Genomic DNA, 115,343 nt, shown 5'->3' with positions numbered 1-115,343 from the left:
GGTCAACCAGGATGACCTTGTTTACTTCATTGGCTGCTGTTTTAATCAGACGTGGCGCTGCCACTTTGAATTGGTCCAATGCATATTGAGTTTCGCCGTTAACTTCGCCGAGTCGAACAGCCTCAACGTCTTGACCCAATTTTGTTTTCAAGTCTGCATAGGCAATGGCCGAGCAGATCGTATCCGTATCGGGATTTTTGTGACCGAAGATTAATGCTTTTTCCATATTAATAGCCCTCCGTCAATTCTGATTTAGATGAATAAAATGTAATGTTTCAATCATACCCTTACTGATTATAGCGTTAATAAGGCTTAATTCCAATCCCTTTACAGCGAATTAATTACAAAATCATGTCAAGGTCTTGCCTTTATACTCACATTGAGCACAAATTCTGTTCCGCCCTTTCGATAGCTTCAGTTAGGCTTATGTACGGATTATCATTCCGAAAACGAATGCACAACTCTGCCGTCCCCCCAGCTCCGATCCATTGCCGGTATGTATACCAATCCACATTCTCCAGAAAGTAAAAAGTCAGAGCTTCAATCGGATTTATTTTATACTTTTGTTTAAGGTAATCTCTGGCATCGAGTCCTGCACCAAATACTCCGCCTTCAACTCATACAACAGTATAATATGCTATGTTCATTTATATCCAGAATCCGCTGGACAAACTCATTGCGTCGATCCAGAGTATTTAATATGATATGCATATCGCAGATTAACTCTTCGTCGTATATAGTGACACATAATTTCCTTAGAAGTTCTTCTACACTCAACTCGGAATCATACGGTGCCTGCTCCAAAATGATTGTCCAAGGATCACGATATCCAAAACCAAAAACTTCAATAGCATCTGTGATATGCTGACCAATTGTTCTCCATTTTCTTCCCAATGAATCTGTAATATGATAGAAATGAATGCCATCAGGTATAGCTGCCAACTCAGTCCAGGCTGGCTTTTTCCTAACAATATGTACTACAGCCTGTTGATTTACCATAGGTGTAACGTCTCTCATCCATCAATCCCCTCCACTTTAGGAGTCTGAAATTGAATTTCTAGTTCCAAGAACACGTTTTGCACTTTCATAGTGCAATTCATATTCCATATATATCATGTGCACTTTTAAAGTGCAACCATCTCCAACTAAAACTTTTAAATAATCTTGCTGGAGGATCACTATGGATTTCGATAAAATCACACTACACTGCAAACTCGATGAGATCTTGAAAAAGCACAACAACATGTCTGTCCTCAAATTGTCAGAAGAAATTGGACATCGTAGAACAACCATTATGGAACTGTTGCACAACACCAATATGGATAAGAAAAAGATTTCTGCATCCCTTATTGTGAAACTCTGTGTATACTTCGATATTACACCCAATGATTTATTTGAAATTCGCCGCGTGGATTAAATCTCGGGACCCTGACGGCTCTCTCCTCTTTTCACAAAAAAGACCTGTACACTTCCGTCTTCACTGATCTCCAGCAAGTTCAATCTAGCACCATAAGCACATCCACCATCAATGCCAATCTTGTCCCCGCTGGGGTCAAACCAGACACCTGGCTCGTTATGCAAATTTTTGACTGGCGTATGACCGAATACCACCGTCTCCTTGAGCGAGGTTGGTCTTGAATAGAATGGCTCCCGAATCCAAATGAAGTCACGCTCTGACTGGGTCCGCCAATCCTCCACCTCCGGATTAATTCCGGCATGTACAAAGATATAACCAGGAATTTCGTATACAAGGGGAAGCTGTTCCAAAAAACGAAGATGATGCTCATAGTGTGTACGCAGCCTATGCTTGGCTTCAGTATAAGCATCCCAGTCCAACTGCTCATGATCCAAAGAAACCTCGACATAGCTAGCCAGCGTCTGTAAACCACCATTGCGAATCCAGTGTTTGTCATACTCCTCGACATCATGGTTCAGCGCCTTGACCATCATGGCATCATGATTTCCTTTGATCGCAATAATGTTGTACTGCTCATGCATCTGCATGATCTGTTCCACGACCTCTTTGCTCTTCGGCCCGCGGTCGACATAATCACCTAACAAAATCAGCTCATCCTGCTTCGGATCGTATTCTGCCTGCTCAAGCAGAGCATTGAATTCATCGTAACAGCCATGAATATCACTAATGACACATCTGCGAATGTGAATCTCTCCTCTCCCTGATCACGCAAGAGTTAACCGGAACCTTGCATGGCAAGGCTCCAGCTAGTTCAGAATACTAATTCCCGTTCAGTATCAATTAATCCTGCTTTAAACCAAAGGCTTCCGCTATCAGACTGAATGAACGCAAACGATCTTCAAAGGAGTGAATCGCTGACGCAATAATAACCTCATCCGCTTCATAGCGTTCAGCCATTGCCGTAATTTTGTCCTTCACCTGATCCGGTGTACCCACGATGGAAAAAGAACGACGTTGACGGATCTGTTCCATCTCCATGGCCGTAAATGGATAGTTATTCACCGTTTCCAGGGATGGGAATGAGTTCTGCTCCAGACCCCGCCCAAGCCGCAGGAAGAAGAGTTCATTGCTGCGAGCCAGTTCAGCAGCCGCTTCCTCAGTCTCCGCGCAGAATGCCGACACCGCAATCATGGAATGGGGTTGGTCATTCAGGATGGATGGCTTGAAATGTCTGCGATAATGCTTCATCGCTTCCTCTCCACCCGGCGTTCCGAAAAATTGGGCAAACGCATAAGCGGTCCCTTGTGCCGCAGCAATTCGTGCACCTTCGGAACTGGAGCCGAGCAGCCACACTTCGGGAACAGTGGGTACGGATGGTCCAGCTACTAGGGAAGCAAATCGATGATCCTCCGGCAGCTGTTCATGAAAATACCCACCCAGATCGGCAATTTGCTGCGGGAAGAATTGTACATTCGATGACTTTCCTTCATTCAGGGCTCTGCTTGCAATAGGCATTCCCCCTGGTGCTCTGCCAATTCCAAGGTCGATTCGGCCGGGGTGCAGCGCTTCCAGCAAACGAAAATTCTCGGCGACTTTATATGCACTGTAATGAGGCAGCATCACGCCACCTGAACCTACCCGAATTCGATCTGTATGTGCTGCAACGTGCGCAATCATAACTTCCGGACTGGAAAATGACAGTGCCCCGCTGCCGTGATGCTCCGACATCCAGAAGCGGGAGAAGCCCAGCTCATCTGCATGCTTGGCAAGAGTTACGGTTTCCTGAAGGGTATCCTGTACCGTCCGTCCTTCATTAATATGTCCATGTTCTAGTACACTAAGTTTCATCTATATTCATTCCTTTCGTTATCTGCGTTAATGGCTGCAGCTTCCATTGTAACATTATTAATTACAGTTTCAAAGAACATCTCCTTTTCATTACACGTTTAGGATGTACAATGAATAAACAAATAACGCCACCAGCTCCTGAGCCAGTGACGTTATGGTGTTTCATACATAAAAAATTTAATTACGGTGCACGTTTGGGCAGCAGCTTCACATACTCGTCAGATAGCTTCATCAAGCTGAGCACGTGTTCATAATCCGAACGGTACGGCTCCAAATCCGTGACGGGTTCATACGTTTTTAACGAGTAGGCTGTTCCATCATCAAAGCCCGCACCCGGAATAAACATAATGTCATTATTCACAAATGAACCTGTCGGCAAGTAATACCGGATACCGAACGCATTGTGGTCCATGTTAAGTAGATCGTGACCAAAGGCTGTAAATTTCTCTTCCTTCAAGGAAACTCCCATCAGGTTCAACACCGTTGGCATGATATCCAACTGACCGCCAGGCTGTTCAATGACTTGCCCTTTTGCCTGTTTTGGCGTATGGATCAAGAGCGGGATGTTGAAACGACTTACATTACCGTCATATGGCACGCCCAGATTGGTCTGAATTTGCTGTGTAATCTCATCGTTTGCTGGCAAACCGAAATGGTCCCCGTATATCACAAGTGTTGTGTTATCCCATAATCCGTTCGCCTTGAGGTCATTGATCAACTGACCTACCGCATAGTCCGTATAATTGATCGCTTGCAAGTAATCGTGCAGCAACGTATTGGTGATTGTGGCCGGGATGGTAATTCTAGCTCGGTCCGCAGGAACCGTAAACGGCGAGTGGCTGGATGCTGTAATGAACTGCGCATAGAATGGCTGATTAGCAGCCTGATGTGCAGTCATTTTTTCCATACCAACACGATATAGCTCCTCATCCGATGGTCCAAAATCATTAAACTTATCATTCTCGAAGCTGGGCTTGTCGAAATACCGATTGAATCCAAGTGCCGGATACATTTTGTTTCGGTTCCAGAAGGTGACGTCATTTACGTGGAACGTCTCCGACTCATATCCTTTTTTACCAAGCAGTTTTGGCAGACTTGGCAAATTACGGTCACTATACCCTGCTGACATGGGTACAACCCCGGTTGGATAGATGGAGGTGTTCGACATAAACTCGGCATCCGACGTGTTTCCCTGTCCGATCTGCTGGAAAAAATGAGAAAAATAATAGCTTTCTTTAGCCAGATCATTCAGAACCGGAGTTAATACCTGACCGTCCAGGGAAGCATTAATCGGGAAATTTTGAAATGACTCCAGTTGGAGGACAATCAGATTGCTTCCCTTGGCCTGACCAAAATATTTGGCTTTAATAGCCGTGCCCTGACTGGACTTCTCCTGGTACGGATACTTGCTAACCAGTTGATTAATCTTCTCGATCGTTTCATTAATGTTGCCATTCGCAATAGCTTCATTCTCTTTGCTCGTCAGAATCGCTGATGACACCTGATAATTCAGAAAACCGAGATTTTCGGCGCGAACGAGTTCATTATCAATCGTTTCCCCTTTGACAATGAAACTGCCTGACAGCGTGATGCAGAACGCAGCGGTCAGGGCTACTCCCAACTTGCCCCAATACCGTCTCCGGCTTCTGCCGAAATGGAGTCCACTGTCGCGATAGCTGCTGTTACGACCTGAGGTACGACGACTGCGGAGGATAAACCATACCGGTACAGCCAGTACGATGTCCACAAAAAACAGGAAGTGCTCCGGTCGTACCAAAGGTCCGATACTTCCTCTCACCTGAGCAACCTGGCCGATCTCGCTCAGTGCCGTATATGTGGGAACCGAACTGAAATGTACGTTATAGAGTGTCGCCGCGAATAATACCAGCGAGAACAACACATTGAAACCTCCGTACACTGCACGCTTCCAGCCTTTTGGCACGATCAGATCGAGGATACATACCACGGTCAGGGCCCCCAATGCGTCAGTAACGAAACCGATGCCGGACAGTCCCTGGAAAAAGAAATACCGCAAAAGCGACAACTTCAGCAGCATAAGAATAAATAACACGATAAATAAGGTCCGTGATGAGGTCCGCTCATTTTTGGAATTAAACATGGTCGCTTTCAACCCTTATCTGAAATTTTTACGTTCCTTTTACAAAACGCATATTTCAGTATAACAGTTTTAAGGTTGGTATTCCATGAGGGGATATGGAAATGTTACGCAATCGTCGATATATCGCCATCCTGCCTGTTTTCGTTTGGGTCCTGCTTCTGAGCAAGGAGTGCCGCCTGTGCGGCAGCGATACGGGCAAGCGGTACCTGTTCTGGCAGACAGCTCACATAATCCAGACCAATCCGGTGGCAAAAAGCAATGGAAGCCGGATCGGCTGCATTCTCGCCACAGATGCCTGCTTTTAGATGAGGTTTTCGAATTCGGCCCTGAACGAGAGCCATCTCCACCAATTGCCCCACTCCGTCGATATCCAGTACCTGAAATGGATTGCTGGGCAGTGAGCGTTGTGACTCAATAAAATGAAGGAATGGCTTCTCCGTATTATGACGGCTGTAACCAAACGTCATCTGTGTCAGCTCATCGGTGCCAAACGAGAAGAAGTCCGCATGACGGGCGATAGGAGCTGCGGTCAGTGCTGCTCGAGGAACTTCAATCCGTGCTCCCACTCTGTAAAGACAGTGACGCTTCTCCTCTCCAAGCACCTGGTCCGCTACATGATCCACCAGATCTCTCATGACTTGAAGTTCATTGGCATTGCCCACCAAAGGAATCATAATCTCAGGCCGCACCCATAACCCTTGGCGGATGCCCTTCACCGCTGCACGAAAAATGGCTTCAAGCTGCATATCGTAGATTTCCGGGAATACAGTTCCCAGTCGACAGTCCTGCTGTCCTAGCAACGGATATTGTTCATGCAATTCCAGGACCCTGCGAATGACACGCTCAAGCTCCTGCACTTCGGTGTTATTTTCCTCTAATTTCCTGAGAGCCAACTGCTCACGTCGTTCTTTTAACCTTTCAATATCAGGCAGCAGCTCATGCAGCGGCGGATCAAGCAATCGAATGGTTACCGGATAACCATCCATCGCTTCGAAGAGTTGTTCAAAATCAGCCTGTTGCATCGGCAACAGACGTTCCAGTCCACGTTTGCGCTCTGCTTCGCTGTCTGCCAGAATCATTTTCTGTACAAAAGGAAATCTCGAAGCAGACAACAACAGTTGTTCTGTCCGACACAATCCAATGCCCTCAGCCCCTAACGAACGGGCCTTTACAGCGTCCTTTGGATGATCCACATTCGAAAGTATTGTAAGCCCCTTCATTTCATCTGCCCATTCAAGTAGGAGCTGTAACTCGGATGATAAATTTGAAGATGCTTTCAGCAATTCCGTCACATGCCAAGGCTGGATACGTAATATGGCATCCTCTTTGGTGATTACCTCTTCATCCACAAGATCTACAGTACTCCTCAGCATCGCCTGTGAGGTTAACCTTGCTTCAATAATTTCCACAAGATACAAGGTCCCAGAATCCACAACAAATTGAATCTCCTGTACTTCTCTCGTGTGGGACTCCAGATAACCGCAAGCATCCTGCAAAAGACCATACAGTTCAGACTCTTCATTCCGCAGTTGATCCAGTCCTTCATTCGAACGCCGAGAAGCATCAGTTGAAATGTAATCCCCTGTCATACCTCGTTCCCCGGTACCTGGATGACGAGAATATACCGTTCCGAACCCGCTGCGGTCACCACGCTCGCCATTGACCATCACCTGTATAAGAACAGCTGCTCCTTGAGTTTCATCGGAGAAATGAGAAGGATTACGAAGAAGTTCTTGTTGGGAGTTGGGTCTTATAACACGTTGTGAATCAGAAACTGCACGCATCACTTGTTTTAACTGTAACTGCACATCCTGAGGGAACGGATGACGTCCTCTCTCTTCTATTAAACGTTTATATTCCGCGATGGCGAATTCTAGATTCGCTTCATCGAGTATCGAGATGTCTTCCCATTTTTCTTCAAATAAGTCATACGGAATGTCGTACACCAGTTGACCATAATCTTGTAATAAAATTCGATAACAATTAAGGGCATACTGACGATCATTCGTTTGCTTAGCGAGCCCCTCAACCGTCACATCATTCAGTCCTACATGAAGCAAAGCATGGGATGCCGTATTACGGGAACTCGATTCACTTGACCGGACGGCAAGCAGCAGCGGTGTTAAGGAATCGCCGAAGAATTTGCCGGATTGCTGCTCAAGATGCTGAATTGCGCTGCCAATCTCTTGGGTTCCTTCAGCTGAAAGATGTGCAAGACGGGTACAGAACGCGCGACAGCCTTCCTCTGTTACAATGAACCCGGCCGGAATGGGCCAACCTGCCTGTAGCATCGCTGTAAGTCCAGCCCCTTTACTACCCATCAGCCCTTTCATCTCTGCCGTACCTTCTTCCAATAGAACTACCCGTTTCGTCATTACAGCGCTCCCATCTGCCATTACATGGCTGTGCTTAAAAGGCAATTCGGTCGCTTGAATTGTCCTTTATTTAATGGTATGTCGCAATGCGGCAGTCAAGGACATTTGCTTCCTCTTTTTGTGCTTGAATTGAAGTTGCATGGCGGGTGCTCATTTATGGTAATATAGAGCTTGACTCTATTTAAAAAGATGCATCCAAAGCCAAACTTGCTTCAACCACGATCCATTACGTATATAAGGAGTGTAAATCAATGTTTACTCAAGTCGGCCAAATTATGTTGTATGTAAACGATCAGGACAAGGCTCTTCAATTTTGGACGGAAAAAGCAGGTTTTCATGTCGTTTCCGAAGTCAATGGGAATGGCATGCGCTGGATTGAAATTGCGCCTGTGAAGGGTGCCCAAACCACCATCATCCTGCACGACAAGGAATTCATTGCCAAAATGTCCCCTGAATTAAATCTGGGCACACCATCTCTTATGCTTTTCACAGATAACCTCGATCAGCTTTACACTCACTTATCGGATAAAGAAGTTACCGTTGGCGAGATTATAACGATGCCTGGTGGCAGAGTATTCAACTTTGCAGATACTGAGAACAATTACTTCGCCGTTATGGAGAAAAAGTAAATATCGTAGCACAAAGGGTTATATCACACCAAAAAAAGCCTGTTCGGGTGAACAGGTTCTTTTATTTTTTTCATATTATTGCTAATCAAATTTGCACAGGTAACGCTAACAACATACTAGCTACTGTAATTCTAAAGAACCTACTACATATTTCGGGTTAAATGTCGCGTATTTTGCACTTCGATTCTTAATATAAAGTTCACCAATTGCAAGAGATGCTACTTCACATTCCCACTTATCTATTTGGTTCATCTAGGTAAGTAACATCTACCACTTTGACAATTTCTTGTTCTAATGGATCTTGACCTGTGGCTAGCAGGTATGCTGATGAGTTAACCGGGACATATTCTGAAACCAAAGCTTTTTTCACTTCAACTTTGCCTTCAGGACTCTTAATTTCGATTTCCTTTACTACTTCTGATGTTTTAATAAGAAGCTCATTAGAAGCCAACAGATTTGTGTCATGTTCATTCACCGTTACTTTTGATGCAACAGCTTTCTGACAACCGACAATTGTTAGTAAAAGAACCAAACTCAATGCTACGGACAGAAACCTTCTTGCTTTTGACAATAAAACCACCTCCACGATTTCTTGATCAAAATGATCCATTACAATTAATTGTTCCATAATTATACCAATGAAACCATGCTTTCCATGTAATTTTACATAAAATTTACAATTTTATATATCAATATCCATTATATGTTCACAATTTGCATTCAGTAACTATAATCAAGAAATCATAAAGAAAAAGTGAGAAAAGGAACACTCCAGTCATGTGCTGCTTCTGCAGCTGTGCGTTTCATTCTTGCTTGACTCAGGCATAATTCAATTGTGATTTTGCAGAGAATGTGATTTTTTCGTGATTTTTTGAATTAATTTAGTCCTCATGTGTTGTCTCATTCAGCCCAAATACCGCAGTATATCGTCGATTTTCTTTCCGTGAGAGATGACACCGTAATTCATCCAAGTCATAAAATCCACCTCATAGACGTGACCGCTTTTTACTGCAGACAGCTGTTTCCACTCATCTCTTTCCAAGAGCTGCCGTTCCTCTCCGGGATCGGCAGAATTCATATTATCAAATGTGATAAAGAGATGATCCGCCTCAAGCTGACGTAGCTGCTCCAGCCCAATACCTACTCTTCTACTTTGACTCGCCCATTGCTGTACACGGAAATGCGGGGTTAATCCTAGCTCCTGATATAATACAGGCCCTACATAACCGTATTGATCCCCGTAGAGAATAATTTCCGTTGCCGATATACGTAAAAAAGCAACGGTTTGTCCACGCATATGTTGTGTCAAAAGTTTCTTGGCTTCCTGCGCCTTTTCCTCATAATCACCTATTACATCCTGCACCCGGCTTACCTTTCCCAGCACATCCGCGGTGGATTTCAAAATGGAACGCCAATCCTCTCCCTGATGTTCCACATAAAATGTCGGGGCTACTTGCTCAAACCGCTCCAGATTCCAGCGTTGGAAGCCGTTATTCAGCATAATAAATTCAGGTACATTCGTCTCATTAAATCCTACATCAAGTTGGGTAACGTCAAATTCAGGAACATCTTCCAACCCCAAATAGTGCTGTCTGCCCCAAGAACGATGGGAAGTTTGCAGTATCGGCTTTATTCCAAGTGAAAGAACAAAATCCTCCAGATACGGAGCAAACACACGAACCTCTTGACGGTGATGACGCCGATACAATCCTGGTGAAACACCTGTATGTTGCTTGAATCGGCGGCCGAAATAATATTCATTATTAAATCCCACATTCTGTGCAATATCATGCAATCGATCATCGGTCAGCTGTAACAGCAGTTTCGAATGCTCCAGTCGAACAGCATTCACATAGTCAAGTGGAAGCTTGCCTGTAATCCCCTTGAATTGTCGGGTATAACTGGCTCTGGTAAGCCGGACCTTTGCTGCCAGATCGTCAACCGTTATCGGCTGATCAAAATGCTCACGAATATAACGAATTGAGCTTTGAAGCCGGGCACGGTCATCCGGCGATTCAATCTCGGGATCATTTTGTCGCAGAAGCATTCGGAACCACTCCTGGAAACGCAGTTGTATCTCCCATTGGTCCGACCAGTCATGAGCAGTCTGCCCACGCAATATCTGTTCCAGCGCCTTTAGACAGGAACTCCATGGACTAAAATTCAGCTCAATAAGAGGCAACCGATCTGGATCTGAAACAAAGGCCGGAGGCTCTTGTTGCACCGTTTCACCTGTTATACTCAACCTACTCGCCCTATCTTCTTTCAGCTCAGCTACCATCAGCTCAAGTCTATAATATTGCAACACACTGGAGCCTTCAATTACAATGGTACGTCCAGCTGGAACAAACATAATCATCCCTTTTTCCAGACGAGTGTCCCTATTGTCTAAAGAGTCTATTGAGCCATGCCCACCCGTCACTACGAAAAGAGCGTGTGATGACGTCTTGTTATATGTCTGCCTGTTGGCGTTATCGACTTGGCTATAATCCATGTGTTTCATATGTCGAAGCATGCATAACCAGGGCTTGGGAATCAGCTGTACAATCGTGGGACACATATTCATCTTCCTTAATTGAGAATTGTTATCATTTACAATAGTTTAAACGAAAAAAGAAAGCTCTTCAACCCTGAGGGAAGAACTTTCTTATGGAAAAGGGCTTATGGCGTCATTTTTTGCAAAAGATCATCAATCTTCATTATGTTTGCCGTAATCGCACCTGATTGCCAATACGATCTTTCCATCATGTACACATGGTCGTTTTTGACTGCCGGGAGAGATTTCCACAACTTGCTATCCAGCACCTTCATAGCTTCCTTGTTCTCTGGAGATGACCACTCTCCATTGGATGGAAATACAATAATATGATCCGCATCAAGCTCTGGAAAAGCCTCTTCGGACAGGATTTCCTGATATTCTTCCATTTTGCCGACCAGTGGATGAGGTGTTAGACCAAGCTCCGAATAAATAAACCCGGTAAATCGATTTTTCACACCGAACAATGCCAATGTATTATTGCTGATATTCAGTCGGACAACCGCTACGGTCTCATCCCCGACTGCTTCCTGAAGCTTCCCCTTAGCGTCTGCAATCTTGGCCTCAAATGCCGCAACAACTTCTTTACCCTTATCTGGTTTACCAACAACATCGGCAATGGTCGTCAAGATTTGATTGGAATCCTGCAAAATGTCTTCTGGCAAGCGGTACGTCGGTGCCACCTTTGAATACATTTCATACTTCTCCATGTCCACTCCACCATCCACAATGATGAGATCCGGATCATACTGCAACAAAGCCTCAATGCTACCTGTAGTATCAAATTGTGGCACATCCAGATCCAGATATTCCTGCACACCCCACATCGGATTATACCACTGTACTACAGGTGTGATATCAAGAGCCTTAAGATAATCCTCCACATAGATACCAGCAATCCGCTGCGGATGCACCGGAATCGTCACATCACCGAATTCATCCTGAACGACACGCGTCTCTGCTTCTTTTTCTGTTGTTTCAGATGTACTGCCATCCGATACCGTGGTCTCAGATGCAGGAGTCTGTTCTGCTTTTGACTCGGAGTTTGCCCCACATCCTGTTATAACTACAACCATGAGTAGCAAGATAATTGTCCACCCTTTGAACTCTCTACTGAACCTTACCATGACACTCTTCACCCCTATGTAATCTGTTGTGTATCGGTGAGAACACATTTTTATGAATAATGATTATCATTCTCACTCAATGCTTAGATGAATTGTACCTTATGCTGTGTAAGACCCACAATACACATTCGAAGCTATTTTTTTATACAAACGAAAAGGATGTACAACCGTCACCCCCGCTTTTTCGCAGGGGCAATGTACCTTGTTGATAACAATCCTACTCATCTGGCTTCTCTCCCCCATTCTTTGCTGCCAAATACATCTCGGGAATCACAAAACGCTTCATTATATGTTCCTCATCCGCAGTAAAATGATCCAATGCAAGATCCTGATATTCATTCAGGACATGTCCAAAAATACGAGCAATCACACCACAATCGACCAAAGCATTGTGCCTGTGAATTCCGTCTGTGTTCAAGTCATAATACCGGATCAAGAAATCGGTAGAGATGACCTCAGAGATTTCCGGATGAATATATGTGAACATCGCTTTTGTATCCAAAACCGGATTGGAAAACATCAGCAGCCCATTCATATCACAATGCCGTTTCAACATGGGCCGATCATACTCATACCCCGCCTGCGTTACTAATACCTTATCCCCGATAAATTCCAGGAAAGCCTGGTATGCTTCTGCGAACAAGGGAGCCTGGATCATATCCTCATTTGAAATCCCCGTTAACTCCGCCACCGCTTCTGGAATCGGTTTAGAGGCACGTACAAGTGAAGTGAATGATGAATCTAATGATTCCCCTTTTTTGTAATACATCGCACCAAATTGGGTCACACTCTCCTCTGCCGGATTAATCCCCGTGCCTTCAAGATCAAATATACAGTACGTCCTATCGTGCAATTGAGGGACTTTCAGCTCTTCAACAATATATGTATCCGGCATAAACGTAATCTTCATTCGTCGCTCTTCCCCCAATCATTGAATAGAATACATACATCCAAGAAACTAAACCTGTTTTTCCCACAATCGTGTTACCTGAACCAACCTGCTTTCACGATCAAACTCCAGTTTGTAGATGTCCGGCATCGTTGTATTTACCCAGAAGTCATAACTGTAGGACGGATCATAATAATTGAAAATCAACGTCATGATATCCCCATGGGTGGCAATCACTATTTTTTGCCCCGGATGCCTATCGAGAATTCGCTGTATTACAGTGATTGCCCGTGACACGGCGACTTCCCCGGATTCTCCACCTGCATAAGCAAACGCAGGATCATCGTAGAGTCTTTGTTTGGCTTCCCGAAAATGTTCATGCTTCAATTCAGGACCTGACAGCTCACGCTCACGTAAATCCTCTTCGGTGACCACAATTCCGCCTGACACTTCGGCCAATCCTTGAATCGTATCCACGGCCCGTCTATACGGGCTGGAATAAAACAACTGGATCTGCTCCCGATGGAGCAAACCCGCGACGGTGGCTGCGCCCCTTTTGCCTTGTTCCGTTAGACCACGCTCACGTTCCTGCCCTTCCATATACTCAGACTCCGCGTGTCTTACAAAATATAAAGCCGTGTTGGCTTCATTCGTCATCTGTCCGCCATTCCTTTCTTCTTTTCAATGACGATCAGGCAGGTGCTGTCTGGCAAAGGTGCAGGTTGACCGTTTTCCTCCATAAAGATAATTCGTTCTCCAAGCGCCTCCGTATATCCTTCCTGAAGAAAGTGCCGGAACGTAATGATCTCTGCTTGATCACCCAGCGCTTTGCGAATACAATCCTTATATGCCGACGGGGTAAATATGCCGAATTGCTCCTGAATCTCATGGACATATGCTTCTTCACCCCAAGTATACGTGTACAAAAATTCCATCGCATCGTTGATATCCAGTACCGCCTCATTCCCGGAGATCCGCTCGAATTCAATGCTGCGTCCCTGGAAATCCTGTGCGTACCGCTCCAGCCACCGTATCCCATCCGGTTCAAGGAAACGAATCCGGCGCTTCTGTGCTTCGGGTTCGGTCATAATGCCATCCCGGATCAGAATTCGGCCCCCTGGGGACAACACGTCAAACGAACTTCTCAGTGCAGCAACGACGGTATCGCTGTTAAACCTCCGGCCATCACGTTCAATATACGAATACAGTTCATGCAGAATAGATGAAAAAATAACCGTATCCACCGTGCCTGGCTGCACGTATTGATCCAGTTGAAGAGCATCCCCCTTCAATACTTGCCAGCGATGTGCCTCCCGCTGCTTTTTACGCTCCAGTGCCTCAATGACATTCGCTGAAATATCAATGCCAATTGGCTCCATCTCAGGTCGTTCCTGCTCAATCAGATCAAGCAAGATTCCACCGCCGGGACCGATATCGAGCACTCGTTTGCCCACCATATAATCCAGCAGCACTTTCTTGTAATCACCTGAGCTGTTCATGTCCGCCAGATACGTCTCTTCATTATGGAATCGATCATACGCATCCCGTCGCAATCCGAACAGGTCAAATAACAGCAGCACAGCCTTCTCATATAATGGAGACTTTTCTGCCTCAATACAGAACGCAATCAGCTTCTCCGCCGCCGGAGAAAATTCAAATGTTACAAATACCGTATCCCGCAAATTCGGATGCCGTTTAATTCGATGTGTCAAGTGAGGGTAAGTGATCGTCTCACCTGCTTCAATCTGCGCCCACGAATACTGCTCCAAATACTTTTCGATCATTCGTTTCTTGTAAATATTCAGTTTCTTGACACCCTTGTAGTCGTAATACATCGTGTTCATTAATGGTTCAAAGCTGATATGCCTTACAACATCCAACGGTTGCTCCCGCGAAGTCGAATTTCTGTCTGATTCTTCCGTTGTTCTGCCAGTGCTGTTCGTCATCGAATCATCTACAGATAGCACCATAGCTTCACTGCTCAGCGTCAAAAGGAAGATCTTAACCATCTCCTGCAACGAAAAATCGTGCATCGCTGACTCCACATACCATAAGGTCCGATGAGCCAGTGGAGCGAGAAGTCTCTCTATCTCAAGCTGGGCTTGAAGTTTGGCATACGCTTCATCCATCGCTTCTCCTTGACGTATAGACGAGCTCCGCAAGCGTGACAGCCGCTCCTTCACATTCCAGTCAGTATGATCCGGAGCTGTCATGATCCAGCCCACGATACGCTGCACTTCAGGCTGAACCTGATTCCACAGCGCCAGGTCAACGCCTGCAATAACGCATTCATTCAGCGCCATCAGGATGGCCTGCAATTCATCAGAGGTAAGCCACCCTTGCGTTATGAACGAATGCAGCGGAGCATTTTCAGCAAACGGGATTTCTCCTCTGATGTACTGACCAATAAGCCCGTGTGTGGCAATAAGGGTGCGAATGATCTCATCCCGTGGTGTGGGTGAACTATGTGCTGATTGTGCAATTTGTGTACTATCACTTGGAAGATCATTTAAAAAATCACTCGGGGATTCCGATCGTGATGCATCTTTCTCCTCACAATTACCTTGCTTGCCTTGCAAATCTCCGACACTTCCATACATGTCGTATAGCTGGGCTGAACCCACATTGTGCACGAACAGGTTAACCCCCTGTTTCTGCCAACTTCTGCGCTGTTTCAGTGATCCCGCCTTTGCCGTTTCCGACCAGACCAGCACATCCTCCAAAATTTCTCGAATCCAAAAAGAAACCTCAAGCTGATCCAGCACCTGAAGTGTGCGTTCTACATAATCCAGTACCGGGTTCGTACCTTCCAGCTCTGCTATGGAATGAATACGTTCCAGGTTAATATTCGGCTGTTCCGCCGCTGCAAGTAGTTGCAGCCACTGTGGTTGCTTCGCCTCCGGTAGCTGGCCTGACTTGTAAGATTGTATGGACTTTAATGAGTGCAGCATGGATCTCTTCACCTCGTTATCCTTGTTAGTTAAAAAACTAAATATGTCATTACAGCAGACGAATACGATCCTGCACAAGCTTGATTAACTGATCCTCTTCCACTGCAGGTAACCTCTCCTCTAGACGTGCAGCCGCGACAGGCAAAATCCAGGCATCCAACTCCTTGCGGGATATCCCGGAAATCTGGATATAATGTTGAATATAGTGATTAAGCATTACATTGCGAGCCAATTCAAATTTCCTATGAACAGCCGGGTCCATATCCTCCGGCAACGTGCCGCTCATTAATATTACCCAACTGCGTGCCACATCACCCGCCGGATCACCCGACATGCCTGTCATCCAGTCTATAACCCAATATTGATCCCTCATTTCATTCAACATGACATTGTCGGGATGAAAGTCGCCATGACAAATTTGCTTTCGCTCTGGAAGAGACGACAAATAAGCAATTACCTGTGTCTTATCCTCTTCCGACAATAGATAGGTATTTCGAATGGCTCCAGTAAGAATCTGCTTTTGTGTAGGTAGTACTCCTTCATCATCATCCTGGACGTGTAGGCTATGATGACAGACTGCCATTTGACGCGATAGTTCTTCGATCAACACGGGCTCCTGAATCATGAGGGATAACATCGTGTTGCCTTCAATCCGTTCAAATATGATCCCTTTACGCGATCCATCATCCATAAACAACCTTGCCTGTGGCACAGGTAAGCCCTTTTGGAATACTGCCTCGGTAATTCGAAACTCATTCTGGACAGCTTCAGCTGGAAAATCGGCATGGTATAACTTCATAATCTGATTTGATGCGTACTCATAGATCTCAGCCGTTCTTCCTTGCCCAATCCGTCTCACTTTTCATTCCCCCTAAAATGATACACTTCCTGCTTCCATTTTATATCTTTCTGTACCCATGTGCTTCTGCACAGTAACCAGAAAATGTACACACAAAAAATGGCCCGGAAGAACAGCCAAATCGCTTATTCCTCAACAAGCCATCCTTTCTTTATAAACCATTTTCCAATTCATTTTGATCTCATTTCAAACTATTCTATTCAAACTCATTGCCTCTTACCTTCGCAAACACCATCATATCCACCAGCTCACCTGTTCTGTCACGTCGTATCTTGCGTAATACACCTTCAAGGGTATAGCCTGCACGCTCAGCCACTTTGGCACTTTGGACATTCCGTGCATCACAGCGGATTTCCAGTCGGTTGGCCTCCAGATAGTTTATTGCGAACTGCTCGATGCCTCTGACTGCTTCCGTCATCAGACCCTCACCGGCACGCGATGTTCTGATCCAATAACCGATCTCGAAACAGCGTGCATTCCAGTCTATTCGATGCAGTCCGCTGCTGCCCACGAATTCATCCGTAAATCTGTCACGTAAATGAAGTATCATGTCGGTACGCTCCAGAAATTGCAGCCTCGCCTTCCGAACATGTACCTCGGATTCTTCAAGGGAAGGAACATTCTCGGCAAAAGGCAGCCACAAACGCAATTGCTCCGCACTTTCAACGATTGCCTCATTCACTGCCGCTCCATCTCCCCACCTCGGGGCACGAATGGTCAATCGCGGTGTATCGAAGCTTTCGGGAAAGGACAGCATTAACGGATTAAATGAAGCCGAATTGGTCATTAACTTTACTCCTCCACCTGGAATATTGAATCAATGATCAGCGGCAAGTTATCTCTCACGGATACAGCACCAAATACGGAACGGGCGTGTACGCCCTGTTCTCCGAATACATCCAGCATCAGATCCGAGAAACCGTTTAACACTTTATGGTGCTCCTCATACGAGGCCGTGGCATTGATGAACCCCTGCACCTTCACCACCCGTTTCACTCGTTCCAATGAACCGAGCACTTCCTGAACGACAGCCAATACCTCGATGGCGGCATTTCGGGCAAAATCATATCCTTGCTTCGTTGTAAAATCCTCCCCGAGTTTGCCGCGTTCTTGCGTATCCGGCCCTTTACCGGCCACATACATGATTCCGTTTACTATTACGGCATTGGCATACTTCGCTGATGGCGCGCTTGCCTGAGGTAGTACAATGCCCAATTATTCCAACCTGGTCTGTATCATCGGCATCTCCTTTATGTACAAAAATGTCCTAGCAATCTATCCATTTATTTCTAATTTAGATAAACCTCAATATACGCCGGTTCCTTTAGAACCGCAATATAAAAAAGTGAAACATAATAAAGGACCTGATTCAATGTCTCGCTGGCAGGATTTCTCAGGCACTTTTTTTATGCTTGGCTTCTGATTCCCAGTTATCTAATACCAACTTCTTGTATTTACCTATAGGCTTAGCCTGTCTTTTTATGTTATTATATAGGACTACATTCTCAAAATGGAAATGACCCAAATACATAAAAAGGACAAATGATGAGTACAAAAACACGGCATATTATTCTGATTTTATTCACCATCATACTAATTATTGCATCCATCTTTTTTCATAAGTATCGTGAACTCAAACATCACATCGAGTCCTCTGCTGACTCAGCATACCGCAGTGTTATACTGGAAAGTATTCATTATAAAAAAGAGCTTGATCGATATATCAAAAGCAACAAGACAACAGATAAAACAAAACTGACTCTTTATACGAACAATATTAAAAACGCTTTCGACCACTATGGGCTCATTACGATTATGGTCGATGGAACCACACAAAGGTTATATACTGAGAGAAGTGATTTTTACTATCAGTACTGGCACTTGTTTCCCCCGGACTATGCGGAACTTACATTAGAAGAACTTCAAAAGGTAAGTGACAAAACAAACTTAATTATTAAGGAACTCCAACGGTTAAAATAGCCATGATAAGTCTTGTTCCATAGCTACATCCATCCATTCACCCTATTTCACTGCTCCCATCGAACCTGCTTCTCTGTACTCCTGCCGATATGTTCTGGGTGATACCTGAACCGTCCGCTTGAACATCTTTCCGAAATGTGAAAAATTGCTGAATCCCGCTTGCAGAGCGATCTCCGTTATGGAATCATCGCTTTCACGCAGCAAACGCTGCGCTTCCTTCACCCGAAGCAGATTAAGATAATCACTGAACGTGAAACCTGTGGTCTGTTTGAACAAGCGGCTGAGATAATGAGGGCTGATGCGGAACAATGCTGCAACCTCTGGCAAAGCCAAAGCTTGATGATAGTTTTCGTTAAGATGGCGGACCACTGCCTGAGCCTTGGGATGCAGAACTGGCTCACTGTCGGCCGAATGCACGGTGCCCAGATGTTTGTTACGATAAGCGAACAGCAGCAATTCAACAGATCGGTGACGCAGCAGCAGGCTGCTTCCATCTCTCGTATGAACCATCTCATCAATCATTTCACTGACCATTCGATCTGCTGCCTCACTTATCTGTGAAGGAAGTCTGAGAATGGGAGTATCCCAGCCGAATGGCTCCTTTAGCCCCTCAGCCAACTCAGGTAAAATAGCCAATTCCGTGAACAGCTCTGGCTTGATATACAGAACAATTCGATCATGGTCTGGCCTTCCACTCTCCATCGTTTTATGAACGGTATTCCGGTTGATAAATACGAAGTCACCAGCCTTGACCTGGTAGGTACGGTCCTTGATGAAGTAAATGCGCTCACCGGATAACAGATAGTACAGCTCATAATGGTCATGTAGGTGGTCATCCGTCATGGAGAAATATCCAATGCGACGATCATATTCGATATTCAAATAACCGGTGGGATCATTGTAATCCGCTCGAAATGTCTGTGCCATGCAGCTGCCCCCTTTGCTTGAATTATAGCAAAATAAGCGGCATTTGAAAGCGATTACGCACAAAAAGCGGCGAAAGAAGTGCTCCCTTGTTATAGTCTAGAGCTATATTCAAGGAGGCGATAGACATGAGTAACAAAAAACGCTACGTATTGGTCGGAACAGGCGGCCGTGCTGAATTTTTCTATGGAGCATTAGCCCAAAATTTCAGGGAAACATCCGAGCTGGCAGCTTTTTGCGATATTAACCAGACCCGCATGAATTATGCCAATCAGCTGCTGAGGGAAAAATATAAATACAATGAGGTGCCTACTTATCCTGCGAATCAGTTCGATCAGATGATTGAGAACGAGAAGCCAGACTTCGTAATTGTTACCAGCATCGACCGCACCCATCACAAATATATCATTCGCGCAATGGAGCTTGGCTGTGATGTCGTAACCGAGAAGCCGATGACCATCGATGAGCACAAATGTCAGGATATTCTTGATGCCGCCAAGCGGACCGGACAAAATATACGCGTCACCTTTAACTACCGTTACGCACCACACCACACCAAAATACGGGAACTAATTCAGAATGACACGATCGGGAAAGTGACTTCAGTCCATTTCGAATGGCTGCTGAATACACGCCATGGTGCCGATTACTTCCGCCGCTGGCACCGGGACAAGCGTAATAGTGGCGGACTGCTCGTACACAAATCCACCCATCACTTCGACTTGGTCAATTTCTGGATCGGTTCCCAGCCTGAGACCGTTTTCGCTTTCGGGGATCTCATGTACTATGGTAGAGAAAACGCCGAGGAACGAGGAGTGACCCAGTTTTACACTCGCGCAACAGGCAACCCGCTTGCACAAGAGGACCCTTTTGCCCTGCACCTGGATTCGGATGCACATCTCAAAGCCATGTATCTGGATGCCGAGCCGGAAGACGGTTATCAGCGGGATCAAAGCGTATTCGGAGATGGCATCAACATCGAGGATACGATGGGTGTGCTCGTTCAGTATCAGAACAGAGCCATTTTGACCTATTCGCTTGTTGCATACCAGCCGTGGGAAGGTTATCGCATCGCCATTAACGGTACCAAAGGCCGAATTGAGATGAACATTGTGGAACAATCCTACGTTAATTCGCTGGGTGACAAAAGTCTCGAAGGTGCATTGATTGGGAAAACACTGCGAGTACTCCCCATGTTCGATGCCCCGTACGAGGTTCAAGTGGAGGAAAAAGAAGGCGGTCATGGCGGAGGCGATCCGGTTCTTCTGAATGATCTGTTCGGAGAGCCTGCGGAAGATCCATACCACCGTGCTGCCAATCAATTAGATGGAGCAAGATCTATCCTCACCGGAATTGCAGCCAATCGCGCCATCGCAACTGGCTTGCCTGTTCGCATCAACAATCTGGTTCGTTTCTAGGAACACAAGGCCGCTCCAACCACATTCCCATCCAAGGCTGCGTATATTACGCAGTCTTTTTTCACATTTGACGTCGGCCCTGAAGTCTATTTACGTAAGGAGGACTCTATGTTTTTCTCATTAAAAAGTCGCCTGATCGCCTTTATCGTTGTGCTCTTCGTCCTCTGTTTTGGCACGCTCTCCTTCCTGCTCTTCAAGGAGTCGCGTACCGTAATCCGATCCTATATTGAATCCTCTGCTCTGGAGAAGATGGAGGAATACGGTTCGTATGTCGATATGGTTCAAATGCAGATCTATGATGTGGCCTCTCTTGTCTTCAACAGCGATACCGCCAAGAACTGGGATAACGCAATGAGTGACCCCGACCTTCCTGAAGGGGAAAAGATGCTTGTCAATCTGGCGATGAGCCGTTTTCTGACCCAGGCTACGAACAGTTACACCAGTATCTCCGATGTATCCATCTATAGACGGAATGGGCTCCGAATTGGCAGTGAGAATCAAGTAGCGACCGACCCTCTCTTTTTGCAAGAATCATGGTACAAAAATTTCTTCATCTCAGGCAATCACTGGCTGCCTGTACATACCGATCAACATGAAAACATTAGGGATCATGGCAACCCGGTGGTTAGTCTGCTGATGCCCATTGGGACCTTTCACCATGCTACAGCCCAGAATGTGATGAAAATTAATGTCAGCGAATCTTACTTTCTGGAACCGCTTAACCGAATCCATCTGGCCGAGAGCAGCACTATTTTTCTGCTGGGTGAACAAGGAAACCCTATTCTCTCACAGCAGACAAATCAGCTTGGCGCCGGAGCTTTAGCGGAAATCGATCAAATTCGGAACAACTCGCTCAAATCGGGTGTGGTGTATCTGAACAACGAGCAAGGACAGCGTGACATTCTGGTATACAAAAAGCTGGGGCGTACCGGCTGGATGCTGGCTGGTCTGGCACCGGAAAAAGAGCTATATTCCTCTCTTCACAAGCTTCAGAGTACCATTTTGGTGGTCACCATTGTTCTAATTATCGTCTCTTTGTTTGCCGCTGCATGGCTCTCTTATGGCGTCACCAAACCTTTAACTCGACTGGTACTAGCCATGAGACAGGTACAGCGCGGCGCATTCGACCAGGCAGAGTCCCTTCTGCCCCCGGACAAAAACGTAAAAAGCGAAGTCAGTTATGTCATCTCCACTTTCCGCTACATGATCAGCCGATTGCGTCAGCATATCCAGAACGAGTTCGAGTTGAAGCTGCTACGTCAACAAGCGGAGTATAAAGCGCTGCTCATGCAGATTAATCCCCATTTTATGTTTAACACGCTAGAACTGGTAAGCAGTCTTGCCATGCAGCGCCGAACAGATGATACGGTTCAGGTTATTGAGGATCTGGGCAAAATGATGCGCTTCTCCATGAATACAAGTGACGACAGGGTACAGCTTGCAGAGGAGCTGGCTTATATCCGCCACTATATCTCCATTCTGCAAACCCGTTTCGGTCATAAGCTGGACATTACGTTGACACAGGAAGGCAAGCTGGATTCCCTGGTCATCATCAAATTTATCCTTCAGCCACTTGTTGAGAATGCCGTCAAATACAGCTTCCAGCACCAGACAACCGCCGAGATACACATCAGGATCTCCAGACGGAATAACCGCCTGCATTTCCACATTTCAGACAATGGACCCGGTATTCCGGTCGAAATTATCCAAAAACTCCATGATCCTGTTGAAGCTTCTCAACTGGAACCCCTATTGCGAAGCCAAAGCTGGCACATCGGACTCGGAAATGTGGTTGCACGCTGCCGCTTGCATTACGGCACCCTGTTTGCAATTCAGATCAAGAACGGAGAACGTTGCGGCACATGTATTGAACTGACTCTACCCGTACAGGAGGAATATGATGTACAACGTATTGATCGCAGATGACGAGCTTGAGGTCCGCGAAGGGTTAAAATTGAAAGTGGATTGGCAAGGCATGGGCTTTGCCATCTCAGGTGAAGCGGCGAACGGCATCGAAGCAGAAGAGCTTCTGAAAGCTGAACATTTTGACTTGTTAATTACAGACATGAACATGCCTGTGATGGACGGCGTGCAATTGTTGGACATTTGCCGAAGCCATAATCCTTCCATTCAGATTATGATCATCACTGGATATGAAGATTTCCACTATGCCAGAGCAGGTGTGCGCAGCCAGGCCATGGATTATTTGCTGAAGCCTGTAACCCGGGATGAGCTGAAAACCACATTATACAAAATCAAAGAGACGTTGGATAACAAGAAAAAGGTACACGGCGATTCGGAAATGATGCAATGGCGTCTCTCCCAGTATTACAAAGAAATGAAGCAACGTTTCCTGCTAGATCTCGTTCGGGGTCATCGCCTCCCTCCATCTTCATTGCCAGAGCGGATGCGGCTGTTTCATCTGGAATCGTGGCAGGATCACAGCGTCTGTTTCATCACCGCCGGCATGCGAGACTCCGATATACAGACTGCTCCGGTGGAGCGTGTTCCCGAAAAGCTCCATCTTGCCTTTGAGCTGCTTTGTCACGAACTGGCCCAGTCCTATCCAGATGACGTTCAAGTGTTCCATGACGGAGCACACCCCGGGATTATGCATTTCATTACATTGGATGGTATTCAGCACGAATTTGCTCAGCAAATCACAGAGCAGACACGCTCCGTCATTACAATGGACGTACAGGTTGGATTAGGATTGCCCGTATCAGGGCTTGAGCGCTGGAAAGATGGCTATATTCATTCCCTCTTGGCATGGAACTCTGCTGGACGCAAAGGTGCACAGGATCGTGTGCCCGTAGTAGATCATAGTCCATTGCTGCCTGAGGAAACCAACCGAATGCTGCATCGATGTCTTATACGTGGAGAACTAGATTCCTTCCGCAACGTGATTCAAAAGGAACTTACTGACTCCTTTCGGCTATCCACCTCCCGTATGATCCGAAGCCTTTTTCAAATTTCATTATTGATGGAATCCATCGCTATCGAATTTAATCAGCCTCCTTTCGAACATGAATCCACGTGGATTTCCCCGGAATGGGTGCTTTGGCTAAAGACTCCAGACCAGGCAGAACTGCTGCTGATGCATTGGGCAGAAGATTTCGTGAATCAACAGCAGCCATCCGAGGTTGGAGAAGCTACGGTCATTGAATCGGCCAAGCGATATATCGAGGAAAATTACATGCTCGAACTAACATTAACTTCGTTAGCGGAGCAATATAACTACTACCCGACCTACTTTTCGGAAATGTTCAAGGAGGCTGCCGGCATCTCTTTTATTCAGTATGTGACCGAAGTTCGAATGAAACATGCTCTTCGTCTACTGAAGGAAACCCAATTAACTGTCTGGGATGTTACAGAACTGACAGGCTTCCATTCTCCAAGCTATTTCAGTTCAAAGTTCAAAAAAATGTTCCATATGAGTCCCTCGGACTATCGATTGCTGCATTCCGAAAAAAATGATAATGATGATCCGAAGAAATGAGATTCCAGCTTTCCGCCCTCCCCGGTATGATGAATTTACTGAGAGAATCGCCTCCAGTATTGTAAGCGGATTCAATTCCGAGGTGATCATGAAAAACATCCATCTTGAAGGGAGGCCTATGATGAGAAAGCTGTCCAAGCCGTTATATGGCCAGCAGAATATGACAGCCTATTTGTTTCTGCTGCCCTGGCTCATCGGACTCTTCTGTCTGACACTGGGACCTATGGTTGCGTCATTCTACCTGTCCTTGACAAAATTTAATTTGCTGTCATCACCCACGTGGACGGGGCTCAGCAACTATGTCCAGATCTTTACCGAAGACGATACCTTTCGCAGATCTTTGGGGCTAACGTTCTATTATGTATTTCTATCCGTTCCGCTAAGACTTGCCTTTGCCCTACTGGTAGCGATGGCGCTGAACAAAGGGATTCGGGGACTCGGCTTATACCGGACCGTGTATTACATTCCTTCCCTATTAGGCGGCAGTGTGGCCATTGCGATCGTCTGGCGCCAGATTTTCGAGGGAAGTGGCTTGGTCAATCAGTTCCTAAGCTGGTTCGGGATCACCGGCCCCGCCTGGATTGCCCATCCCGATTACGTGGTCTATACGATCATCACGCTCTCTGTATGGCAGTTTGGTTCGGCCATGGTTATCTTCCTGGCCGGCCTGAAGCAAATTCCAGCCGATTTATATGAAGCTTCGGACGTAGACGGGGCCGGAAAGATACGCCAGTTCTTCGGTATCACACTCCCGATGCTTTCCCCTGTTATTTTTTTCAACCTGATCATGAGCATGATCAATTCATTTCAAGCCTTTACACCCGCTTATGTTATTGGGGATGGACGGGGAGGCCCGCTCGACGCAACGATGTTCTATACCTTGTATTTGTATCTGAAAGGCTTTTCGTTCTTTGATATGGGTTACGCTTCTGCCCTGGCGTGGATCATGCTGGTCATTATCGGGGTATTCACTGCAATCGTCTTTCTCACCTCAAAATTCTGGGTATTCTACGGCGACAATCAGGAAGGGAGATAAAGCACATGCCATTAAAGCGACGATTGCTTCAAGCCGGGAGGCATACCGCCATTATCCTTTTCGGTCTGTTGATGTTGTATCCGGTGTTATGGTTAATTCTCAGTTCGTTTAAACCGAATCATCTCATCTTCACCAATAGCAGCCTCATTCCAACCAGCTTCACCTTTGAGCATTTTGTGAATGGTTGGAAAGGATTACAGGGTGTGTCGTTTGGTCGCTTCTTCGGCAACTCGGCGCTGATCTCGGGCATGAGTGTGCTGGGAAATGTGATCTCCTGCTCCCTTGCAGCGTATGCCTTTTCCAGATTGAAATTCAAGTTCAAAGGACTGTGGTTCAGCATTATGCTGGTCACCATCATGCTCCCTTACCATGTAACTCTGGTTCCTCAGTACATTCTGTATAACGAGCTGCATTGGATTAATACGTATTTTCCGCTCATTCTGCCTAAGTGGCTGGCGCAGGATTCCTTCTTTATTCTGCTCATGGTTCAATTCATCCGTGGTATCCCACGGGAGCTGGATGAGAGTGCAACCATTGACGGCTGCGGGCAATCACAGATTTTTTTCCGAATCGTAGTGCCTCTTCTCGTTCCTGCACTGATTACAACAGCGATCTTCACCTTCATCTGGAGCTGGGACGACTTCTTCAGCCAGATGATCTATCTGAGCAAAATTGATCTGTTTACCGTACAGCTGGGCATACGTTCCCTGTTCGATCCATCGGGACAATCGGATTGGGGAGCGCTACTCGCCATGTCCACACTGTCTCTACTGCCTGTGACCCTCATCTTTCTGGTATTTCAACGTTATTTTCTTGAGGGGATTGCAACGACTGGACTGAAATGATTACGAAAATACCTGTCCAGACGCAATAAGTGCACAACAGATATTATGCTTTTCATTATCTATCGTCAGGGGGATTTATCATGTTCAAACGATTGATGATCAGTAGTATAGCTTCACTCCTGTTATTGGTAACTGCCTGCACTGGAACGGATCATACCGGTGCTGATGAGCAGACAGGAACAGGAACCGCTGAAGGAGGGCAAGTTGAACTGCGCATGATGTGGTGGGGCGATCAAAAACGGGCAGATATTACGAATGAAGCCCTGAAGGTTTTTCAGGAGAAACATCCGAATATTAAAATTGTAGGTGAATTTGCACCTTCCTCTGGATATTTTGACAAGTTAAATACACAGCTGGCGTCAGGCACCGCTCCGGATATTTTCTTCCTCGGTGGTAATGTAGTTGATTACGCGAAGAAGGATGTCCTTCTGAATCTGGACCCATATGTTGGTAATGAACTGAATCTGGACGGCATGGATACCACCATGGTTGAGTATGGCCGTCTTGATGGAAAGCTGCAGCATATTTCCGCTGGGGCGAATGCACGGGGCATTGTCGTCAACCAGGCGCTGTTCGATCAAGCGGGAATTCCGCTGCCAGCCTCAGATTGGACTTGGGAAGATTATGCTGCGATCAGCAAAGAGCTGTCCGACAAACTCGGCAAGGGCTATTACGGAACTTATAATTTCACCGTTGACGGTATGGACATCTTTTTAAAACAGCACGGCAAACAGCTATATGATATGAAGAACGGCACGCTCGGATTTGCAAAAGAAGACATTTTGGAATGGTTCACCTACTGGGAGCAGGCTTCCAAATCCGGAGGTGTGGTTACGCCTGAATTGCAAGTTTCCAATCCACCGGATGACACCAGTAAATCCTTGCTTATTACAGGCAAAGCAGCGATGAGCCTGCTTCCTTCAAATCAGCTGGCTGCTTTCCAGAGTCTGACCGAAGACAAGTTAATTCTTTTACCTGTACCAAGAGGCCCAAAGGGAACTGGAGTTGTATTCGAGTCCAGTCAGGGATTGTCAGGTTATGCAAACACCAAGCATGCCAAGGAAGTCGCGATTCTGATGGATTTCTGGATTAATGATCCGGATGCAGCCAAAATTCTCGGTAACGACCGCGGCGTACCTGTGACGGAAGCCAACCGCAATCTGCTTCAGCAAGAAGCGGGACCTGTTGAAGAGATTGTATATAATTACACCAGCTTTGTATCTGATGCTACAAAAACGGAGCCTTTCGACGTAAGCTATAATCCTCCGGGATTTGCTGAATTCTCCAAGCTGGCCCAGACAACCAATCAGGAAATCGGCTTTGGCCGAAAAAGTGTGGAGCAAGCTGTAACTGACTTCTATAATGGCACCGTGCGAATCTTTGAGTCCAATCAATAAATAACCGCTAGAAGGAGGTCGACATGACAGAAGCCGTGCTGAACAAGCTGCGCCAGATCTCGATCCACGATAATGTAAAGCCAGATAAACCGGAAGATCAAAAGTTAATACAGGAATGGCAAGCGTCGGGTGTTCGATTCGCGGCATCCGGCGGACGACTAGAAGCGACTTATTATTCCGCCCTGGAGAAGTTACTCACTTGCATTGTGCCCCTGAATGGCAGTGAGCCCATTCTTCAGGAAGGTGGCATCTATCTGGGCTGCTGGCTGGAGAGTACCGGGACCATTAATGCGGAGCTGCTGTCACGTCTAATTCCTTCTGTATCGGAAACGACCTATCTCGCTTTTGCCCAACACCAGAGAGAAGATGGATTGCTGCCATATAAGCTAACGGAGAACGGTCCTTCCTTTCGCCAGATTCAGCTCGTTACACCATTGGCACGAAGTGTATGGAACCACTACCAGCTTCATGGAAAGGACCGCTCGTTCCTGAAGACCATGTACAAGGCCATGGTACGTTATGACGAATGGATTGCAACGTATCGCAATACCCGAGGGACCGGCTGTGTGGAGGCTTTTAGTACCTTTGATACCGGGCATGATCTGTCCCCCCGCTTCTGGCATGTTCCGGATACGCCTTATAAGAATGATGCCGCGTCTTACCATCCGGATTCTCCGGTTCTGCCTTTTTTGGCACCAGACTTAACCGCCAATATTTATTGCCAGCGCATGTACTTATCCCGTATGGCCGTGGAGCTCGGGGAGTCTGGTGCAGAGTGGAAAGCAAAAGCTGAAGCCAGTCTGGAAAGTCTCTTCCGTTACTGTTATGACGAAGAAGACATGTTCTTCTACGACCGGGATCGCAATGACGAATTCGTTAGAGTACAGTCTGATGTGCTGCTGCGTGTGATGGCCTGCGAGGTGGGCGACCGGGAAATGTTTGATCACATGCTGCGCAGGTATTTGCTGAATACAAGCAAGTTTTTTGCCAAGTACCCGTTTACGTCCATGTCGATGGATGATCCAAGGTTTGATCCGTTCTCTTCTTATAATAGCTGGGGCGGAGCGTCCAACTTCCTGAGTCTGATTCGTGCACCGCATGCATTTGAATATCATCATCGGTATGTGGAATTGACCTGGGTACTGCAACCTATCCTGTCGTCCCTTTCCAAAGCAAAGCGCTTTGCGCAGGCATTAAGCCCTTGGACCGGGGAGGAAGGTTTTACCGAAACCTACTCCCCCTCCATCCTTTGCCTGCTTGATTATGTAGAACGGTTATGCGGCATCATGCCGATTGAATCGGACCAACTGTGGTTTACCGGTCTTCTACCCATCGACATGGATCATGGCGAAGAAGTTGCTGGCCACACGGCGTATAGCCGCACGGTGAATGGGCTGCATTTTGAATTGGTGAACACACCAGAACGGGTAACGGTATATCAGGACGGTAATGTTCTTATAGAGGGTCCAGCGGGAATCCGGTTGCTTACGGACCGTAGTGGACATTTGGAAGGTATCATCGGAATGAGCGTGCGCACCATTGAGGGTGAACTGGTTTATGGAGGTACGTCCATTCCAATTCGAATCAAAGGAAATGAAATGCAGCGATATACAGACGGAAGCTTGAAATCAGAACGAGATATCGGCATCATCTATCCTTCCTATCGATAGGGAGTTAAAAAAGTGCCTTCTCTAAGGAACATTAAAAAGACCATTCCCGATAAATAGGTACAACACCAAAAGCGCAAGTGACAGGGAACTTCCCCCTGTACTTGCGCTTTTGGTGATTTGCTATCGAGATGAGTCTCTCCACAACGGATGAATAACCGATGATGGTTCCGTAGACTCCCTTTATTTTTATTATCAAACGAACCTTTCGTTTACGCTTTCCGCTCCCACGCAGGGTGACGATAGAATTCAATCGTATCAATATAGTTCACCGTGTACTTCTGTTCGACTTCCGACAGCTCCAGCAGCTTTCGATCGATTTGTTTCAAACCCATGACCACGTCATGCCGAAGAAGATCCATTGCGATTTTGCCCACAAAGCCGCCTTCCATCTCCTTGTGTTTATTCCGAAATTCTTCATTATAGATCAGTTCCGGCGTAAACGATGCTTCAACAAAGGCGTTGACGAGCGTAAGCTCATCCCCCTCCATCTGTATCGCGATATAATAGTTGCCACGTTCATCCCGAATGAGGTCTTTATACATTTCCACGTTCATCTGAATCACTCCCTATATCTTAAGTTGTACTATTGTTATGAGTAAAGAACATGGGCGCCATTTTGCTCACCTCTTGCCCTCGTCCATTCATATAGTAGGTATAAATGGCGAACGGAGGATTGCTTATGAATTGGCACCAATTTCATACAGGAAAAACACTACAGCAGCGCCTGGCCGAGTTACAAGGACATCTGGCAGAATTGAATGCTCCATTGTCCGGTCTGGAACCTGGAATAATCAGCAAAGTTTTTCCGCGCAGTTTTATCAAAGTCAATCGGCAGTTATTTGTTCCACTTAGTTTGTTTTCCATTCGTGTATTTGATATTCCACGAGCACGACGTGGCGTACGGGTAGGCATTCGCACGGTATTCCCATCGAGAAATGCATTTAAAAATATCCGACTTGTTGGTGTTGGATTGGATTACATTGAGCTCCAGGCAAAAGGTAAATTCTCCTCACGTATTCTCTTTCCTTTAACCCAGATTGAATCGATCTATCGTCCAACGAATAAAAGGAAGAAATAAGGAGTCCAGAAATTGCTAAATCCTGTCTCTGCCTGCAACAGCCCGATTAGAGAAACAATCCATACCAGGGTTAACCTCGTGTCATAATATGCATGTTTCACTTTCTTAGTATAACTCATACATGCATGGGTCTGCTCGGATATTGTGCCATAGTCAAAAAGCGGTGAGCACAGAACCCTTCTGTGTCTCACCGCGCAGATGCCTACTTATTAAAGGGATCAAGATGTATCACATCAGATGCCTGTCCACACATCCTTGGCATAACGTCCTTCCTGCTGCAAACGTTCTAACCAAGCATCGGCTTGCTCCGTGGAGTTGCCGCTGACATCAGCGTACGCTTTCTTGAGGGTTGCTTCAACATCAGGTGCCATCTTGCTGCCATCGCCGCAAACATACAGATGTCCCCCCTGTTCGAGCAGAGGAATCAGCTTGTGTGCATCATCTCTCATCAGATGCTGCACATAACATTTCTCTTCTCCGTCAACGCGGGAAAACGCCGTATGAAGCTGAACAAGACCCTCTTGCTCGGCTGTTTCGAGTTCATTTTTATACAGATAATCATGTTCGGGGTTGCGACATCCAAAATACAGATGGGCTTCGCCAACCTGCTGACCTTGTTCCTTCATTACACGTCTTGCCTGCAGGAAACCACGGAATGGAGCCACACCTGTTCCCGGACCGACCATAATAATCGGAGCCTCTGCATTCTCTGGCAGTTCGAACCCGGACTCAGGCGTCCGTATGAACATAACGACCTCTTCACCCGGCTTCAGGTTCGCCAGATAGTTGGATGCTATGCCTTTATACTCGCCCTGACCACTCCATGCCGGTGCACGCACTACACTGACGGTAATGCTGGCTTGCTCAGGCTGCACTCGCGGTGAACTGGAGATGGAGTAATATCGTGCTTTCAAGGAAGGCAGCAGCTCCAAAAACCGCTCGAAAGGCAGTTCACATGCCTCGTATTTGACCAGATAATCCAGCATGGATATGCGTTTCTTACGCACTTCTTCCATGTATACAGATTCATCAAGAAGTTCTTCGAGCTCCTTCTTATGCGGTGGGCACACCGTGTACGCCGCCAGTTCTCTCAGTTGAGCCCGAGTTGCCGCTTCCTGAAGCTCCACACTGTGACTGAGCAGATCAACCAAATTAACCGGTTGGTGCAATGGCAGATGAGCAGCGCTGCGACCGGAGGCATCCAAAACCAGATGTTCCGTACCCGTGAATCCATATCGTTTCAGTACACGTTCTACGAGCTCAGGCGGGTTTTGTGGCAAAATGCCCAAGTGATCGCCTTCCTTATATGTTGCGCCTTCAGGCAGTTTAATTTCCAGATGTCGTGTGCTTCGTTCGCTGCCTGCATCGTGAAGTTCCCGATTCTCAAGCACTTCGGCAACGTGTGCATCATACGTATCTGCGAGCGGTGTTACCGCCAGTCCGCTGACAAACTGTACAGACAAGGAACTGCGTTCACTACCTGAAATTGTATTTAACTTGAGACCCAGCGTTCGTGCCAGATCCGGCCATAATTGCTCTGTCCAATCTCCAACCTGTTTCTCGAAGTCCCCGCTGGCATCACTTTCTCCGATGGGAGATAACCGTTCTGCCCCTTTGGAAGACAACTGTTCATCAATCAAACGCGGAATGCGCTGGTACGTACTGGCCCAGTTGTGGTCCCCACATCCAAGAACAGAGAACCGAACGCCTTTGAATTCTCCTGCATCCGCATGTTCAATCCATTCGACGAAATCCTTGGCATTGCTTGGCGGTTGACCATTGTAGGATGCACTCACAATGATGACGGCGCCTTCCTTGGGCAGTTTGCCTACTCGATCATCCAGGGTAGCCACCTCACTGCGGAAGCCCTGATATCTGGCGGTATCTGCGATTTCACGCGCAATGCCTTCCGCCGTCCCGAGATTGGATCCATACAGGACTAGCATTGGGGTGTGATGGGCATTGGCTGTATCCGGTTCTTGTCTTTTGGCAACCGGAGTCGGCTCCTCCATAGCAACACCCGGAACAGCCATGACCGGCTGATCCCCGCGTGCACGAACACGGATCGTAAAGTTATCAGGTTTGAGCGTCAACGTTTCTTTCACTTTCAACTGATAGTCCGCATGATCGATGAGTTCAAAATGCTTCAGGACCATGCCCAGCACAAGTGTTGCTTCCTGTAAGGCGAACTGCTGACCAATGCAGGCCCGCTGACCATTACCAAACGGTTTGTAGGCATCATGTGGCACCTTGCTCGGATCTTCGAACCGTTCCGGCCGGAATGCCTCCACATCTTCACCCCACGCGTCGCGGTCCCGGTGCAGCTTGGGAATGAGCACACTGACACTGTCCCCTTCTTGCAAAGGATATTTCCCGTCCAGAACAAGGTCTTTCTTGGCGTATAAGGAGAATGCCGGAGCTGTAGGCCACAGCCGCAAAGCTTCGTTCAAAACCATGCGAACATACTTCAGATTGCGAACCTGATTGTATGTCGGAACCGGATCTTTCAGAATCTGATCTGCTTCAGCCTGAGCCTTGGCCAGTGTATCCGGATTTTTCATTAAATAATAGATGGCAAAGGACAACAAGCCACTCGTCGTCTCATGTCCAGCAATCAGGAAGGTGATGATCTGGTATCGAATATTTTCATCGTCCAGCGTTTCCCCGGTTTCCGGGTCCTTGCCACTGAGCATATGAGACAATAGATCGTCTGCCCCTTCCTGAGGCTGCTGCTTGCGCTCCGCAATAATATGATCCACCAGAGAGAACATCGAACGGATATCCTGCTCAAACTGTTTCTTTTTGGTGATCATCAGCTTGTCTTGCAGACGCAAACGCTGCAACGAACTCATCGATTCGTCCAGTGCTCGAACCATGCTCGTAATGAAAGGATGCGGTTCTTCCCGGTAAAAGCTGTTAAACCTATAGTTGAATCCACACAGTCCAATCGTATCCAGGGTGAGACGAGTCATATCATCCGGTACGTTAACCGTCTCATCCGGGTTCAATCTGGACCACTTCTGCACGAGCTGTACAGCGAGATCAATCATTTTGTTATGATATCCCTGCATCGCACGTTGGCTGAAGCTGGGCAGCAGCACATTATGAGCTTTTTTCCAATTCGGTTCTTGTGTCCAACTCGTAAACAGGCCATCTCCGGCAAATGCACGAACCTTCTCCAGCGGTGCCCATACACGTTTATCGAATTTGGACTCGTCGCTTACCTCGGCTACCAGGTTGTGACCTGAAATATACAGTTCGCTTCGTCCCGGATACTCCATTCGAAAAATAGGTCCGTACTCTTCGGCGAGTTTCACCAGGGATTGTACAGGCTCATCGGTATTTATCTGTGGTAAGTTTCCTAAAGGCCCAAACGTTTTGGGTTGGGGAACTGAAATTTGCGCCATGATACTCACTCCTCTTCCAAGTAATACGTTCTACAAAAAAATAATACCTTCGTTCAACTACGACTTCAGAACAATAGACATGACTTCATTTTCTGCACATTTTCATATTTCATCCAGATAACTTAAAAATTATAGACGGAACCAACTGACCAAAACGGTTTATTGGTCATTTTAGAATAAAAAAAATGGGTTTCTTCGTTATCTTTCTTTTACCCTAACATTTCCAGTCTCAATCTTCAACAGTCTCAAAGTCGTAGGACCAATGGGTAGCCATCAGATTTATGTGGAAAATTTTGGCACATCTTAGCCCAACCCTATTGAGTTTTTAGAACTTAATGAGCTGCTTCATTCTCGAAATAAATCGTTAAATCTAGGACCTCATCAGCAGATCCTTAATCGCAGACTCCATCTCTAACGGCGCAACCGTAGTCTCATAGCGGCCACTCACTTCCCCGGTTCGATCAATTAAAAATTTGGTGAAATTCCATTTGATCCCGTTTCCCCGGTATAAGTCGGGATGTCTCTCCTTGACAAATTGATCCATCCATCGACCTTCTTCCGATGCCGTATCATAACCCTTAAATGGGGCAATCTCGACCAGGTAGCGAAACAAAGGGTGCATGGATTGCCCGGTGACCTCAATCTTCTCAAACATCGGAAAGGATATATGAAAATGATTTCTGCAATACTGAGCTACCTCATCATTGCTCCCCGGCTCCTTGTGATTAAACTGATTACAGGGAAACGCCAGAATCTCCAGCCCTTGATCACAGTACTGTTCGTACAGTTGCTGAAGTTCGGTGAATTGTCGAGAGTAACTGCACTCGCTCGCTGTATTCACAATAAGTAGTACTTTGCTCTCATAAGCAGATAAGTCGCCCGTGTGTCCATCCATGAATGGCACCTGATAAGAAAATAAACTCATTCATAACGCCTCCTTGGTCGGTTCTCACATAAACCTTCTCTTGAAATGGATTATACACTTATCCTTTTAATAGGTTAAATATATAATTAATATTAGATTTATAGGATCTGACTATATAATAAAAATGCAGAAATGCAACAAAAAACTGCCCTCAGCAGACAGAAGCTGCTTCATGGACAGTTAGTAAGAGCGACATTAATGCAAATTTCCAGGAAGTGGTTACCCCATAATAAGGCCATATACAATGCCCGGTCCATGTACCCCAATGGTCAGATCATTTTCAATGTCGGAAGAACGACTGGGACCGGAAATAAAATGAATGCCTGCCGGAAGATTCTCTCTTCCCGCTTCATCGAAGCGATTAAGCGTTTCACCAAGTCTGGTGTAGAGCCGTTCGATTGGAATAATAATGATGAGTACAGTGGGCAATAAACTAACGGAACGCCCCTTATCCGGCGAAGAAAGCACTGTGACGGAACCCGTATATGCTGTAGCATAATCCGCCATCACTACACCGATGTCTGCCTCAGCTGCCCTCGCCTTCCAGTTCTCATCGGCTTGGCTGTTCCAAACTGAAATCTGCACATCCGGGAGCTGCTCTTCCAATCCAAGCTCCGTCAACGCCTGTTCATTCTGGCGTATGATGTATTTCGCGCTCAATTCATGAGATTTAGTAGCGATGAAGTCCGCAGCTTCGCCAATGTCTTTTATCCGCGCAATATGAGCACCTACACTCACAAAATTATCGGTGAATGCCTGTATGCGCTTATCTATATCCCATTCCAGGTCCGACCAGAACCCGGGTGCACCGCGAAAAGGTTGGGGCGGAGCATGTCTCTGGCGTGGTCTTCTTAATTTGGATGCAATATCATTCATAAAGTGCTCCTGCTTCGAACGTGACTTCTTTTCCATTTGCTCCAGCCATTCCTGATGTTCAGTGTTCATGTTGACCACCACCTCCCTCGCGTTCACGAAGAATCTTCTCCATTCGGCTTCGCACGGAGGAATCCATCTCTTTCTGCTCCTGATTCAGCTCCTGATCCAGTTTGTTCCATTGCTGCCGGAAGGAACGCTTCGCCAGGCTTGGCGCAACCCGATAGCTGTTCCAGCCCTTAAGAGGCCCAAGTTTGAGTGAAATTCCGTTATTGCGTACAACGACTTTCTGACCAATCTGTCCGATACGAATAGCCGCACTGAATCGTTTCGAATTAGATACAACCGCTGCAAAACCTTTCATACCAGCGCTTTCAAGCTTATTGCCATGTCCCTCTTCCACCTTACGTCTGCGTAAATATACGAGCATATCATGCAGCGGGATTTTGACCGGACAGGCTTCGTAACAGGCTCCGCACAAACTGGAAGCACCCGCGATGTCGTTCCATTCGTCGATATTGCCATTCAGTGCAGGTGTAAGTACTGCTCCGATCGGTCCACTGTACGTTCCACCGTAAGCATGCCCGCCGATATGACGATACACCGGACAAGCGTTCAGGCAGGCCCCGCAGCGAATACAGTTCAACAGTTCCTGGAATTCGGGATCACCCAACTGAAGTGAGCGTCCATTATCGACGATAATAATGTGCATCTCCTCTGGCCCGTCCCCGTCTTCTGTTCGACGAGGGCCGGTTATGCCTGACATATACATCGTCAATTTTTGGCCTGTCGCAGAGCGTGGCAGCAGGGTTGCCATTACCTCGAGATCCGTCCAGGATGGAATGATGCGTTCCATGCCCATTAAGGTAATCTGTGTTTTTGGCACGGTGGATACCATGCGGGCATTGCCTTCATTTTCAAATAGGACCATGGAACCCGTCTCCGCAATCGCAAAATTGCAGCCTGTCATGCCGATATCGGCTTCAAGAAACTTCTCGCGCAGCTTTTTGCGTACAAATCCGGCAAGTACGGTGGTGTCCGGTTCCAGAATTTCACCCGCTTCCTTGGACAACAGCTCCGCAATCTGGTAACGGTTCTTGTGAATAGCCGGAATGACGATATGAGATGGGGCTTCACCTGCCAATTGAATGATGTATTCACCCAGATCGGTCTCTATCGCTTCAATACCTGCGGACTCCAATACATGGTTGAGATGTACTTCCTCAGACACCATGGACTTGGATTTGACCACGGTGGAAGCCTGCTTGTGAGCCGCAATATCCAGTGCAATCGCCGCTGCCTCCACCGACGTATCGGCAAAATGAATATGAACCCCATTGGCACGTGCATTATTGACGAATTCATTCAGGTAATAATCCAGATGTGCGATCGTATGCAGACGAATCTGACGTCCACGTTCACGCCATTCTTCCCAGTTGCCATGTTCCTCTGAAGCGGATTTCTTGCCATTTCGCAATCGCTCCGTCGTAAACTTGACGGCTTTGCGTAGGAAATCATCATTCAACGCCAGTTCTGCACGTTCTTTGACGGTAACATCCATTACACCGGGCTGACTCATCCTGTTTGCACCCCCTCATACAGCAGTTCGGCCAAATGCATTACACGCACCGGTTCATTCCGATACCGCAGATTACCCGCAATATTCATTAAACAGGCCATATCCAGTCCTACCAATACTTCGGCTTCCGTCTCTTTAATATGATCCACTTTCTCCGTGACCATGGCACCGGATATATCAGCCATTTTGATGGCAAAGGTACCGCCAAAGCCGCAGCAGTCCTCCCCGAATGGAAGGGGAACAAATTCCAAACCTTTTACTGCTGAAAGTAATGCCATAGGCTCATCCTTTACGCCTAACAAACGGCTGCCATGACAGGAGGGGTGATAGGTAACCTTATGTGGAAAATGCGCACCCAAATCCGTGATTCCAAGCACCTGAACGAGAAACTGCGTGAATTCATAGGCTTTCGCCTCCAGGCGTTTGGCCTTCTCCAGCCATATGGGTTCATCGGCAAACAGCTCGGGATAATGATGAATCATATACGTACAGGAGCCCGAAGGACAGACGACAAAATCGCTGTCATCAAAGGCTTCCAGAATCGTTTTGGCGGCTACCCGTGTCTCATCCCAATACCCGCTGTTGTAGGAAGGCTGACCGCAGCAGGTCTGCACGGACGGGAAATCCAACCGAACGCCATGCGCGGCGAGCAATCTCACCATCGCCTCCCCCACACGGGGATATATGGCATCACTGAGGCAGGTAATAAATAAGGAGACCTTCATGATTACACGCTCCTATAACTGATGAATTGTGGTTATAACGCATATAAGTATCGAATAACGGGTTATTTTAGACCCTTGTGATCTTGATATCATAGCCGTTCAAACGTTCTATCAATTCATCGTCAAGCGACTGATCTGTAATCACCGCATGGACCGCATCTAACCCGGTTACCCGGGCAAATGCACGAACCCCGAACTTGCTCGTATCGGCAAGCAAAATGACCTGGTCGGATATACCGACCATTTTCTGCTTCAATCGGGCCTGAAGCTCATTGGACTCACTGATCCCGCCGCCCTCCAGGTGCACGCCTTTACAGGACAGGAACAATTTATCGACATGATATGTTTCCAGGGAACGTTCGGCGAGCGGTCCAACAAAAGAAAGCGACCGTGGGGCCAGCTGTCCTCCAGTCGAGATGACTTCAATCTTGTCCCGACTGCTCAATTCGGTGGCTACCTGTATGGAGTTGGTCAATACCGTTAGTGGTATATCCGGCATATGGGCCGCCATGTACCCTGCTGTCGTGCTGGCATCCAGCAGAATTCGATCACCCGGACAAATCATGGTGAGGGCCGACTGGGCAATTCTTTTCTTTTCCTCTGCATGTGTTGTTTCCCTTACCCGGTAAGGGATCTCCGGCTGCTCTTCCTTTACACTGACAGCGCCGCCATGGGAACGACGCAGTCGTCCTGCTTGCTCCAGACGGTCCAGATCACGCCGAATGGTCTCTTCTGTTACCCGGCAGTGCTCACTAAGCTCGGATACACGTATACTCCCTTTTAGATTAACCATCTCGACAATCCGGTCATAGCGCTCTGCTGCCAGCATGTTACACCTCGCTCCCGGCTTGTGATTTCGACGAAGCGGTCAACCTTAGAAATCTGCCGTATGCTTCTTCCCAGATCGTACTATCCTTTGGCTCATAATCGGTAACCGGGAATGAATCGCGGATGACCCTGCGGGCTTCCCATATATCCTTAAAGGCTTCACTTGCTATCCACTGTACAGCCATGTTTCCGATCGCACTGCCTTCTGCCGGACCCGCCCATACAGGTTTTCCAATGGAATTGGCAGTCCACTGACACAACAAGCGATTCTGTATGCCACCACCAACCATATGCAAACCATTAAAAGATTGTCTGGACAGTCGTTCTGTCCACTCCAGCACTCTTCGATACTTCAGTGCAAGGCTCTCCAGAATGGAACGGGCGATGGCTCCCTGATCTTGCGGCTCAGCCTGACCTGTATCACGGCAATACTGTTGTATACGAGAGGTCATATCCCCTGCTGGCATAAACCGTTCATCATCGGGATCAAACAGGCTTGTAAACGGAGGTGCAAGTTCAGCCCTGCTCAGTAACTCCGCATAGCTGATTCCCTGTCCTTTCCGTTCCCATTCGCGCATGCATTCCTGCAAAACCCACAGGCCCATGATGTTCTTGAGCAAACGGAATGTACCGCCTGCCCCGCCCTCATTCGTAAAGTTGAGCGCCAAACTCTCTGAACTGATGGCTGGGTGATCAATCTCCGTGCCCATAAGTGACCAGGTTCCGCAGCTTAAGTAGACAAATGAACGCTCTGTTGCCGGAACTGCCACAACCGCTGATCCTGTGTCATGCTCTGCAACCGCAATAACCGGAATGGCAGATAAGCCAAGATCGCTGCAAATGCTGCTGCGCAGCTGTCCCACTCGAGTACCTGGCATGACTGCTTCTCCAAACAACTTCTCCGAAATGCCGATATGTGCGAGCAGTTCAGCGTCCCAATGGCCTATGGTTGGATTATAGAGCTGCGTTGTGGTGGCGTTGGTAAACTCATTCACCGCTTCACCAGTCAGAAAGTAACGAAGCAAATCGGGGATCATGAGGAAACGCTCCGCTTCGTTCATCAGTGGGGAGCCACTTCGCTTAAGCGTTGCCAACTGATACAGTGTGTTAAAGCTAAGAAACTGGATGCCCGTGCGTTCGAAAATCCGCTGAGAGGTCAACTCTTTGCGCACCTGATCCATCATGCCATTAAACTGTGTGTCACGGTAATGATACGGATTGCCTAACAATTCACCATGACTTCCAACCAATCCAAAATCAACCGCCCAGGAATCAATCCCCAGGCTTTCAGGCAGTTCCCCCTTTTGTTTGACCAGGTTCAGCCCTTCCAGAATTTCATGGTGCAGCCTCAATATATCCCAGTGCAGCCGCTCCCCCGCTTTTACCGGCTCATTCTTGAACCGATGGATCTCCATCGTTTCCATTCCCCGTTCATTCAGATGACCCAGCAGTGCTCTCCCGCTTCCAGCACCCAAATCATACGCCAGCACACTCACCACTCTTCACCAGCCTTTCATCCCCTACTTTGTTTCGCGCTCGAATATGGCTTGATTTTATTCATCACTACTCTGTACTTTATTCTTCACTTTATTGTTTGTTTATTTTTGTTTATTACTGTTTCACTTTATTTAATGAGTATATCACCAATGTAAGCGTTTGAATACCCTGTGATTGCTTTCTTTTGCCCATACCAAAAACGACTCTCTCCACTCGGGAGGAGCCGCTTTCCTGTTATTTTACGTATAAAAGCTATTATTGCTCGCACCGGACTGAGGCTGCACATCTCTTTCAAAATGCTTGAACCTTGTCCCTTGATACGTCAGCATGCCTCGGTCATTTTCCACAAACATCCCATAATTTCTGCCGCCAACATTTAACTCCACACGGTCTCCATTATCCAATTCAAACGTGGCATAATACCAGGTTGATGCACTGCTGTCCCCGCTCCCACCTGTGACTTCTGTGCGCTTTGCCACAATCGTTGAATGCAAGGTTAACAGTGCTGAAGCATTGTTCGATGACCATGTGCTCACCCCTGAGATAATGGCATAGACAATAACACCCGCAATAATGAGAAATATGCCGCCAATAAAAATCGAACCAAACGTGCTCATCGTAGTGAACTCATTGATTCCTGAAAAAAAACCTCCCTGATTGCCCTCAAATCCCGGAACATCATTCATGTCATCAAAAATACCGAAGCCGTCCATGCTTAACCAGCCCAGCGATGAAGATATGCTCAATGACGTCATTCATCATCGTTCCCTTCTCCCTGCAAATTAAGATGCACCGCCCCCTGTCAAGGAGACGGTGCACGCAGACAACCCTACAAGCCTTGTCCGTATACTATATGAACCTGATTACGAATACAGACGTTCAAGTTCATCAACAAGACTGCCAACATAGGCGACAGCAGCACGAATTGGCTCAGGTCCGGACATGTCCACACCCGCAAGCTTCATCAGATCTTGCGGGTCAAGGCTTCCTCCTGCTTTCAATGCGTCAAGCCAGCGATCAACAGCAGGCTGTCCCTCTTCCCGAATCAGCTGTGCGGCAGCAGTGGATGCTGTCAGACCTGCTGCATAGGTATATGGATATAATCCCATATAATAATGAGGCTGTCTCATCCATGTCAGCTTGGCCCCTTCGTCAATGACCAGATCAGGCCCCCAGAAATAGGAGAGGATATTTCCTTTCAGCTGACTTAACGTCTTCGCCGTAATCGGTTCATCCTTGGTTGCCAGTGCATACACCTGACGCTGCAATTCACCTTCAAGCAGATGTGTAACAAAGTTATGGTAATACGTATTGAGCAATTGCAAAATGACCCAACGACGCATTCTCGGGTTATCAGAACGTTTCAACAAATGATCTGCCAGCAGCATTTCATTCATCGTGGAAGGCGCCTCTATGAAATAGAGGGATGGTCTTGTATTCGTAAGCCGTTGATAATGCCCGGCAAGCATGAAATGTCCGGCATGTCCCACTTCATGGGCAAGTGTGAACGCACCGCGCATATTATTTGCCCAGGAGATCAAGATATAGGAATGAGAACCATAGATGGACGAGCAAAAAGCTCCTGTCGATTTGCCTGCATTATCGGCATAATCTACCCAGCGCTCACTAAATGCACGTTCCACAATATCGCCATATTCCGGTCCCATCACGGCAAGAGCTTCACGGATGAGCGTGCAGGCTTCCTCGTATGTAATGGCAGGACTGAATTCAGGGTCTAGTGGTGCCTTCAGATCGCAGAACATCAGTTTGTCCAGTCCCAACTCACGTTTCTTGAGCGCGGCCAGTCTGCGCATGTGAGGGGCGAGTTCCTGCTGGATGATATCCAGTACATTGTTGTACATCTCTTTGCTTACCTGCTGCGGACTGAGCAGCATATCCGTAACATCATCGTACCCACGCAGCCTGGACAAGACGACCTGTTTCTTTACTTCGGTGGCGTAACCTTCAGCAAACGTATTTTTGTAATCATTCAGCTTGGAGCTGAACGCGGCATAGGCAGAGCGGCGCAGCTTCGTATCCGATGACATTTCATAATTGTTCTCATAAAATGACCAGGACAGCGGGCGGTTATTGTCATCGCCATCAAGTGCATCGTCAAACGTCATGTCTGCCAGTTTACCGCGCAGATAGATCCGGTACGGCGAATCCAGCACCTCTCCAAGGGAGGCGAGTACTTTCTCCGTTTCGGGCGAGAGACGATGGGCTTTTTCCTGAATCAGACGATCCAGACTTCGAGCATACGGCTGCAAACCTGGAAGTTCTTCAATATAACGTTTGACCGTTCCATCCGGAAGATCCACAATCTCGGAATTCACAAAAGACAAGGACGACGACAAATTCGATAAAATGTCTCCCGCCTTGGCTGAATTCTCAATATTCGCGGGATTGGTACTATCCTCCGACTGTTTCAGCCGGGCATACGAAGCCGTTTTGCTAATGCGTTCCTGCAAAGCTTCTCGGGCATCCAGACAAGCGAGCAGCTGCTCGGCTCCTTCGCCCAAATGTCCTTTGAATGTTTCGATATGGGCAGCGGCCTCAGGTAGTGATCTAAGCTCCTGCTCCCACTCTTCGTCAGTCCCAAACAAGTCTCGCAAGTCCCAGGTAGTCTCTTGGCTTACTTCATCGCGTGTACGTATTTTTTCCATCGTTAAATGTCATCCTCCTCGCATTTCCAATATCTCTCATCGTATCATATTCAGAGCATTTATACCTTACATCTCCTAAAATGAGCCTTTTGGTTCAAGTGATTCACAACCAAGTTGAAAAATTTAGTTTCCACGCGTCACTCCGCCGGCAGAATAACCTTATGATCGCTGTTATCCCCAGATTTTTTGATCCCTTTTCTAAAGGGGAAATCCGGGGATAAAGGCGAACGCTTCGCTTCTTCAGGCTATTTCTGCCTTCTACGTTTCAAGAAAACTTTTGTTAAACTGTTAGTGAATTAGGGGGAAAGAAAAACCGCTGGGTAATGGAAATATCCATTACCCAGCGGTTCGTTTTAACTTAAATTGATTCAGCTTTCCAGATCACATTTTCACCATAGTTTTTACCCCAATCGTACATGGCATGCAGCACGGGCATCAGGCTTTGTCCGTGATCCGTCAACGTATATTCGACACGAGGAGGTACTTCTGCATAGACCTTGCGCTCAATTAGCTTGTCTTCCTCCAGTTCACGCAGCTGGTTGGTCAGCATCTTTTGGGTAATATGAGGAATCAATCGCTTCAATTCACTGAAACGTTTGGTGCCTTCAAGACCCAGATGCCATAAAATAATCAGTTTCCATTTGCCGCCAATAACAGCAAGGGTCAATTCTTTCTCACAGTTAATCTCTTTCAGGTTGATTCGTTCCTTGACTTCGGACGCCATAGCTCCAAGCCCCCTTTTCTTTCACTTCATCTTATATCGCTAAAATGCAATACGCATATTACAATAACACTCCGCAACAAGAAGAGCATGCTGCCTCCTTTGTATCATCTAACGGGTTCATTGGTTCGAAACAGCATGTATACATTCTACTACAGCACAACCCTGATGTTAAGCAGATCAAATCAGACCACAGACAACGATAGCAGAAAAGACCGGAACTCCCGTTATTTCAAGGGAATTCCGGTCTTGCCTCTGTTTTTAATTCATGAATCTATGACAATATGGACTATTCCAGGTTGGCGTGACGCCCAAACATGTCAGCTCCAGTCATATTTTTCATTTTCATCATGGTGAGCACCAGTGCATCCATGCTCAGCAGTAGCCCCTGTTCAAACAGGGAGCCCATCGGCTGAATGGTTACTGCCGCTCCGGCGGTTGCTGTATCCTCTTTGGCGGATGCCGGAAGACGAACCACGGTGTCCGACAGTTGTCCGATTGTGGACTCCGGTTTAATCGTAATCAGACCGACAGGAGCACCTGCTTTACTGGCTTTCTGAGCCATCGCTGCCAAACTGCCTGTCTCCCCTGAGCCTGAGCATAACAAGAGGAAGTCTTTCGGGCTGATCCCCGGTGTAACGGTCTCTCCAACCACATATACCCGAAGCCCCATCTGCATCAGTCTCATGGCAAAAGCCTTTCCCATTAAACCTGACCGGCCAGCTCCTGCGACGAAAATCTGTTCGGCAGCCAAAATATGTTCCGCCATGGCCTGCATCTCCGAGTCATCGATTTGGCTTAGCGTACGTTCGAGCTCCTTCAAGATGTCTGCTGCATACTGTCGGCTGCTCATCCGTCTTACCCTTGTTGAACCAGACGCTGCATCTCAGCTGCAACTTTGGCTTTGTCTGCTTGTCCAGTGATTCCGCCGCCTACAATCACGAGATCAGGTTGTGCTTTGATCACTTCTGGCAATGTTTCGAGCTTAATGCCACCTGCTACAGCTGTTTTCGCGTTTTTCACAGCGCGTTTGATCGTTTGCAGATCTTCGAACGGGCTTTGCCCTACTGCTTGCAGATCATAACCTGTGTGTACGCAAATGTAGTCTACGCCAAGGGCATCCACTTCACGTGCACGTGTTTCGATATCAGACACGTTGATCATGTCAACCAGCACGAGTTTATTTTGTTTTTTCGCTTCTTCAACAGCACCTTTGATTGTCATGTCGTTGCTTACACCGAGGACGGTTACCAGATCCGCGCCAGCTTCAGCAGCTTTCATGATTTCATAGCCACCTGCGTCCATAATTTTCAGATCGGCGAGTACTTGCAGATTAGGGAAGGCTTCTTTCATCGCTTTAACCGCATGCAGTCCTTCATTAATAACGATTGGCGTTCCAATCTCAACGATATCGATATATGGTTCAACTTCTTTAACAAGTGCAATACCCTCAGGGATGTTTACCAAGTCCAATGCCAATTGCAATTTCACGATTCATTTCTCCTTTGTTGTTCAAGTGTGAGTTATATTCCTGTAAAGATTATTTAAAGGTTTAGCTTGCACCAATCTGCCTGTTCAGATGCAAGCATTCTTTTTCCTGGCCGCTCATTCATTGTAGATCCTGACTATCTATTCGGGAAGTACGCACTTTGAAGTCAGGTAGTTACTTGCACTATACCATTGAATAAATTACGTTGTTATCTGAATCATATTCATGAAATTAAGTTATCTTTCACAAGGATCAAGTAGGGACATCTAGGAAGTCGCCATGCTCACCATATCAAAAAAGACCCTGCTACAAGGGCAAGGTCTTCCTAAATTCCAGGTCAACAAGAACCATCATATGGATCTAAAAGCTTATTCAAACCTTTCGGTTATCATTCGAATCCTGGGTTTACAGATAAACAGGTTTCACGCATACCGGCTTGGATACACCTGTGCTGTGACCTGTGTATTTCAGACGTCCGCTCTCCTGATCCACTGTAAAGGAAACGATATTGTTGGTATCGCGGTTAGCTGCAATCAGCAGTTTGCCATTCGGAGTCAGTGCAAAGTGACGCGGGTGTTTACCCTCAGCAGATACATGCTCAACCAGTTTCAAATGTCCTGTTTCAGCGTCGACTGCAAATACGACGATGCTGTCGTGTCCACGGTTCGAACCGTATACGAAACGTCCATCGTTCGATACCGCGATTTCAGCTGTTGTGTTTTCACTGCCGTCATAACCGTCAGGCAATGTGGACACGGTGGAAAGCTCTGTCAGCGTGCCTGCTGCTGCATCATAACGGAATGATGTAATGGAGGAATCCACTTCGTTAATAACATACGCGAATTGACCATTCGGATGGAATGCCAGGTGACGCGGTCCTGCACCCGGATGTGTCTTGGTTTCACTGTGCAGCACAAGTTCGTTCTTGTCTGCATCAATGGAGTAGATTGCGATTTTGTCCGCACCCAGATCCTGTACCATCATGAATTTGCCATCCGGGCTAAAAAACGCAGAATGTACATGCGGCTTGTCCTGACGCTCAGGATGTGCACCTTTGCCTTCATGTTTCTTCTCATCCAGAAGCACTCCAACTTCACCGTTATCCGTCAAGGCTTGCAGCCCAACCAGACCTCCATGGTAGCTGGAAAGGATCAAGTAACGACCGGATGGGTCGCGTTGGATATGACATGGCGGAGCCGAGATCGAATCATGACGATTCAGCAAAGACAATTTTCCTGTAGAAGGATCAATGCTCAGAGCTACAGCTTCAGACATTTTATTGCCTTCAGCAGACACCGTTTCACCGATCGCATACAGTTTATTATTTTCAGCGTCCACGTTTACAAACGTTGGGTTCTTCACGCCCGAGATGCCGTCAAGCTTGGAAAGGCTGCCTGTGTCTTCATTCAATTCATATGCGTAAATGCCCTCATTTTCCGCTTCGGCATAAGAGCCGGCCAATACGAGCAAGCGTTTTGTTTCACTCATTACAGTTTCCTCCTCTATGTGTATGTAATCTGGTTGCACCTCTTCTATAATAAATCTGCCATATCAAAATAGCAATCCACCGCCCCTGTGCATCCATGAAAGGAGCGGCCTCAACATATGCTCAATACGCAAGACATGACAGAATCCATTCCCGACAAAGGTCAACTTCTGCTATGATAAAATAGGTTTTTCATCCAGAAAGGACTGAATTCGGTTGTTTAATTCATTTCTGCTCACGTTATATCATGTATTTCTGCCCATATCCCTTCCGGTGATTGGAGGCATTTTGCTTAAACAGTTCAAACATTGGGACACCCGGCCGCTGTCGACCTTTTCCCTTTATATTTTAAGCCCCGCGCTGATCTTTGATACACTGCTGCATGCCGAGATTACATGGACAGACGTAACTGGCACGTTCTGGTTTTCTATTATTAATCTAATCGCCCTATGGGCATTGGCTGAACTGTTAAGCCGTATATTCCATCTTGGCGCAAGCGAAAAAGCGGGACTTACCCTTGTCTCCACGTTTACAAACTGTGTGAATTATGGGCTCCCGCTTGTATTGCTTGCCTTTGGACAGCTTGGATTGGATAAGGCTTCGGTATATGTCATTGGACAGATGATCATTGTGAATACGGTAGGTATCTTTTTTGCTGCAAGATCCGAATTCACCGTGAAAAATGCGATTCTGTCCGTCTTCCGTATGCCGTCCATCTATGCTGCTGCCATTGCCATCATCCTGCGTGCATCCAATCTGAGCTTGCCCGTGGCACTGGATGGAGGCATCTCTATGCTCGCTGCCGGTTACTCCCCTGTCGTACTGGCCATTCTAGGTGCACAGATGCTTAGACCACGTGGATCCGTGGAACCATGGAAACCCAACGTCCGCCGAGCATTCTGGACCGGGCTTGTGGTGCGACTTGCCGCGGCGCCAGTACTCTCGTATCTAATCCTGACCGCACTTCAGATTGAAGGAACGTTATTCAGTGTGCTGCTGATCCTGGCGTCCATGCCGACCGCAGTGAACGCAGTAATCTTGGCCGAGCAATTCAATGCCTCTCCGCAGTTTGTGTCCCGCTGTATTCTGTGGACAACCGCGGCGTCAATGGTTATTCTGCCGATCATGATTGTGATGTCTTCCTAATCAGCACGGAAGCTGAAGCTAGTGACATCGCTGCCTGCTTGCGTTTCTCCAACCGACGTTCAAAGCGGCGTTTGAGCGCTCTGACATAGAAGAACTTGACGACAAAGTAAGAAATCACGCCCAGGATGACTCCAAAGACGGACATGCCTGCCAGAATATCCAGACCACCCAACAAAAGTTCGCTTAGCGCGGACCAGTTGCCGCGAAACAGCTCCATAAAGGCACTCTCATGCACAAGCCCCTGCCCCATGCTATGAGCTGGCAAAATCCATGAACCAATTTGCTTGGCAAGTGGCATCAATATGATGGGCAGGAATGTGAGCTTGCCGACAACGTTGCCCACAATGGCTGCTGGCAGTGAACCACCCGACAAACGTACAATCGGATAGAACACAAGATAAACCAGAGATGCTGTCGATATGACGATCAGTTCCAGACCAAATCCTAAAGCAAATCCAGTAGACACTTTATGTGCCCCGCCCGGAGCACGTAATAATTTGAGAAAATTAAGCTTCAAGGCACGTGTTAAACGTGCAAAACGTGAGTTTTTGCTTTTCTGTAGGTTCATACCGAACTTCCCCTTATCTTACACAAATGACGGCTCAAGCCGCCTATTCTTCAGTATATCACACCGTGTTAACGCCTGCTGTTATAATCACTGGCTGTGTCTCGATAGCAACATTGCCCGCTACAGCTCTGGAGATCATGCAGGACTCTTCTGCTTTATGTGCCAGACGCTCTGCCTTCGTCACATCAGCATCAGATGCATCCGCTTTGAGCACAATTCGAGGTCTGTGTACGATCCGCTCATACGTAAATACATTATTGGTGACATCCACCGTTGCTTCCGATTCCAGTGTCAGGCCATCCGGCGTAATATCCGATCGCTCCAGCATCGCTGCCAGTGTAATTAGATAACAGGTGGACGCTGCACCAAGCAGCATTTCATCGGGATTGGTACCCGTACCCGGACCACCCATCTCCTGTGGAATCGAAATGACTGTTTTTAACCCGCCTGCATCAATATGCCCTTCACTGTTACGTCCACCATTCCAAACGGCTTTCAGGTGAAAAGGATGTTTCATTATATTCATTCCTTTCGAATTAGACCCGGACACATGCTATGGATTGTTCATTTAGTGCGATAACCTGTTCTTCATTTAACCCGAGATCCGTTATTACTTTGGCCACACTGCTGAGTTCCGCCACTCTTGTAAAAGCCTGCACACCAAACTTGCTCGAATCCGCCAACAAAATAACTTCATCCGCAATGCTGATCATCTTCTGCTTCACCAGGGCCTGCAATTCATTCGACTCACTGATGCCCTTGGTCAGATGTACACCTTTGCAGGATAAGAAAACTTTATCCACATGATAGGCATCCAGCGAACGTTCAGCGAGCGGGCCTACAAAAGACAAGGATTTCGACGCAAGCTGCCCGCCTGTAGCGATTACACGGATCTGTTCCTTGCTGCTCAACTCAGCAGCGACCTTAATGGAATTGGTTAACACAGTGAGCGGTATGTTCGGCAGTCCTGCCGCCATATACCACGCCGTTGTACTGGCATCCAGTGCTATCCGGTCGCCAGGCTCTACCATTTTTACCGCTTCGTCCGCAATTCTGCGTTTCTCTTCGGCATGGGTTACAGCCCGTTCCGGGTAAGGAATCTCCGGCTGCCCTTCTTCTTTATATTTAACGCTGACAGCCCCGCCATGGGAACGCCTGAGCCTTCCAGCCTGTTCAAGCTTGTCCAGATCACGTCGAATCGTCTCTTCCGTCACCCCGCAGCGCTCACTAAGCTCGGTCACACGCATGCTCCCCTGCGTATCCACCCATTCCACAATTTTCTCATAACGTTCAGCCACGAGCATCTTCATTCACTCCAAACCGTTGATTATCCAAGATGAATACTGTTCATCTCATCATACCACAGTGCTCCCGGAAGTAGAATTTCATCAAGGTGCAGTGGGTGCAAAAAAGAGGGGCTTGCTTTAAGCGCAAGCTCCCTCCATTTCTAATAAATCATGTGTCTTATTTATCGTCAGCCATAGGGAACCAGCCCGGTGTGTGAATGATTGCATTCCACAGTCCGTCAGGGATAACCAGACGCTCCTGATCCGATTTGGTAAGAATCGTCTCGATATCTTCTCCACGTCCGCTTTCGATTTTCTCAACCCAATCCGGCTCGATAATAAGCTCACGACCAAGCGCAAGCAATGGCACACCACTTTGAAGAGCTTCAGCTGCCTCGTCTGCAGTATGGATAGAACCTACTCCAATGACAGGCATTTTACCCGCCACACGGTCAAGGATAAATTCAATTCTGGAGCGAGTATCTGCTTCACCTCGTCTTGGCTTGGACCAGAACTCGTTGAGGGATACATGCAGGTAATCCAGATTTTTATTTTTTAGCGCATCCACCAATGCATACGTCTCTTCCATGGTCAATCCCGGTGTTTCCGGCTCTTCCGGTGAGAAACGGTACCCAACGATAAACGGTAGTTTCGTATGTGTAGCTACAACCTTCTGTACTTCATCCACTACAGCGAGTGGGAATGTGAGACGTTTCTCAATACTTCCACCCCAGCGATCCTCACGTCGGTTGGAATGCGGAGAGAAGAACTGCTGGATCAGATAACCGTTCGCACCATGAATCTCAACACCATCAAATCCAGCTTCAATGGCACGACGGGTTGCTTCCCCAAAGTCCTTGATGATGGACGTAATTTCGTCATCAGACAGCTCTCTAGGTACAGGAGACCCCGGACGCTCACTGGCAACAGCGCTTGGAGCAGCGACTTGACCTGCTGGTACCGCTTGTTCTGGCGTGAGGCGTCCTGCATGGAAAATTTGCAATACGGCTTTGGAACCGTGCTGCTTCATCGTATCGGCCAAACGTTTCAGGCCAGGAATAAAGCTGTCGTCATAACTACCAAATTGAGCCGGAAAACCAATCCCATTCGGAGTGACATGAGTTACAGCTGTAACAGACATACCAGCACCGCCGGTACGACGTGCATAATAAGCAAGTTCAGCGTCGGATACGGTACCATCCGGGTTCGAGGACATATGAGTCATGGGAGCGAGCACAATCCGGTTTTTCAATGTAATGCCGCTTGGCAGTGAAACGTGTTCAAACATCGGGCTATACTTTGGATTCATTCGTGGTTCCCTCCTGATTAAATATCTCTTTTAATAGATATATGAATATGTGCTTCCACTTTCTGTAATGATTATAGTTACGTTTCGCTCACAATGCAACTTTTCATTTTTTTCATTAGACTTTTTTTCCATACTCAACCCAAAAAGACGGAGTGTACTGTTCTCTCCGCCTCATCAGACTGCTTGCTCAGCTTAGAAACTGCGTACGTATGCCAGCTTCTGGTCCATCTCTTCCACGCATTCATAACAGTCATGCTCATCATTGGCTACCATCGGAGTGACCGGATACAGATTCATCTCTGTACTGTTGTAGGATTTCAACAACGGCAGCAGCTGAGTCACCCGTGTGTTGGCCGGATCAAGCCAGGTATTGATCTCATCTGCGGACAGAATTGCTGGCATTTTGCTGCCAAACTCACGTGTAACCATGTTCGCCCCTGCCATCAGCATCGTACAAGTACGCAGCGGCTGTTTACGTGTATCTTTCCACACCTCATATAATCCCGCAATGCCAAATAATCCGCGATCCGGCATAACCACACGCACCGCATAGCTCTTCTTGCCTTCCTGCCGCCAGTAATACAGACCATTACAAGGAATAACGCAGCGCTTTGTCTCTACAAGCTTGTAGTAGGCTGGATTCTCATGCACCGTCATGAGATTGGCATTGACTGCATCGCGACCCCAGAACGGAATGAATCCCCAGCGAAACTCGTCCAGCACCCGTTCACCATCCTGATGCAAAATAATCGGCGTATGCTGGGTTGGGCTAATGTTGTAGCGGTTTTTGTAATAATACATGACCCGTTCAATCTTGAAATGATCTCTGACCTCATCCAAATCGGCTGCCAATGAAAAACGGTTACACATGTTCAACGCTTCCTTTCCCTGTGTGAAGTTGAATGTATTGTTTGTTATTGCAGGGAAATTATGCATGCACATATGGACAGCAATCGACTTTTTCAGACGAAAATAAGGTCTAATTCAGCAGAATCCATTGTTTTTATCACGAAAACAAAGACTTAAGACTCATTTCAACGGATCTATTCTTTGTTACTATAACAGAGAAAAAAATACAATTATTGGAGGTTTTAAGTATGAAAAGGAAGTTTCTCATGAGCATCATGTTGTTCTCGGCTATTGCGATGTTCGGCAGTACCATCTATGCGGCAACCTTTCTAACCTACGGCTACCCCAGCTCGACGATTCCAATTCGTACTTACAATTATACCTCTACGTGGCAAACCCCCATGGATGCTTCCCTCACCAATTGGAACAATGCCGGCGCCAAAGTTCAGTTTACCAAAACAAGCAACTCTTCTAACACCATTACGGCCGGAAATTTTAACAACACTGCATATGGCGTCAACTACGCTTCCGTATCTGGCAGTCAGGTCGTAAGCTTCCGCATTGAATTGAATGCAACCACCATTACGGCTGACGCAACCAACTTGTCCAATTTTATTCAAAGCGTGTTCGTTCATGAGCTCGGACATTCAGTCTGGCTTGGAGACAACCCAACCACCACCAGCCCTTCCATCATGCTGTACTCCCGCAACCGAAACACAATGACTAAACCTCAAACCTTTGATATCAACAATGTCAGATCCAAGTATTAATCCGCTATTCTCATACCCCTAAATCCAAGGAGGATTTCTACCCATGAAAAAAATTCGAGTATTGACGCTGCTTGCCTCTTCCATTTTCATTCTCTCTGCCCTAGGTTGCTCTTCAGATCCGACAAATACAGCTGCCACCAAGGATGAACCGATTACAATGATTGCTTCTGAGGACTTCCCAAGTTACTCAACCATCGGCGATCTCTCCGAGCGAGCAAACACCATCGTTAGAGGCAGTGTCATCCAAACACGGGTTGAAGCCTTGAACGACATGGTACAAGCCCCGGCTGTAAACGAAAGCGCTCTGGATGAGTCATCGAACCCGGGCGGTGAGGACATGGTTTCTTTTGATAAAATCTATACCATTTATACGATTAAGGTTGCTGAATCCTTCAAGGGAACACATGCAGCCGGGGATACTATTGAAGTGAAACAGCTTGGCGGACAGCTTGGCAATACCGAGATTATTAACGATGACAACATCAAATTCGTACCCACCAAAGATTATGTGCTTTTCCTCGAAACGTATGAGGACACCCCCGCAAGCCTGCTGAATTCTGTGCAAAGCCTGTATGTGGTCAAACCCGCAGCCAAATCCAATCAACCAGGCGAGCAGCAATCGAAGTCCGAAATCATCATGAGCGCCAACCCTGAGAATGATCTCACGCTAAGCATCGACGAGCTGCAGGAAATACAGAGCGAAGAACGGAACAAATAACCTCATTGGACATGTTTTATCTCTCCCTCCTACTGTTCAGTCATACATCTCACAAACCAAACGTGCCGCTCAGCAGAACTGAGCAGCACGTTTTTTGGCCTTATTGGCGTTAGGGGCGTTAGGGGCGATTATGTTAAACCTCTCTCTTCCCCTCTTCCAGAGGTGTACATTAATCTGAACTGCTGCGGAGTCATTCCGATATAGTCTCGAAACATGCGAATAAAATAACTGCTGTGCGTAAATCCGCACTGAGAAGCAATTTGTTTTACGGACAATCCCGAGTCTACGAGCATTCTCTTCGCAACCAGAATGCGGCAATCCAGCAGATACCTGCCGGGTGGAACACCCATGATGCTCTTGAACATGCGATTAAAATAATACACACTATATCCCGCTGTACCCGCCATATCAGCAAGACTGAGCGGCTGTGTGCAATGACGCCGGATATAATCGGCGGTGGAACGAATCGTCTCCTGATGGTTCAGCAAAGACGTCCTTTCCAGTGACTCCGAATTACGGGACAGTTGAGACAGCAACTCGTATAGCACGGCAGATAGTTTGGGTTCATGAACGCTCTCATACGTTCCCCCAAGCTGACACAATTGTTCGTGCAGTGCAGCAAAGCGCTCGGATCCCGAGAATGAAAAGAGCCAGACTTTATCCGGACTGCGCAGGTCCAGCAATCGCTCCAGATCATGGGCTTGCAGGTGAATCCATCTTACGTCCCAAGGATCAGCTGGATCGGCATGATAATGCTGGGCTTGTCCCGGTGCGTATAGAAAACCTTGTCCAGCCATCAAATGGACGGCTCCCTGATCTGTTTTGACATACCCTTGTCCTCTGAAAACCAGATGTAAATTGTATTCCCGTATCCCGTCTGGACGATGCTCCCTATGCTCCGGATCGTTGTATCTTCCATAAGCGACGGGATAACATGCATACCCCGCAAAGCCGGGCTCAGGCATAAACCAGTGTGTCCTCATTTTTTCACCTCCCGTTTGTAATAGCAAGATCATGATATCCTATCGCAACATGTTATTATATTCCCCTTTAAATATCCAGTATACAATGATGTGTATACGAAGAATATTCACAAGATCATGATGCATCGAACATCTTCTACACCGTAACTTTTTAATACAAATTCATATTTTCAGACCAAAGGAGAACAGCGTATATGAACACAAACCGTCCCGTACAAGTGGGCGTTGATTATTATCCCGAGCATTGGGCCCCAGCCATGTGGGAGCAGGATGCCCGTCTAATGGCCAAAAGCGGTGTACAGATTGTCCGTGTGGGTGAATTCGCATGGAGCCGAATGGAGCCTGCAAACGGCCAATTTCAGTGGGGATGGCTTGATCAGGCGATCGATACCCTTCATAGACATGGACTCCAGGTCGTCATCGGAACGCCAACCATGACACCACCACGCTGGCTTACCGCACAATGCCCGGATATCCTGCCTGTCCTTCCACATGGGCAAACGTATCATGAAGGAGTCCGCGGCCACCGCTGTTACAACAGCCCGAGCATGCGAAAATACAGTTCACGAATAGTACAGAAATTGACCGAGCGTTATGCAAGGCATCCGGCCGTGATTGGCTGGCAGACAGATAATGAGTTCAGTTTCACGGATTGTCAGTGCTCCGCTTGTGCGGACGCTTTTCGCAAATGGGTTCGTTCCCGTTACAACACGCTGGAGCAGCTCAACCAAGCTTGGGGAACAGTTATATGGAGTGGAGAATACAGCGATTGGGAACAAATCACGCCACCATATGGCGGCTCGCCGTTTCAGAATCCTTCATTCCTGCTGGATTACTCCCGGTTTCAATCGGATTCCATTGCTTCTTTTCAACATCTTCAACTGGAGATTATCCGTTACAATGGTCCTGAACATTTTGTCACGCATAATTTTCACAGCTATCCGCAAAAGGCAGATCAATATAAAATTGCTCAGGAGCTGGACTTTGCTTCCTTTGATTACTACCCGAACCCCTCACCGAACAAGACCGAAACAGCCCCTTACAGCGGCGCATTGGCTCTGGATCTGACACGAGGCATCAAACGTCGCAATTTCTGGATCATGGAGCAGCTTAGCGGACCTCCGGGATGCTGGTTTCCGATGTGGCGTACCCCGAAGCCCGGCTTTCTGCGTGCTTACTCGTGGCAGACTATCGCCCGCGGAGCTGATGCGGTTGTACATTTCCGCTGGCGCAGCGCAACAGGCGGAGCCGAACAATTTTGGCATGGCCTTATCGATCACAGCAACGTTCCGGGGCGACGGTTTAAGGAATTCCAACAGTTGTGCACCGAAGTAAACAAACTCGGGGAACGTCTGCAAGGCTCTACACTGCATAACGAAGTTGCCATCCTGCATTCGCATGACCAGTTAAATGCGCTTCAGATTCAACCCCAAGCCGAAGGACTGGAGTACTACGAAAATATGAAAGTGTGGCATCGTGCCTTGACCAAATTAGGAATCAGTACGGATGTTATCCATTCCTCGGAAGCGCTGGATGGCTACAAAATGATCATTGCGCCACACTTGTATTTGCTGGATGAAAACACAGCAAATCGTTTGCAAGGTTTTGCTGCGGCTGGTGGTATATTGGTCTTAACGCATCGCTCCGGTGTCAAGAACGATAACAACGTCTGTGTCATGGCATCGCTTCCAGGTTTGTTGTCTGCTTGTTCTGGCGTGCGCGTTACCGAATATGATCCTGTCGGTGTTGACCCGATTCAGATCCGTGACGAGCAAGGCCATACATACGCCGCTTCACAATGGGCTGATGTTCTCGAACTGAGCACAGCACAGGCGATTGCGGTTTATGCGGATCAATTTTATGCCGAAAGTGCGGCGGTCACCCGAAACAGCTGGGGCAAGGGTGAAGTCTATTATGTGGCTACGCAGCCCGAAGAAGCTTACTTGAGCCAATTATTGCGAACCATCGGCGAACAGGGCAGCCTGTCCGAGATTCAATCCTTGCCAGACGGTGTCCAGGTGACAACCCGTTCAGGACCGAATGGAACGTTTCGTTTTATTCTGAATTTAAGCCCTCAGCCTGCCTCCATTTCGCTGAAAGCCTCATACACCAGTGCACTGGACGGAAATACTAAAGGCCCTCTGCTGGAACTGGGGCCCTATGATATTGAGATTTTGGAGATTCAATAATAAATAAACAGATAGGCAGTGTATGACCAAATGGAACCATGAAAAGGCCCGGATCTGCACCTAAAGTGCACCCGGGCCTTTAACCACTGGCAGAAACGTTAAGAAGTATAACTTGATTATGATTGGATAAAGTCAGCTATGGAGCGAACCTGGATGGCCCCCGCCTCGGAAACAGCACCATCAGATCCCTGTAATGCCGCTCTGGATGTGAACTTAACCTTCACTGGAATGCCAGGAATGAGGTCGAAGAAATTGTCTGAGAATACACCTTCTGCCTCTGTAGAAATCCACACTTGTTTGGCAAGCACATCACTTTCCAGGACCAAATGTACGCCATCGTTCTCAGTCACTTCGATTACCTTAATTTGCACTGGTTGCAGTGCAAGATCCTTCGATGGTACAAAATAATGCTCCTGTACGATGTCGGCTGCCCCATCCTGCTTCAGATCAATGCGCAGCAATGTAGTTGCAGCATCACGACCTTCCAGCCATTCAGCCTGACTCAATGACAGCACCTGTTGACCAGAGTTGGATGCCAGAGCGATTTCATGCTCTTCATCACGGTATACCGTGCCATCAAAGCCGATTAGGCGCAGCTGAAGTTTCCCTTTCACAGGTTCAAGCTGATCCGAGATCAGAAAAATATCCGTCACATCTTGCTTCGTGCCATCTACCGAAACCAAGACATCGCTGAAGCTGCGTTTGGCGTAATATTGCAATGCTTTCCAGCGGCCAAAGTAGTCCATCCCCGCCCATGATGCTACCGGCCAGCAATCGTTCATCTGCCAATAGAGCGTTCCCATACAGAACGGTTTGCGGCGACGGTGAGCCTCAATGGCTGTTTTCATCGCTTCAGCCTGAAGCACCTGGCTCATATAGAGGAAGGAAGGGAAATCCTTAGGTTCATGCATGTACATGTCCATGTATTGTTTGATCAGACGATTACCCGCCCCGTTCTTTTGATGCGCCAGCATCACGTCAGACTCCAGCGCCAGGTCCTCCTCCTCTGCATACTTGCGAACCGAATCATATTCAGGGAAGGACTGGAAGCCATATTCACTCATGAAGCGTCCCACATGAACGTTGTAGTTCTCAAATGGCTCCACATTATGCCATACACCCCAATAGTGGATATCCCCTTCTGACGTGGATGGATGGGCATGCTGTTTCTCGTCTCCCGACAGGGATACGAGTGGCGAAGAAGGCCAGTAATCCACACCAGGAGCATAGGCTTCCACCACTTCCGGCAAAAGATCATGGAAAATGGCTTCGTAATCCGCCCAAATGCGTTCCTTCTGCTCTTCGTTGTAATCTTTCTTCCAACCCCAGCCGCCATCCTCAATGTAATGAGCCCATGCGGAATCAATCTCGTTATTGCCACACCACAGCACGATGCTTGGATGATTGCGCAGACGTTTTACATTATCAATCGCCTCATGCTTCACACTGTTCAGGAAAGCCTCGTCTCCAGGATACATGCTGCAAGCAAACATAAAATCCTGCCATACGAGCAAACCATATTCGTCACACAACTCGTAGAACACGTCTTCTTCATAGAAGCCACCACCCCATACACGGAGCATATTCATATTCGACTCGGCAGCTGACACAATCTCATGCAGATAACGCTCACGTGTGACTTCTGTAATGAAGCTATCATTTGGAATGTGATTTGCACCTTTGGCAAAGACAGCAACTCCGTTTAATTCAAAATAAAAGGAGGCTCCTGCTTCATCTTGATCACGAACCAGACGTATGGAACGAATGCCCGTTTTCACCGTGGACTCAGCCACTACTTGCTCTCCCTGAATCACTTCCGTTAGGAAGAAATACATATGCGGGTCACCCAGTCCGCGGCTCCACCACAGCTTCGGTTCATCTATGGAGATTGGAACCTCCACAGTCTGGACGCCTGGTTTCAACGTTACAGCCTGCTCCCAGCTCTGTCCGTCCGTTCCTACTCGAATAACCGTTTCTATTACTTGCGCAGACTCTACTTCCACGACCGCAGTCAGAGAAGCGGAAGCAGCGGTTACTTCTTTTTGCTGGATAAAAACATCATTAATCCGTACGTCGGTCCATCCTTCGAGACGCGCTTCGCGCCAGATTCCGCTGGTTACAAAACGTGGACCCCAGTCCCAGCCATAATGATACGGGGCTTTCCGGGCAAAAATACTCACTCTTTTGTCGCCTAGTCCCCCCACATCAGATTGATCATTCGATGCAGGCAGAGCATATCCGAGCTTCTCCAGCTTCGGCAGGTCTTCATTTATTGGGGAACGAAAACGTATTCGGAGGATGTTGCCACTTGCCTTTACAACCGATTTCACGTCAGCTGTCCACACCCGGAACATATTATCCGCCGACAACACATGCTGTTCATTCACGTACACATCGGCATACGTATCCAGACCATCAAAGACCAGCTCCAGATACTGCTGTGACAGCAGTGCTTCATTAATGTCAAATTCGGTACGATATTCCCAGTCTTTCTTGTCGACCCATTGAATTTCCTTTTCGTTAGTTCCATAGAAGGGGTCTGGTATCTTACCCAATTTCAGCAAATCCGTATGCACACAGCCGGGCACTTGAGCCGGCATCCACTCCTGATCCTCACAAGCCTTGAACGTCCAATTCTGAAATGTCTGCGATTGTATTTTGCTCATGACAGCCTCCGTTATCGTTGAAGTTGTTTGGAAAACAATTTGTTAGGTTTTGTTATTATAAAAACAAATAACTTACAAAACAAAATTAACATGATATGCTCAATTCAGTCAATCTGTTTTGTGATTTATTTCTAAAAACCTTTTTATCCAAACAAAAAAGACATGAAGCCTTATCTCTCCATGTCTTTTCACCCCATAATTATATAGAATGGTGCGTGCTATCCTTGGCATTCCAGAACCGCGTTCGTTCACTTCATTGCAAAATAGCATTGTACTCATCACGAATGATTAATTCCGAATAAATCAGCTTTCTTTCAAAAGGCCCGTCCGGCTGCTCCATGCGCCACAATAGCTGGTCCACCGCCCGCCTGCCCATGTTCTCCTTGTCAATATGAACCGTAGCAAGAATAGGCTCTTCTGAACGTGTATTGTCGAACCCGGTTACTGCACAGCGCTCCGGCACCTCGATGCCCCTGCCTTGGAGTGCACCAATCACAACAGCAGCCATATGATCGTTCGCACATACCATCACTTCGGGGATGTCTTCCATCTGCATGGCGGCGATGGATTCCCGAATGTGATCCAGATCGGGTCCCAGCAAATCTGCTTGCTGCGTGACTTGCAGCTGCATCTCTTCCAGTACCGAACGATAGCCGAGCCATCGCTCTCTGAAACTGGCTGCATCAGGCAATTCTCCAGCAAACTGCAGCCGCCTGTAGCCCTTACCAACGAGCATCAGCACCAGTTCCTTCATACATTTCATGTTGTCTGTAAACACCGTATCTCCATGGATGGCCGGGTCTTCATGATCAACCATCACTAGCGGAATATGCAGTCGATAGATTTCGAGTAATACAGATGTGGAAATGGAGCCAACGGTAATAATTCCGCTGATGGCTTCGGGATTAAGCACCGAAAACATGCGATCCGAGGAAGGTTCCGTCAAGGTCAGAATATCCATGCCCTTCTCATTCAGGCGTGCAGATATTCCGTCAAATATGGGCCCCCAGTACAGGGAGGAACGATTCTGCGAACGAATGTTGGGGAACAAGATCAGAATAGTTCCCTGTCTATCCAGCTTCATCTCCTGTTCAACTGGGGTTTCCGCCAGATAACGCTTCGGTTCGGTTTTGAAATATCCGAGCTGCCCCGCCGTTCTGACAATCATCTCCCGGGTATGTTCACTGACACCAGGTTTGCCCGTCAACGCACGGGAGACTGCGAATTTGGATACCCCCGCAGCATCGGCAATTTGCTGCATGGTTACTCTTTTGCCCATCCTACTCACCCGTTTTTCCTTATTTTTTCATTAAGTGTAGCATAATAAAAGGGATTCAACAAAACATGTTATTAAAAACTTTATTTTGTTAGGTTGATTTGCTAGGGATTCTACATCTCTCTCGGATAAAATAACAAAAAAAGTTCCTCCACCACCTTCACCATGAAGATGATGGAAGAACTCTTCCTTTATCTCAAAATTATACGCCAGTTGCTCCCTGTTCTCCCAGTTCGGTCTGTAATGCCGTCCGCTTTCTGCGCCATAATAACGGATATGGGACTCTGATCTCCATAATCAGAACACCAATGAGCATCAGTGCTGCACCCGCATACCCTTGTAGGGTAAGGGACTCCCCTTGAAAAGTAAACGCAAATGCTGCGGCGAACAGCGGTTCGAGGGAAAAGATCAGACTCGTTCTCGTTGGTGAAGCATGCCGCTGGGCAAGAGTCTGCAAAATGTAGCCAATGCCGCTGCACAGGACCCCAAGACCCAGAATGGCAGCCCAAGATTGCGGCGTGTCGGGCAGACGCGGTGTCTCCAGCAGAAATGTAGCAGCCAACCCCCACAGGGCTGCAACGCCCAGTTGAACCGTACCCAGGGTTAGCGGATCATGCTTCGGAGTATACTTGCCAGCAATCATAATGTAGATCGCGTACATGAATGCTGCGAGAATGCAGAAGATATCCCCCATATGCAGGCTAAGCTCATATTGTAACGTCAACAATGCAAGCCCGGTTACCGCCACGAGAATACTTATGGTTAACCGCAAATCTGGCAATCTTCGATGCAAAATTGTCGTCAGGATAGGCACGAAGATCACTGCCAAACTGATCAGAAATCCCGCCTGCGAAGCCGTTGTGCGCTGAACTCCATAAGTGATCAATACAAAGGCCGCGAATAACGCTGTTCCCATAATAGCCCCTGCCACAAGCGTTCTGCGATCCATTCGGAACAGTCGCCGATGGAAAAGGACAGCTGCCGCGATAAAGGCAATGCCAAACCGGAATGCGACCAAATTCAGCTCCTGCATGGACTCCAGTCCGGATTTCATAAACAGATAGGATGATCCCCATATTACCGTTGCGAGCAGCATCTGCAAATCCGCTCTTCTTGATGCCTGACCTTGTGGTGCACGTACTCCGTTCATCTTGCTTCTACCTTCATTCTATGTATTGTAATCGATCCGAGGCTCTCTCGAACTAACTCGCCTTGGCAAGTATAAACGATTGCTTTGCATTATAAAAATGAATATTTATAATAGGTAATATGAAATAAACTCATGTATAAAATGAAGAGAGGAACGGGATCTTTCATGTCATTGGTCAAATATGAAATTTTGAATGCCGTAGTGGAATACGGCAGCCTTACGAAAGCAGCAGAAGCACTGAATATTACCCAATCCGCGGTCAGTCATGCCATCGCGAGTCTGGAGACCGAGTGCGGATTTTCGCTGCTGAATCGAGGCCGCTCCGGTGTACGAATGACCACCGAAGGGGAACGCATTCTGGGCTATACTCGTGAAATTCTGCGCTGGACGGAACGGATGAACCAGGAAATTTCATTAATTCGCGGCGCCGAGGTTGGAACCGTGCGCATTGGCACATTCGCCAGTGTATCCACACAGTGGCTGCCTGGCATCCTGAAGCAATTTCGCCTGCGTCATCCCGGAATCGAAATTAAGCTGTGGGAAGGGGACTATGCAGAAATTGAAGGCTGGCTGGCCGGAGGCGCCATCGATCTCGGCTTTCTGTCCCTTGGTGATTCTTCGCCTTTTGAAACCATTCCATTGCAAAAAGACAGGATGATGTGCATCCTACCTTTGGAGCATCCACTTGCTACGGAGAGATCGGTCTCATTTGACGTATTGCTGGAGCAGCCCTTTATTCTGCCCAAATGGGGCGGTGACAACGAAATTGAACGATTGATTCGACAGCATGCAGCCAAGCTGAATGTGGTCTATGAAGTTGCAGAGGACCAAGCCATTATGGCAATGGTTCGAAACGGACTTGGTATTAGCCTCTTACCTGAAATGGTTCTTCAACACCATACAAACGAGCTCGCTCTCGTTCCAGTCACTGGAGATCCTTATCGTACGATTGGCATCGCTTGCCCTTCGCTCACTAATCTGTCCCCTGCTTCGCGTCGTTTCATTGAAGCTGTACAGGAATGGCTAACTCCATCGTTATAATCTGTGAACCGCCATCCTGATCACCTACTCCCACACCCGGTCCAGCTGATCTGCATAGAATCGGATGGCTCTGCTGTAATCGGTTATTCCCTTATCCCCTGATGTATCTGCCAGTTGCACCAGCAGCCGCTTCATGGCCTCTGCATGCTCGCCCAGATTGTAGAGCACCATGGCTAGAAAAACTTCAAATTCCCGGTTCTCCGGGAATTCACTTATCCCCTTTTCAAACCAGGTCTTCGCCTGCTCGTATTGTCCCAAAGTTCGATACGTGCTGCCTAGTCCAAGGATGGCCCCTGCCCTGTCCTCACCTGGAAGTCCAAGACTTAGAGCCTGTTCGTAATGTGTTACCGCTTCCCGCTCCAATCCAATTGAATCATGCGCCCAAGCCAGCTGATACCATACCTGTGCGTTCTCCGGTTCTTGCAAGGCCAGTTTCTGCAACAGCTCGATCGCCTCCTGCACCTTCCCCTCTTGTCGCCAGAGAATAGCCTGCTTCACATCACTCATAATCCCACTTCCTGTTCATTCATCATCTGTTTCATTTGTAGAAATCATTCAATCATTATAACAAAAAAACACCCCGGGAAATATGCGGAACAACCAGAGGTTGTCCAAGCATATTCCATACAGCGTGCTTTTTCATTTCGTAATCTCGTTTCGTAATTTGCGTAAGAAAGCCAACCACTCTGACATCATCCATTTTAGTAATTACAAAATGGATGCTTCGCTCAGGACCAGGTCGTATTCGCTACCATCACTATAAATACAACCATTAGATAATTGACAGAGATCAAAAAGTTAACCTTTGCCCATTTTTCGTCATCCTGTGTTTTGAGTCCGCTTAGGGTGTGTACAAACCAGATGAGGCTTCCAAGACCGGAGACAAGCAGGAACACAAGCCCAACGTAGTTATAGTAATACAGTAGAAATACAGCAGGAAGCAACAGAAAAACGTAAGGAATCATCTGAAACTTGGTACGTTTGACGCCCTTGACTACGGGTAAAAGCGGGAAACCTGCTGCACGATATTCCTCCACTTTGCGAATCCCGAGAGACCAGAAGTGAGGCGGCTGCCATAGAAATAACAGTGCAAAGAGCAGCCAGGCACCCACATCGATCTGATTAGTAACTGCGCAATAACCGATTACAGGCGGCATAGCACCTGCAATTCCGCCAAGTGAAGTGCTCCAGGTCGAACTGCGTTTGAGCCACATCGTGTAAATCACGATATAAGCAAACCACCCGAGCAATGCCATCCATGCGGACAACGGATTAACCAGGAAGTACAGCAGCGCCACACCGGCCACACCAAGAGCAAGGCCATACCCGAGTACAAACTTGGGCTTGAGATGGTTGATGTATTCAATCCGTTTTTTGGTACGCTCCATCTTCTGGTCCAATTCACGGTCCCAGTAGTTGTTAATCACACAAGCTGATGCGATGACCAGAGTTGATCCAATTAACACCATGAGGAGAGATATCCATGAGATATCCCATTTTGAAGCGACCCAGAACCCTACCGCCACCGCAAATACATTTAGCCGCAAAAGTCCGGGTTTCGTTAATGCGATCATGTCTTTAAGCATGAGAAGCCTCCTGAACTATGTAAAAACACCATTCCTATAATGATACCTGTACATACCATGAATTACAATCTCCTTCATGAATTTGTCATAACCAAAAAGCATTCCTCCCGGTATGGAACCAGAGGAATGCTTAACCATTAAAAGTTGAATTTGATTTTATGGAATGTACTGCTGTACAATTTTGATCACTTTTCCGTCTTGTACAGTGAGGTGATACGGGAATATGGACAGATCGAGCAGATTCGTATTGTCATACAAGGATTCGAACTTGCTGAGCGCAACTGGCTCATTCCATTGAATGTTGGTGCCCTGCACCGTACCGTCACGATCATACAACTGCATCAACACTTCAGCATTAGCACTGACTTCCACCTTTTCCTGCTCTTTGCTGTCGTTGACGATATAATATCCATCAGGAGCACCATCTATACCGGAGTCTGGATTCCGTTGTTCAAAAACTTTATCAGCCTCTGTCCCTTGGTACCAGCCAATCTTGTCTACAATTAAGTATAATTTACCGTCTTCATGCTGTATGTCATCCACATACGCTGTAAACATCTCGGAGTTTGCAGCCTGAGCTTCTTTGGCGGATGCCTGCACAGGGTCCGTGCTCTCCTCAGCGTTCGCTGGTGTAAGCAAATATGTAGCAAGCACAATCATGCCAAGCAATGCAACAGCCGCACCCAGCAATCGTAATTTCCATTGTTTCGCCGCGTTCTTCATAGGCAGCATCTCTCCTTATTATGAACGATAGTATTCCTTAACCGGAAGGCTTCTCCTTCAAACGCTCATATGAAATATTTAATTCTGTTTTCTACTCTCCCTATCATAATGGGTATGCCAATTATAAAAGTATCAGCCAGATGAAAAATAGTTACAATACATGTCATCAGTTCTGTACCGAGCATCTTAACAAAAGAAGAGCAACATAAACCAAAAAGAAACCCTGAATGTCATGGCATCCAGAGTCTCTATTGGCTTAGCTTTTGGTTTCAGCTCGATCTTAGTGATTCGGAGCCGATCCCTGAGCCAGACGTACAAGCATATGAGCCAACATATGGCGTTCTTCTTCTTTCCCGACGTTCCACAACTCCTGCAGCAACTTCTCTTCACGGTTACGCGGCTCTTCCCGGGCTGCCAAATAATCGGCCACCTTCTCGGCAATTTTGGCCATCTGTTCTTCGCCAAGCCCAATCGATTCTCCCATTGCAATTCGTTTGCCCAGATATTCTTTGAAAGAATCAAAATTCTGTAAAATCTGTTGTCTTTCTTCGGGTGCAATCTTGTCAATCGCATTGTCTACCTTGTCCGTTGAAACCTGGCCATCTTTGTGGATAACATGATCATGTTCATTCATTTGAAAAACCTCCTTGAGAATATTCGCTTTTGGGGAGTAAGCAAAATGCTTAATCATACCAAGTTATCTATAATATAAACTTCTCGCTGGAGATTAATCAGACCATTTCTATCCTTTAGCAAATATCATCAGCCATCTGTTGCTTCATCAGAGATGCTTCGAAATCGCCATACTGCCAGTGCTCCCCACATATACAGCATGGCACTCAGATAAAATAATACATCGATTGTCAGCCAATCGATCAGCACACCACCTACAATTACGGCCAACCCTGACGCGGCGGATGTCCAGAAATGATAATTGCCGACAGCTGGGCCCCGTTGTCCGGCTACCGTATAATCGGCGAGCAGCACCCGTTCACTCATCCGTTGCATCGCATTACATATCCCCATGATAATTTGCAGCAGAAGGACCCAGATGTAGGATATGACCCATGGAAATGCAATCATGGCCCCAGCCATCCCCACTGCACTTACGATGAGCCAATGTTTGGCTTGTCGATCCATCCGGGGAGCGAGCCATTGCGAAGCAGCTGCAGAGCTAATCGTAAACACGGCAAAGGCAAGCCCGTATTTGGAGAAGCTGTTGCCCAGATTTTTGAGAAACAACAGATAATAGGGATAAATCATACCCGAAGCGAGGGTAACGATACTTTGAGATCGAATAAGCCACTTGATATTCATGGACGATTTCCTCCATATTCCTCCATAAAATAGTTCATAAAGAGATGATTGGGGTCAAACTTTTCTTTAGCTGCAAAAAACTCATTCATTCGCGGATAGGCCTGTTCGAATTGCTCTGAAGTCGCATAACCTGCATAGGGCAGGTAATATGTTCCGTTATATCGAAGGACGGCATCCATTAATTGCTGCATGCTGTTCTTGAACTTTCCTTGTTCTGCCTCGGACAATGAAGCGTGAAATAAACAGACTAGACCGAACATATCCTGCGTTGCATATGAAAGCACAGCCTCTTCATCATGTTTCACATACCTGACTGTAATGTTAAGCAGATCCAACTGCTCCTGGGAAACAATCTCTCCCATCTCCTGAACAAATGCCGGGAAGGCATTCACCGGAATAAAATATTCCTGCAACAGATCATTTTCGCCCGGCTGATGATACTCCATGAAAGCAGACGCTGAAGCCATGGCATTGTTGCGGCTAACCCTCTTGCCATCCTGGGACTCGAAGTAACGCTGTTGCAGAGGCCAAAACCACGCCCGGCCCCACTCGAATTCACGGTTCAGGTTGAACAGGAGTTTGCTGGGAAGTACGCCCCTTTCGCGTTCATCCAGATGATTATAATCCTCTAGTGAAGCCGTTGGATCAAGCGCATAATTCAGTGCGTACATATCACGAAAGTAGCCTTCACCAGGCTGAATTGAAATTCGGGCCAGATGCATTCGCATCATCGGATCTCCAAGAACAATCTTTTGAAAATAAGACGGGTAGTCCCTAGCCAGCACCTGCTCCGTCGTAAGAGGGTAGACTTCATCATCCGTTAATGTCAGAGTAACGTCCAGAATCAGGCCAAAAAGTCCATATCCTCCAAGCACAAGCGGGAAAAGTTCGGCATTCTCGGTGCGGCTCACGTGCCGAATCTGACCATCTGCTGTCAAGAGACGAAAAGAATCCACACTTTGAATCAAGGAACCCTGATGAAGCTCCCGACCATGTGCATTTACACTGATGGACCCGCCTACCGTAAAAATATTCTGGGACTGCATATTTTTGATGGACAATCCATACGGATTAATGGCTCGCTGTACGTCAGCCCAGGTTGCCCCTGCCTGTACACGGACCTTTTTGGCATCAGCATTAACCTCTAGCACTTTATTATAAGAGGTCATATCGATGACAATCCCGTCTTTATAATAGGTGTGTCCTCCCTGACTATGACGCTGCCCGGCAATGGATATCGTCAGATTTCGCTTTCGTGCATCCTCAAGCAGTTCAACAAACTGCTGTTCTTCACGACCTTCCACAATACGTTCAACCTTAACCGGATGAAGGCGGCTGTAGTCGGTAATCAGATAAGGATTCTGATCATCGCTATCCGTTCTCCAATATGTCCACACACATAAAACCAGAAGTAACAGGAGCATGCTCATTTTTTTGACCAGCTGAACTCCTCCTCCCTTACATTCAACGTTTCAATTTAATCCCATTGGTTAATCGTTTACATACACATTAAAGAGATTGGATATGTTAAGGAACACCTTAAACATACCTGAATAAGGAGGAATTTTCCATGAGCGAGCATAAAAAAGAGCGAAAAACCAAAGACCTCGAACCTGGTGTCAATACCGTTCTGCACCCCGATCCCTATAATCCCGGGCCAACGGACATGATTGAGGAAGCCGTAGGAGAAATCGTAGACAACATCACCCATCCTCACAAAGCTAAAACAACCGACACACGCAATACAAACAGCAAATAAATCTTGATCATCCTTTTGCAAGCCGTTTGCGTACAACGCAAAAAAATCCTCCAACCTTAGTTATAACGGTCGGGGGACTTTTTGCATTGCTGATGTGTAAGTTGATAAATCGGACTGTTCCATATTTGCGTTTAGATCTGATTCACTTCGTTTTCCTTTTTCATCTGTTGCAATGCCTTGTGAATCCAGATCGCGGCAATTGAACCTTCGCCCATGGCAACCGTAGCTTGTTCTGCGTGCAGGCCCAGATCCCCTGCAATCCATACATTAGGTGCGGCCTGCATGCTGCGCGGGTTGGCTTCCACATGTTTATTATCCGCGATGACGGCTCCAAGCTGCTCTGCCAGTTCATAATGCACACGATTACCTCCAAACGCAATAAATCCACGCTCCGACTCATAAATCTGTCCATCTTCCGTCAGTACACCCGTAATATGGCCATCTTCCATCTGCTGTACTTCTTGTACGGCCGCCTCTAGATAACGAACTCCTGCCTCTTTCATGCTGCGATGAAGCTCAGCGGAGATTGGCGACTGCTCATGGTTGATGTATAACAACTCATTGGTACGTTGAATTAAAACCATAGCCATGTTTGCACCGGCTTCACCTGCACCCAGCAATATCGTGCGCTGATCCTGAATCTCGTATCCATCGCAATCCGGGCACACATATACTGTTCGTCCCAACGTAGGCGTTAATCCCGGGATATCTGGTATCCTGTCCGTTAGTCCGGTTGCCAGCAGGACTGTTTTTGCCATATATTCAGAGCCGGAAGAGCCGAACAGCTGAATCTGTTCTCCCCGGCGTCCTGCTTTAATGATACGGTCTTTCTCAAAAGCTACTCCAGTCCCTTCTGCCTGCATTCGGCCTTTGGTGCGCAGCTCTTCACCGGATACTCCATCAGGAAAACCAAGAATATTATGATAGGTTCGGCATAACGTTGATCTGCCTTCTCCTGCGTCCACCACCAACACCCGATGGGAAGAGTATCGTCCCATCTGAATAGCCGCCTGAAGTCCTGCGAGTCCTCCACCTACGATAATGCAATCATACTCTCGCATGCTCCATCTCCCTCCTATGCTTCTATCTCTTATATGTTATTGGACAGTTCACTATCCTTCTATCCATTTACACCATTCAACCAGAATCAAACGTTATCTGTTACAACTTAGCTTTTACCAAAATAAAATAACCCAAACCATCCGTCTGAATAACGGTGCGTTTGGGTCGGTTTAAGAAAGAATGATCATTCCGGAATTCAGAAAATGTATGATTCAAATCGTGAAGCGTTCGAAATGGCATTCCATACATCTGCCGTCTCTCCGCCCATATACCAATAGGCTAATCCAGCAATGTTACGTTCCCCACTCATCATTACTTTCGCGGATAATGAACGACTGTCTTCTGCCCATATATATTTTGGTGTACCGTTATTGTTATATCCAATCACATATTGGACCAACGATGCATCCCACCGTCTCACAGAACCTGAAGCTCGTGCACGTGTTCCCTGTTCTGCAAGGGTGATATCCCATGAACTGGCTGCCGGATTAACGGAAGACCAATCTCGTGTATATAAAGGCAGGGCCAGAATTGTTTTGGCGCGAACCACTTCAGCGAGCAGCGTAACCAGGGACTTTTCGACCCAGGGGAGAGATGCCACAGACCCCGCTTGCGGGTCGCCGTTCCAATGTTCCTCATATCCCATCAGTACCATATAATCCGATACGGCACCCAATTGAGCATAATCAAATGCGTCGGTCCAGTCTGTCCCCAGATCAGGTGATACATCCACGGATACAACGGCCCCCAGCGCATGCAAAGACGTTGTCAGGGAGGTGATAAATGCGGTCATTCCTTCACGATCAGCAGGCAGTACGTTCTCGAAATCCACATTAATACCATCCAGTTTGTATGTTTTCACAACCGATGTGACCTGTGAGATCACGGCCGCCCGGTTAGCTGAGCTGGATAACATCTGATGGGTAAGGTCTGGGTTCGAACGATTGCCAAGCAATGGCCATACTTGTCTGCCTGTAGCAGATGCCCAGGATAATAGCGACGTGTCCGTGAGATCTGTGATCTTCATGCTGCTATTCAGGAAAAACCAACGGGGAACCAGTGTGTTTGCTTCCGACTGTTCAATCTGTTTCTTGAACTCAGCCGTAGTGGCGTTATATTGCCATCCCAGCTGAATACCGAGCTGGTCCTCGCTTTTCAGCTGGTCTGACCAGGTTTTCTTTTGCAAAATGGCATCCAGCATCACTGCTGCCTCTTCTCTGGTCACCTGGTCATGTGGACGAAACATGCCATCACTGCCGCGCATCAGGCCAAGCTGATATACCGTCTGCACGTAAGGACGCGCCCAGTCCGATATCTGAGCTGCATCGTCATATGTAGATGACAGGAGGTTCGTTGACTTTGAAGATTGTTTCAACATCCTCACGAGCAGTGCAGCCGCTTCTTCCCGAGTGATGGAAGCGTTCGGCTGGAACACTCCCTGACTCTTGCCCTCAAGAACAGACAGGTTGGTCATGGCTGAGACGTTGCCGTAATACCATGCATTTATGCTTACATCGTTATAGGGGTTAATATTGTTTTTAACCGGCTTCAAACCTAACAGTCTTACGGCAAATGTTGCAAATTCGGCACGAGTGACCGCCTTTTTGGGTTCAAACGTATTCTCGGAAGTGCCGGCAGCAATTCCCGCTTTGACCAGATGTGCAATAGCATCCTTGGCATAACTGGAGGCTGTATCCTGGAACACCTGCTGAGCCGCTGCTGCCTGAGCTGTGGGGTAACCGATAGAGATTGAGCCCATTGCAAGTACACCGCACAAAACAGCATTCCATAGCTTTCGCCGGGTACGTTTGTTTATTCTATTATTCAAATCAAAAAGCCTCGCTTCATTGGAGTACGATCTACACAATCGTATCAAATTGAAGCGAGGCCGTATGTGGTTAAATATTGGGAAATTCGCTGAAGTGATGTACCTCAATATTATCAATCAAGGTCGACATTCGAATTCAGGCGAAAGCCTTACTTGTGTACTTTTACACGTTGTTCAATCGGTTGGAATTCTTTCTCGCCTGGTGTTGCAGTAGGTTTGCCGAATGGCATTTGAGCGATCAGTCTCCAGTTCTCGGGAATGTTCCATTCCGATTTGACCTTCTCGTCAATCAACGGGTTATAATGCTGCAGGGATGCGCCCAGACCTTCTTGCTCCAATGCAGTCCAGATCACCAGTTGCAACATACCATTAGATTGGTTCGCCCAGATTGGGAAGTTATCCGCATAAGCTGCAAAGTTTTGTTGAAGCTGTGCGATCACATTGTTGTCTTCGAAGAAAAGTACAGTACCGTATCCGCTGCGGAATCCGGCCATTTTCTCAGCTGTAGATTGGAATGCTTCTTCGTTGCCAACTACTTCACGCAAAATTTCTTCCGTGTGATTCCACAGTTTGTCGTGTTGTTCACCAAGCAATACTACGGCGCGAGATGTTTGTGAGTTGAATGAAGTCGGAGTGTATTTCACCGCTTCTTCCACAATTTCCTGGATTTTAGCATCCGAGATTGTGGATTCCTTGCTGATTCCATAATAAGATCTTCTGTTTTTCAATGCTTCAAAGAAAGATGTAGACATAAAACATTCGCCTCCCAAAATGGTTTTTTCCTATTGCCAACATAGTAACTATAATATAGTAACATACATTAGTCAACAAACTAATTTATTTTCACCAAACATGCATTTTATTCATTGCCCTTGGAATATGGGTAGTTAAGTATTACTTATTAACAGCTCTAGAATGTAGCTGATCACTGCGATTCGCGATAATCTGCTCGATATTTTTCTTCCGTTGAGGAATTGCTCTTGGTTTGATCCTTATTCTTCTCTTCCTGCTTCTCCATATTCAGATCCTCCATCGGGATGGGGTCCACTGTCTGCTCTTCTTCATGCCGATCAAGCAAACTTTCCTTCTCTGTCGGATACTGCTCCGGATTATCACGGAAACGATCCTTATGTGTATCCTTGTTATTTTGATCCGGTGTGCGCTCTTTCATTCGTAATTCCTCCTCTTTTTTTATTTACCCTTCTTTACCTTTTCTGTCTGACTTCTAAACACGGAGCAGCTATGAGATGAACGTAACAGGTGTAATTCCATGTCTGCATCAGGAGCAAAATAGCAAAAAGCCAACCAGGACAGACGGGTTGACTTCATTTATTTGTATTCAATTTAATGATTTGATTCGTTACTGGGCGAAGTGGCAAAATACCCAAGCTCAATTTGGCTTCAAAAATAACACTCTCATTCTCTTCTACCAATCTTCCTCGGACCCACACAGCTCCATCCGTAACCGCTGAACGCTCAACGATCATTTGCTCCTGCATGCGAATCTCACGGTGATATGATATTTGCAGACGGATTATACCTGCGGCCAGCTCATCTTGTGTTAGCGCATCACAACACACGTCTGCATATCTGGCATTATTCATGTGTCCATTACTGTCTGTGCTACTATATTGTACAGTTAGACGATATTGTTCCTGCAAGTTCAGTTCAGAGGGAACCGTCACTTTGGCAGGGGGTTCGCCCAATGATACATCGGGATGCGATTTCACTTCAAAAGGCAGAGCGGATGGTCTGACGACTCTGCGTTTCTTCAGATCAACCAATGCCCAAGCCGTGCGAGCTACAGCCAGATGGGTCCCCTCTCGATCTGTGAGGATATAATCCCTTAACCAGGTCACCCCTTTATTTTCTTTGTGCCACGTCTGCAAGGATACTTCTTCTTCCAATTGAGCTGGTCGTATAATCGTGACATCTGTTGTTAACAGCATCCAGCCCAATCCCTGATCCAGCATCTGTGATACGGTAACGCCCATGCCCGCTAAATCGCGGTCTGCTGCCAACTGCATATGTTCCAGTAACGCAGATGGACGACATTGTGATCTGTAATCGGCATCGGCTGATCCAATTCGATAGTGAAGTTTGAATGGTTGTTCAGATTGCATTGAATAAACCTCCTCCTCAAGCTGGCAGCATGTAATCTCTAGTTCGCACCACTACATTAATCAAGCGATCGATGTAAACGACTGCGGTACAGATCAGGTGCACACCCTACACTTTGTTTGAACATTCGGCTGAAATGGGATAACCGCTTAAACCCGGCCAACCGACTGGCCTCTGTCACACTAATATCCGGCTGGAACTGGAATAACAGCTTGGCCTGATTAATGCGCCGGTCATACACATATTTAAAGATGGTGCTGCCCGTCATTTCTTTGAACAACCCGGCCAAATAAGGCTTGGACAGATGAAGTTCACTAGCCAGATCATCCAGACCGATGTCCTCCATGTAATGGGTGTCCACATAACGAATGATATGTTGTACATGCCGCTCCTTCTCGGAAGAGGGACTGTGGTCCTCAACCCTGCCTCGGCAAATCCCAGCTACAACATACAGCAGATCACATAAGCGAACGTTCATGCGCTCCTCTTTGAAATCCCCCGGATTCACCATAAGCTGATGGAGATTCAGCAGCAAGGTCTCGAATTCGGAGCGGATATTCCCAGTCAAATTGATGCGGCAGTTTCTCAGTTCTTCGAACGGCCTCAGTACATCGCTGACCCGATCCGGATGCAGACTGCTGCGGAGAGCCGAAGGGTCGAAATGCAGTGTCGTTCGCACATACGGCCTGCCCGGCAGTGGATGTGGCCGATGTAGGGTCATCCCATGCATGAGGACCAGATCACCCGGTTCAAGGTTGTACACTCGATCTCCAATAAGATAGGTGCATTCTCCATCATGAAAATAATACACCTCATAATGTGGATGCGAATGAAATCCGTCCGACACTCCAGGGTCATACGCGCTGGTGGAGCGATAGTTATATTCCATTGGACCACTAATTTGCATGATACTTGGCACGTTCAAGCACCTCCTGTTCTGGAGAGGTTTCTTACTATTTTACCCGTTTCACATCAAGTCGGATAGTACTGGGCAGACTTTAAAATATAAAGAGCCATGCACATATCCGTTTGTTTGTACGGTACGTGTCATGGCCCTTTGGGAATGTAAAAAAATGATTACAGTAAAAATTGTTTACAAAAGCTTTTCTATACTCGCCTGGATCTCGTCGATCGAGTCAACAGGTTCAAAACGTTTGACCACATTTCCTTCGGCATCAATCAGAAACTTCGTGAAGTTCCACTTGATTGCATCCCCATGCAACCATTCCGGTGCTTTGTCTGCCACCATTAGCTTCAGTAGTTTCGCTTGCACATCCGTCTCATCAAAGCCTGCAAAAGGACCCGACTTCTTCAAAAAGTCATACAGCGGGTGGGCCGTTTCCCCATTGACATCCATTTTGGAGAACATCGGAAATTTCACGCCATAGTTAATCTGACAGAAGGATTCCGCTTCTTCGCTGCTTCCTGGTTCTTGCTCGGCAAATTGGTTACACGGGAAACCAATGATCTGAAGCCCCTGCTCTTTATATCGGTCATAAAGCTTCTGCATGTCGTCAAATTGATGCGTATATTTGCACTTGCTCGCTGTATTTACGATCAGCACCGGTTTTCCTTCGTATTGATAGAGTGGGAATCGTTCTCCACTCGTTTTGGTTACGTTAAAGTCATAGATGGTTGGCATAAGATTGGTGCACCTCGCGATGTTATGTAGTTATAGAGACTCCTATGAATTTCTATTATATACGAAATAGATGATTCTGTATCGTATATAGCCGACCCGCAAACAAACACATCAATCTCATTATCGGAAAGATGGGGTTAATTTGGGTCATCCCATATGTCAAAATCATTCAAATCAAAATTCGTTCCAGCACTTTCGCAACTCCATCAGATTCATTCGTATCGGTGATCTCTTTCGAGAGAATCTTCAACTCTTCAATTGCATTACCCATAGCTACCGGCCAGCCACATATTTCAAATAATCCGATATCATTAAAATCATCACCAAAAACCATTACGTTTTCAAGTTTTATTTTCATTGCCTTACATAAAATTCTCAATGCATTTTCTTTGGAGGATTTTATTGAAGAGATTTGAACAAGATTACCACCATCTGTAACCAAAACATTTAATCTGGATGCAAACTTCTCCTTAAAAAAATCTATGTCTTTGAATCCCGTAAAAAGTATTTTTGTTGCAGCAATCCCTTTGAGCTCTTCTAATGATTTTATCGTTGGGTTTTCTTTGACTCTCATAAGCGTTGTATAATCATATTTTTTTAAACTAATCCATTGATCTTCCACTTCAAGGCTTAAACCCAGTTCATTGTTAATCTGCATGCCATAATCTATTAATTCAGCAGTGATCGCAGGGTCTATATGTTCATATTGTTGAATACCAGTGTAATTGCAGTGGATATAGGCTCCATTGTAATATATAAAAGAACCGCTATAAAGCAATTCCTCAGGTAAAAGTAACCTCACTGCTCTTGGCGGGCGTGCTGTAGCATAGATAAACCTGATCCCATGTTTAGAGCATGTCATCATTGCCTCATAATTTCGTTTCGAAATTTGTTTATCTGCATTGAGCAATGTTCCATCCAGATCTAATACTATTATTGGATATTTTATAGAAATCCCCCCTATGATACTTAAATTCACTCTATACTTCCATTGCATTGCTGAATCTATGTATCCCAAATTCCTTGAAGTCTGATTGAAGTATCGCTTCTCTTAGAGGGTACAGATTGGGAGTAAATCGGAGTTCAATTCCTTTCTTAAATAATCTCTCTATTAAACAATCCATTCGGTCTATATTTAGAGGCTTTGTGACCTGGGATGAAATGTAGTACCCCGCCGTTGGATCAAACTGCTCAAAATTGGTGTCATCAAAATGGTACCTGTACATGATCTGATTCATCATCCGCAAATACCAAGAATTTTCAACCGTGACTACGATATTGGCATTAGAATGTTTAAAAAACTTCTCGTTATTCTCATCACTTATCGTGTCAGTCTTCTTACAGATGATTCTCGGGCAATCCCTTGGAAAGTAATATGAATATTCATGCTCTTCATCAATGGCCCACACCACTGCTGGAAAATCAGGTCTGTTTTGTCTCTCCCTCGGAATAAAGACTTGGATATCTGAAACCTCGCTAAAATGATAAAGCATAAAATCACCTCTCATCATTTAGTTATACTCATGCCCCCGAAAAATGCTTTTAAGTTCCAACCGTGTTCCATTTCATGTCACATAAAACGACAGAGGTCTCGATTTGTCTTTCGGGAACGTTCCAATATCGAGTTAATAACTGCTTCTTCTGATCCGATGAAACGAGTGTAAAGCCATTTTTTAAATAAAATTTTATAGCCCATTCTGCGGAATCCCAGGTTCCTATTAATATTGGTTTATCGGTTAACGCCATCAAATGGGCCAACAGCTTTGTACCTATTCCGCTCCCCCGTTGGTGAGTTCTAACATATGCGTGCCGAATTAAAGCAACTTCGCCTTTATCCTGAATTCCCATGACGCCCCATAATCTATGATGATCTTCAAACCCCCAGAACACGACGCCATCACTGATTTCCTGGTTCAATTCTTCCAATGACATATAGGGTTCATGATAGCGATCCTCGGGAATTACACCCTGGTATACCTTTGCTGCATCATTAATGATCTCATATATTGCATCCGTATCCATATTGCTGCACAATCTGATCATGTCATACGCCTCCTGAAGGTTCATAGTTTAGTAAATTGGACTACCGTAAGGGATATATTAATTCAATAGGTTCATTTATCAGTTCCTCTTTGAACATATAATTGTGATCTGCTCCCACAATACATAGAATTCTCTTACCTGGATTCAAATGATAAGTGTTTTTCACGCGTTGAATCATAATTTGATTTCGCACGATCCACCTGAAGTTATTTGCTTTTGGGTTAATCTGATTTAACCATTCATATTTTTGTTTAGTCATTTCATTAAATGCGTCCGAATTAAAGGGAATTAATCCAACGTCATGTGTATTCATTTGTTTCGAAAACCATTCATCATCGATCTTCTCCAACGCTTTACGCTCCTCTTCTGAGAAGCCGTTAAAGGGATCAAAATCATTCCAGACATCTAACTCAAACCAGTCAATCGGCACAAACTCGATATTCCGTTCTTCGCACAATGGAAAGATAAGCTCCCAGTACTCACTGGCTGGCTCTCCCCAGTATCCCTTATCCAGTTTATCTTTGATATATCTCTCCCAGCTTTGGGGATGTACCTCACCACAGATCATATCCGGGTTGAATTCAGTAATCAGATCCTTATACAGAGCAAGAGTAGTCCCATATTTCTCTCTTAATTCTTGATTATGAATCGTCCCCAAGATTCCAACGACCGTCATATCATTTCTCCTTTATTGAGTGTTATATAGTGATTGTGAGATTCCTATGTAAGTCTACAATCTTTTCTTCAAGAATTACTGAATAATCCCTTCCGGGTATTCATCTATCATTCCAAACACGTCATAACCCATCTTCTTGTAAAATTCAGGAGACTGATAAGGAAATGTACTTGTATGTGAAAGTTTGCAGCCTTTTGTAGGTCCTCACGATTTCATAGTTTTATATACTCTTATTGAATTGATATAAATAAAAAATAAGGATACCTCCAATTATACCGTTCCATTAATAAATAAAAGGATAGTTGCGATGTCTAACGTTTTCTCCATTAATGTTCTGGGATTGTTATCTTTGGACGATCTTTAATTTCAAAAAAAGGCCACCTTTGCAGGCAGTCCTTCACTTGTTATAACCTTATTTGCAAACGGAGAGAACGTATGGACGAAAGAGTCTAAACTATCGCACCCACACAAAGTATCGCCACCGTCAGGCTTTGTATGAGTTATTTCTAGCTAGCAAGCAATTCAGCATTGCCATCTGAATAACCCCCAGTCGCAATGTTATGCAAAAGTATAAAAAAGAATTCCCAGGAGCAGTGTCGTAAAATAACAACCCTTTGACGTGAGGAAAGAAGTCAAAACTGCCCAGTCGCCAGCATACGTTCTCTGGTTATAGGAATGAGGGATAACATTACCTCCTGAGCTGCGCCATAATCATTGCTAGATAATGCGTGAAGCATATCCCGATTAATTCCGATTGCACTGTAGTGTTTGATATGCGGAGTCTGCTTAAAGCGGACGATTGAATACATGTAAAGTTTATCCCGGAAAGAGTCAAAAGTGCTTAGCATTACACCATTGTTCAAGGATTCAACAATTTCTCGCATGAAAAGAAAATGATGCTCGGTGTATAAGGCATAGTCATTCTTTTTCTCGGCGGTTCGCTGGACTTCAACATGAGCTGCAAGCGACTCAAGGTTTAGATGGATCTCTCTGTTCGGGTCTTTCATCATTTCAAAACAATAGAAGAGCATCGATTGAATTTGTTCAATTAAATCGAGAAATTCTTTTCCACGAACCTCCTTGACCAATACACCACGATTTTTAAGTGAGGTCACGTAACCTTCTGATTCGAGGCGAGCGATCGCATGACGGATCGGTGTGCGGCTCATTTGATACTCCTCCGCCAATACATTCTCTGAAAGCAGAGTTTCTGGCATCAGTTCTCCGCAAACCATTCGCTCTCGCAGCATCATGTATGCTGTATCGACAAGCGATATTTTGTTCATATCATTTAATCCCTTTCTCCCATTGATAAGGTCTTAATTGGACTTCTAACGCTATCTATATATCACCCTATATTACCAGTCTTAGAAGAAGTAACGCAAACAAAAGGAAGGAAAGAACGAGTCCAACACTGTTACCCAGCGTGTGGACTCCATGTTTCTAAATCAGGTATTTGTTTTGAAGTGCTGTTCGTTGCTCTTCATTAATGCCAAGCCCTTCTGAAAGGTACAGCTCGAAAGAGCCGTATTTTTCGTCAATTGCTTCAAATATTGCCTGAATAAAAGCGGCTTTCATCATTTCTGGAATCGCTCCCTTTAGTTCAGGCATGTGGTCCATGTATTCTTTGTAATCCTTGTTGCTTTCTGAGAGGAAGCGTTGCATGAGCCCATCCACCGCAAGATTCGTTAGCTCGTAATCCTCAATGACCACTTCTCGTGGCACACCCAAGGTGAGAAGAATCAAAGCACATACGACTCCAGTCCGGTCTTTACCTGCGGCGCAATGGAACAAGGAGGTATCACGTTCTTCTTTTAATAGTTCATTTAGGATAAGTGTACACTTGTCGGTATTCAAAATCATGGCTTTGTAGCCTGCATGCAGGTCATGTCCAATTTTTTGCATTTCCTCAGGATTCGCTTCCGCCATAAATGGAATATTCGTATTGAGTGCTTTACCAATGGCCGGGCTTGGACGGCTGGCTACTTCAAAATCGCTGCGCAGATCACAAATCCAGTCAATACCAAGCACGTCTGCCGTATGCAGATCCTGCTTACTGAGCTCATGCAAATCAGCAGATCGCAGCAGCATCCCCCAGCGGGTCGTACGGCCATCTTCTGTGAGGTAACCGCCCATATCGCGGAAATTGATTACGCCATCTGTGTGAATCATACGATCATTAATGGTAGACACCGAACCATCCTTGAACTTTACATGATAATAGTTGCGGCCAGGTGACAGCGTTCTCGTAAAGGCTGCCCCAACAGGCTGGATTTGTACATCCAGCAGTGTACTGTTTACTTCCATAAATTCCTGCTGAATCGAATGGTAGACTGCCTCCGCCTCCATGTTCTCTGCCATATTCCAGACAAGGATAATTCCGTTATTGACGCTGTATTTGGCCTGAACGAGAGGTCCTTGTTTCAAGAGTGATTCTGATGTTGACATGTAATTTCCTCCTCAATAGTGATTTTGCTTCTGTATGGATATGAATTATTTAGTTCTGACGTGTTTTCAACTTCATTTTGTATCGATTTGCCACGAACTCTACGCTAAATACCATAATGAATACGACCAATCCGACAAACAAAGCAGCTGCAAAGTTATATGATTTCATTGCATGGGTCATTTCATATCCGATCCCGCCCGCACCAACTGCGCCTAGAATGGTAGATTCGGCGATACCGCCTTCTAACTGCAGCACACACCAGGCAATAAAAGCGGTCTTTACCGTAGGCAAAATGCCTTGCATGACGATCTGCAACCAGCTAGCGCCAGTTGACTGCATCGCTTCGAGTACGCCTTTGTCGATTTCTTCAAGCGATTGGGCAAACACTTTGACGAGCATTCCTGCCGCGGAAACAGCAATCGCAAGCACTCCAGGAAGCGGTCCAAGGCCAACAGACACGATAAAGATAAGGGCCCACACGATCGTTGGAATCGCACGAAGTAATGAAGCAACACTTCGGATGAACCAAGCGACAAATGGATGAGGCGTCAAATTGCTTGCAGCCAAAAAGGAGAGAAAGAAAGCAACGATAATCCCCAGTGCTGATCCCAGAATGGCGACCTGCAACGATTCTACAGCAGCGCGCAGCACATGGCGCCAGGCAGAGAAGTCAGGGGGGAACATCGTCCCCATATAACCGCCAAGTTTCGTGAATCCTTGGGCAATTTTCGAATAGTCGAATTGAAGCTGAACGAGACTGAATACAAACAACACGGCGATAAGCGGCAGACCTATTATCAGCAGCTTGTTCCTTTTCGGTTTAGGCGGCTCTGGCAGGGATGTATACAGCGTTAAGGATGGCTTCACTCCGTTCATTGGCATACTCATATGATTCGCTCCCTTACGCGATTGGTGATCGTTTCCACAATGAGTACGATAACGAGTACAAGCAGAACGGCCATGCTGGCTTCCTGGTATTGAAACAACTTCAATTTCGATTGCAAAATAAATCCGAGTCCTCCTCCTCCAACCATCCCTACAATGGTAGAGGCGCGGACATTGATTTCAAAGTTGTATAAGCTCCAACCGATAAACCCGGGTAAGAATTGTGGAAATACCGCTTGGGACAATACTTGTAAATAACTCCCGCCAGCAGCCCGAACCGCTTCAACCTGACCCATGTCAATCTCTTCAAGCACCTCGGCAAAGGAACGAGTCAGCATACCGATTGAGATCAGGATCAGCGACATCGTACCAACTACAGCGCCAAGTCCGAACGCTGCGACAAGCAAAATGGTCCAGATGATAACCGGAATGTTTCGAAACAGCGATGTAGCCGCACGAACAAATACTTGCAGGTAAGGGTGCGGGCTTGTCGTTGCCGCGGCCAAAAAGGATAGAAGGCCTGCTATAACCGACCCGATTACCATCGCCACTACACTCATATAAAGGGTCTGCATGGCAGGTTCAATGAGCTGGGAAAGCGTTGAAAAATCAGGCGGAAGAAAATCGAAAAAGATAAATCGGAAACTTTCTCCTACCCCTGCGAACAAAGCTCCAAATGAAAATTCCGCGCCGATGGAAGACCAGATGATGACAGCCAACATCACGATAAAAAACAATATCGTTTGCGTGCGTTTAATTTTTCGGGCAGATTGCAACTGAGCCGCATTCATGTCAGGCTGTCTCCTTCACTTTGGAATTGGTCTGGTTGTAGATTAGCCGAATCATATCTTCAGTAAGTTCTTCAGGCGTTCCGTCAAACACCTTGGAACCTTTATGGATGCCGATGATACGGGTCGCGTATTTCTTGGCGATATCTACCTGATGAAGATTGCACAGGCAGGCAATCCCTTCCTCATTGCAGATTGTATACAAATAATGCATAATCGTCTCCGAGGAAGCTGGGTCCAGACTCGCTATGGGTTCATCCGCCAGAATCAAATCGGGTTTTTGGGAAAGTGCACGAGCAATACCTACTCTCTGCTGCTGACCTCCACTTAGTTCATCTGCCCTCTTGTACATCTGTTCATGTAAACCAACACGGTGAAGCATGCCCTTGGCGGCTTCTGTATCTGCTTTTGAGTAGAGGCCCAAAGCCCCTTTGAATGCATTCATGTAGCCTAATCGCCCATGAAGCACGTTAGTAAGTACGGACACACGTGTGACTAGGTTATATCCCTGAAAAATCATGCCCATATGACGGCGGAGTTCACGAAGTTTTTTGCCCTTAATACCCATGGTTTCACTGCCTTTAAACTGAATCTTTCCGTTTGTCGGCTCAATCATGCGGTTTAGGCTGCGTAGCAAGGTGCTCTTTCCAGCACCGCTTGGTCCTATGACAACAACAAATTCTCCTGGATTAATCTGCAGGTCCAAGTTATCAAGTGCTTTTGTTCCATCAGGGTATACCTTGGACAACCCTTCCACTTGTAAAAGTGTCATACTAACATCCTCCTTATCTCTCATTTCTAAACTCTACTTTCTTAGCAGTTCCTCAGGAGACATATCCAGCGCTTTGGCGACTTGTCGAATTGGATCAAAGTCACTGTCACTGCCTTCAACAAAACGAGCTGCGCCGACACTTTCCAGGAATTTTGGATTCTTCTTATCGTAATCCAGCATAAGATCACGCAGTTGTGTAACAAGTTCCTCTGGCAAGTCTTGACGATAGAGCAGTGGAGCTCCGCCAACGATAGGATCCGATTCGGCAATGACGCGGAAATCTTCTTCTTTTATAAGTCCTGATTTTGCCATCATCGGCACCATGAGACTTGATGTACCAATCGCATCAGCATTGCCGTTAGCCAGTGCAAGCAGCGATTTGTCATGTCCACCGGAGAAGGCTACACTGCCGAAGAAGGAATCAAGTTCCTTATTTGAAAGGCCAAGTTCTTTCATCAGTGTGGCGCGTGGATACAGATTGCCTGATGTGGATGCCGGATCAGCAAACAAAAAGTCTTTCCCTTTAAGGTCTTCTACACTTTGATAAGGGGAGTCATTACGGACAAGGATTACCGTATTTGATTGTTGATCGCTTTCGGAGCGCACGAGCAGTTTTGCATTTGCTCGTTCCGTAGCGATGATGTAGCCAAAGGGACCGATAAGACCAATTTCAATTTTCCCTGCACGCAGGGCTTCGATTACCATGTTATAATCTTCAGCCACAAAAATTTCAGCAGGGATGCCTGTTGCTTCTGTAATATCTGTTGCAAGCTGTTCCTGAGAACGGTTCATCTCACCCTCTTCGCTTGGCATAATGCCAATTCGAATTACCTCCGGCATTCCGCTTTCACTGGAGCTTGAACTTGCAGAGGATCCGCACCCGGATAGGATGACAAGCATAAATACAAGCGAGAAGATCAAGCTTTGATAACCTTTACGTCTACTATTTTCCACAATGTATACCCTCCTGAAATTTGGTTGATTTCATACTGGAATATCCGGTACACAAGTAGGATACAAGTTGAATGTAAGAATAATGGTTTGTTAGGTCACCAATTATGTAAAATAATTAAGGGAATCAGTAGCATGCATAAATATATTAAGATATTGGGTTCAGTTTATTTTCAGGGAGGATAAGGTTTGCTTTTTCAACCTCTTTTTTTAATCATTTCTAAATAGTCGTAAGGAAAGTTAGCGTAAGCAAAAAAGGCTGCCTTTGCAGGCAGCCTTTCCCTTTTACTCATTGTACCCTTATTTACGAACGGAGAGAATGAACTTCTCCAGCGATTCTTTATTGGTGTGTTGATTGTAATATCTGATCATTCACAAATCCTTGTAAGAAAAAAAGCTCATCGTCATTTGCTTTTCGTTCATTGGCTGCCTCAAATCGCTCAATCGCTTCCTCTAAGGATGTTGATTTCACAGCATTATTGGCTAAGATGAGCTCTTTATAATATTTATCCATCTCCTCCAAGTCACAGATCGATTCATGACCAAGAAGAAAATGCGTAGCATCATATTTCTGAATATCTTCTATCATAGGCAATAAATGAGACTGTTTAAAATGATATAAATCTTTTGTCGTTGTGCAATACACACTATCGCCTAGAAATATCACCTTTTCATCCGGAATGAACACAACTGTTGAGTCATCCGTATGCGTACTTTGAATGGCCTCAAGCACACAAACTTTATTGCCCAAGTCCAGATGGAGAGACTTTTCAAAAGTAATATCCGGGGGACATAACTGAAATGTCTCTCTCTCCGGTATTTCATTTTGTATCGTCTCCATACAATGTGAAGTCATCTTCTTGGAATCCACATACTCCTGAAGAGAGCGGTCATCATAAGAATAATTCCTCCACTCATTCATCTTTTGGCTAGTTAGACTATTCATAATAATCGTAGCTCCGTATTCATTCATGCCTAAAAAATGATCCCAATGGGCATGCGTGATGACCACATATTTAACGGGTGGAACGTTTAACTTCTCTATTTCATGTAAGAAATCCCTGGCATGTTGAATCGAATTCCCACCATCAACAACAAGACTGTATTTATCACCGCACACTAACCCCAATGTTGGCCTTTCTTTATCATTTTGGTTAGATAGATAGTAGATCGTTTCACTTAATTGATTTAGCATGTTCATTCTCCTCTATAGTAAAGTCTTGATCCCTAAGAGAGAAAATCTGCATGCTTATTTGAATCAACATTTAGATTTTCTCATTTTATTGGTTTACCAATGGAATCACCTCCTTTGTTTCTTATGCTGGTCTCCGAATTATCTTTTTTTACTTTCGTTATTTATGTACACTTTCGAGCACCCATATGTTAGTTTAACGAATCCGCAAGGGAATTCCTATTACAAAAAGGAGAACACAGGCATATTCATGCCCATATTCTCCATACAAGCCCTCCTCGTTTTATTCAGGAGGCTGAAGTATGCAAACCCTCTATCAGAATGAACAACGTAAGTGCCTGTCCATAACCCATCGGACTAAGCGGAATATCCTTATAAAACTGGGCATCCTGCCCCACAGGTGTTCCGTAGGATACTTGTTGTACAACTCCTTTATCATCAATTTGTTTCAATACCGCTTCAAGCGCTCTCATGCCAGTCTGGCGATAGGATTCATCCAGGTATCCATACCGGATTCCCTTGAGAATACCGTATCCAATCGCTGCCGTTGCGGAGGTTTCTTTGTACGAGTCCGGATCATCCAGTACGGTGTGCCACATGCCATCCTCATCCTGAAGCTTGCTCAGCGCTCTGACTTGAGCGGTCGCCGTATCCAGCAGATAGGACTTTAGCCCATCTTCGATTGGAATAATATTCAGGAAATCCATAACCCCCGCCGTATACCATGCATTGCCTCTTCCCCAATGAACAGCACCATAGTTATGATTTTCGTTGAAGTCCCAGCCATGATAGAACAACCCGGTTCTCTTATTATATAGATATTTGATATGCACAAGGAACTGTCGCTTGGCTTCTTCTACCAAGTCGGGTTTCTTGAAGTATACCCCTGCCTTGGCCAAAAATAGTACCGTCATAAAAAGGGTATCAATCAGTATTTGTCCATCATTGGCATCTCCCGTTATCATATGCTGAAACGCACCATCTCCGGTTCGCAGCAGTCCATTCATGATCCAACTGCTCCACTCTTCACAGACATGTTCGTACTCCTGGTTTCCGGTCAGCTCGCATAGTGAAATCAAAGTAAGGAGCGGAGCACATGTATTCACATTTTTTTCCGGTAACCCTTCCATCAGCCTTGCATTGTACCATAATTCAAGAAATTCCAGCACTTCGGCATCCTTCGTTGCGTCATAGAGCTGAAGCAGACCATAAAGGCCGACACCTTGCGGCCATTCCCATAGGTGAATGTCGATCAGTCCGATTGGAAATTGTTCATTGATGCTTGTGTTTTTCATAGACTCCATCGCACGGGATACCTTGCTTATTCTCTCCTGCAGCATCATTGGATTCGGCATGTTGGTTTTCACTCCCTTGGTTTCTTGCATACGATTCAGCGCTCCATGTCCAGTAACTGCAGCTGTCCCCTTACTCCATAACCGTCGTGTACTATTTCCTCTCCTTGAATATGAAAGGGCCTGTTCATACCCCAAAGAATTGGACCATAGACCGGATCTGTCAGGGTAAGAGTTAACGCTTGACTGTCGAATTGCGGGCTTGCAGAACGGATTTGGTTTATAAAAGCGTCAAATGAGCCGAATTGCTGTTCACTTCCTGCCCTTATAATCCAGGCGTTGCGCAATCCGGGGGAAATAAGCTCACGCTCTCTCGTCACCCCGGTGGTCTCCATTGATGCTCCATTGGCAGCATATATGGCTGCATACCCTTTATCCAGTCGGACAAAATACCAGTTTTCATGCCTTACCCATTCTGTGAAGGAATAAGAGGGAAAATAAGCATGAGTCCAGTCAGCCGTCTGATTGGCGGGAATATCAAACATCATCAAAGCAATCCCCTCATGCTGAACAACGTCCGGCAATATCCCGTTTCCAGCCCAAAAGCAAGGCCGTCCATCCCCGTGCTTGTATACTTCTGCTGGATGATTCACCCAAATCTGCGCCTCAGGCGACAGAGACAGATGATTGACATGCTCCTGATAACCTGCCTTGCCAGGACGAAAGTGAATAATTGAAGATAGGGCGTATTCCTGTGTCCGACAATGATAGAGCTTGGCGTAACCTCCCTTGCCCTGCTGATTGGCAAACACCAATTGCTGATTTCCTCCAAGGTTCAGATGCTCCTGATACGCTGCAGGAGGAATGTAATCCGATAAACTCAAGGCAACATTGCTGATTGAATAATTGTTTACATGACCGACGCCATAACCAATCCAGCACATTGAAGTCGTTCCTGCAGCATAACTGCCCAACAGTTCCTTCTCATAGCTGCGGCCGAATGTTGTAGACATGACCCCTTGATGCATCTGAACAGTAATATAATAGAATAACAGGTCCATTGCCTTTTTCGCTTGCTGTCTGAGCTGTTCATTATGTGCAAATTCATAGATATGCAGCAGCCCTACCGCATCAATAGGGATGTATGCACTTGAATTCCATTCGGCCAATCCTTCATCCAAAAAGCGCTCAAACCATAGTGTAAGTCTCTGCTCTGCTTTTTGACGATGAACCTCACCGGATTCACCACTGTTGCCAAACGTTTCATTCCCGAACAGTTGTCCGGCTAATAGCTCATTGGTATGGAACAACAAGGCGTGATTTTCGCTGAAGAACCACATCACATCATCGCCAGGCTCATCAATCCAATACCGATAGCCCAGAATGCTTGCTTTTACCCGATCCCAGAACGATTCACAGAACAAACCGCTATCTCGTTCATCCCTCCAAAGGCGAAAGAGCCCCACCAAATAAAAGTCACTGCAATCCTTCCGTTGCTCAATCCCTTCCACGCCATCAAGCAATAACTTCTCCGCTTCTTGCAGATTGCCTTCTGTCTTCAGCATAGCGATGGCCTTATGAATGTTGGGACTACCCTTCTCGGCAATACATCGCAGAGCCAGGGATTTGCGGGCTTCAATATCCGCCGCTTGCTGAGCAGCCTCATCATAGCTGGTATCGTAGGATTGACAGCCGAACTTCTTCGTCAGTACCACGTTTGAAACCGAAATAGCCAGTGTGAAATATACGTAATGATGGCCGATTTCATTGGTATGTGCCAGGACCAGATCCGTTTCTCTCTCAGCTATGTGTATCGTTTTGTTTTCTGTCCCGTCAAAGAAATTGCCATATTGAATATCAGCCTCTTTAACGATGTCCGGCAATGGAAGCGGCAGCTTGAGCTTAATCTGCTCACCTCTAAAGATATCTGAAGGAAAATAAGCCTGTTCTAGGGCTCGCTCTGCGGATTGGACAGGCCCCACCAAGTGAGCAACAAGTGGCACTGAAATATCCAATGCTTCGTTTCCCAGGTATTCTACTGCAAAAGCATACATGGTATCCCGCTCAGCCAGGTCCTCCCAGCAGGCATAGATCTCATTGATTCCAGCTACTAGCTCAGCATTAATAATGATTTCCTGCTCCTTATTACGAATGAGCGGCGCAAAGTCCGTCACTAATTCCCCATTTATCCACAATGTCAGACTGCCATAGGTTTTTATCCGGAAAGAGGCCGTATGGGTAGTCGAAGAGACTAGACGTGTCGCCGCGTAACTGCGCAGATGTGTCGGTACGAACCAAAATCCTGATTTCTCCACCCGCGGATTATCCCAGGGAGAATACAACTCCCATGGCATCCCGTTCTCTTCTCCATTGAGAGGGTCTCCCGGGCTTGGAAACTCACTCCAGTGATCAAAAAATCGGGGCACAGGCTGCGTTCTCCTATTTTCTACAAATTCCTGTCTACAAGGGTTTTCATGAATGGAGAAACCATCGATAAGCCAATCATTAATATCTCCCTCCATCGTTGTTGGAACAAATGCAACAGGCTTCGTGTATATGCCGCTAATTATCCAATGATTAATGACCTGGTTGTGGCCTAATTTCATAGGCTTGTAATTCAAGGTGTGCATCTTGCCACTGATGGTATCTGACATCCAAACTCATCCTTTCATCCCTGAAGTAATCATACCGCTGACAAAATATCGCTGGAAAACCATAAAAACAATCAGCACCGGAAGCATCGTAATGACGGACATGGCCAGCAGGCTGCCCCAATCTACGTTGTATTCACCAATAAAATTAGAGAGTGCAAGCTGGATCGTATATTTGGATGGATCACTAATAGCGATTAACGGCCATACAAAATCATCCCATCTCCACATGAAGGAGAAGATCGCGAGTACTGCCAGAATCGGCTTCGCTATGGGAAGAATGATGCTCCAGTAAATTTTCCATTCTCCCGCTCCATCCATCCGGGCAGCTTCCAGCAGCTCGTCCGGTACCGTCAGCAAATACTGCCGCATAAGGAACACACCTGTCGGGGTTGCTGCAGGCGGGATAATAATCGCGAGCAGGCTATTATATAACCCAAGTGCGCTCAGTACTTTGAATATGGGGATCATTATGACCTCAATTGGAATCATAAGTGTTGAGATAAAAGCAATTAATATGATCGAGCTTCCGGGGAAGCGGTACTTCGCCAATGCAAAACCTGCCATGGAATTGATCAGTAACAGCAGCAGCGTGGAGCTCAGAGTTACGATCGTACTATTCATAAAATACAAGCCGAAATTACCTTTTCTGAATGCCTCCTTGAAATGCTCGAAGGTGACTGGCTGAGGCCACAACTTGGGAGGAAAGCTGTACAGATCGCTATTCGTTTTCAGGGCAGAAATCACGACCCACAGAACAGGCAGAAGCCACAACAATGCGGCCACACTTAACATACTGTAGATGACGATTTTGACCAGAGGCTTCATCACCATCAGACAGCCCCTCCTTTCGATAAACGGAATTGCAGCGCCGAGAATCCTCCAATAAGGATAAACAGCATCACCGACATGGCACTGGCCAGCCCAAGCTCCTGCCTATTAAAGCCAATCTCATAAATATATTGAACAATATATGTGGTTTCCTTGCCCGGTCCACCGCCTGTAAGCGCAAACATAAGTGGGAAGGCTTTGAACGCGTCAATCAGAGACAGCATAACAACAAGTAAGCTTGTAGGTTTCAAAAGCGGGAGCGTAATATAGCGAAACACCTTTATTCCCGTTGCACCGTCCAAGCGTGCAGCCTCATAGTAGTCTGTAGGTATGGCCTGCAAGCCCGCAATAAAAATGACCATGAAAAAGCCCGCACGTGACCATACCGTCGCGATGATCACAGCCGTATTGGCCCAAAAGGAAGAGGTCAGAAAGCCGACTTGCTCCACACCAGCCATTGTTAACAGATGATTCAAAATGCCAAATGAATCTCCAAAAATCCACTTCCAGGTCAATCCTACGATAATGTAAGAAATCATGGTCGGCCAGTAAAATATCGCCCTGAAGAAGCTGCGCATTCGAATCTCGCGTGCAAGCAGCAAAGCAATGCCTAATGCTGCTGCATATATTAACGGAACAACAATTGCTGCATAAATCCCCGTTCGTCCGATCGTTGACCAAAATTCCTGATCCCCTATAATTTTGATATAATTGTCCAGCCCGTTGAACTTCATCGGGTTCAATCCATCATAGACATGGAAAGAATAGTACAGGCCCAATAAAGAGGGAAATACGATAAAAGTTCCAAAGATCAGGAGGTTGGGAAGTATAAACAGATAAGGAGCAATAACGAGCTTCCTATTCTGCCTTGCCAGTGTTTTACTATTTAATCGTTGTCCTTCACTCATCTCCTTGCCCCTTCCTAATGCGTTAATCGAAAGGGAGGCCTAACAGGAAATCGGTAAGCCCCCGTGTGTGAATTAGCATATTGCTTTACGTTTTATTGACTTTCAATCGCTTCATTAATCTGCTTGGCCGTCTGATCCAATGCTTCCTGCGGAGTAGCCTTATCTGACAGAACGTCCATAATATTATTTTTCAAATCCGTTGAAATTTTGGATATAAGCATTTGCTTAGACCAGTCATTGGCTGCAAGTGGCGAACTGTTCTTCAGTTCATCCGAGAAAACTTCAAACATCTCCTTGCCAAATGCATAATTCAGTACGGAGCTATCCTTCCGTGGACTCATAAATAACGACTCCTGATTATATTTTGAATTCACTTCTTTGGACGTTAAATATTCAATGAACTCTGCCGCCTCCTGCTCATAACCGCTGCCTTTGAAAGCCATCAGAAACTTTCCGCCTGGCACAGAAGAACGTTGTGTTCCTTTTGGCATATAGGTGACTCCCCATTCGAAATCGGTGATATCCTTGTAATTGCTGATCATCCAGTTACCGGCCCAGTGGGTAGCTACCGTTCCGGAACGGAACAGGTTGTTCGGGTTCTCCCCTCCGAGCCATACCGATTCAGGCATAATCCCTTCTTGATGAAGCTGCTTGAACATCTCCATGGAACGGATTCCGGCTTCACTGTTAATCGCTGCAGCACTGCCATCCTCAGTTAAAATGCTTCCGCCATTCTGGTACAAAAGAGTAGACCATCTATGCGGAGTGACATCCCATACCATGCCATATCGTGCTCCGCCTTTGTCCATAACCTCTTTCAGCGCAGCGATATATTCCTCCCACGTCCATACCTGATCAGGAGAAGTAGGTACGTTGACGCCCGCTTTATCAAATAAAGTTTTGTTATAAATAAGCCCATTCGCTGTGACATCCATAGGCGCAGCTACCAGCTTGTCATTCATAACATAGTAAGGTTTGAGAGAGTCGATGAATTGATCCTCGAATTGACCAGCATTGTCCACGTAGGGTGTAAGATCAACAGCCTGATTAGCAAAAGACCCCGTATCCGTGACCCGACTCAGAGCAGGCGGCTTTCCGCCAGATAACATCGTTTTTAATTTGGTTTGGATATCCTTGAAGCCCACCTCAATCAGATTGATCTTAACCTTGCTATTGGTCTGCTCGTAATCTTTAATAATTTCCTTCATCACTTCTCCTTCATTCCCGTCAGAAAACCACAAGAAATCAAAAGTCGTCGATCTTGAATCACTGTTGTTACCTGTATTTGAGCAAGCAGTCAGGATGATGAGCAACATGATCAACACTATGCTGGTGCCAAGCTTAAACGTTGTTCTTCTTGTCATATCAACATCTCCTTAAAAGGGATTAATGATTTTTGGCTTCATTAAGCAATTCATTTTTACGGAATAACTGTGGCGATACACCCACATATTGCTTAAAGGCCCTGCTAAAATATACAGGTGTATTAAAGCCCAATGTCTCTGATATGGACAAAATCGGTGTATCCGTAGACAGCAACAATTTTTTGGCCTCTGCCACCCTTTTCCGTATCACATAATTGCTTATCGTATATCCCGTTGTCTCTTTGAAAGAATGACAAATGTAGTATTTATTCAAATGAAGTATTTTGGACAAGTCATCCAAAGAAACATTCTCCGTGTAATTCTGGTTTAAATAATGAAGAACCCGGCTTACGCTTGTCTGCTTCTGGGAAGAACATAAACTAGGATTGACGGATCGCTCACTGCTCATTTTCCGGTAAATCCGCAGTAGTAATTGGGTAAGACTCAATTTAACCATCGTTTTATACCCTGTATTTCCGGCATCCATCTCCTCCTTGATCCCCTTAAATATACCTATGATGTATTCACGCTCCTCCAGGGACCAATGCACCAACAATCCATTGGCATGACGGAATATGGACATCAAATTATCCAATTGACTCATACCAAGCATGTCCAAAAGCATTAATTCCGTAAAATTGACGAAACTTCGCTTATACACTATTTCTCTTGAAGGATTAATCCGGTGGGGTACGCCCCCTCTGAATATAAACATATCTCCGGGCAGCGGCTTATATATTCGATCACCGATTAAAAAAGTTGCATCTCCCTGAATAAAATAATGAATCTCATACCCGTTATGCGTATGGACAGGCCATTCATCCTGAAAATTATCTGCTTCTGATCGCACATAAACTTCATTTTCCTGCAAAGCAATATTCGTCGGGGTGTGTATGGTTAACATCAATAAAGATCTCCCTTCTCAGAATATAAAAAGCAATATAGTTTAATAATTTACAATGATAGCGCTTTACAATGAATTGTATCACAGTTATTTCGATATAATCCGAACAATATTGCTGTATTGTTGATCAGGATTGTTGAAAATGATTAGTGCGGATTTCATCCTGACTGGACGTTGGAAATAAAAAAAACGCTGCAAAGCCCAAAGGCTATACAGCGGTCAACTTGCAAACGGTTGGTTAAGATATATTCACTTTTTTAAAGTAACACCCAATATTATTCTTCCATTCCCCTGGCGACGGGAACAAGCAGAGATAAGTAGACCACCGAATTTAACCGTGACTATTTAATTTACAGGTAAATACATTGTTTGTATCTCTTGAACACCCGGAACAAATCCAAGATTAAAATAGACTGATTCAGCATCGTTGCCTTCCATGACATATAACTGTAGAACTGGATACTTGTCTTTAAGTTCAGTCAGGGCTCTTTGCAGCATGCGTGTAGCAAGTCCTTTTCCTCTGTAAGCGGGATTGACTCCTATGCTGTAAACTGCTGCTTGATTGTCCTGTAAACATAGGCGACAGTTAGCTACTAGCTGTCCAGTAACCTTATCATATACAAGGGTAGAGGCTTGAGTTAGGTTCTCATTGGTATAATGTATCTCTTGGTTCGGGATAAAGTCTTCTAAGGAGGACTGTTTTCTCCGTAAGGCTTCGAAACCGCCTACAAAGCTGTCAAAGTCACACAGAGCGATTTCATCTTCATTACTGTATTGCTTAGTCCCCGTTTCATTTTCGATAATTTCGGGGCTCTTGATCATAAGATCAGGATCCCAATGCACATTGAAATGATCTGTAGGACGCTGCATCCAGCGGCATCTGAACTCATCTGGCCAGAATCCAGCCCTCGTAAATAAATGTACTTGATCGGGGAGAATTTCATATACCTTGATACGTTGAGTTGAATCAGACCATTTTATAAGTATTTTTTTAAGAAGCTTCAGTACCTGAAATGAATTATTGAATGGGGGAATAAAGAATAGATGATATAACGTATTGGGTGCCATTCTTACCCCACCGATTTTTGAATCTCCTTTATAAATCCAAAAAGAGTTATTCCGCGAAACATTGAAGCCTTCTCCTTTAAAAAATCCAGTATAGGCCATATTATAATAGACAGAACAATACACTCCCCATTCTTCGGGATCAGCCTTTTGAATGGAATATTCATTAGATAAATCATAAGAATAAAGTTCCTCAGACCAATTATTTAATTCCACACGTCATTCCTCCTCATCGATGCTAATTACCTTCAAAAATTTTAAGGTGTGTTATCTAAATATCTCTAGTCCCCCTTAAATAACTTGTCCTTTACTATTTATTTGATCAATTCCATCTTCAAACTTATTTTTCAGCAGTTCATGAAATTTATTTTCTTTCTTCTTTAAATGCTCTTCAAAGAAAGCAGTAATATACTTATTAATAGTGGAATGCTTGTCTTCTATCCCATTTTCATTGTAATGTATTGGGATGTCGCTAAAAGTCATATGATGAGCACCGTTTAGTTTTATAAATGAACTATTCAGATCTCTTGAGTTAAATAGAGACTCATACCCACTCAGTAACAAAGGTAACAGGTCGGGTGAAATTTCATCTTCCAGTTCTTCAAACGAGCATTTCTCTTGTCGAGCTACCAATAACGGAACAGATACTCCTTCTTCTTTACTCGCCGTTATTAAATGAAAACTGGGGTCTAATAGAATACTAGCCTTAATTCTCTTGTCTCTTTTGAGCAATTCATAAGCAGCAACCCCACCCAATGAATGACCAATGATCCCCATTTCATTCACATCGACTATAGCCCTAAGATCCTTAACTGAATCCAAGACTTCATCTACATTTCTCAAAACCCAACGAATATCTTCAGTTCTAAGCTTCAACAGTCGTTTCCAAGAATGGATATCTAAACTGTCTATTTCGGATATCTCATTGGATTGCTGGACAAAGCGGCCGTCAGGAAAAATGGAGAATATAGATTCATGAGTCGCTCCTACAGTAATAACAGCAAATCCGGACTCCACTAAATGTTTTACACAAAAGGAATACATATCTCTAACTACACCAAAAGCCGGAGCTATAACAATAATGGGACAGTTTTTAGCAGTAATATCCACACTCTCATCATTATGTATTTTTGTATCCAGATTACAAATATAATCTCTATCAACACCCATACTACAGAGCATATCAACAGCTAGAGAAGTATTAGGTTCAAATAACGAAGTATACTTCGACTCATGTTCCACGGGATTGGAAGGATAGCATATGCTAATGAGCACTTCTCTAGTTTCCTTACTTATGAGATCAATACGTGATTCATCCTTTAAAACAAAAACCTTTCTGCCAACCGTCATCGCATTCACCCTTTTTTATTTTTGTTACTACCACACGGTTTAATGTTTACTTATTTCGTTTTTGACGCCCTCACCCCTAAATTTCTCCAAAGAAAACATCAACGAAGCGAATAAAAGTAATGAGGGCGGCTCATTAAGTTCCTCTTATGCTTCTGGATAAAGGTCTGTTGATAAATATCGTTCCCCTGTATCCGGGAATAGAACAACTATACTTTTATTTTTATTCTCTGGCCTTTTTGCAATTTGTACTGCTGCATAAGCAGCAGCACCAGACGAAATTCCAACTAATAATCCTTCGGATTTAGCTAACAAACGCGCTGTTTCAAATGCATCTTCATTTCTTACCTGTACAATCTCATCAACTACAGATCTATTAAAATTGTCTGGAACAAAACCTGCACCAATTCCTTGAATTGAATGCACTCCTTTAGTCCCTCCAGAAAGTACCGGGGAATCCAAAGGCTCTACAGCTATAATTTCCACATTTTCTTTCCTTTGTTTAAGTGCTTCACCAACTCCAGATATGGTTCCGCCTGTACCCACTCCACCAATAAAAATATCCACTTTGCCTTCAGTATCTCTCCAAATCTCTTCTGCGGTTGTTACCTTATGTACTTGTGGATTTGCTGGATTTTTAAACTCTTGAGGTATAAATGAATTAGGAATTGCAGCTGCTATTTCTTCAGCCTTTTTGATGGCACCAGACATTCCTTCTGTGGCAGGTGTAAGAACTAGTTCTGCTCCCAAAGCGATCAAAAGCTTCCTACGTTCTACACTGAAACGGCGTCTTTAATCATTCCATATCCGATTCTATCTTTTACACTACCTGCTGGATTAAAGTATTCCAATTTGGCAATGATTTTCGCCTCAACTTGGTACTTTCTCGCAAAATTAGAGAGCTCCAATAGTGGTGTATTACCAATCAGATCTGTGAGATTCTTCGCGATATTAGTCATTATTATACCTCCCAAATACATTTCCAACTAAAATAGTTGGTTTTAATATCACGTTATCATGTATGGTAAAAAAATACAACTTTGAACTTCTACTTTACGACACAAGGAAGCAAGAGCTATTAGACTGAGCGTGAAACTTTGTTATAAAATCCCCTCTAAAAATAGAATTCAAAGTTCCAATACGGTTATGAGCTCGTCGTGGCACACCTCACCATTTTCATGGAATCCAAAGCCCTCATATAGCTTTTTGGCAGCCAAGTTATCAGGACTATATGGAATCCAACAATAACGTGCAGGTCCAGCTGGGAAAGTTCGAATAAACTTCAATATTTTCTTAAATGCTTCACGACCATAGCCCATGCTCTGGTGCTGTTTATCAATCATCAGTCGCAAAATACAATAGCTCTTATCAGCTATGACAGGAAGATCATAACCTGTGATTCCATAAGTTATCATAACAAAACCTACGGGTTGTTCATCTGCGTAAATCGCAAGCGGGAATGGGGTGCCGCCATTGGTTGCAAGGACATAACATGAGGCTACACTCGAAAGGTTCGAAGCAACATATTGTCGCTGTTCTTCTGAAACTTCCAAGTTAAATATAGAACGTCGGTTATCTAGTGTTATTTTTCTGAGCGTAATCATGTGTATTCTCTCCTCACCCAACATCATAGTTTAAGCGGTTTCATGATAAAACCCAGTTATCTTACTTGATCTTCTTTCTCATATACAAAGCTATTTCTTCGTTTTTGCTCGGATTATTTGAATATAGTGATACATCAATTCCTTCTATTTGATAACCACATTGCATGTAAAAATGAATGGCTGGAACATTGGTGTTCTGGGTTTCTAACGTGATAGCTCTGAAGCCTTGTTCCTGAGCAATCTCATTCACTTTATTGATCAGCAGCCTCCCATATCCTTTTCTTATGTATGTTTCATTAACCTGAAGATGCCATATCATCAGCGTATTATTCCAATGTTGTGGTTCTGAAATGGCGAGCGCTATGATTTTCCCATCTATAAATATTCCATAAGAAAATCCCATTATTATGATTTCTTCATATCGTTCCAAATCTTCTGTACTGTTCAATTCTTCTTTTTCGTAGATGTCATCCAAATTTATTAACGTTAAATGCATACTACAGGAGCCTTGCGACTCTTCTTTGGTAAGATCATATTTTTGAGTGGATTTATAACCAAAGCTTCCAAGTTGAAGCCAATCTTCATTGGATAGAGTCTCTATTTTTTTGATATCCATTACATCACCCCAGAAATATATATTTCAGCGACCAGCACACAACGTTGTTTTATACATATCTATTATATCTCTTCTTTCGACTTTAATTTTCCATTTTCCTGCATTTCTACTTTATATCCCATCTATCTACTATAATTCATCGCCAGGAGCACCTTGAAAATCCCGGCGGATCGGACCCGACGGGATTTCATTTGAAAACATATTCTATCTTAAATCAAAAATTCCAGATTAGTTTAACCACTATGATTATTCAGTTAATCTCTAAATAGTCGATATATACATCCCATGTTCCGTCATCAGCGGTTACAACGAGTTGAATCTCCTGGTTTCCGGTCCCATGGCTGATATTGTTAAGGGTGTAAACCGCGGGACTGCTTCCTCCGAAGTAAAAGGTTCCCTTCGTTTGGCCGCCAATCTTCAAATCGACTCGGGCCATATTGGAATTATTCGAAGCACCACGGAGTGAGAAATTATGAGTGCCGCTTGCAAAATACTGTGTGTATTTGATCAAATCATTATTGGCATAAAGAACAACTCCGTTAAAAGGTGAGCTAATATTACCAGTATACTGGCCGCCTTTGGTCATATTCTCGGCTTCCACTTTCGTCCCGGTACTTGGAGGATTGGTTGTACCATCGTCAGGCGCAACAGCCCGACCAGTGCTCGAAGAGATCATACCGGAGCAAAGGCCACGGCTCTTCAGGTTTTGTGCTATCTGCGGAATCGCTTGCAATGTCGTTTGATACTGGTCATGCATCAGAATAACGTCACCGTTTTGCATTCTGTTCACGGCAGTTACGATCTGGGCAGTGGAGGCACTATTCCAGTCCTGAGAATCCACGTTCCACAACACTTCGGTTAGGCCATTTTGGCTGAGGACAGATTTTAGAGTAGCATTGGTCGCGCCGTAAGGCGGACGGAACAACTTCGGTGAACTTCCGGTTATCGACTGGATGGTCTGCTGCGTCCGGGTGATTTCCGATGACATCTGGGAGCTGCTCAATGTCGTCATATCAGGATGCGTATAGGAGTGGTTGCCGATCCACATACCCGCTGCCACCTGTGCGCTGACCAGAGATTGATTATTTTGGGCGCTTTGCCCTACATTAAACATCGTAGCCCGCAGACCTGCCTGCTTTAACGCATTGAGCACGTTTGTTGTGTTGCCGCTGGGGCCATCATCAAACGTCAGGCCTACATAACCGTTTGGACAGTTGGCATCGGCGGCGCTGACGGTAGGCATCACCGGTATGGAGAACAACGTGCTAAAGAGTGCAACAGACATTGCTGCCTTTACAAGTTTGGCCTTGAACATTATAAATTCCTCCTTTAAACTTAATAACAATATCGTTGTTCACTTCACTCCCAACCGTTTAACCTCTCTACTACGCTCTAGGAAGTTGACCTCCTCTCTTTCATACGATTACCAACTCTGAAAAAAAGCGCTTTCATAATTTGATATTGTATGCCTCGTTTCGTGAATGTAAGCAGTTTCTTCCAGATGGATACAGTATAAACGATATGTATATTTAAAGTAAATTGAATTTAAACCAATTTATTCTATTTTTTCGTCTTGTCGCTATTATTCCCCTTGGCCCCTATGAACTTGTGGAAAAGGCTCCTTGGACTGCAAACTTCTTCTCCAGCTTCTCTTTGGTAAACCAAGGGGCATGGCTTTTATGAGAACCCTCACTTCATTTCAAGTCAAGCCATATCTTAAATAAAAGGCTTATGTTGCTACCACATGCTGCATTTCTTCACTGCCTGTTAGAAAGCCTGCTCGCTCCACATAATATAAATCATAGATCTGTTCGGCATAATTTATCGATTCATATATCTCCGGGTATATATCATTTGCTAATTTGACATACGGTAATTTTCCAACCGCTTTGTTGGATCGGATGTTTTGTTTGCGAATTTTCAGAAATACCGTTTCAATTTCATGTTGCAGAAACAATTCCGCAAAGAAGGCTTCCTTTGCTCGTTGGTTGTAGCCTTTTCCAAAATAAGGAGCTCCAATCCATGTGGCAAGAAAACCCGTCTTATTATCGATTTGATATAGATCAATGGTACCGATGGGATGTCCCAGCTCATTAAGGATCGTTCTTGAAATACATATGTTTTGCTCTTCTTCAACAACCACCTGCTTGGTTACGAATAAATATTCTTCATAAGATCGGCACTTATGACGAACATAAGGAAAAACTGCGGGGTCCAGCATTAAATCATACAGTGAGTGGCATTCGTGCAAGTCTCGTTTTTTTAACATTTAAACGACCACCTAGTCCTTTTAGTTCGCTGAGTCAAACAAACTAAGTATATAAAAGGACTTGTGGAATTTAATGAATTCTATATTGCTTTTATGTAAAATTCATCATAGAAATGTTTTCCAAATCATTTGGCTGGACTTCACGTGCCGCTTCAATGAGGAGTGCTTTAATTTTCATTTTTGAATCTGTTTTCCAGTTCCTTAACAAATACCTCGATGGGATACTTATAATCAATTGGTTTGTAGATTATTCTATTATTCCATTGATGTCTCATGGCCTCGTCTCTCAAATCATCGTTTTCATGCTGAATCGTATTCAAAATCAGCATCATTTCATTCATCGTGCCTATAACACTCCTGTTATCCGTTTTTGTAATTACCTCTTCACTACATTCTTTTATATATGAATTGGCTAACGCTTCAGGAATTTGTTCAACAGCAAAATAATCTTGCAAATGATTTAAAAAAACCTCTTTTAGTTTATTGGCTTGATTCGTTCGAATTCCGGTTACCGTTAAACTCAATCTAGAAAAATCATTCATAAACACATAATGTTTTTTGCCATATAGCTTAAAGAAATTGACATGCCAACTAAAGAAAGCATCTGCAGGATGCTCGATTATTTCAGGTTTAACATTCAAATCCTTTAATGTGTCTTTCGTTGCTTTAAAAATTATCATGAATTGTGTTCCTTTCATTTTAGCTTTCTCATCAATATTAATAACAACATTTCATGCGTCGGGATAAAATTTTTGGTTCGAGGAAACATTAATTATACCACTTATCCCAAGGAGTGATGTGATGCTGTACCTTATCAGCTTAGTGCTTATGTTTACAGGCTTAGCCTGTATCAATATTATTTTTTCATATCAGAGCAAGCATATCGACCCTCAATTCTGGTCTACGTTTAAATTCCATCTTTGGATGCTGCCTTTATTCTTCGCAGCTAATCTGAGTGTCGGATATGGCGTCAAGTTTGGTATGAAAGCCGCCAGCCAACTGGGCTATGTCCTGATTATTGCCAAATGCATGGAAGTGCTCATCTCCATATGGATGGGATACTGGTTTATGAAGGAGATCCCTTCATGGAAAACGTGGGTTGGTCTTGCGGTCATCATTATTGGTGTTGTTCTTGTTAAGCAGAAATAGAAGTCAGTTACAAGTGCTTTCATCTGCTTAAATGCAAACGAAAGGGAGGCGTTCACGGGTCAAAGACATAACACGATGCCACACTTGAAGACTTGATGCATCATATTATTGCTGCCTTTAAGTTAAATATGGAACATCGGTTATCAAGTGTTGGATATCGTTGGTTGAAACCTTTTTCCAGTGTAGGAATCCCCAATCCTTGTCGCAAGAAAACCTATCATCATGCCGAGATGTTTTCCATACGGTTTTACTCAGGCGGGGCTCAGAAGGAGTTGATTTATTACGATTAGTTATACGAGGTCTTTAAGATTGTCTTCTCTCGGTCAACGGTCGATTCGAAGAACTCTTGCTTAATATCTTTTCGAAATACTTCCTTATATCTATTTCTTCCAATCTGATCAAAACGTTCTTGTACCCGAATTACATGTTCGTTGTCAGACTTGATATTCTTCTCTATCTCTTCATACTGTTCCAACGTATCATATTCCCACATCGCAAAAATCTCACTGGTTTCATCATCAATAAGCGTATGCCATCTTCCAATCAATCTCGCACCGTACTTCAGTTGTGTAGGTAATAGAATATCATTAAATAAAGCATTAAACTCTTCTACGAATGAAGAAGCTACAACATATGTCTTCCTCCGATATATCATCACTGCACCTCTCTCGATAAATTAAAAAACGAACCTATATACAATTTCATCATCATATACATCTCCGGTCTCAGAAAATCCCATTTTTTCATAAAGCTTTCTTGCAACTTCATTATCTGAACATACCGTTAAATTCAAACACTTGCTATGGACATAATTCTCTCTGATATATCTAATCACCGAATCTATCGTTGCTTTTCCATATCCCTTACCTTGATAACTTGCATCGATCATAAAACCATTCAACCAATAGGACCAAGTTGTTGTTTCATCTAATGTGATCATGACAAAACCCACTAAGCTATCCTCCGTATTATATATACAAAATGGCAGATACTTGTATTCATCCCCATCTGGACGAATGTGCACTTTCGCTAGAGACACGGCTACTGATGGAACATAATGATTTTGATTAGCTTGAACTTGTAAGTTTAATGCATCTTTCCAGTTCTCTCTTGTCGTAGGTATTAATCTGATCACAATAAAATCACTCATTCCGTTTTTTTGTTGGATTAACTCCAGTCATCGAAATGCTTCTCAAGGAACCTTGCTTCCTTCTCATAATGAGCCAAATGACCCTCTTCGATCATTTTGATAAATGCAGTCTCCCCAGACGCAGCCCGATCAGATAATGTAGTACACATGAAATGAATTCGAGAAACCACCCATTCCTTCAGATCTGTCGGCACATCCATACCATAAGCATTAAAAAATAACGCTATACGTCTTTTCCGCTCAGATGCATGATCCTGTTTGTGATATGGAACGACTCCCCTTTCATCTTTACCCGGTGAAAAGCCCGCTAGTGGGACAGAGGTATACAAGCTGTAAACGATATCCCATAAACGCGGACCAGGCCCTGCCATGTCAAAATCAATGATTCCTACAGGAAGTCGATCTTTAAACACAACGTTATACAAAGCAAAATCGTTATGGCAGACCACTTCTTCAAGTGAAGATGTTTTTGGAAAGTTATTGGAAGACTCGGTACTTGTAATAAATCCCACTGTAGCATCATGATAGCCTTTTAAAAGTCTCGCTACTTCTTTTAAGGTCTCATCAGACCACATATAACTTTCAATCTCAGGATAGTCATTTCCCGGAACTACACCGTCCAGGTAAGAAAGAATCTCTCTACCCTGCTCATCTGCTCCCAAATATCTAGGGGAATGCGCATAGCCCACCTTTTCAAGATGCAAAAGCAATTCATATACATACGGATTCGGTATTGCTTCACGCCGAACGGTGCTCCCAACTTTTACAACCTTGTTCACATTGCCTCCATTCAGAATCTCCTCGTGTTCCCGCAAAATAAACTCCTCCTATGTTCGGTTTTGGGTATATCTATTGGTTTTATCCTTTCTGGAATTCCCCGGAAATCCGGAAACCAATAGTACAAATCCGACGAAAAATAAGAAATATACGAGTATACCCGTAAAACCATTATCACTTGCTGGTATTAATTCACGCGCTTTCCCACCTGAAGCATAACCAGCTTCTACTATCGCTATGGATATTCTATCCGAAATTCTATCTAGGGTTGAAATAAAAACGCTGCTAACCATAAGAACCGCACCCAGGATTTTATTTGTATTGTTCATGAGCTGCCTCCTATTTTCGTTTATAATTATGATCCATTTTTAATGCCAAGCCTCGTCAACTAGTTCTTATCTTTCAGACCACGCGGTTCGGATGTATCCCAACTTCATTCCAACATGCTCCATATTTCGATGGCTTTGTGATAAAAAGGAACATTGCCCCACCACTAGGTTACATTCCTTATTCATGGCTTCCGTTATTCTTCTATTCAAAAGCTGCTGATGTATACCCTGATTTCTAAACTCAGGTAATGTTGCTGCAAAGGTTAAGGACGCCTTTTGATTTTTAATAAACAGAACGCTTACCGCTGCTGGGATGTCGTTGACAGATGCCATGTAAAACTTCCATCCTGGACGATGATAAAGAACCTTATTATTCTGCGCGACATAAGGGATACCGTCATCCGACATACCGGTCCCCCGGCAATGGATGGTCGCATATAGCTCGAATTGATCCTCTTCAAGTTCTTGAATTCGGATATGATCTGATTGATTCCTTTTGTCTTCAGGTTTGATGATCAGGGATGAATGAAATCCCGATGCATACAGACCTAAGTCGGATAAGCGTTTCAGAAAGTTCTGATCCACCATAGATGGAATGACCTCGAACTGAACCTTTCGATCTCGCTGTCTATAAAAATCGATGATAGCATCCATGTGTTCCATATCATTATTTGTTAAGCCCTTCACCGTATTAAAAGTGGGCCAAGGCATGGTCTTACTGTAGAAACAGATGGCATTTCCAAATTGCTGAATCTCAATTCCTTCCGGATTGTTGTCCCGACCTTGTATAGCAAGCATGCGATCTGTCATATAATCGATTTCCGAGATTTCAATTTCTTTAATTAAATCTAATGATGGAATCAGTGGATTCATTTCTTTACCTCCAAATAAAATTATGGGAACTCTATTTTAATTTCCATCAAAAAACTTCTTTGCATTGCCTATACTTTACAATGTTTAGATGCTCCCACTCCTTATACAGCTGCTCTTTAGAGAGTATCTTCCACGGGTTAAACATCGTTTGCCCATCTTTATTGAAATATAGTTGTTCTCCCAGATGGTACGCTGCATGTTGAATGATCCATTCTTATCTGTCCATATGACAACGTCCCCTTGAACCAGATCCTCTGTTATTAGCTCCTCGTAATGATACTGTTCTAATTTCTCAAGAAACGTTTTTTGATGTACCCATTCATAGATAAACCATTCCTGTTTTCCTTTGGAGATTGCAAACAAAACTGCTGCGAGGCAATTTGCACCTTGGGAACTAGCAAACGAATTGGCATATGGTTTTAGAAAATCAGGTAGCGACTCAGGTGGCTTCACACATTCTCCTTTATCCCACCATTCATAAACCATTGTCGTAAGTATCTGTTCTTTACTTGAAAAGTCCAGATTTCCCCACATGAAGCGCTGGAGGATCACGTGTCCATCAATTAAATAGCTTGCAGGTATTTCCGCCAGATCATGTACAAATGCAACGGGGAAAACAAGTCCCCTTTTACTTTGCACTTGTGCATTTAACAGAGATCGTTTCTTATCTTCAGGGATGGTTTCTATCCATTCTTTTTCAGCAATGATTACATAATCAACGTTCTTTATATTCCAGTACTCATAACCATTTACATAATTCACTTGCCTATATGTGCTGTGGTTATAGAACTCATCTTTTGGCATGAATAGTACATCAGTAAAGTCAAATTTATAATCAAGATGTTCTTTCGATAGGAAAAATAAATCTTTTTCCGGTACATAGCAATCGACCCAAGACCGTAAAACTTTTTTGCCCGGCTTAATTTTCAATATGTATTCCTCCGTGTTGGATTTGGAATTTATTCTTTCATTTTATTTCTCACTACTCCGTAGTAAATCAGATCCTCATACCGGTCTTCTTTCTTGACATGATCCATCAGTACCCCTTCTTTCTTCATGCCAATTTTCTGTATTACTTGTCCGGATGCCGGGTTCGAAGCAAAGTGTCGCGCATACACCTTATGATATTTTTTCACATCAAAAGCGAAGTCCAAGATCGCCTTGGCAGCTTCTGTTGCGTATCCATTTCCCCAAAAGGGTTGACCGACCCAATAGGATAACTCACCATTATCGTAACGTTGGTGATTAGATAATGCGATTGCCCCGTATAAAGCGCCTGTTTCCCTATCACAAATAGCAAATTCGTATAACTTATCCGCATCAAAGTTTACTTGATGATGTTCTATCCATGACATAGCACAATCTAATGTATATGGGTAGGGTAATGTGAGTGTGCTCTTATATATGTTGTAGTCATTACAAAGTCCGGTAACGGTTTCAGCATCTGCTTTCGTAAATAATCTTAATAGTAACCTCTCTGTAGTCATCGTTTTATTGATATCGTCATACACCATGCTATCCCACCTTATTCGATTAAAATGGATCATTATACCTTCAAATATCTAAACTCCTTATTTCAATTTTATCTTATATACCATTTCACCATCCTGATTCTCTAATTCCTGATTTTTAAATCCTATCTTCTCATATAACACTCTTGCACGAGTATTGCTTTTTTCTACGGTTAACGAGATGATTCGGCATTGTGGATGCTTTTCCTGAATACATTCCAATATCGTATAAAGGGATTTACTTCCTAAGCCTATCCCTTGATAGTCCTTATCGATTTGAAATCCTCCAATCCAATAATTATCAGTACTTAGCGGTGTGTAAGATAAATAGAAGAAACCAAAAGCTTTGTCACTTTTACGCAAAAGATATGGATCAAAAGCTGCATCCCAAGGCTTCACGTAGGCATATGCTAAAGATTCAATGACCGTTGGAACAAGATTTAATTGCGTCTCAAGTAATGATATTGCGATCGCTTCTTCCCAATTCGTTTTATCGACTGGCTCTATAGAAATTAGATTCATTTAAATATTCCTTTCTGCTTCCAAATCTTATTTCGTTGAAGTAGTTTAACGACTTATAATCAATCTATCATTCCTATCGTCTCTATTACGTTATATTTCTCAAAATCTTTTATAATAGTCAGTGGTAGATGATCATATAACTGAGAATGGGTCGCCCACATATACTCGCTTTCCACCAACGGTTTCCCAGCTTCCCGCATCAACTTCATCTACAGTTGAACGTTTTAATATTAGTACTCTGCCTTTATTTTCAATGACTCCTTTAACCACAACAACGATGTTTCCAAGGTACCTTCACCCCTATGTTATTCAGAAAACTCAACTAAAATGGGATGAGTGCTTTCATCCAATGCTTTGTGAATTCTCTCCTTAAAATTCCCCCATGTTATCATTTTATTGGCTTGTTCCAATGTAAAGAATCCAACCTCATCACTTTCACTACTTGTAGTTAGAGTTCCTCCAATCGGTTTTCCAGTGAATATATTGTTACATACTCCCCGGGTAGTGTTCTGATATAGACCACAAAACTTAATAAGTTCAATATCGATGCCAGTCTCTTCCTTCACCTCTCGAACGGCTGCTCCTGTGATGGTCTCGCCTTCTTCTACACAGCCTTGAGGCATTTCCCAGCCTCTCCGTCCCTTCATAAGTAAGATTTCATTGTTCTCATTAAGGACAATTACACTTGCAGATACGATAAATTTCATTCAAAATCCCCCTTCTTTAGTTTTAATTCATAGCCGTAATCCACATTTAATTCCCCTCTGGAGTCATCCAATATCTTTGTGGTTTATAACTTCTTTTGAAGTAATACTTCTTCCGTTTTCTCATAGTTTGATTTTTCGTATGTCTTTATAGCCATTTCATTTCTTTGGCCTGTCAGAATCTTCATATTGGTCACACCTCGTGCTCTGAGTTCATCCTCTATAAAAGAAATCAACAAAGTAGCCAGCCCTCTTCTCCGGGCAACTTCGGTAATATACATTTCTGTGATTTCTCCCAGGAAACCACGATAACAAAAAGATTTAAAATATTGAGCACAAGCAAATCCAACTGCCTGGTCGTTAATAACAGCTAGAGCAATCAGCTCATCAGATAAAGCAAGGCTATCTTTTACTTCATCTACGGATGTACCCACTCCATTAAAAGCATCATTGAGCTTTAGAAGGTCCTCTGCATCATTTGCGTTCGCCCAACGAATATCCATTTTCTCTTCTGTCATCACATAACCTCCAATAATATCTGTCAACGGCAATTATTGATCCGGATAGGTTTCTTTCAAAAACCTGATGGATTGGTTGATCAACGCTTGTAATACATCTACATGGATATCTGCAACTTTATTGATGTATACACATGCTTTTCCTGTCGTATGTTTTCCAAAGTCCTTTAATAAATCCTCTCGCTCTGTATCGCCTGTCGCAAAATACAAACTGATTTTTGCTTTTCGGGGAGAAAAACCCACCAATGGTGCATCTCCTTCGTGACCAGATTCATATTTATAATGATAAGCGCCGAATCCAATAATACTCGGTCCCCACATCTTTGCTTTATAACCTGTTGTTTCAGTAAAAATATCTAATAGTTGATACGCATCTTCACGTTTTTTGGGACTATCAACACTTTCAATAAATTCAATGACACTGTTGTCCGTTTCTTTTGTTTTAAGTTTGTACATTGATAAAATCGCTCCTTCATATATCAGGTTACTCTCTGCCGTTTTAATATAAGAAACAGACTTAATATCATGCCAACAATCAGAAACACTGTCCATTGTTCATAACTAGTAATCAGTATCAGTTCCCAAAAGCCTACTGGCCCAGAATTTGGTCCAGCCCTGTAGGGATAGGCAAAAATAGCTGGTATTACTCCCAGGGCAACAAAAACGATTCCAATGATCAAAGAAAGGAAATAAACAGCTCTTTTCAAAGAATTCACACCCTCCAGCCCCTCTCAAAATCCTTGATGATTCAAGTAATACTTAATTCCAGCACGATCAACATCGGAAAAATCTAATGGGTTCTCAATAAATAATTTATTTAGTTCCTTAATATCAATCCATTGAATATCTACTGTTTCATCCAATTTCTCATTCATTACAATGGCTGCCTCTGAAACGATATGCTTAGGTGGATTCATAGATATTGATAGTCCTTTCTTGGGCTAATCGTTTAATTTATCCTTACCATAATAAAATCCCTTTAGTTGTTCATTAAAAAATGATTTTAAATCATCCTGCACAATGGAATACTTCACTTGTTTATTATTTATATCTGTTCTTGTAATATATATTTGCTCAAGATCATATTGGATTGTAATATCTCTTCTTGAATGAAGTCGAAATGCTATTCCAGCACTGATGTTTGAAGGCGTTTGATGAAGTTCGATAATTGAGGATTCAGGCACAGAATTGATCCAGCCAACAATTTGGTTAATTTGTTCATCTGTCAATTTAATATCCACAAATGTAATGTTAGGCGTTTTGTGCGAGTAGACTGCTTTTGTCATTTGGGTACTTTTAATCTGATCGATAGAAATCTCTTTATTCAGCTGTTCATTTTCTTGATTGAGATATTGATAAGAGAAATAAGCTACAAGAAGAAGTACTACTGTGAAACTGAGCGTTTTCAGTATTTTAATGATATTATTCCCCCAGCTCATATAACTTTTTATGAACTCCTCATGACGCCTCTCACCCTTAGATAGCTCTTAGCTCTCTTAAACTCTCTTATCTTAAGGAACTGGGCGTATTAAGTTAGTTCTTCTAGTCTTAGAAAAGTACTTGTCAAACCAGGGGGCGAACGCCACAGTGTGTATGGTTTTCATCAATTCACTTTATGTATCACATATCACTTGGTTCCTTCATTGAAGTAAGTGATCTCATTACCGCTAATTAAGTTCCTTATACCCCCTTTATAAAATGGCATTAATTGATCTGCTTCCTCTATATCCTTCCAAGCAATCTCGGAGATTTCATCAGGTCTTACAATTTGTTCAGTACCTCCAGTAATTTCAGCCCTGAAGACTATAAAAATTGCATGTTCATTTAAATGTTCAAATTTACATTCATTTATAGCTACGATGCCATAGACCTTAACATCAAAACCTGTCTCTTCTTTGGCTTCTCGAATAGCAGCTTGCTCTAATGATTCATCTGGTTCTACTGCTCCTCCTGGTAAAGACCAGCTTGAACGTCCTACATTTTTGACCATTAAGACTTTCGATTTTGATTCATCTGTAATTAGAGTGTATGTTACGTTGACTCGTTTCATTGTCCTCTCTCCTTTCTTAATGTGAGTGCATATCTATACCTTCGAGATTTCTAATTCGTATTTAACTTGCGTTTTACTCTGTCCTTCTATTGTTTCTATCTTTTCTTCTCTTTCTTTAAATCCACTCTTCTCATAAAATGCCCTTCCTATGTGATTCTCTTTCCCTACCCAGGCAAACATTTTATTTATTGGCTTTAAAACTTGAGTGAATCTCTGAATGAACTCTTTACCTATTCCCATTTTGTGGTATCCAGGTCGTATATAAATTCTTAGTAATTCATATTCTTCCTCTTTCACTTGTCTTGTTTGAGCATATCCAACGACTTTGCTATTAAATTCTGCTATTAAAAAACTCCGTTTGGCACTTTGATGATCTCTCTCGACAGATCGACTTAAATTCTCAGTTGAATATGCTCTACTTAGAAAATTTTGAATGTAAGCTTCAGAGTATATGTCTTTATAAGTATAGTTCCATGTTTCATGAGCTATGGATTGAATGTGTGGGATATCCTCATGTGAAACAAATCGAATTGTAATCATCTGGTTATCCTTCTTTCATTATTAATTATCGAACTTTATAGTCTTTCTTAAGAAATGCATAAATGGCATTATCAACAAATCGATTCTTCCAATAATAATTTTCCTTTAATATCCCTTCTTCTCTAAAGCCGATTTTCTCAAGTACCTTCCTTGATCCCACATTCTCCGGTTCTACAAATGCTTCAATTCGGTTTAAGCCAAACGTATTAAATCCATATTCAATGATCTTTTCAACCACCTCAGTCATAATACCTTGATGCCAATATTCTGGTGTTAGTTCATATCCAATGACAGCTTTATAATGATTTTTCATCCAGCCATGAAAGCCACATGTTCCAATTACTTTGTTTTCAGACTTCAGAGTGATTCCCCACCGAATGGCTTGACCTGTTTCAAATCTTTCATTCCATCTTCGAATTAATTCTTCTGCTTGTTTAATGGTTGTAAAACTCTCCACATCATAAAACTTCGTAACTTCATCCAATGAAAAACATTGAAATATATCACTGGAATCATTCTGTGTTAGTTCTCTTAATACAAGTCTTTTTGTTTCTAATTCGGGAAACTGCGACATTTTAGTTCTCCTTAATGGTTTAAGTATTCTCACTCAGTACTAATCCATATTATTACATATATGAAGTAAATCAAGCAAAAAAAAGCAGATGGTCTCTCATCTGCCCTGAAATATGGAGAAAGACATGCAGCCGATTTAAATTTCCCTCCATGCTCTTGATCTTAATTCCCCTCGACTGCCAATCTCCAGTCATTACATCGTATGGTAGTCCCAATAGGGTATTCAAAATCACACTCGCCAATATACAAAAAGCCCAGCTTGCGACAAATGGCATTCGAAGCGGGATTTTTAGTTTTAGGAAAAGCGTGAATAAAATTATGTTTCTTCTTTTCAGAACGAATAGAAGCTATGGCCTTTGCTGTTGCTTCAGTCGCTATTCCTCTACCTTGATATTCAGATAAAACACTCCAACCTATCTCGAAAATAGATTCTTCTTTCCACGTCTGATCCCAATATCCTACACTACCCACGACTTCAAGATGCGGAAGCAAAAGGATCTTAAACATTTTCCCTGTTCCACTTTGGGCGATTTCATAATAGCGCTTATGGCGAGCTAGGATTTTCTCCTCAGTTTCTGGTCCTCCGAAGTGTACTGTCATCTCAGGCGAATTTAATTGACGAAGCAAATCTAGATCTCCTTCATCCCACAGTTCAATTCTTACCTCTGGCGCATTCCTTTGTTCCATCTCACTCACCTCACTGTTTTTATTTGTAACCAAATTTAGAGGAAGAGATCTAGTATTCTCAGTTCAATTATATCAGAACACACATTCTTATTAAGTAAAAATTTATCATTATCGTTTAAGATGGAATATGACAAAATTTAAGACAAGTTCACGGTTTATAGATCTTCTATGTACTTACAGACCAAGTTTCCAAATGTTTTGATATCCTCAAGATAGTCGTATCCTACTGGATTTTGTCCGGTCTGATTATACATTCTTATCGCTACAGTTTTGTACTCAGGAATGACAAGACAGGCACATCCAGTGGCACCCAAAGACTGAAAAGAACCGTATGGTAGTTTATCACCCAATTCTGTAAAAGACCGCGGTTCATCTTGCACAAACCAAAAAAAAACCGTTTCTCGGCAATTTTTGTTCCAGATCAGGCGGACTAATAATAGTAGTAGTTTGCTCGAATATCTCTTTAGGAAGTATCTGCTTTCCGTTTATGGCTCCCTTATTTAAATGCAGAGAACCCCAATATGCCAGTTCCCTTGTGCTCATAAATAAATTGGCTTGATTGCCTTGATCATCTTTATATTGTTCATTAAGCCATACTAATTTTTCATTATATTCCATTTCCCATCCGGTTTGGCTAAACCCCATAGGCGCGAATACACGCTCTTGGAGCAATTGTGACAAAGGCATCTTAAATAGTTTTCGAATAATTTCAATGAGCAAATTAACACCAATATTATTGTACTTCCAGTCAGTCCCCTGAAGAAACAATCTATTCTGCAGGTCACCTAAACCGTGTGTATGGGTTAACAAATGTCGTATTGTTGTATGACCTAATGCTTCACTATCTAACTCATTCAAGTAGTCGATAACAAGATCATCTATGCTTCTGACCTTACCTTCATGTAATGCAAGACTAATAGCAAACCCTAAAAATGTCTTTCGAACTGAAGCAACATTAAATTGTGATTCCTCATCAACGAATCGACTATGTTTAGAATTGTCATGCATTCCGGAGTACCATTCATTTACGACACGACCATTATGAATAATATAGATCGCAGCAGCGGTAGCAGATATTTTACTCTTTACCTGTGAGACATACTCATTCAGTTCAATTAATGCTTTATTATTTGATATTTTTTTATCAAGCAATGGAACCGAGCACCTTCTTCACTATTTTTATTTAAGGTTATATTCTCGTATTTTTGAATGTCCTGAAATTCCAAATTAGATGCCTAGTTGCTGTTATTTGGTGGATATTGAGTTGAATTTGCTTCCTGAAACCACGAACAAATAAATAATACGTAAATATTACGTTATAAAATAGCACCTCTTCTTCAAATTAGCTTATTAAAAATCTACCATTGTTTAATATCTCTTCAATCACTTCGTCTATCTGGTCAACAGAATATGCTTGAGTATTTAATATATGTCTTTCGTCTTTTAGGGCTTCTTTAAATTCATTCAAAAGGATTATGCTTCGTTCTCCCATTTGTATCGATAGGTCTCTTAACTGATCTCTTCTAATAATTGTTTCATGATCAACCATAAATACAACATAAATAATCCTTACATTTATACTCCCCAGCTCATTAGCTAACCAGTTAGCCTCCCATGGAAACGTCACATAATCTATAACAACATCGTAATTAAATTGAATTAGATTTTTCACTAAACTTAAAATATTTATCCACGTTAGCTTATGAGTTTCTTGACAGATCCACGGCTTTCCCCTCCCGTTTACAGGTAGATGACTAATATCATCACCAGATATATATGAACTGCGATCCAGATGTTCAACAAGTTTCTTTGATGTAGTAGATTTCCCAACACCGGCAGGACCGGAAATAATATAAACGGATCTTGACATGTTGCATCCTCCTTTGAAATTACTCAATAATACTCTTTAAATCTCTTTATTCACCAATCCTTCTTCAATAAATACTCAGATTTAATTGGCATGATTATAAATTGTTCATTTACTTCAATTGGTTCTCTTAAACCTGTATATACTAAATCGACATCTAATCTAAATGGATTAATTTTTCTTCCGACTTGACTTTCGAATTCCTGCACAAAAGTTAAAAGATCTGGGCTAGCTTCCCAGTAATGCATTGCCATTTGACCGCCAGCAGGCATATTCCACCATTTAATGAATGAAGGCCACATATTAATCAGCACTGCCTTTAAGTTTTCTTCTTTAATCATGACGGATTGTAATATGAAGTGCGACACCTACTGGAAATAAATAAAAAAGGGCCCATGGCCGGATTCGTGTAGAATGAAGGTTCCTACACCACATTCACACAAGGAGAATCCACCATGAGCTACACACATCTTAGCATAATTGAGCGCAGCAAGCTAGAAATCCTCCATCGACAAGGTCAAAGTTCAAGAGCCATCGCAAAAGAATTAGGAAGGCATCCTTCGACGATTTGTCGTGAATTGGATCGTGCTACTTCATCGCAACCGTATCACGCAGAACAGGCTCAGAGCGCTTATGAGGAGCGTCGTCAAGCTTCGATCTCACCCGGTAAATGGTCCGAAGCCTTAGCTATTTCCTTGGAGGAAAAACTGCTGGCAACCTGGTCTCCGGAGCAAATCACGGAACGTTTTCGCATCCAAGGCCTGCCGTCGGTCTCCTTTAAAACCATCTATCGCTGGCTCTACACCGGGCGTCTGGTTAGAGGCACGTTACACGTTCTTCGGCACAAAGGGAAGCGTCAGAAGCCCACAGAAACTCGCGGTAAATTTGCTATTGGCAGATCGATTTCGGATCGCCCCAAAGAGGTTCGTTCCCGGGAAACGTTTGGTCACTGGGAATTGGATACCGTCGTATCGAGTCGTGGGAAAAGTAAAGGATGCGTAGCCACGCTCATTGAACGTAAAACCCGTTTGTATACCGCTATTCTCATGCCTGATCGCACCGCTTTGTCCATGGAAATTGCGCTTGGTGTAGCCATCTCACAGTTTCCCCCAGGCACTTTCCTCACAGCCACGGCTGACCGGGGAAAGGAGTTTGCATGCTATGCCAACGTGGAAACAAACCATGACCTGCACATTTATTTTGCTGATCCATATTCGTCTTGGCAACGCGGTTCCAATGAAAATGCGAATGGCTTGCTTCAGAGTTTTTCCCGAAAAAAACCGATCTCGCTCAAGTTGAGGATGAAGATCTCGCCGTTTCACTAGATCTAATTAACCACAGACCACGAAAATGCTTGGGTTGGAGAACCGCTCACGAATCTTTCACAGAGGAACTGTCGCACTTGGTTTGACAATCTGTCTCATTGAAAAATCAGGAGGATCTATAATTAAATTTTGGTGATTGCCTCTTTTGCGCTCCCCCCTTTTTAGAGACTGATTCCATAGCTCTTTCCATTGCTCTTTAAATTTTTCATTATTTTGCTCAACATTTAAAGGTTGACTTTCAGGCCAGACACCTTCTTCGAACTCATCTGTTAATAATCCACATGCACTAGCCACAAACATCAGAAAATTCAAATCATATTCTCCTGAAATACAAATGGTCCAAGAATTGTTCATTGTAATTCACTCCTTTCAAACAACATTTAAGCTCACTATTATTTTTATAGCTATTTTCCTAAACATGATTTAGAAAGGATCGGTATATATTCCCCATCAAAATGAAATTGATAGCTGTCATCTATACGTATATATCCGTAAATACAGTGTCCTCTATCCCTGTAAAAAACGCTGGAGAAGTTTTCATTGTCTTTGTTACCTTCTGCAACCAATAATCGGTTTCCCTCACTTGCCAAAACAATTCCAATATGATCATGAGAATTATCGGATAAAAGCTTTTCAAAAACGACAATATCACCATGCTTTGGTTTAAAACCATGATATCCATCCTGATATAAAAAACTCGTTTCAGGTAGCTGAGCCCATTCCAACCACGCGCCAACCCCAGCTAATCGATAACTGTGATTCGGGTATCGAATAGGGAGTATGATGCCAGCCTGCATGCAGCAATGATAGACGAATGCCGCACACCAATTCGCTTCCAATACTTTATAGATATCCGAGTCCGGCCAATACTTGCATATTTCCCGATAGTGTTCATTCTCAGGAATTCCCATAATTTCTTCACTTGCGAGCGCTTCCGCAAAATCAGCCAACTTAAGACATCTATTTTCAGTTCTTTTGTTTATCGTTTCTCTATTACTCTTGCAATTCACCTCTACCTGTTCCATCGGAATCCCTAATTCAACAAATACTATTTGTAGTCTATTTATCTCAACTTTAGAAAAATGATACCCTGGATTCTGAACATACATTTGTATAAGTATCGCGTCTTTAATAATTTCTTCATACGGCCCATGAACTCGATGTTTATCGTTTTGATAAAAGATCGCTCGAAGAATGACAGATAGCTCTTCATCGGTAAAGATTTGGGTACTGCGCAAAATCGGTCTTACCGAATCTGCACTGTTAGGGCCAGGGAAGCATTTTATTCCGGTTTTATAGAAAGACGGATTGTAATATGAAGTGCGACACCCTACTGAAATAAAAAAATGGCTCATAGCCTGATTCGTGTAGAATGAAAG

Annotated in this window: 116 protein-coding genes and 2 pseudogenes (1 of these 118 running past the window's edge); 19 read left to right on the top strand and 99 right to left on the bottom strand. The window is 44.7% G+C overall.

Annotated elements, in window-relative coordinates:
- Together P5G61_RS18935 and P5G61_RS18930 are read right to left on the bottom strand one after the other, a co-directional pair.
- Positions 1-226, bottom strand: the beginning of a protein-coding gene (locus P5G61_RS18935; RefSeq protein WP_301247940.1) for a manganese-dependent inorganic pyrophosphatase. 707 nt of this gene lie to the left of the window's left edge; only the first 226 of its 933 coding nucleotides appear in the window; it begins with the start codon at positions 224-226; its stop codon lies beyond the left edge, outside the window.
- 386 nt (positions 227-612) lie between these two features.
- Positions 613-999 carry a hypothetical protein gene (locus P5G61_RS18930; protein ID WP_301247938.1) on the bottom strand — a complete coding sequence of 129 codons (387 nt, stop codon included), beginning with the start codon at positions 997-999 and terminating at the stop codon, positions 613-615.
- 181 nt (positions 1,000-1,180) lie between these two features.
- On the opposite strand from P5G61_RS18930, the gene P5G61_RS18925 reads away from it, so the two are divergent.
- Positions 1,181-1,417 carry a helix-turn-helix domain-containing protein gene (locus P5G61_RS18925; protein ID WP_301247937.1) on the top strand — a complete coding sequence of 79 codons (237 nt, stop codon included), beginning with the start codon at positions 1,181-1,183 and terminating at the stop codon, positions 1,415-1,417.
- Here P5G61_RS18925 and P5G61_RS18920 read toward each other — a convergent pair.
- The 4 genes from P5G61_RS18920 to P5G61_RS18905 form a co-directional block, all read right to left on the bottom strand.
- Complete coding sequence (locus tag P5G61_RS18920; RefSeq protein WP_363325754.1) at positions 1,414-2,145, bottom strand: metallophosphoesterase family protein; 732 nt, start codon at positions 2,143-2,145, stop codon at positions 1,414-1,416. The genes P5G61_RS18925 and P5G61_RS18920 overlap by 4 nt on opposite strands.
- Before the next feature lie 112 nt (positions 2,146-2,257).
- The gene (locus P5G61_RS18915) at positions 2,258-3,265 is read right to left on the bottom strand and encodes an LLM class flavin-dependent oxidoreductase (RefSeq protein ID WP_062324576.1); all 1,008 of its coding nucleotides are present in this window, start codon (positions 3,263-3,265) and stop codon (positions 2,258-2,260) included.
- 181 nt (positions 3,266-3,446) lie between these two features.
- Positions 3,447-5,384: an LTA synthase family protein gene (locus tag P5G61_RS18910; protein ID WP_301247936.1), complete on the bottom strand. Its 1,938-nt coding sequence runs from the start codon at positions 5,382-5,384 to the stop codon at positions 3,447-3,449.
- 104 nt (positions 5,385-5,488) lie between these two features.
- Positions 5,489-7,759, bottom strand: a complete 2,271-nt coding sequence (locus P5G61_RS18905) for a putative PEP-binding protein (protein WP_301247935.1) — start codon at positions 7,757-7,759, stop codon at positions 5,489-5,491.
- A 251-nt stretch (positions 7,760-8,010) separates the two neighbouring features.
- On the opposite strand from P5G61_RS18905, the gene P5G61_RS18900 reads away from it, so the two are divergent.
- On the top strand, positions 8,011-8,388 hold the full coding sequence (locus tag P5G61_RS18900; protein WP_301247934.1) for a VOC family protein: 378 nt from the start codon (positions 8,011-8,013) through the stop codon (positions 8,386-8,388).
- 235 nt (positions 8,389-8,623) lie between these two features.
- Here the strand turns inward: P5G61_RS18900 and P5G61_RS18895 are convergent, their stop codons facing one another.
- From P5G61_RS18895 to P5G61_RS18855, 9 genes are all read right to left on the bottom strand, one after another.
- Positions 8,624-9,016, bottom strand: coding sequence for a hypothetical protein (locus tag P5G61_RS18895; protein WP_301247933.1), 393 nt, complete (start codon positions 9,014-9,016; stop codon positions 8,624-8,626).
- Positions 9,017-9,292: 276 nt separating this feature from the next.
- Complete coding sequence (locus P5G61_RS18890) at positions 9,293-10,747, bottom strand: AraC family transcriptional regulator (RefSeq protein ID WP_301247932.1); 1,455 nt, start codon at positions 10,745-10,747, stop codon at positions 9,293-9,295.
- A 302-nt stretch (positions 10,748-11,049) separates the two neighbouring features.
- Complete coding sequence (locus P5G61_RS18885) at positions 11,050-12,000, bottom strand: ABC transporter substrate-binding protein (RefSeq protein ID WP_301247931.1); 951 nt, start codon at positions 11,998-12,000, stop codon at positions 11,050-11,052.
- Between the two features lie 268 nt (positions 12,001-12,268).
- Positions 12,269-12,961, bottom strand: coding sequence for a 3'-5' exonuclease (locus P5G61_RS18880; protein ID WP_301247930.1), 693 nt, complete (start codon positions 12,959-12,961; stop codon positions 12,269-12,271).
- A gap of 48 nt (positions 12,962-13,009) precedes the next feature.
- Positions 13,010-13,597, bottom strand: a complete 588-nt coding sequence (locus tag P5G61_RS18875; RefSeq protein WP_301247929.1) for a histidine phosphatase family protein — start codon at positions 13,595-13,597, stop codon at positions 13,010-13,012.
- On the bottom strand, positions 13,594-15,891 hold the full coding sequence (locus P5G61_RS18870) for a class I SAM-dependent methyltransferase (protein ID WP_301247928.1): 2,298 nt from the start codon (positions 15,889-15,891) through the stop codon (positions 13,594-13,596). Before P5G61_RS18870 ends, P5G61_RS18875 begins: the two co-directional genes overlap by 4 nt.
- Before the next feature lie 49 nt (positions 15,892-15,940).
- The gene (locus P5G61_RS18865; protein ID WP_301247927.1) at positions 15,941-16,750 is read right to left on the bottom strand and encodes a phosphotransferase family protein; all 810 of its coding nucleotides are present in this window, start codon (positions 16,748-16,750) and stop codon (positions 15,941-15,943) included.
- A gap of 196 nt (positions 16,751-16,946) precedes the next feature.
- Positions 16,947-17,537, bottom strand: coding sequence for a GNAT family N-acetyltransferase (locus P5G61_RS18860; RefSeq protein WP_301247926.1), 591 nt, complete (start codon positions 17,535-17,537; stop codon positions 16,947-16,949).
- A 5-nt stretch (positions 17,538-17,542) separates the two neighbouring features.
- On the bottom strand, positions 17,543-17,965 hold the full coding sequence (locus P5G61_RS18855; RefSeq protein WP_301247925.1) for a RidA family protein: 423 nt from the start codon (positions 17,963-17,965) through the stop codon (positions 17,543-17,545).
- Positions 17,966-18,295: 330 nt separating this feature from the next.
- On the opposite strand from P5G61_RS18855, the gene P5G61_RS18850 reads away from it, so the two are divergent.
- On the top strand, positions 18,296-18,730 hold the full coding sequence (locus tag P5G61_RS18850) for a hypothetical protein (RefSeq protein WP_301247924.1): 435 nt from the start codon (positions 18,296-18,298) through the stop codon (positions 18,728-18,730).
- A 42-nt stretch (positions 18,731-18,772) separates the two neighbouring features.
- Here P5G61_RS18850 and P5G61_RS18845 read toward each other — a convergent pair whose 3' ends face one another.
- On the bottom strand, positions 18,773-19,657 hold the full coding sequence (locus P5G61_RS18845; RefSeq protein ID WP_301247923.1) for an AraC family transcriptional regulator: 885 nt from the start codon (positions 19,655-19,657) through the stop codon (positions 18,773-18,775).
- Between the two features lie 125 nt (positions 19,658-19,782).
- Here P5G61_RS18845 and P5G61_RS18840 point away from each other — a divergent pair, with 125 nt between their 5' ends.
- From P5G61_RS18840 to P5G61_RS18810, 7 genes are all read left to right on the top strand, one after another.
- A complete protein-coding gene (locus tag P5G61_RS18840) occupies positions 19,783-21,072 on the top strand; it encodes a Gfo/Idh/MocA family protein (RefSeq protein ID WP_301247922.1) in 1,290 nt (429 codons plus the stop codon).
- Positions 21,073-21,180: 108 nt separating this feature from the next.
- On the top strand, positions 21,181-22,998 hold the full coding sequence (locus P5G61_RS18835; RefSeq protein WP_301247921.1) for a sensor histidine kinase: 1,818 nt from the start codon (positions 21,181-21,183) through the stop codon (positions 22,996-22,998).
- Positions 22,973-24,571, top strand: coding sequence for a response regulator (locus P5G61_RS18830; RefSeq protein WP_301247920.1), 1,599 nt, complete (start codon positions 22,973-22,975; stop codon positions 24,569-24,571). Before P5G61_RS18835 ends, P5G61_RS18830 begins: the two co-directional genes overlap by 26 nt.
- 121 nt (positions 24,572-24,692) lie before the next feature.
- Positions 24,693-25,607 (top strand): carbohydrate ABC transporter permease, encoded by a 915-nt coding sequence (locus tag P5G61_RS18825; protein ID WP_301247919.1) that lies wholly within the window; start codon positions 24,693-24,695, stop codon positions 25,605-25,607.
- A gap of 5 nt (positions 25,608-25,612) precedes the next feature.
- Complete coding sequence (locus P5G61_RS18820; protein WP_301247918.1) at positions 25,613-26,452, top strand: carbohydrate ABC transporter permease; 840 nt, start codon at positions 25,613-25,615, stop codon at positions 26,450-26,452.
- Between the two features lie 80 nt (positions 26,453-26,532).
- Entirely contained in the window at positions 26,533-27,849 is a 1,317-nt protein-coding gene (locus P5G61_RS18815; RefSeq protein ID WP_301247917.1) for an ABC transporter substrate-binding protein, read from the top strand.
- A gap of 23 nt (positions 27,850-27,872) precedes the next feature.
- Positions 27,873-29,519: an MGH1-like glycoside hydrolase domain-containing protein gene (locus P5G61_RS18810; RefSeq protein ID WP_301247916.1), complete on the top strand. Its 1,647-nt coding sequence runs from the start codon at positions 27,873-27,875 to the stop codon at positions 29,517-29,519.
- Between the two features lie 209 nt (positions 29,520-29,728).
- On the opposite strand, the gene P5G61_RS18805 is transcribed toward P5G61_RS18810, so the two are convergent.
- A complete protein-coding gene (locus P5G61_RS18805; protein ID WP_301247915.1) occupies positions 29,729-30,073 on the bottom strand; it encodes a hypothetical protein in 345 nt (114 codons plus the stop codon).
- Positions 30,074-30,198: 125 nt separating this feature from the next.
- Here P5G61_RS18805 and P5G61_RS18800 point away from each other — a divergent pair, with 125 nt between their 5' ends.
- Positions 30,199-30,597, top strand: a complete 399-nt coding sequence (locus tag P5G61_RS18800) for a hypothetical protein (protein ID WP_301247914.1) — start codon at positions 30,199-30,201, stop codon at positions 30,595-30,597.
- A gap of 233 nt (positions 30,598-30,830) precedes the next feature.
- Here P5G61_RS18800 and P5G61_RS18795 read toward each other — a convergent pair whose 3' ends face one another.
- From P5G61_RS18795 to P5G61_RS18735, 13 genes are all read right to left on the bottom strand, one after another.
- Positions 30,831-34,004 (bottom strand): bifunctional cytochrome P450/NADPH--P450 reductase, encoded by a 3,174-nt coding sequence (locus P5G61_RS18795; RefSeq protein WP_301247913.1) that lies wholly within the window; start codon positions 34,002-34,004, stop codon positions 30,831-30,833.
- Between the two features lie 370 nt (positions 34,005-34,374).
- Complete coding sequence (locus tag P5G61_RS18790; protein ID WP_301247912.1) at positions 34,375-34,929, bottom strand: glutathione peroxidase; 555 nt, start codon at positions 34,927-34,929, stop codon at positions 34,375-34,377.
- 219 nt (positions 34,930-35,148) lie between these two features.
- Positions 35,149-35,874: a LutC/YkgG family protein gene (locus P5G61_RS18785; RefSeq protein ID WP_301247911.1), complete on the bottom strand. Its 726-nt coding sequence runs from the start codon at positions 35,872-35,874 to the stop codon at positions 35,149-35,151.
- Positions 35,864-37,381: a LutB/LldF family L-lactate oxidation iron-sulfur protein gene (locus P5G61_RS18780; RefSeq protein ID WP_301247910.1), complete on the bottom strand. Its 1,518-nt coding sequence runs from the start codon at positions 37,379-37,381 to the stop codon at positions 35,864-35,866. Before P5G61_RS18780 ends, P5G61_RS18785 begins: the two co-directional genes overlap by 11 nt.
- Positions 37,378-38,106 (bottom strand): (Fe-S)-binding protein, encoded by a 729-nt coding sequence (locus P5G61_RS18775; protein ID WP_301247909.1) that lies wholly within the window; start codon positions 38,104-38,106, stop codon positions 37,378-37,380. Before P5G61_RS18775 ends, P5G61_RS18780 begins: the two co-directional genes overlap by 4 nt.
- A 67-nt stretch (positions 38,107-38,173) precedes the next feature.
- Positions 38,174-38,935, bottom strand: a complete 762-nt coding sequence (locus P5G61_RS18770) for a DeoR/GlpR family DNA-binding transcription regulator (protein WP_301247908.1) — start codon at positions 38,933-38,935, stop codon at positions 38,174-38,176.
- A 1-nt stretch (position 38,936) separates the two neighbouring features.
- Complete coding sequence (locus P5G61_RS18765; protein ID WP_301247907.1) at positions 38,937-40,430, bottom strand: rhamnulokinase; 1,494 nt, start codon at positions 40,428-40,430, stop codon at positions 38,937-38,939.
- Between the two features lie 240 nt (positions 40,431-40,670).
- Entirely contained in the window at positions 40,671-41,177 is a 507-nt protein-coding gene (locus P5G61_RS18760; RefSeq protein WP_285076579.1) for a DUF2500 domain-containing protein, read from the bottom strand.
- Between the two features lie 117 nt (positions 41,178-41,294).
- Positions 41,295-43,097, bottom strand: coding sequence for an oligoendopeptidase F (pepF, locus tag P5G61_RS18755; RefSeq protein WP_301247905.1), 1,803 nt, complete (start codon positions 43,095-43,097; stop codon positions 41,295-41,297).
- A gap of 358 nt (positions 43,098-43,455) precedes the next feature.
- Complete coding sequence (locus P5G61_RS18750; protein WP_024632046.1) at positions 43,456-43,821, bottom strand: winged helix-turn-helix transcriptional regulator; 366 nt, start codon at positions 43,819-43,821, stop codon at positions 43,456-43,458.
- Between the two features lie 286 nt (positions 43,822-44,107).
- On the bottom strand, positions 44,108-44,671 hold the full coding sequence (hxlB, locus tag P5G61_RS18745; protein ID WP_301247903.1) for a 6-phospho-3-hexuloisomerase: 564 nt from the start codon (positions 44,669-44,671) through the stop codon (positions 44,108-44,110).
- Positions 44,672-44,676: 5 nt separating this feature from the next.
- Positions 44,677-45,309: a 3-hexulose-6-phosphate synthase gene (hxlA, locus tag P5G61_RS18740; protein WP_301247901.1), complete on the bottom strand. Its 633-nt coding sequence runs from the start codon at positions 45,307-45,309 to the stop codon at positions 44,677-44,679.
- 403 nt (positions 45,310-45,712) lie between these two features.
- The gene (locus P5G61_RS18735; protein ID WP_301247900.1) at positions 45,713-46,795 is read right to left on the bottom strand and encodes a lactonase family protein; all 1,083 of its coding nucleotides are present in this window, start codon (positions 46,793-46,795) and stop codon (positions 45,713-45,715) included.
- Positions 46,796-47,009: 214 nt separating this feature from the next.
- On the opposite strand from P5G61_RS18735, the gene P5G61_RS18730 reads away from it, so the two are divergent.
- Positions 47,010-47,939, top strand: coding sequence for an AEC family transporter (locus tag P5G61_RS18730; RefSeq protein ID WP_301247899.1), 930 nt, complete (start codon positions 47,010-47,012; stop codon positions 47,937-47,939).
- Here P5G61_RS18730 and P5G61_RS18725 read toward each other — a convergent pair.
- From P5G61_RS18725 to P5G61_RS18705, 5 genes are all read right to left on the bottom strand, one after another.
- Positions 47,917-48,507: a DUF2062 domain-containing protein gene (locus P5G61_RS18725; protein ID WP_301247898.1), complete on the bottom strand. Its 591-nt coding sequence runs from the start codon at positions 48,505-48,507 to the stop codon at positions 47,917-47,919. The genes P5G61_RS18730 and P5G61_RS18725 overlap by 23 nt on opposite strands.
- Positions 48,508-48,565: 58 nt before the next feature.
- Positions 48,566-49,024 (bottom strand): OsmC family protein, encoded by a 459-nt coding sequence (locus P5G61_RS18720; protein WP_301247897.1) that lies wholly within the window; start codon positions 49,022-49,024, stop codon positions 48,566-48,568.
- Between the two features lie 19 nt (positions 49,025-49,043).
- Complete coding sequence (locus P5G61_RS18715) at positions 49,044-49,811, bottom strand: DeoR/GlpR family DNA-binding transcription regulator (protein WP_301248132.1); 768 nt, start codon at positions 49,809-49,811, stop codon at positions 49,044-49,046.
- Between the two features lie 160 nt (positions 49,812-49,971).
- Positions 49,972-51,102, bottom strand: a complete 1,131-nt coding sequence (locus P5G61_RS18710) for an NADH-dependent flavin oxidoreductase (RefSeq protein ID WP_301247896.1) — start codon at positions 51,100-51,102, stop codon at positions 49,972-49,974.
- Between the two features lie 192 nt (positions 51,103-51,294).
- The gene (locus tag P5G61_RS18705) at positions 51,295-51,972 is read right to left on the bottom strand and encodes an SOS response-associated peptidase (protein WP_301247895.1); all 678 of its coding nucleotides are present in this window, start codon (positions 51,970-51,972) and stop codon (positions 51,295-51,297) included.
- 227 nt (positions 51,973-52,199) lie between these two features.
- Here P5G61_RS18705 and P5G61_RS18700 point away from each other — a divergent pair, with 227 nt between their 5' ends.
- Together P5G61_RS18700 and P5G61_RS18695 are read left to right on the top strand one after the other, a co-directional pair.
- Positions 52,200-52,721, top strand: a complete 522-nt coding sequence (locus P5G61_RS18700; RefSeq protein ID WP_301247893.1) for a M57 family metalloprotease — start codon at positions 52,200-52,202, stop codon at positions 52,719-52,721.
- A gap of 43 nt (positions 52,722-52,764) precedes the next feature.
- Complete coding sequence (locus P5G61_RS18695; protein WP_301247891.1) at positions 52,765-53,439, top strand: hypothetical protein; 675 nt, start codon at positions 52,765-52,767, stop codon at positions 53,437-53,439.
- Positions 53,440-53,567: 128 nt separating this feature from the next.
- Here the strand turns inward: P5G61_RS18695 and P5G61_RS18690 are convergent, their stop codons facing one another.
- Entirely contained in the window at positions 53,568-54,422 is an 855-nt protein-coding gene (locus tag P5G61_RS18690; protein ID WP_301247890.1) for a helix-turn-helix transcriptional regulator, read from the bottom strand.
- Between the two features lie 194 nt (positions 54,423-54,616).
- Here P5G61_RS18690 and P5G61_RS18685 point away from each other — a divergent pair, with 194 nt between their 5' ends.
- Positions 54,617-56,611, top strand: coding sequence for a beta-galactosidase (locus P5G61_RS18685; RefSeq protein ID WP_301247889.1), 1,995 nt, complete (start codon positions 54,617-54,619; stop codon positions 56,609-56,611).
- 116 nt (positions 56,612-56,727) lie between these two features.
- Here P5G61_RS18685 and P5G61_RS18680 read toward each other — a convergent pair whose 3' ends face one another.
- From P5G61_RS18680 to P5G61_RS18670, 3 genes are all read right to left on the bottom strand, one after another.
- Entirely contained in the window at positions 56,728-59,277 is a 2,550-nt protein-coding gene (locus tag P5G61_RS18680) for a beta-mannosidase (protein ID WP_301247888.1), read from the bottom strand.
- Between the two features lie 253 nt (positions 59,278-59,530).
- Entirely contained in the window at positions 59,531-60,556 is a 1,026-nt protein-coding gene (locus tag P5G61_RS18675) for a LacI family DNA-binding transcriptional regulator (protein ID WP_301247887.1), read from the bottom strand.
- A gap of 199 nt (positions 60,557-60,755) precedes the next feature.
- Positions 60,756-61,703: a DMT family transporter gene (locus P5G61_RS18670; RefSeq protein WP_301247886.1), complete on the bottom strand. Its 948-nt coding sequence runs from the start codon at positions 61,701-61,703 to the stop codon at positions 60,756-60,758.
- Between the two features lie 165 nt (positions 61,704-61,868).
- Here P5G61_RS18670 and P5G61_RS18665 point away from each other — a divergent pair, with 165 nt between their 5' ends.
- Positions 61,869-62,744 carry a LysR family transcriptional regulator gene (locus P5G61_RS18665; protein WP_301247885.1) on the top strand — a complete coding sequence of 292 codons (876 nt, stop codon included), beginning with the start codon at positions 61,869-61,871 and terminating at the stop codon, positions 62,742-62,744.
- Positions 62,745-62,768: 24 nt separating this feature from the next.
- On the opposite strand, the gene P5G61_RS18660 is transcribed toward P5G61_RS18665, so the two are convergent.
- The 6 genes from P5G61_RS18660 to P5G61_RS18635 form a co-directional block, all read right to left on the bottom strand.
- The gene (locus P5G61_RS18660; protein WP_301247884.1) at positions 62,769-63,251 is read right to left on the bottom strand and encodes a tetratricopeptide repeat protein; all 483 of its coding nucleotides are present in this window, start codon (positions 63,249-63,251) and stop codon (positions 62,769-62,771) included.
- Positions 63,252-63,472: 221 nt separating this feature from the next.
- The gene (cyoE, locus tag P5G61_RS18655) at positions 63,473-64,330 is read right to left on the bottom strand and encodes a heme o synthase (protein WP_301247883.1); all 858 of its coding nucleotides are present in this window, start codon (positions 64,328-64,330) and stop codon (positions 63,473-63,475) included.
- Positions 64,331-64,486: 156 nt separating this feature from the next.
- On the bottom strand, positions 64,487-65,053 hold the full coding sequence (locus P5G61_RS18650) for a hypothetical protein (protein WP_301247882.1): 567 nt from the start codon (positions 65,051-65,053) through the stop codon (positions 64,487-64,489).
- 280 nt (positions 65,054-65,333) lie between these two features.
- Entirely contained in the window at positions 65,334-65,687 is a 354-nt protein-coding gene (locus tag P5G61_RS18645) for a DUF3243 domain-containing protein (RefSeq protein ID WP_301247880.1), read from the bottom strand.
- Between the two features lie 128 nt (positions 65,688-65,815).
- The gene (locus P5G61_RS18640; RefSeq protein WP_301247878.1) at positions 65,816-66,370 is read right to left on the bottom strand and encodes an MFS transporter; all 555 of its coding nucleotides are present in this window, start codon (positions 66,368-66,370) and stop codon (positions 65,816-65,818) included.
- Positions 66,367-67,794, bottom strand: coding sequence for an FAD-binding oxidoreductase (locus P5G61_RS18635; protein ID WP_301247877.1), 1,428 nt, complete (start codon positions 67,792-67,794; stop codon positions 66,367-66,369). The genes P5G61_RS18640 and P5G61_RS18635 overlap by 4 nt, the downstream gene beginning before the upstream one ends.
- A 146-nt stretch (positions 67,795-67,940) precedes the next feature.
- Between P5G61_RS18635 and P5G61_RS18630 the strand changes: the two genes are divergently transcribed.
- Positions 67,941-68,129 carry a hypothetical protein gene (locus tag P5G61_RS18630; protein WP_301247876.1) on the top strand — a complete coding sequence of 63 codons (189 nt, stop codon included), beginning with the start codon at positions 67,941-67,943 and terminating at the stop codon, positions 68,127-68,129.
- A gap of 131 nt (positions 68,130-68,260) precedes the next feature.
- Here the strand turns inward: P5G61_RS18630 and P5G61_RS18625 are convergent, their stop codons facing one another.
- The 32 genes and pseudogenes from P5G61_RS18625 to P5G61_RS18470 all read right to left on the bottom strand — a co-directional run bounded on the left by P5G61_RS18625 (position 68,261) and on the right by P5G61_RS18470 (position 100,087).
- A complete protein-coding gene (locus tag P5G61_RS18625; protein WP_301247875.1) occupies positions 68,261-69,190 on the bottom strand; it encodes an NAD(P)/FAD-dependent oxidoreductase in 930 nt (309 codons plus the stop codon).
- Between the two features lie 197 nt (positions 69,191-69,387).
- On the bottom strand, positions 69,388-71,019 hold the full coding sequence (locus P5G61_RS18620; protein ID WP_301247874.1) for an S-layer homology domain-containing protein: 1,632 nt from the start codon (positions 71,017-71,019) through the stop codon (positions 69,388-69,390).
- A 149-nt stretch (positions 71,020-71,168) separates the two neighbouring features.
- Positions 71,169-71,771 carry a nitroreductase family protein gene (locus P5G61_RS18615; protein ID WP_301247873.1) on the bottom strand — a complete coding sequence of 201 codons (603 nt, stop codon included), beginning with the start codon at positions 71,769-71,771 and terminating at the stop codon, positions 71,169-71,171.
- Positions 71,772-71,944: 173 nt separating this feature from the next.
- Entirely contained in the window at positions 71,945-72,190 is a 246-nt protein-coding gene (locus P5G61_RS18610) for a hypothetical protein (protein ID WP_301247871.1), read from the bottom strand.
- Between the two features lie 154 nt (positions 72,191-72,344).
- Entirely contained in the window at positions 72,345-73,142 is a 798-nt protein-coding gene (locus tag P5G61_RS18605; protein WP_301247870.1) for an acyl-[acyl-carrier-protein] thioesterase, read from the bottom strand.
- Between the two features lie 56 nt (positions 73,143-73,198).
- On the bottom strand, positions 73,199-74,059 hold the full coding sequence (locus P5G61_RS18600) for an AraC family transcriptional regulator (protein WP_301247869.1): 861 nt from the start codon (positions 74,057-74,059) through the stop codon (positions 73,199-73,201).
- Positions 74,060-74,233: 174 nt separating this feature from the next.
- Positions 74,234-74,782: a glutathione peroxidase gene (locus tag P5G61_RS18595; protein ID WP_301247868.1), complete on the bottom strand. Its 549-nt coding sequence runs from the start codon at positions 74,780-74,782 to the stop codon at positions 74,234-74,236.
- A gap of 169 nt (positions 74,783-74,951) precedes the next feature.
- A complete protein-coding gene (locus tag P5G61_RS18590) occupies positions 74,952-75,779 on the bottom strand; it encodes an HAD family hydrolase (protein WP_301247867.1) in 828 nt (275 codons plus the stop codon).
- Positions 75,763-76,275, bottom strand: a complete 513-nt coding sequence (locus P5G61_RS18585) for a DUF6886 family protein (protein ID WP_301247866.1) — start codon at positions 76,273-76,275, stop codon at positions 75,763-75,765. Before P5G61_RS18585 ends, P5G61_RS18590 begins: the two co-directional genes overlap by 17 nt.
- 49 nt (positions 76,276-76,324) lie before the next feature.
- The gene (locus P5G61_RS18580; RefSeq protein ID WP_301247864.1) at positions 76,325-76,825 is read right to left on the bottom strand and encodes a GNAT family N-acetyltransferase; all 501 of its coding nucleotides are present in this window, start codon (positions 76,823-76,825) and stop codon (positions 76,325-76,327) included.
- A gap of 40 nt (positions 76,826-76,865) precedes the next feature.
- On the bottom strand, positions 76,866-77,501 hold the full coding sequence (locus P5G61_RS18575) for a hypothetical protein (RefSeq protein ID WP_301247863.1): 636 nt from the start codon (positions 77,499-77,501) through the stop codon (positions 76,866-76,868).
- Positions 77,502-78,133: 632 nt separating this feature from the next.
- On the bottom strand, positions 78,134-78,787 hold the full coding sequence (locus P5G61_RS18570) for a GntR family transcriptional regulator (RefSeq protein ID WP_301247862.1): 654 nt from the start codon (positions 78,785-78,787) through the stop codon (positions 78,134-78,136).
- Positions 78,788-78,944: 157 nt separating this feature from the next.
- The gene (locus P5G61_RS18565) at positions 78,945-79,949 is read right to left on the bottom strand and encodes a tyrosine-protein phosphatase (protein ID WP_301247861.1); all 1,005 of its coding nucleotides are present in this window, start codon (positions 79,947-79,949) and stop codon (positions 78,945-78,947) included.
- 49 nt (positions 79,950-79,998) lie between these two features.
- Positions 79,999-80,838, bottom strand: coding sequence for a phosphonate ABC transporter, permease protein PhnE (gene phnE / locus P5G61_RS18560; protein WP_301247859.1), 840 nt, complete (start codon positions 80,836-80,838; stop codon positions 79,999-80,001).
- Positions 80,835-81,626 carry a phosphonate ABC transporter, permease protein PhnE gene (phnE, locus tag P5G61_RS18555; protein WP_301247857.1) on the bottom strand — a complete coding sequence of 264 codons (792 nt, stop codon included), beginning with the start codon at positions 81,624-81,626 and terminating at the stop codon, positions 80,835-80,837. Before phnE (P5G61_RS18555) ends, phnE (P5G61_RS18560) begins: the two co-directional genes overlap by 4 nt.
- A 1-nt stretch (position 81,627) precedes the next feature.
- A complete protein-coding gene (phnC, locus tag P5G61_RS18550) occupies positions 81,628-82,395 on the bottom strand; it encodes a phosphonate ABC transporter ATP-binding protein (RefSeq protein WP_301247855.1) in 768 nt (255 codons plus the stop codon).
- 33 nt (positions 82,396-82,428) lie between these two features.
- Complete coding sequence (locus tag P5G61_RS18545; RefSeq protein WP_301247853.1) at positions 82,429-83,349, bottom strand: phosphate/phosphite/phosphonate ABC transporter substrate-binding protein; 921 nt, start codon at positions 83,347-83,349, stop codon at positions 82,429-82,431.
- A gap of 337 nt (positions 83,350-83,686) precedes the next feature.
- Entirely contained in the window at positions 83,687-84,541 is an 855-nt protein-coding gene (locus tag P5G61_RS18540; RefSeq protein WP_301247852.1) for an MBL fold metallo-hydrolase, read from the bottom strand.
- Positions 84,542-84,825: 284 nt separating this feature from the next.
- Positions 84,826-85,923, bottom strand: coding sequence for a beta-galactosidase BglB (bglB, locus tag P5G61_RS18535; RefSeq protein WP_301247851.1), 1,098 nt, complete (start codon positions 85,921-85,923; stop codon positions 84,826-84,828).
- 5 nt (positions 85,924-85,928) lie between these two features.
- On the bottom strand, positions 85,929-88,484 hold the full coding sequence (locus P5G61_RS18530) for a hypothetical protein (protein ID WP_301247849.1): 2,556 nt from the start codon (positions 88,482-88,484) through the stop codon (positions 85,929-85,931).
- Between the two features lie 6 nt (positions 88,485-88,490).
- On the bottom strand, positions 88,491-89,315 hold the full coding sequence (locus P5G61_RS18525; RefSeq protein WP_301247847.1) for a carbohydrate ABC transporter permease: 825 nt from the start codon (positions 89,313-89,315) through the stop codon (positions 88,491-88,493).
- Positions 89,315-90,220 carry a carbohydrate ABC transporter permease gene (locus tag P5G61_RS18520; RefSeq protein ID WP_301247845.1) on the bottom strand — a complete coding sequence of 302 codons (906 nt, stop codon included), beginning with the start codon at positions 90,218-90,220 and terminating at the stop codon, positions 89,315-89,317. The genes P5G61_RS18525 and P5G61_RS18520 overlap by 1 nt, the downstream gene beginning before the upstream one ends.
- Before the next feature lie 92 nt (positions 90,221-90,312).
- Complete coding sequence (locus P5G61_RS18515; protein WP_301247843.1) at positions 90,313-91,584, bottom strand: ABC transporter substrate-binding protein; 1,272 nt, start codon at positions 91,582-91,584, stop codon at positions 90,313-90,315.
- 22 nt (positions 91,585-91,606) lie between these two features.
- A complete protein-coding gene (locus P5G61_RS18510) occupies positions 91,607-92,488 on the bottom strand; it encodes an AraC family transcriptional regulator (RefSeq protein WP_301247842.1) in 882 nt (293 codons plus the stop codon).
- A gap of 345 nt (positions 92,489-92,833) precedes the next feature.
- A complete protein-coding gene (locus P5G61_RS18505; protein WP_301247841.1) occupies positions 92,834-93,769 on the bottom strand; it encodes a GNAT family N-acetyltransferase in 936 nt (311 codons plus the stop codon).
- 75 nt (positions 93,770-93,844) lie between these two features.
- Positions 93,845-94,903: an alpha/beta hydrolase family protein gene (locus tag P5G61_RS18500; protein WP_301247840.1), complete on the bottom strand. Its 1,059-nt coding sequence runs from the start codon at positions 94,901-94,903 to the stop codon at positions 93,845-93,847.
- 144 nt (positions 94,904-95,047) lie between these two features.
- Positions 95,048-95,859: pseudogene (locus P5G61_RS18495) on the bottom strand (PLP-dependent cysteine synthase family protein).
- Positions 95,860-96,027: 168 nt separating this feature from the next.
- On the bottom strand, positions 96,028-96,504 hold the full coding sequence (locus P5G61_RS18490; protein WP_301247839.1) for a GNAT family N-acetyltransferase: 477 nt from the start codon (positions 96,502-96,504) through the stop codon (positions 96,028-96,030).
- Positions 96,505-96,565: 61 nt separating this feature from the next.
- Positions 96,566-97,120 (bottom strand): GNAT family N-acetyltransferase, encoded by a 555-nt coding sequence (locus P5G61_RS18485; protein WP_301247838.1) that lies wholly within the window; start codon positions 97,118-97,120, stop codon positions 96,566-96,568.
- A gap of 250 nt (positions 97,121-97,370) precedes the next feature.
- Positions 97,371-98,435, bottom strand: coding sequence for a polysaccharide deacetylase family protein (locus tag P5G61_RS18480; protein WP_301247837.1), 1,065 nt, complete (start codon positions 98,433-98,435; stop codon positions 97,371-97,373).
- Positions 98,436-98,849: 414 nt separating this feature from the next.
- The gene (locus tag P5G61_RS18475; protein ID WP_079344119.1) at positions 98,850-99,389 is read right to left on the bottom strand and encodes a GNAT family N-acetyltransferase; all 540 of its coding nucleotides are present in this window, start codon (positions 99,387-99,389) and stop codon (positions 98,850-98,852) included.
- Between the two features lie 167 nt (positions 99,390-99,556).
- A complete protein-coding gene (locus P5G61_RS18470; protein ID WP_079344118.1) occupies positions 99,557-100,087 on the bottom strand; it encodes a DUF6933 domain-containing protein in 531 nt (176 codons plus the stop codon).
- Between the two features lie 103 nt (positions 100,088-100,190).
- Between P5G61_RS18470 and P5G61_RS18465 the strand changes: the two genes are divergently transcribed.
- The gene (locus tag P5G61_RS18465) at positions 100,191-100,538 is read left to right on the top strand and encodes a hypothetical protein (RefSeq protein ID WP_024632092.1); all 348 of its coding nucleotides are present in this window, start codon (positions 100,191-100,193) and stop codon (positions 100,536-100,538) included.
- A gap of 286 nt (positions 100,539-100,824) precedes the next feature.
- Here the strand turns inward: P5G61_RS18465 and P5G61_RS18460 are convergent, their stop codons facing one another.
- The 20 genes from P5G61_RS18460 to P5G61_RS18365 form a co-directional block, all read right to left on the bottom strand.
- Positions 100,825-101,193, bottom strand: a complete 369-nt coding sequence (locus P5G61_RS18460) for an NIPSNAP family protein (protein ID WP_301247836.1) — start codon at positions 101,191-101,193, stop codon at positions 100,825-100,827.
- A 21-nt stretch (positions 101,194-101,214) separates the two neighbouring features.
- A complete protein-coding gene (locus tag P5G61_RS18455) occupies positions 101,215-101,688 on the bottom strand; it encodes a GNAT family N-acetyltransferase (protein WP_435874224.1) in 474 nt (157 codons plus the stop codon).
- A gap of 17 nt (positions 101,689-101,705) precedes the next feature.
- Complete coding sequence (locus tag P5G61_RS18450) at positions 101,706-102,503, bottom strand: aminoglycoside phosphotransferase family protein (RefSeq protein ID WP_301247835.1); 798 nt, start codon at positions 102,501-102,503, stop codon at positions 101,706-101,708.
- 12 nt (positions 102,504-102,515) lie between these two features.
- Positions 102,516-102,794, bottom strand: coding sequence for a hypothetical protein (locus tag P5G61_RS18445; RefSeq protein ID WP_285079392.1), 279 nt, complete (start codon positions 102,792-102,794; stop codon positions 102,516-102,518).
- Between the two features lie 66 nt (positions 102,795-102,860).
- Positions 102,861-103,667, bottom strand: a complete 807-nt coding sequence (locus tag P5G61_RS18440; RefSeq protein WP_301247834.1) for a GNAT family N-acetyltransferase — start codon at positions 103,665-103,667, stop codon at positions 102,861-102,863.
- Between the two features lie 84 nt (positions 103,668-103,751).
- Entirely contained in the window at positions 103,752-104,597 is an 846-nt protein-coding gene (locus P5G61_RS18435) for a hypothetical protein (protein WP_301247833.1), read from the bottom strand.
- A 29-nt stretch (positions 104,598-104,626) separates the two neighbouring features.
- A complete protein-coding gene (locus P5G61_RS18430) occupies positions 104,627-105,181 on the bottom strand; it encodes a GNAT family N-acetyltransferase (protein WP_301247832.1) in 555 nt (184 codons plus the stop codon).
- 57 nt (positions 105,182-105,238) lie between these two features.
- A complete protein-coding gene (locus P5G61_RS18425) occupies positions 105,239-105,700 on the bottom strand; it encodes a GNAT family N-acetyltransferase (protein ID WP_301247831.1) in 462 nt (153 codons plus the stop codon).
- Positions 105,701-106,005: 305 nt separating this feature from the next.
- A complete protein-coding gene (locus P5G61_RS18420) occupies positions 106,006-106,407 on the bottom strand; it encodes an NUDIX hydrolase (RefSeq protein ID WP_301247830.1) in 402 nt (133 codons plus the stop codon).
- Between the two features lie 83 nt (positions 106,408-106,490).
- Positions 106,491-106,922 carry a GNAT family N-acetyltransferase gene (locus tag P5G61_RS18415; RefSeq protein WP_094938215.1) on the bottom strand — a complete coding sequence of 144 codons (432 nt, stop codon included), beginning with the start codon at positions 106,920-106,922 and terminating at the stop codon, positions 106,491-106,493.
- A 33-nt stretch (positions 106,923-106,955) separates the two neighbouring features.
- Positions 106,956-107,378, bottom strand: a complete 423-nt coding sequence (locus P5G61_RS18410; RefSeq protein WP_094938216.1) for a DUF1801 domain-containing protein — start codon at positions 107,376-107,378, stop codon at positions 106,956-106,958.
- A 275-nt stretch (positions 107,379-107,653) separates the two neighbouring features.
- Entirely contained in the window at positions 107,654-107,839 is a 186-nt protein-coding gene (locus P5G61_RS18405) for a hypothetical protein (protein WP_301247829.1), read from the bottom strand.
- A gap of 24 nt (positions 107,840-107,863) precedes the next feature.
- Complete coding sequence (locus P5G61_RS18400) at positions 107,864-108,361, bottom strand: hypothetical protein (RefSeq protein ID WP_301247828.1); 498 nt, start codon at positions 108,359-108,361, stop codon at positions 107,864-107,866.
- Between the two features lie 188 nt (positions 108,362-108,549).
- Positions 108,550-108,972 carry an NUDIX hydrolase gene (locus P5G61_RS18395; protein WP_301247827.1) on the bottom strand — a complete coding sequence of 141 codons (423 nt, stop codon included), beginning with the start codon at positions 108,970-108,972 and terminating at the stop codon, positions 108,550-108,552.
- 33 nt (positions 108,973-109,005) lie between these two features.
- Entirely contained in the window at positions 109,006-109,512 is a 507-nt protein-coding gene (locus P5G61_RS18390) for a GNAT family N-acetyltransferase (RefSeq protein WP_301247826.1), read from the bottom strand.
- Between the two features lie 25 nt (positions 109,513-109,537).
- Positions 109,538-110,086 (bottom strand): GNAT family N-acetyltransferase, encoded by a 549-nt coding sequence (locus tag P5G61_RS18385; RefSeq protein WP_301247825.1) that lies wholly within the window; start codon positions 110,084-110,086, stop codon positions 109,538-109,540.
- Between the two features lie 161 nt (positions 110,087-110,247).
- The gene (locus P5G61_RS18380; protein WP_301247824.1) at positions 110,248-110,772 is read right to left on the bottom strand and encodes a GNAT family N-acetyltransferase; all 525 of its coding nucleotides are present in this window, start codon (positions 110,770-110,772) and stop codon (positions 110,248-110,250) included.
- A 369-nt stretch (positions 110,773-111,141) separates the two neighbouring features.
- On the bottom strand, positions 111,142-111,924 hold the full coding sequence (locus tag P5G61_RS18375; protein WP_301247823.1) for a serine hydrolase domain-containing protein: 783 nt from the start codon (positions 111,922-111,924) through the stop codon (positions 111,142-111,144).
- Positions 111,925-112,114: 190 nt separating this feature from the next.
- The gene (locus P5G61_RS18370; RefSeq protein ID WP_301247822.1) at positions 112,115-112,642 is read right to left on the bottom strand and encodes a P-loop nucleotide/nucleoside kinase family protein; all 528 of its coding nucleotides are present in this window, start codon (positions 112,640-112,642) and stop codon (positions 112,115-112,117) included.
- A 50-nt stretch (positions 112,643-112,692) separates the two neighbouring features.
- Positions 112,693-112,980 carry a hypothetical protein gene (locus P5G61_RS18365; RefSeq protein WP_301247821.1) on the bottom strand — a complete coding sequence of 96 codons (288 nt, stop codon included), beginning with the start codon at positions 112,978-112,980 and terminating at the stop codon, positions 112,693-112,695.
- A gap of 114 nt (positions 112,981-113,094) precedes the next feature.
- Between P5G61_RS18365 and P5G61_RS18360 the strand changes: the two are divergent.
- A pseudogene (locus P5G61_RS18360) lies at positions 113,095-114,050 on the top strand (IS30 family transposase).
- On the opposite strand, the gene P5G61_RS18355 reads toward P5G61_RS18360, so the two are convergent.
- Together P5G61_RS18355 and P5G61_RS18350 are read right to left on the bottom strand one after the other, a co-directional pair.
- Positions 114,022-114,318 carry a hypothetical protein gene (locus P5G61_RS18355; RefSeq protein ID WP_301247820.1) on the bottom strand — a complete coding sequence of 99 codons (297 nt, stop codon included), beginning with the start codon at positions 114,316-114,318 and terminating at the stop codon, positions 114,022-114,024. The pseudogene P5G61_RS18360 and the gene P5G61_RS18355 sit on opposite strands and share 29 nt — an antisense overlap.
- A 50-nt stretch (positions 114,319-114,368) precedes the next feature.
- Positions 114,369-115,343: CHAP domain-containing protein (locus P5G61_RS18350; protein ID WP_301247819.1), on the bottom strand; the 975-nt coding region annotated here is incomplete at its 5' end.

Source organism: Paenibacillus vandeheii (assembly GCF_030433635.1).
Classification (GTDB): Bacteria; Bacillota; Bacilli; order Paenibacillales; family Paenibacillaceae; genus Paenibacillus; species Paenibacillus vandeheii.
Note: the sequence above shows the minus strand (reverse complement) of the source record. Positions and strands in the feature narration are given on the sequence as shown.

Bases quoted from the DNA above. Each gene is read 5' to 3' on its own strand.
- P5G61_RS18400 (WP_301247828.1), bottom strand. From the start codon at position 108,361: ATGAGCTGGGGGAATAATATCATTAAAATACTGAAAACGCTCAGTTTC.
- P5G61_RS18665 (WP_301247885.1), top strand. From the start codon at position 61,869: ATGTCATTGGTCAAATATGAAATTTTGAATGCCGTAGTGGAATACGGC.
- phnC (WP_301247855.1), bottom strand. From the start codon at position 82,395: ATGACACTTTTACAAGTGGAAGGGTTGTCCAAGGTATACCCTGATGGA.
- P5G61_RS18640 (WP_301247878.1), bottom strand. From the start codon at position 66,370: ATGAATATCAAGTGGCTTATTCGATCTCAAAGTATCGTTACCCTCGCT.
- P5G61_RS18465 (WP_024632092.1), top strand. From the start codon at position 100,191: ATGCTGTACCTTATCAGCTTAGTGCTTATGTTTACAGGCTTAGCCTGT.
- P5G61_RS18480 (WP_301247837.1), bottom strand. From the start codon at position 98,435: ATGTTCAAGGCCAAACTTGTAAAGGCAGCAATGTCTGTTGCACTCTTT.
- P5G61_RS18650 (WP_301247882.1), bottom strand. From the start codon at position 65,053: ATGAAGAACGCGGCGAAACAATGGAAATTACGATTGCTGGGTGCGGCT.
- P5G61_RS18690 (WP_301247890.1), bottom strand. From the start codon at position 54,422: ATGAGGACACACTGGTTTATGCCTGAGCCCGGCTTTGCGGGGTATGCA.
- P5G61_RS18925 (WP_301247937.1), top strand. From the start codon at position 1,181: ATGGATTTCGATAAAATCACACTACACTGCAAACTCGATGAGATCTTG.
- P5G61_RS18570 (WP_301247862.1), bottom strand. From the start codon at position 78,787: ATGAACAAAATATCGCTTGTCGATACAGCATACATGATGCTGCGAGAG.
- P5G61_RS18695 (WP_301247891.1), top strand. From the start codon at position 52,765: ATGAAAAAAATTCGAGTATTGACGCTGCTTGCCTCTTCCATTTTCATT.
- P5G61_RS18790 (WP_301247912.1), bottom strand. From the start codon at position 34,929: ATGAGTTTATTTTCTTATCAGGTGCCATTCATGGATGGACACACGGGC.
- P5G61_RS18540 (WP_301247852.1), bottom strand. From the start codon at position 84,541: ATGCTAAATCAATTAAGTGAAACGATCTACTATCTATCTAACCAAAAT.
- P5G61_RS18390 (WP_301247826.1), bottom strand. From the start codon at position 109,512: ATGATTACAATTCGATTTGTTTCACATGAGGATATCCCACACATTCAA.
- P5G61_RS18515 (WP_301247843.1), bottom strand. From the start codon at position 91,584: ATGACAAGAAGAACAACGTTTAAGCTTGGCACCAGCATAGTGTTGATC.
- P5G61_RS18635 (WP_301247877.1), bottom strand. From the start codon at position 67,794: ATGCTCCTGTTACTTCTGGTTTTATGTGTGTGGACATATTGGAGAACG.
- P5G61_RS18845 (WP_301247923.1), bottom strand. From the start codon at position 19,657: ATGGCACAGACATTTCGAGCGGATTACAATGATCCCACCGGTTATTTG.
- P5G61_RS18895 (WP_301247933.1), bottom strand. From the start codon at position 9,016: ATGGAACAATTAATTGTAATGGATCATTTTGATCAAGAAATCGTGGAG.
- P5G61_RS18820 (WP_301247918.1), top strand. From the start codon at position 25,613: ATGCCATTAAAGCGACGATTGCTTCAAGCCGGGAGGCATACCGCCATT.
- P5G61_RS18670 (WP_301247886.1), bottom strand. From the start codon at position 61,703: ATGAACGGAGTACGTGCACCACAAGGTCAGGCATCAAGAAGAGCGGAT.
- P5G61_RS18615 (WP_301247873.1), bottom strand. From the start codon at position 71,771: ATGTCTACATCTTTCTTTGAAGCATTGAAAAACAGAAGATCTTATTAT.
- P5G61_RS18365 (WP_301247821.1), bottom strand. From the start codon at position 112,980: ATGATTAAAGAAGAAAACTTAAAGGCAGTGCTGATTAATATGTGGCCT.
- P5G61_RS18415 (WP_094938215.1), bottom strand. From the start codon at position 106,922: ATGACAGAAGAGAAAATGGATATTCGTTGGGCGAACGCAAATGATGCA.
- P5G61_RS18645 (WP_301247880.1), bottom strand. From the start codon at position 65,687: ATGAATGAACATGATCATGTTATCCACAAAGATGGCCAGGTTTCAACG.
- P5G61_RS18605 (WP_301247870.1), bottom strand. From the start codon at position 73,142: ATGCAATCTGAACAACCATTCAAACTTCACTATCGAATTGGATCAGCC.
- P5G61_RS18750 (WP_024632046.1), bottom strand. From the start codon at position 43,821: ATGGCGTCCGAAGTCAAGGAACGAATCAACCTGAAAGAGATTAACTGT.
- P5G61_RS18385 (WP_301247825.1), bottom strand. From the start codon at position 110,086: ATGTCGCAGTTTCCCGAATTAGAAACAAAAAGACTTGTATTAAGAGAA.
- P5G61_RS18580 (WP_301247864.1), bottom strand. From the start codon at position 76,825: ATGATCAGATTGTGCAGCAATATGGATACGGATGCAATATATGAGATC.
- P5G61_RS18675 (WP_301247887.1), bottom strand. From the start codon at position 60,556: ATGGGCAAAAGAGTAACCATGCAGCAAATTGCCGATGCTGCGGGGGTA.
- P5G61_RS18530 (WP_301247849.1), bottom strand. From the start codon at position 88,484: ATGTCAGATACCATCAGTGGCAAGATGCACACCTTGAATTACAAGCCT.
- P5G61_RS18835 (WP_301247921.1), top strand. From the start codon at position 21,181: ATGTTTTTCTCATTAAAAAGTCGCCTGATCGCCTTTATCGTTGTGCTC.
- P5G61_RS18565 (WP_301247861.1), bottom strand. From the start codon at position 79,949: ATGTCAACATCAGAATCACTCTTGAAACAAGGACCTCTCGTTCAGGCC.
- P5G61_RS18455 (WP_435874224.1), bottom strand. From the start codon at position 101,688: ATGAGTGATTTTATTGTGATCAGATTAATACCTACGACAAGAGAGAAC.
- P5G61_RS18685 (WP_301247889.1), top strand. From the start codon at position 54,617: ATGAACACAAACCGTCCCGTACAAGTGGGCGTTGATTATTATCCCGAG.
- P5G61_RS18930 (WP_301247938.1), bottom strand. From the start codon at position 999: ATGGTAAATCAACAGGCTGTAGTACATATTGTTAGGAAAAAGCCAGCC.
- P5G61_RS18825 (WP_301247919.1), top strand. From the start codon at position 24,693: ATGAGAAAGCTGTCCAAGCCGTTATATGGCCAGCAGAATATGACAGCC.
- P5G61_RS18520 (WP_301247845.1), bottom strand. From the start codon at position 90,220: ATGAGTGAAGGACAACGATTAAATAGTAAAACACTGGCAAGGCAGAAT.
- P5G61_RS18460 (WP_301247836.1), bottom strand. From the start codon at position 101,193: ATGATATATCGGAGGAAGACATATGTTGTAGCTTCTTCATTCGTAGAA.
- P5G61_RS18370 (WP_301247822.1), bottom strand. From the start codon at position 112,642: ATGTCAAGATCCGTTTATATTATTTCCGGTCCTGCCGGTGTTGGGAAA.
- P5G61_RS18830 (WP_301247920.1), top strand. From the start codon at position 22,973: ATGTACAACGTATTGATCGCAGATGACGAGCTTGAGGTCCGCGAAGGG.
- P5G61_RS18630 (WP_301247876.1), top strand. From the start codon at position 67,941: ATGAGCGAGCATAAAAAAGAGCGAAAAACCAAAGACCTCGAACCTGGT.
- P5G61_RS18420 (WP_301247830.1), bottom strand. From the start codon at position 106,407: ATGAAATTTATCGTATCTGCAAGTGTAATTGTCCTTAATGAGAACAAT.
- P5G61_RS18795 (WP_301247913.1), bottom strand. From the start codon at position 34,004: ATGGCGCAAATTTCAGTTCCCCAACCCAAAACGTTTGGGCCTTTAGGA.
- P5G61_RS18510 (WP_301247842.1), bottom strand. From the start codon at position 92,488: ATGTTAACCATACACACCCCGACGAATATTGCTTTGCAGGAAAATGAA.
- P5G61_RS18880 (WP_301247930.1), bottom strand. From the start codon at position 12,961: ATGAAGATTACGTTTATGCCGGATACATATATTGTTGAAGAGCTGAAA.
- P5G61_RS18915 (WP_062324576.1), bottom strand. From the start codon at position 3,265: ATGAAACTTAGTGTACTAGAACATGGACATATTAATGAAGGACGGACG.
- P5G61_RS18725 (WP_301247898.1), bottom strand. From the start codon at position 48,507: ATGAACCTACAGAAAAGCAAAAACTCACGTTTTGCACGTTTAACACGT.
- P5G61_RS18720 (WP_301247897.1), bottom strand. From the start codon at position 49,024: ATGAAACATCCTTTTCACCTGAAAGCCGTTTGGAATGGTGGACGTAAC.
- P5G61_RS18780 (WP_301247910.1), bottom strand. From the start codon at position 37,381: ATGAGTCAGCCCGGTGTAATGGATGTTACCGTCAAAGAACGTGCAGAA.
- P5G61_RS18575 (WP_301247863.1), bottom strand. From the start codon at position 77,501: ATGACGGTCGTTGGAATCTTGGGGACGATTCATAATCAAGAATTAAGA.
- P5G61_RS18860 (WP_301247926.1), bottom strand. From the start codon at position 17,537: ATGACCAATTCGGCTTCATTTAATCCGTTAATGCTGTCCTTTCCCGAA.
- P5G61_RS18430 (WP_301247832.1), bottom strand. From the start codon at position 105,181: ATGGTGTATGACGATATCAATAAAACGATGACTACAGAGAGGTTACTA.
- P5G61_RS18885 (WP_301247931.1), bottom strand. From the start codon at position 12,000: ATGGTTGTAGTTATAACAGGATGTGGGGCAAACTCCGAGTCAAAAGCA.
- P5G61_RS18625 (WP_301247875.1), bottom strand. From the start codon at position 69,190: ATGCGAGAGTATGATTGCATTATCGTAGGTGGAGGACTCGCAGGACTT.
- P5G61_RS18590 (WP_301247867.1), bottom strand. From the start codon at position 75,779: ATGCAATGGAAGTATAGAGTGAATTTAAGTATCATAGGGGGGATTTCT.
- phnE (WP_301247859.1), bottom strand. From the start codon at position 80,838: ATGAGTATGCCAATGAACGGAGTGAAGCCATCCTTAACGCTGTATACA.
- P5G61_RS18470 (WP_079344118.1), bottom strand. From the start codon at position 100,087: ATGAAAGGAACACAATTCATGATAATTTTTAAAGCAACGAAAGACACA.
- bglB (WP_301247851.1), bottom strand. From the start codon at position 85,923: ATGCAAGAAACCAAGGGAGTGAAAACCAACATGCCGAATCCAATGATG.
- P5G61_RS18715 (WP_301248132.1), bottom strand. From the start codon at position 49,811: ATGCTCGTGGCTGAACGTTATGAGAAAATTGTGGAATGGGTGGATACG.
- P5G61_RS18905 (WP_301247935.1), bottom strand. From the start codon at position 7,759: ATGACGAAACGGGTAGTTCTATTGGAAGAAGGTACGGCAGAGATGAAA.
- P5G61_RS18840 (WP_301247922.1), top strand. From the start codon at position 19,783: ATGAGTAACAAAAAACGCTACGTATTGGTCGGAACAGGCGGCCGTGCT.
- P5G61_RS18775 (WP_301247909.1), bottom strand. From the start codon at position 38,106: ATGAAGGTCTCCTTATTTATTACCTGCCTCAGTGATGCCATATATCCC.
- P5G61_RS18660 (WP_301247884.1), bottom strand. From the start codon at position 63,251: ATGAGTGATGTGAAGCAGGCTATTCTCTGGCGACAAGAGGGGAAGGTG.
- hxlB (WP_301247903.1), bottom strand. From the start codon at position 44,671: ATGAGCAGCCGACAGTATGCAGCAGACATCTTGAAGGAGCTCGAACGT.
- P5G61_RS18875 (WP_301247929.1), bottom strand. From the start codon at position 13,597: ATGACGAATGAAGCCAACACGGCTTTATATTTTGTAAGACACGCGGAG.
- P5G61_RS18680 (WP_301247888.1), bottom strand. From the start codon at position 59,277: ATGAGCAAAATACAATCGCAGACATTTCAGAATTGGACGTTCAAGGCT.
- P5G61_RS18700 (WP_301247893.1), top strand. From the start codon at position 52,200: ATGAAAAGGAAGTTTCTCATGAGCATCATGTTGTTCTCGGCTATTGCG.
- P5G61_RS18475 (WP_079344119.1), bottom strand. From the start codon at position 99,389: ATGTTAAAAAAACGAGACTTGCACGAATGCCACTCACTGTATGATTTA.
- P5G61_RS18410 (WP_094938216.1), bottom strand. From the start codon at position 107,378: ATGTACAAACTTAAAACAAAAGAAACGGACAACAGTGTCATTGAATTT.
- P5G61_RS18870 (WP_301247928.1), bottom strand. From the start codon at position 15,891: ATGCTGCACTCATTAAAGTCCATACAATCTTACAAGTCAGGCCAGCTA.
- P5G61_RS18850 (WP_301247924.1), top strand. From the start codon at position 18,296: ATGAGTACAAAAACACGGCATATTATTCTGATTTTATTCACCATCATA.
- P5G61_RS18445 (WP_285079392.1), bottom strand. From the start codon at position 102,794: ATGAACAATACAAATAAAATCCTGGGTGCGGTTCTTATGGTTAGCAGC.
- P5G61_RS18890 (WP_301247932.1), bottom strand. From the start codon at position 10,747: ATGATTATGTTTGTTCCAGCTGGACGTACCATTGTAATTGAAGGCTCC.
- P5G61_RS18440 (WP_301247834.1), bottom strand. From the start codon at position 103,667: ATGAATCCACTGATTCCATCATTAGATTTAATTAAAGAAATTGAAATC.
- P5G61_RS18815 (WP_301247917.1), top strand. From the start codon at position 26,533: ATGTTCAAACGATTGATGATCAGTAGTATAGCTTCACTCCTGTTATTG.
- P5G61_RS18910 (WP_301247936.1), bottom strand. From the start codon at position 5,384: ATGTTTAATTCCAAAAATGAGCGGACCTCATCACGGACCTTATTTATC.
- P5G61_RS18405 (WP_301247829.1), bottom strand. From the start codon at position 107,839: ATGAATCCACCTAAGCATATCGTTTCAGAGGCAGCCATTGTAATGAAT.
- pepF (WP_301247905.1), bottom strand. From the start codon at position 43,097: ATGGAAAAAATACGTACACGCGATGAAGTAAGCCAAGAGACTACCTGG.
- P5G61_RS18800 (WP_301247914.1), top strand. From the start codon at position 30,199: ATGAATTGGCACCAATTTCATACAGGAAAAACACTACAGCAGCGCCTG.
- P5G61_RS18395 (WP_301247827.1), bottom strand. From the start codon at position 108,972: ATGAAACGAGTCAACGTAACATACACTCTAATTACAGATGAATCAAAA.
- phnE (WP_301247857.1), bottom strand. From the start codon at position 81,626: ATGAATGCGGCTCAGTTGCAATCTGCCCGAAAAATTAAACGCACGCAA.
- P5G61_RS18425 (WP_301247831.1), bottom strand. From the start codon at position 105,700: ATGAATCTAATTTCTATAGAGCCAGTCGATAAAACGAATTGGGAAGAA.
- P5G61_RS18355 (WP_301247820.1), bottom strand. From the start codon at position 114,318: ATGAACAATTCTTGGACCATTTGTATTTCAGGAGAATATGATTTGAAT.
- P5G61_RS18585 (WP_301247866.1), bottom strand. From the start codon at position 76,275: ATGCTTTATCATTTTAGCGAGGTTTCAGATATCCAAGTCTTTATTCCG.
- P5G61_RS18810 (WP_301247916.1), top strand. From the start codon at position 27,873: ATGACAGAAGCCGTGCTGAACAAGCTGCGCCAGATCTCGATCCACGAT.
- P5G61_RS18710 (WP_301247896.1), bottom strand. From the start codon at position 51,102: ATGAATCCAAAGTATAGCCCGATGTTTGAACACGTTTCACTGCCAAGC.
- P5G61_RS18735 (WP_301247900.1), bottom strand. From the start codon at position 46,795: ATGAGTGAAACAAAACGCTTGCTCGTATTGGCCGGCTCTTATGCCGAA.
- P5G61_RS18380 (WP_301247824.1), bottom strand. From the start codon at position 110,772: ATGGAACAAAGGAATGCGCCAGAGGTAAGAATTGAACTGTGGGATGAA.
- P5G61_RS18490 (WP_301247839.1), bottom strand. From the start codon at position 96,504: ATGATTACGCTCAGAAAAATAACACTAGATAACCGACGTTCTATATTT.
- P5G61_RS18705 (WP_301247895.1), bottom strand. From the start codon at position 51,972: ATGTGTAACCGTTTTTCATTGGCAGCCGATTTGGATGAGGTCAGAGAT.
- P5G61_RS18900 (WP_301247934.1), top strand. From the start codon at position 8,011: ATGTTTACTCAAGTCGGCCAAATTATGTTGTATGTAAACGATCAGGAC.
- cyoE (WP_301247883.1), bottom strand. From the start codon at position 64,330: ATGCTTAAAGACATGATCGCATTAACGAAACCCGGACTTTTGCGGCTA.
- P5G61_RS18500 (WP_301247840.1), bottom strand. From the start codon at position 94,903: ATGACGGTTGGCAGAAAGGTTTTTGTTTTAAAGGATGAATCACGTATT.
- P5G61_RS18485 (WP_301247838.1), bottom strand. From the start codon at position 97,120: ATGGATATCAAAAAAATAGAGACTCTATCCAATGAAGATTGGCTTCAA.
- P5G61_RS18595 (WP_301247868.1), bottom strand. From the start codon at position 74,782: ATGCCAACCATCTATGACTTTAACGTAACCAAAACGAGTGGAGAACGA.
- P5G61_RS18770 (WP_301247908.1), bottom strand. From the start codon at position 38,935: ATGCTGGCAGCAGAGCGCTATGACCGGATTGTCGAGATGGTTAATCTA.
- P5G61_RS18805 (WP_301247915.1), bottom strand. From the start codon at position 30,073: ATGAACGTGGAAATGTATAAAGACCTCATTCGGGATGAACGTGGCAAC.
- P5G61_RS18525 (WP_301247847.1), bottom strand. From the start codon at position 89,315: ATGGTGATGAAGCCTCTGGTCAAAATCGTCATCTACAGTATGTTAAGT.
- P5G61_RS18610 (WP_301247871.1), bottom strand. From the start codon at position 72,190: ATGAAAGAGCGCACACCGGATCAAAATAACAAGGATACACATAAGGAT.
- P5G61_RS18785 (WP_301247911.1), bottom strand. From the start codon at position 35,874: ATGAACACTGAACATCAGGAATGGCTGGAGCAAATGGAAAAGAAGTCA.